Source organism: Pseudomonas sp. CROZ-RG-20F-R04-15 (assembly GCF_022662375.1).
Taxonomy (GTDB): Bacteria; Pseudomonadota; Gammaproteobacteria; order Pseudomonadales; family Pseudomonadaceae; genus Aquipseudomonas.
In genome coordinates this window covers 230,686-336,096 of record NZ_JAKNQL010000006.1, presented here as the reverse complement: position 1 = coordinate 336,096, position 105,411 = coordinate 230,686, and the positions used below count along the sequence as shown (strand labels likewise).

The 105,411-nt window shown below is 60.7% G+C and carries 75 protein-coding genes and 1 pseudogene (1 of these 76 only partly in view); 45 read left to right on the top strand and 31 right to left on the bottom strand.

The features are described from left to right. From L8H52_RS12440 to L8H52_RS12425, 4 genes are all read left to right on the top strand, one after another. A partial coding sequence (locus L8H52_RS12440; protein WP_242207276.1) for a type II secretion system F family protein occupies positions 1–838 on the top strand: 838 nt, incomplete at its 5' end. A gap of 471 nt (positions 839–1,309) precedes the next feature. Further along, positions 1,310–2,419, top strand: coding sequence for a substrate-binding domain-containing protein (locus L8H52_RS12435; RefSeq protein ID WP_099758879.1), 1,110 nt, complete (start codon positions 1,310–1,312; stop codon positions 2,417–2,419). Positions 2,420–2,515: 96 nt separating this feature from the next. Further along, positions 2,516–3,628, top strand: a complete 1,113-nt coding sequence (locus tag L8H52_RS12430; RefSeq protein ID WP_242207275.1) for a substrate-binding domain-containing protein — start codon at positions 2,516–2,518, stop codon at positions 3,626–3,628. A gap of 217 nt (positions 3,629–3,845) precedes the next feature. Next, the gene (locus L8H52_RS12425; protein ID WP_242207274.1) at positions 3,846–16,340 is read left to right on the top strand and encodes a filamentous haemagglutinin family protein; all 12,495 of its coding nucleotides are present in this window, start codon (positions 3,846–3,848) and stop codon (positions 16,338–16,340) included. A gap of 47 nt (positions 16,341–16,387) precedes the next feature. Here the strand turns inward: L8H52_RS12425 and L8H52_RS12420 are convergent, their stop codons facing one another. The 3 genes from L8H52_RS12420 to L8H52_RS12410 form a co-directional block, all read right to left on the bottom strand. Next, a complete protein-coding gene (locus L8H52_RS12420; RefSeq protein WP_080587528.1) occupies positions 16,388–16,672 on the bottom strand; it encodes a type II toxin-antitoxin system RelE/ParE family toxin in 285 nt (94 codons plus the stop codon). Continuing rightward, positions 16,662–16,856 carry a stability determinant gene (locus L8H52_RS12415; protein ID WP_122600383.1) on the bottom strand — a complete coding sequence of 65 codons (195 nt, stop codon included), beginning with the start codon at positions 16,854–16,856 and terminating at the stop codon, positions 16,662–16,664. The genes L8H52_RS12420 and L8H52_RS12415 overlap by 11 nt, the downstream gene beginning before the upstream one ends. Before the next feature lie 255 nt (positions 16,857–17,111). Continuing rightward, complete coding sequence (locus tag L8H52_RS12410) at positions 17,112–18,059, bottom strand: transporter (RefSeq protein WP_242207273.1); 948 nt, start codon at positions 18,057–18,059, stop codon at positions 17,112–17,114. Positions 18,060–18,270: 211 nt separating this feature from the next. On the opposite strand from L8H52_RS12410, the gene L8H52_RS12405 reads away from it, so the two are divergent. The 11 genes from L8H52_RS12405 (at position 18,271) to L8H52_RS12355 (ending at position 29,255) form a co-directional block, all read left to right on the top strand. Continuing rightward, complete coding sequence (locus L8H52_RS12405; RefSeq protein ID WP_242207272.1) at positions 18,271–19,368, top strand: AraC family transcriptional regulator; 1,098 nt, start codon at positions 18,271–18,273, stop codon at positions 19,366–19,368. Between the two features lie 253 nt (positions 19,369–19,621). Then, complete coding sequence (locus tag L8H52_RS12400) at positions 19,622–20,509, top strand: Dyp-type peroxidase (RefSeq protein WP_242207271.1); 888 nt, start codon at positions 19,622–19,624, stop codon at positions 20,507–20,509. Positions 20,510–20,519: 10 nt separating this feature from the next. Next, positions 20,520–21,488 (top strand): Gfo/Idh/MocA family oxidoreductase, encoded by a 969-nt coding sequence (locus L8H52_RS12395; RefSeq protein WP_242207270.1) that lies wholly within the window; start codon positions 20,520–20,522, stop codon positions 21,486–21,488. 221 nt (positions 21,489–21,709) lie between these two features. Next, complete coding sequence (locus L8H52_RS12390; protein WP_242207269.1) at positions 21,710–22,462, top strand: GntR family transcriptional regulator; 753 nt, start codon at positions 21,710–21,712, stop codon at positions 22,460–22,462. Beyond that, a complete protein-coding gene (locus L8H52_RS12385) occupies positions 22,459–24,189 on the top strand; it encodes a fumarate reductase/succinate dehydrogenase flavoprotein subunit (RefSeq protein ID WP_242207268.1) in 1,731 nt (576 codons plus the stop codon). Before L8H52_RS12390 ends, L8H52_RS12385 begins: the two co-directional genes overlap by 4 nt. A 27-nt stretch (positions 24,190–24,216) precedes the next feature. After that, positions 24,217–24,462: a ferredoxin family protein gene (locus L8H52_RS12380; RefSeq protein ID WP_003225615.1), complete on the top strand. Its 246-nt coding sequence runs from the start codon at positions 24,217–24,219 to the stop codon at positions 24,460–24,462. Positions 24,463–24,692: 230 nt separating this feature from the next. Continuing rightward, on the top strand, positions 24,693–26,096 hold the full coding sequence (locus L8H52_RS12375) for an ABC transporter substrate-binding protein (RefSeq protein WP_242207267.1): 1,404 nt from the start codon (positions 24,693–24,695) through the stop codon (positions 26,094–26,096). A 297-nt stretch (positions 26,097–26,393) separates the two neighbouring features. Further along, positions 26,394–27,173: an ABC transporter permease gene (locus L8H52_RS12370; protein WP_242207266.1), complete on the top strand. Its 780-nt coding sequence runs from the start codon at positions 26,394–26,396 to the stop codon at positions 27,171–27,173. Next, positions 27,173–28,021 (top strand): ABC transporter ATP-binding protein, encoded by an 849-nt coding sequence (locus L8H52_RS12365; RefSeq protein WP_242207265.1) that lies wholly within the window; start codon positions 27,173–27,175, stop codon positions 28,019–28,021. Before L8H52_RS12370 ends, L8H52_RS12365 begins: the two co-directional genes overlap by 1 nt. Then, complete coding sequence (locus L8H52_RS12360) at positions 28,018–28,980, top strand: HEAT repeat domain-containing protein (RefSeq protein ID WP_242207264.1); 963 nt, start codon at positions 28,018–28,020, stop codon at positions 28,978–28,980. The genes L8H52_RS12365 and L8H52_RS12360 overlap by 4 nt, the downstream gene beginning before the upstream one ends. Further along, a complete protein-coding gene (locus tag L8H52_RS12355) occupies positions 28,977–29,255 on the top strand; it encodes a DUF971 domain-containing protein (RefSeq protein ID WP_242207263.1) in 279 nt (92 codons plus the stop codon). Before L8H52_RS12360 ends, L8H52_RS12355 begins: the two co-directional genes overlap by 4 nt. A gap of 131 nt (positions 29,256–29,386) precedes the next feature. Here the strand turns inward: L8H52_RS12355 and L8H52_RS12350 are convergent, their stop codons facing one another. The 3 genes from L8H52_RS12350 to L8H52_RS12340 form a co-directional block, all read right to left on the bottom strand. Then, positions 29,387–31,045 (bottom strand): phosphoethanolamine--lipid A transferase, encoded by a 1,659-nt coding sequence (locus L8H52_RS12350; RefSeq protein ID WP_242207262.1) that lies wholly within the window; start codon positions 31,043–31,045, stop codon positions 29,387–29,389. Between the two features lie 226 nt (positions 31,046–31,271). Continuing rightward, positions 31,272–32,009 carry a TorF family putative porin gene (locus tag L8H52_RS12345; RefSeq protein ID WP_242207261.1) on the bottom strand — a complete coding sequence of 246 codons (738 nt, stop codon included), beginning with the start codon at positions 32,007–32,009 and terminating at the stop codon, positions 31,272–31,274. A gap of 185 nt (positions 32,010–32,194) precedes the next feature. After that, a complete protein-coding gene (locus tag L8H52_RS12340; RefSeq protein ID WP_242207260.1) occupies positions 32,195–33,937 on the bottom strand; it encodes an amidohydrolase in 1,743 nt (580 codons plus the stop codon). Positions 33,938–34,040: 103 nt separating this feature from the next. Between L8H52_RS12340 and L8H52_RS12335 the strand changes: the two genes are divergently transcribed. From L8H52_RS12335 to L8H52_RS12295, 9 genes and pseudogenes are all read left to right on the top strand, one after another. Then, entirely contained in the window at positions 34,041–34,958 is a 918-nt protein-coding gene (locus tag L8H52_RS12335; protein WP_242207259.1) for a LysR family transcriptional regulator, read from the top strand. Between the two features lie 173 nt (positions 34,959–35,131). Then, complete coding sequence (gene lexA / locus L8H52_RS12330) at positions 35,132–35,749, top strand: transcriptional repressor LexA (protein ID WP_007912515.1); 618 nt, start codon at positions 35,132–35,134, stop codon at positions 35,747–35,749. After that, positions 35,749–36,366 (top strand): translesion DNA synthesis-associated protein ImuA, encoded by a 618-nt coding sequence (imuA, locus tag L8H52_RS12325; RefSeq protein WP_242207258.1) that lies wholly within the window; start codon positions 35,749–35,751, stop codon positions 36,364–36,366. The genes lexA and imuA overlap by 1 nt, the downstream gene beginning before the upstream one ends. Before the next feature lie 7 nt (positions 36,367–36,373). After that, positions 36,374–37,789 carry a DNA polymerase Y family protein gene (locus L8H52_RS12320; RefSeq protein WP_242207257.1) on the top strand — a complete coding sequence of 472 codons (1,416 nt, stop codon included), beginning with the start codon at positions 36,374–36,376 and terminating at the stop codon, positions 37,787–37,789. Next, a complete protein-coding gene (locus tag L8H52_RS12315) occupies positions 37,765–40,863 on the top strand; it encodes an error-prone DNA polymerase (protein ID WP_242207256.1) in 3,099 nt (1,032 codons plus the stop codon). Before L8H52_RS12320 ends, L8H52_RS12315 begins: the two co-directional genes overlap by 25 nt. A gap of 265 nt (positions 40,864–41,128) precedes the next feature. Continuing rightward, entirely contained in the window at positions 41,129–41,815 is a 687-nt protein-coding gene (locus tag L8H52_RS12310) for a CsgG/HfaB family protein (protein ID WP_161986630.1), read from the top strand. Between the two features lie 29 nt (positions 41,816–41,844). After that, positions 41,845–42,216, top strand: coding sequence for a DUF4810 domain-containing protein (locus L8H52_RS12305; RefSeq protein ID WP_242207255.1), 372 nt, complete (start codon positions 41,845–41,847; stop codon positions 42,214–42,216). After that, positions 42,213–42,872 (top strand): DUF799 domain-containing protein, encoded by a 660-nt coding sequence (locus tag L8H52_RS12300; protein ID WP_242207254.1) that lies wholly within the window; start codon positions 42,213–42,215, stop codon positions 42,870–42,872. Before L8H52_RS12305 ends, L8H52_RS12300 begins: the two co-directional genes overlap by 4 nt. Positions 42,873–42,884: 12 nt before the next feature. Further along, a pseudogene (locus tag L8H52_RS12295) lies at positions 42,885–42,980 on the top strand (metal ABC transporter ATP-binding protein); the annotation flags it as partial. Positions 42,981–43,003: 23 nt separating this feature from the next. Here the strand turns inward: L8H52_RS12295 and L8H52_RS12290 are convergent. The 7 genes from L8H52_RS12290 to L8H52_RS12260 all read right to left on the bottom strand — a co-directional run bounded on the left by L8H52_RS12290 (position 43,004) and on the right by L8H52_RS12260 (position 50,854). After that, on the bottom strand, positions 43,004–43,666 hold the full coding sequence (locus L8H52_RS12290) for a flavin reductase family protein (protein ID WP_016985312.1): 663 nt from the start codon (positions 43,664–43,666) through the stop codon (positions 43,004–43,006). An 11-nt stretch (positions 43,667–43,677) separates the two neighbouring features. Beyond that, positions 43,678–45,165: an amidohydrolase family protein gene (locus tag L8H52_RS12285; RefSeq protein WP_242207253.1), complete on the bottom strand. Its 1,488-nt coding sequence runs from the start codon at positions 45,163–45,165 to the stop codon at positions 43,678–43,680. Continuing rightward, positions 45,162–46,358: an amidohydrolase family protein gene (locus L8H52_RS12280; protein ID WP_242207252.1), complete on the bottom strand. Its 1,197-nt coding sequence runs from the start codon at positions 46,356–46,358 to the stop codon at positions 45,162–45,164. The genes L8H52_RS12285 and L8H52_RS12280 overlap by 4 nt, the downstream gene beginning before the upstream one ends. 635 nt (positions 46,359–46,993) lie before the next feature. Beyond that, positions 46,994–48,046, bottom strand: coding sequence for an extracellular solute-binding protein (locus tag L8H52_RS12275; RefSeq protein ID WP_242207251.1), 1,053 nt, complete (start codon positions 48,044–48,046; stop codon positions 46,994–46,996). Between the two features lie 18 nt (positions 48,047–48,064). Continuing rightward, positions 48,065–48,853: an ABC transporter permease gene (locus tag L8H52_RS12270; RefSeq protein ID WP_008085891.1), complete on the bottom strand. Its 789-nt coding sequence runs from the start codon at positions 48,851–48,853 to the stop codon at positions 48,065–48,067. Beyond that, complete coding sequence (locus L8H52_RS12265) at positions 48,850–49,767, bottom strand: ABC transporter permease (protein ID WP_242207250.1); 918 nt, start codon at positions 49,765–49,767, stop codon at positions 48,850–48,852. The genes L8H52_RS12270 and L8H52_RS12265 overlap by 4 nt, the downstream gene beginning before the upstream one ends. A 1-nt stretch (position 49,768) precedes the next feature. Then, positions 49,769–50,854 (bottom strand): ABC transporter ATP-binding protein, encoded by a 1,086-nt coding sequence (locus L8H52_RS12260; protein WP_242207249.1) that lies wholly within the window; start codon positions 50,852–50,854, stop codon positions 49,769–49,771. A 140-nt stretch (positions 50,855–50,994) separates the two neighbouring features. On the opposite strand from L8H52_RS12260, the gene L8H52_RS12255 reads away from it, so the two are divergent. The 3 genes from L8H52_RS12255 to L8H52_RS12245 all read left to right on the top strand — a co-directional run bounded on the left by L8H52_RS12255 (position 50,995) and on the right by L8H52_RS12245 (position 56,600). Beyond that, complete coding sequence (locus tag L8H52_RS12255) at positions 50,995–51,684, top strand: GntR family transcriptional regulator (protein ID WP_242207248.1); 690 nt, start codon at positions 50,995–50,997, stop codon at positions 51,682–51,684. Between the two features lie 134 nt (positions 51,685–51,818). Beyond that, entirely contained in the window at positions 51,819–53,930 is a 2,112-nt protein-coding gene (locus tag L8H52_RS12250) for a hybrid sensor histidine kinase/response regulator (protein WP_242207247.1), read from the top strand. 36 nt (positions 53,931–53,966) lie between these two features. Continuing rightward, positions 53,967–56,600 (top strand): excinuclease ABC subunit UvrA, encoded by a 2,634-nt coding sequence (locus tag L8H52_RS12245; protein WP_242207246.1) that lies wholly within the window; start codon positions 53,967–53,969, stop codon positions 56,598–56,600. Positions 56,601–56,734: 134 nt separating this feature from the next. Here the strand turns inward: L8H52_RS12245 and L8H52_RS12240 are convergent, their stop codons facing one another. Genes L8H52_RS12240 through L8H52_RS12215 form a run of 6 tightly spaced genes read right to left on the bottom strand, consistent with a single transcriptional unit; the run spans position 56,735 to position 62,160 of the window. Continuing rightward, positions 56,735–58,678, bottom strand: a complete 1,944-nt coding sequence (locus L8H52_RS12240) for a response regulator (RefSeq protein WP_242207245.1) — start codon at positions 58,676–58,678, stop codon at positions 56,735–56,737. Beyond that, entirely contained in the window at positions 58,668–59,543 is an 876-nt protein-coding gene (locus tag L8H52_RS12235) for an ATP-binding protein (protein WP_242207244.1), read from the bottom strand. Before L8H52_RS12235 ends, L8H52_RS12240 begins: the two co-directional genes overlap by 11 nt. Next, positions 59,536–60,546, bottom strand: coding sequence for an ATP-binding protein (locus L8H52_RS12230; protein ID WP_242207285.1), 1,011 nt, complete (start codon positions 60,544–60,546; stop codon positions 59,536–59,538). The genes L8H52_RS12235 and L8H52_RS12230 overlap by 8 nt, the downstream gene beginning before the upstream one ends. Further along, positions 60,543–60,947 (bottom strand): anti-sigma regulatory factor, encoded by a 405-nt coding sequence (locus tag L8H52_RS12225; RefSeq protein ID WP_003225570.1) that lies wholly within the window; start codon positions 60,945–60,947, stop codon positions 60,543–60,545. Before L8H52_RS12225 ends, L8H52_RS12230 begins: the two co-directional genes overlap by 4 nt. After that, a complete protein-coding gene (locus L8H52_RS12220) occupies positions 60,944–61,306 on the bottom strand; it encodes an STAS domain-containing protein (RefSeq protein WP_242207243.1) in 363 nt (120 codons plus the stop codon). Before L8H52_RS12220 ends, L8H52_RS12225 begins: the two co-directional genes overlap by 4 nt. 2 nt (positions 61,307–61,308) lie before the next feature. Continuing rightward, positions 61,309–62,160, bottom strand: a complete 852-nt coding sequence (locus tag L8H52_RS12215) for an STAS domain-containing protein (RefSeq protein ID WP_242207242.1) — start codon at positions 62,158–62,160, stop codon at positions 61,309–61,311. A 250-nt stretch (positions 62,161–62,410) separates the two neighbouring features. Between L8H52_RS12215 and L8H52_RS12210 the strand changes: the two genes are divergently transcribed. Further along, positions 62,411–62,677, top strand: coding sequence for a hypothetical protein (locus tag L8H52_RS12210; protein ID WP_242207241.1), 267 nt, complete (start codon positions 62,411–62,413; stop codon positions 62,675–62,677). A gap of 407 nt (positions 62,678–63,084) precedes the next feature. Here the strand turns inward: L8H52_RS12210 and L8H52_RS12205 are convergent, their stop codons facing one another. Beyond that, entirely contained in the window at positions 63,085–63,606 is a 522-nt protein-coding gene (locus tag L8H52_RS12205) for a DUF4142 domain-containing protein (RefSeq protein ID WP_242207240.1), read from the bottom strand. Between the two features lie 203 nt (positions 63,607–63,809). Between L8H52_RS12205 and L8H52_RS12200 the strand changes: the two genes are divergently transcribed. Both L8H52_RS12200 and L8H52_RS12195 read left to right on the top strand, forming a co-directional pair. Next, on the top strand, positions 63,810–64,052 hold the full coding sequence (locus L8H52_RS12200; protein ID WP_242207239.1) for a DUF465 domain-containing protein: 243 nt from the start codon (positions 63,810–63,812) through the stop codon (positions 64,050–64,052). 109 nt (positions 64,053–64,161) lie between these two features. Continuing rightward, on the top strand, positions 64,162–64,326 hold the full coding sequence (locus L8H52_RS12195) for a hypothetical protein (RefSeq protein WP_007912545.1): 165 nt from the start codon (positions 64,162–64,164) through the stop codon (positions 64,324–64,326). A 133-nt stretch (positions 64,327–64,459) separates the two neighbouring features. On the opposite strand, the gene L8H52_RS12190 is transcribed toward L8H52_RS12195, so the two are convergent. From L8H52_RS12190 to L8H52_RS12175, 4 genes are all read right to left on the bottom strand, one after another. After that, complete coding sequence (locus L8H52_RS12190) at positions 64,460–65,536, bottom strand: SMP-30/gluconolactonase/LRE family protein (protein ID WP_242207238.1); 1,077 nt, start codon at positions 65,534–65,536, stop codon at positions 64,460–64,462. Beyond that, complete coding sequence (locus tag L8H52_RS12185) at positions 65,533–66,678, bottom strand: SRPBCC family protein (RefSeq protein WP_242207237.1); 1,146 nt, start codon at positions 66,676–66,678, stop codon at positions 65,533–65,535. The genes L8H52_RS12190 and L8H52_RS12185 overlap by 4 nt, the downstream gene beginning before the upstream one ends. A 111-nt stretch (positions 66,679–66,789) precedes the next feature. Further along, complete coding sequence (locus tag L8H52_RS12180) at positions 66,790–67,653, bottom strand: LysR family transcriptional regulator (RefSeq protein WP_242207236.1); 864 nt, start codon at positions 67,651–67,653, stop codon at positions 66,790–66,792. A 645-nt stretch (positions 67,654–68,298) separates the two neighbouring features. Further along, a complete protein-coding gene (locus L8H52_RS12175; protein WP_242207235.1) occupies positions 68,299–70,017 on the bottom strand; it encodes a hydrogenase maturation protein in 1,719 nt (572 codons plus the stop codon). Between the two features lie 295 nt (positions 70,018–70,312). On the opposite strand from L8H52_RS12175, the gene L8H52_RS12170 reads away from it, so the two are divergent. The 10 genes from L8H52_RS12170 to L8H52_RS12125 all read left to right on the top strand — a co-directional run bounded on the left by L8H52_RS12170 (position 70,313) and on the right by L8H52_RS12125 (position 84,524). Then, the gene (locus L8H52_RS12170; RefSeq protein WP_242207234.1) at positions 70,313–70,819 is read left to right on the top strand and encodes a sigma-70 family RNA polymerase sigma factor; all 507 of its coding nucleotides are present in this window, start codon (positions 70,313–70,315) and stop codon (positions 70,817–70,819) included. Then, positions 70,816–71,763 (top strand): FecR family protein, encoded by a 948-nt coding sequence (locus L8H52_RS12165; RefSeq protein WP_242207233.1) that lies wholly within the window; start codon positions 70,816–70,818, stop codon positions 71,761–71,763. The genes L8H52_RS12170 and L8H52_RS12165 overlap by 4 nt, the downstream gene beginning before the upstream one ends. Before the next feature lie 91 nt (positions 71,764–71,854). After that, positions 71,855–74,764 (top strand): TonB-dependent receptor, encoded by a 2,910-nt coding sequence (locus tag L8H52_RS12160; RefSeq protein WP_242207232.1) that lies wholly within the window; start codon positions 71,855–71,857, stop codon positions 74,762–74,764. Between the two features lie 270 nt (positions 74,765–75,034). Beyond that, positions 75,035–75,511, top strand: a complete 477-nt coding sequence (locus L8H52_RS12155) for an antitoxin Xre/MbcA/ParS toxin-binding domain-containing protein (RefSeq protein WP_242207284.1) — start codon at positions 75,035–75,037, stop codon at positions 75,509–75,511. After that, positions 75,508–76,011, top strand: a complete 504-nt coding sequence (locus tag L8H52_RS12150; protein WP_242207231.1) for an RES family NAD+ phosphorylase — start codon at positions 75,508–75,510, stop codon at positions 76,009–76,011. Before L8H52_RS12155 ends, L8H52_RS12150 begins: the two co-directional genes overlap by 4 nt. Positions 76,012–76,129: 118 nt before the next feature. After that, on the top strand, positions 76,130–78,784 hold the full coding sequence (locus tag L8H52_RS12145; RefSeq protein ID WP_242207230.1) for a TonB-dependent receptor: 2,655 nt from the start codon (positions 76,130–76,132) through the stop codon (positions 78,782–78,784). A gap of 225 nt (positions 78,785–79,009) precedes the next feature. After that, the gene (locus L8H52_RS12140; protein WP_242207229.1) at positions 79,010–80,851 is read left to right on the top strand and encodes an extracellular solute-binding protein; all 1,842 of its coding nucleotides are present in this window, start codon (positions 79,010–79,012) and stop codon (positions 80,849–80,851) included. Then, positions 80,838–81,902 (top strand): microcin C ABC transporter permease YejB, encoded by a 1,065-nt coding sequence (locus tag L8H52_RS12135; RefSeq protein WP_242207228.1) that lies wholly within the window; start codon positions 80,838–80,840, stop codon positions 81,900–81,902. The genes L8H52_RS12140 and L8H52_RS12135 overlap by 14 nt, the downstream gene beginning before the upstream one ends. Beyond that, positions 81,902–82,924, top strand: a complete 1,023-nt coding sequence (locus L8H52_RS12130) for an ABC transporter permease (RefSeq protein ID WP_242207227.1) — start codon at positions 81,902–81,904, stop codon at positions 82,922–82,924. The genes L8H52_RS12135 and L8H52_RS12130 overlap by 1 nt, the downstream gene beginning before the upstream one ends. Position 82,925: 1 nt before the next feature. Next, on the top strand, positions 82,926–84,524 hold the full coding sequence (locus L8H52_RS12125; RefSeq protein ID WP_242207226.1) for an ABC transporter ATP-binding protein: 1,599 nt from the start codon (positions 82,926–82,928) through the stop codon (positions 84,522–84,524). 3 nt (positions 84,525–84,527) lie between these two features. On the opposite strand, the gene L8H52_RS12120 is transcribed toward L8H52_RS12125, so the two are convergent. The 3 genes from L8H52_RS12120 to L8H52_RS12110 form a co-directional block, all read right to left on the bottom strand. Then, on the bottom strand, positions 84,528–86,474 hold the full coding sequence (locus tag L8H52_RS12120; RefSeq protein ID WP_242207225.1) for a P-loop NTPase fold protein: 1,947 nt from the start codon (positions 86,472–86,474) through the stop codon (positions 84,528–84,530). Between the two features lie 205 nt (positions 86,475–86,679). Continuing rightward, on the bottom strand, positions 86,680–86,997 hold the full coding sequence (locus L8H52_RS12115; protein ID WP_007912567.1) for an SCP2 sterol-binding domain-containing protein: 318 nt from the start codon (positions 86,995–86,997) through the stop codon (positions 86,680–86,682). Between the two features lie 50 nt (positions 86,998–87,047). Continuing rightward, positions 87,048–87,758, bottom strand: a complete 711-nt coding sequence (locus tag L8H52_RS12110) for a histidine phosphatase family protein (protein ID WP_242207224.1) — start codon at positions 87,756–87,758, stop codon at positions 87,048–87,050. Between the two features lie 204 nt (positions 87,759–87,962). Here L8H52_RS12110 and sohB point away from each other — a divergent pair, with 204 nt between their 5' ends. Further along, positions 87,963–88,994: a protease SohB gene (gene sohB / locus L8H52_RS12105; protein ID WP_160058281.1), complete on the top strand. Its 1,032-nt coding sequence runs from the start codon at positions 87,963–87,965 to the stop codon at positions 88,992–88,994. A 69-nt stretch (positions 88,995–89,063) separates the two neighbouring features. Here the strand turns inward: sohB and L8H52_RS12100 are convergent, their stop codons facing one another. Both L8H52_RS12100 and L8H52_RS12095 read right to left on the bottom strand, forming a co-directional pair. After that, the gene (locus L8H52_RS12100; RefSeq protein WP_008080464.1) at positions 89,064–89,558 is read right to left on the bottom strand and encodes a DUF934 domain-containing protein; all 495 of its coding nucleotides are present in this window, start codon (positions 89,556–89,558) and stop codon (positions 89,064–89,066) included. Next, complete coding sequence (locus L8H52_RS12095; protein ID WP_242207223.1) at positions 89,542–91,200, bottom strand: nitrite/sulfite reductase; 1,659 nt, start codon at positions 91,198–91,200, stop codon at positions 89,542–89,544. Before L8H52_RS12095 ends, L8H52_RS12100 begins: the two co-directional genes overlap by 17 nt. Positions 91,201–91,724: 524 nt before the next feature. Between L8H52_RS12095 and L8H52_RS12090 the strand changes: the two genes are divergently transcribed. Further along, on the top strand, positions 91,725–92,798 hold the full coding sequence (locus tag L8H52_RS12090) for an ABC transporter substrate-binding protein (protein WP_242207222.1): 1,074 nt from the start codon (positions 91,725–91,727) through the stop codon (positions 92,796–92,798). A gap of 5 nt (positions 92,799–92,803) precedes the next feature. Here the strand turns inward: L8H52_RS12090 and L8H52_RS12085 are convergent, their stop codons facing one another. Then, the gene (locus L8H52_RS12085) at positions 92,804–93,022 is read right to left on the bottom strand and encodes a DUF2970 domain-containing protein (RefSeq protein WP_077573152.1); all 219 of its coding nucleotides are present in this window, start codon (positions 93,020–93,022) and stop codon (positions 92,804–92,806) included. Between the two features lie 162 nt (positions 93,023–93,184). On the opposite strand from L8H52_RS12085, the gene L8H52_RS12080 reads away from it, so the two are divergent. Beyond that, a complete protein-coding gene (locus L8H52_RS12080) occupies positions 93,185–99,172 on the top strand; it encodes a leucine-rich repeat domain-containing protein (protein ID WP_242207221.1) in 5,988 nt (1,995 codons plus the stop codon). A gap of 154 nt (positions 99,173–99,326) precedes the next feature. After that, on the top strand, positions 99,327–100,409 hold the full coding sequence (locus L8H52_RS12075) for an NEL domain-containing protein (RefSeq protein ID WP_242207220.1): 1,083 nt from the start codon (positions 99,327–99,329) through the stop codon (positions 100,407–100,409). A gap of 47 nt (positions 100,410–100,456) precedes the next feature. On the opposite strand, the gene metH is transcribed toward L8H52_RS12075, so the two are convergent. Further along, a complete protein-coding gene (gene metH / locus L8H52_RS12070) occupies positions 100,457–104,167 on the bottom strand; it encodes a methionine synthase (RefSeq protein WP_242207219.1) in 3,711 nt (1,236 codons plus the stop codon). 154 nt (positions 104,168–104,321) lie between these two features. Between metH and L8H52_RS12065 the strand changes: the two genes are divergently transcribed. Further along, a protein-coding gene (locus tag L8H52_RS12065) for a fatty acid cis/trans isomerase (RefSeq protein WP_242207218.1) crosses the window boundary here: on the top strand, positions 104,322–105,411 show its beginning. 1,217 nt of this gene lie beyond the right edge of the window; 1,090 of the gene's 2,307 nt are visible here — the first part of the coding sequence; the start codon lies at positions 104,322–104,324; its stop codon lies beyond the right edge, outside the window.

Below are 105,411 nucleotides of genomic sequence, written 5' to 3'. Positions count from 1 at the left end.
GGATTTTCCCGAGATCTATCGCGCGCTGATTGCGGCCGGGGAGGAGTCCGGCGATCTGGCGCAGGTCATGGAGCGCCTCGCGGATTACATTGAAGAACGCAACAACCTGCGCGGCAAGATTCTCACCGCGTTTATCTATCCGGGCGTGGTCGGTCTAGTGTCGATCGGTATCGTGATTTTCCTGCTCAGTTACGTGGTGCCGCAGGTGGTCAGCGCGTTTTCCCAGGCGCGGCAGGATTTGCCGGGGTTGACCTTGGCGATGCTCAACGCCAGTGATTTCATCCGCAGTTGGGGCTGGCTGTGCGCAGGGATCATGGCGGGCGCGTTTTGGAGCTGGCGCCTGTATCTGCGCAATCCGGCGGCGCGTTTGAGTTGGCATCATCGGGTGCTGAAGTTGCCGCTTTTCGGGCGTTTTATTCTCGGCCTGAACACTGCGCGTTTTGCCTCGACGCTGGCGATTCTCGGTGGCGCCGGGGTGCCGCTCTTGCGTGCGCTGGAGGCGGCGCGGCAGACCTTGTCCAACGACCGCTTGAGTTTGAGTGTCACTGAGGCCACGGCCAAGGTGCGTGAGGGTGTGAACCTGGCGGCAGCGTTGCGGGTGGAGAATGTGTTTCCGCCAGTGCTGATTCACCTGATCGCCAGCGGGGAAAAAACCGGTTCACTGCCACCGATGCTCGAGCGCGCGGCGCAGACCTTATCCCGTGATATCGAACGCCGGGCAATGGGCATGACCGCGTTGCTGGAGCCGCTGATGATTGTGGTGATGGGCGGGGTGGTGCTGGTGATTGTGATGGCGGTGTTGTTGCCGATCATTGAGATCAACCAACTGGTCCAGTAGTGGTTTGTCTGATGTCATGGTGGTGGCTGGACTGGCCCCTTCGCGAGCAAGCTCGCTCCCACAGGGGAATGCATTTCAAATGTGGGGGCGAGCTTGCTCGCGAAGGGGCCAGAGAGGGCAACAAATAATCCAATCTTTTTTCCAGGATTTCAGCATCACCCGACCCTCAAAAGACCCATCCTCGGGTTCTCCTTTCTGTCATCTGCAACCACCCTCCAACGCCTCCAGCCCGATTCCGCCAAACCCGCGAACCAGACGCTGCGCTACACCCGACAAACACCCGAGAAACTCCCTTCAGAAACAGCTCTCAGCTCCCGAGGTTTTTTCCTTTATCTGTCACCGGAACCTGCGAATTTCTCAGTGCGACTTAACCAAGGCCAACGCTAGCGAGGGCCCCGGTGAGTCCTCCCAGTGTCATGCAAGTCACCCGAAAACCTGTGTTCCCAAACCTAGTTGAAAAGGAGATTCTTCATGTTCAAGCGCACTCTGATCGCAGCTTCCCTGACCGTCGCCGCTCTGGCTTCCGCTCAAGCCATGGCCGTTACCGGTGGTGGTGCAACGCTGCCTGCCGCTCTGTACAAAGGTTCTGCCGACAGCATCCTGCCAGCCAACTTCTCCTACGCCGCTGTAGGTAGCGGCGCTGGTAAAACGGCGTTCCTGACCAACGTTGCCACTGGCTTTGGCGCCACCGGCACCGTGCACTTCGCCGGTAGCGACTCGGTACTCAGCGCTTCGGACATCAGCACCTACAACAGCGCTTTCGGTGCTTCGTACGGTCCGCTGATCCAACTGCCGTCGGTGGCCACTTCGGTTGCCATCCCTTACAAAAAATCCGGTCAGACCGCTCTGAACCTGACCAGCGCGCAACTGTGCGACGCCTTCTCGGGCACCGTGACCACTTGGGGCGGCCTGCTGGGCACTGCTGACACCACGCCGATCCGCATCGTTTATCGCAACGTTTCCAGCGGCACTTCGGAAATCCTCACCCGTCACCTGAACGCTGTGTGCCCAACCAAGTTCACTACCAACTCGACGTTCGTCAACGCCCGTCCAGCCGGTTCGACCCTGCCGTCGAACTGGGTCGGCGTCGCTGGCACTGCTGACGTGGCGCCTACCGTTGCAGCCGTTGATGGTTCGCTCGGTTATGTCGGTCCGGACGGCGTGGACGCCACCAGCAACGCTCTGGTTTCGCGCATCAACAACGTACAGCCAACCTCGGCCAACGTTGCCCTGGCACTGGCTTCGGTAACTCCACCGGCGACCGCTGCTCTGGCCGCTGACCCGACTCGCTGGTCGCCAGTGGTGGCTAACCCGGCCATCGGTTACAAACTGGCTGCCTACACCAACCTCATCGTCGGTCAGTGCTACAAGGATGCAGCCGTGGCCAACGACGTGAAGGCGTTCCTGACCACTCACTACAACACCACCACCAACGACCTGGCCGTCAAGAACCACGGTTTCGTGACTGTGCCATCGGCCTGGAAAACCAAGGTGTATGAGACCTTCGTTTCCAACGCTACCGGTTACAACCTGAACATCAACAACACCAGCGTCTGCAACACCATCGGTCGTCCTTTGTAAGGCGCCCGATTCACACCGCAACACGAATGGCAGCCCCTCGGGGTTGCCATTTTTTTTGGCTCCCGGTTTACGGGGCATTCGATAAGGAGATTGAACATGTACAGACTCATTGCAAAGGTTGCGCTGCTGTCGGCGGCGGCGCTGATGTCGGGTCACGCGTTGGCGGTGACCGGTGGCGGGGCGACGTTGCCTGCCGCGTTGTACAAGGGCTCGGCCGACAGCATTCTGCCGGCCAGCTTCAGCTACGCCGGTGTTGGCAGCGGGGCAGGTAAAACGGCATTTTTGAGCAACAACGCTGCGCCGTTCGGCACTACAGGCACTGTGCATTTCACTGCCAGCGATTCGATCCTGACGACAAGCGAAATCAGCCAATACCAGAGCGCTTTTTACGCCAGTTATGGTCCGCTGATTCAACTGCCATCTGTCAGCACCGCCATCGTCGTGTCCTATAAGAAAAGCGGTATCAGCAATCTCAACCTGACCAGCAGTCAGTTGTGCAGTGCGCTGTCGGGTGAGGCCACAACGTGGGGGCTGCTACTGGGGACTGCCGACACCACGCGGATTCGCGTGGTCTACCGGAACAATGCCAGCGGCACCTCGGAAATCCTCACTCGCCACCTCAACTCTGTTTGCTCGGTTAAGTTCTCGACCAATTCCCTGTTCACTGCGGCGCGCCAGCCGTCAGGTTCGACAGTGCCGGTAAACTGGGTCGGCGTGTCGAGCGACAGTGATGTCTTGCCTACGATCAATCAGGTCGACGGCTCGATCGGTTACTCCGGCCCTGACGGTATCCAGGTGAGCGACAACACTGTCGTTGCCCGTCTTAACGGTGTGCTGCCAACCCCGGTCAACATCGCGCTGGCACTGTCTTCGGTGACGCCACCGTCGACGTTTAACGACGCCTCTAATCCCGCCCGGTGGTCGCCCGTGGTGGCGAACCCTGCCCTTGGCTACAAAATTGCTGCCTACAGCAACTTGATCATTGGTCAGTGCTACAGGGATGCCAACGTGGCCAACCAGATCCGCAACTTTCTCACCACTTACTACAGCCAGCCTGGTAACAATGCTGCGGTACAGGCGCACAAATTCGTTGCGATACCGCTGAGCTGGAAAAACGCCGTCACCGCCAACTTCATCACCAACACCACCGGCAACAACCTCGATATCAACAACCCGGCCGTGTGCAACGGCATCGGTCGTCCTCTTTAAACGTGACTGCCGTCAAACCGATGGCAGCCCCATACAGGGCTGCCATTTTATTTGAAGGCGCAAAACGGCCGCCGCGAATACTCCCCCAACATGAAGTTTGTGTGACATCCGTTCGGTCTCGACCGCCGCCAACTGCCTATGACGTAACAGCAGGTTTTTGCACGCCTGCGGCATGTGTGGCAACCAAAGTGTGGCAACCAAAAAGGATCTCGTAGTGATGCTCGCTCGCCCATCCCGTCGTACCAACGTCCAGTCGTTCAAACGTGAAGCCGTGGAGCCGGCGCTGTGGCTGCTCAAACCACTGGCGCAGGCGGTGGCGTTGTGTCTGGTGGCGGGCAATGCGCACGCGGCAACGGCGTTCAGCTCCAACTGGTTCGCCGCCAAAGGTGCGGCGCAGCAAGCCGCTGCCGCACGGCCGAGCACTGGCAGTTTGCCGGGGATGACGCCACCCTTGGCGCAGCAGCAAAAAGCCAATCAGCAATTGCAGCGCTCGATTCAGACCTTGAACAACACCGTCGCCGCGATTGCCGCGCAGCAGGCGGCTCAGGCGGCCGGGCGCGCGGCTGCATTGGGCACGGTGCAGTTTGTCCCGGACGGTCTGGGCGAGGGCGGTCTGAAGGTCGATAACAGCCTGACCCAAGGTTGGCAGAACGCCAAGGGCCCGCAGCAAACCCAGGCCGACGGCAAGACCACGGTGAAGATCGAGCAGACCGCCGACAAGGCGATCCTCAACTGGGAAACCTTCAACGTCGGGCGCAACACCACCGTCGAGTTTGCCCAGCAGGCGAACTGGGCGGTGCTCAACCGGGTCAACGACCCGAATGCGCGGGCGAGCCAGATTCAGGGGCAGATCAAGGGCGACGGCACGGTGATGCTGATCAACCGCAACGGCATCGTCTTCAGCGGCAGCAGCCAGGTCAACGTACGCAACCTGGTGGCAGCGGCAGCGAACATTACCGATATCCAGTTCCGCGACCGAGGGCTGTATTTCGACAGCAACGGTACTCAGCCGACCTTCACCGATGCCGCCGGCAAGGTGTTGGTCGAGCGCGGTGCGAGTATCACGACTCATAAACCGGCGACGTCGACCGATGCCGGTGGTTATGCCTTGCTGCTCGGCAGCGAAGTGCAGAACGACGGCAATATCAGTACCGCCAAGGGCCAGACCGTGCTCGGCGCCGGTGACCGCTTCTACATCCGCAAAGGCGCGGGCACCGAGGGCAATGCGCTGTCGACCACGTTCGGCAACGAAGTCACGCCGGGCTTCAAGGCCGGCGATGTCAGCGGCAAGGTCAGCAACAACGGCTTGATTCAGGCCGCCACTGGCGACATCACTCTGACCGGCCACGAAGTCGTGCAGAACGGCGTATTGCTCGCCAGCACCTCAGTGGCGTCTCGCGGCACGATTCACTTGTCTAACCCCGCGAGCGACAGCGGCGGCAGTGTCACCCTGGCGCAAGGCAGTGCCACGGCGATCATGCTCGACAGCAGCGATCTGACGGCGCTCGACAGTCAGCATCAGGCCGCCCTCAGCGCGGTCACTGCGAACAACCGCATTCGTGGCGATCAGTCGCGCATCGAGATGCAGAGCGGCGGCAGCGTCGAGTTCCAGAATGGCTCCATCACTCTCGCCACCGGTGGCCAGGTGGCAGTGAGCGCGCAGCGTCGCAGTCTGGTGCGCGACGGCGCGATGATCGATGTCTCGGGTGCCCTCGGCGTCAAAGTGGCGATGGAAAACAACAACATCAAGATCAGCGTGCAAGGCAACGAGCAGCGCGACGCCTCGGTCAACCGCGACAAAGGCGCGCTCAACAGCAACGACATCTGGGTCGATGTGCGAGAGCTGGTCTACGTGCCGGCCGGCACCAACGGCTATGCCACCGATCGCTGGTACACGGCCGGCGGCTTGCTGGAAGTCGGCGGTTATCTCGGCACTCAGGCGCACAGTGTGGGTGAGTGGATGGCGCAGGGTGGTACGGTGAGTTTTGCCGGCAACGACGTAGTCACCGAAAAGGGTTCGTTGATCAATCTGTCCGGCGGCACTCTCGATGTGCAGAGCGGCGAGATCCGCCAGAGCTGGTTGCGCGGTGCGGACGGCAAGTTGTATGAAGTGTCCCGTGCGCCGGGCGATCTGCTCTACACCGGGCTGTACAAAGGTTACGAGGACAGCAGCGAACGCTGGGGCCAGACCAGCTATTTCTACAACCCGCTGATTGCCCCGCGTTCGCGTTTCGAGTCGGGTTACACCGTGGGGCGTGATGCCGGGCAACTGGTGATTGCCACGGCCAACGCCGTACTCGACGGGCAGATGCTCGGCGAGGTGTATCAGGGCGAGCGGCAGAACCAGGCGCCGAAACCAGTGCTTGATGGTTATGAACAGAGTCAGACCGCGCTGGCCCGTCGCGCGCAGTTGATTGTCGGCAGTTATGACCCGGCGTATGTGGCGGCTTCGGGTGGCGTTTTGTATGCGCTCAATCCGCTGCTGGACCAGGTGCAGATCGGCGGCGAACGACCGGTGGCCAACAATGATCAGGATCTGGCCGGCGCCGTGTCGCAGGCGCGCAAGGGCACGTTGTATCTCGATAACCAGCAGCTCAACGGTTTCCGTCTCGGCGCGCTTAAAGTGGCGGCCAGGGATCAGGTTGTCGTTGACGGCGCGCTCATCGTCGATGCCGGTGGCGATATCACCTTGTATGCCCCGGATGTGCAGGTCGGCGCCGACCTGACGGCGCGTGGCGGCAGTCTGCGACTGGGCAACGTTCTCAATCAGTTCACCGGCTCCGAGAGCAGCGACACTCGGCTCACGGCGAAAGCCGACAAGGCGACGCAAGTCCTCGTGGCTGCCGGCGTGCAACTGGATACCCGTGGAGTGTGGAGCAATCTGCGCACCGACCCGGATGATGGCGCGAGCCTGGCCTCCCTCAACGGTGGTTTGATCTCGATCCGTAGCAGTGGCGATATCGATATCGGTGCTGGCAGTCTGCTCGACGTTTCTTCCGGCGGCGCGGTACTCGCCAACGGCAAGACCCGGGGCGGCAAGGGTGGCGATCTGACGCTGGAGTCCAGCGCGATTTCCGCGCCGGGCCAATCGCATTTGCGCCTCGATGGCGATCTGCGTGGCTACGGCGTGACCGGTGGCGGCACCCTTACGGTACAGGCCAACAAGATCCTCATTGGCCAGACCGACAAGCTGCTGGCCGACACCACGCTGCAGCTGTCCGCCGATCTGTTCAAAAAAGGCTTCTCCGCATACAACCTGATTGGCCTTAGTGGTCTGGACGTGGCCGAAGGCACCGCCGTCGAGGTGACGATGCCGGTTTACCGTTTTGCCGACGCTGCGCCAGGCATGGCCAGCGGTGTCGATCCGCAAGCGGCGCTGGAGCTGTGGACGCCAACGCTGTTTCAGGAAAATCCGACCCAAGGCGTGCTGACGCAACGCGCCGGTGCCAGCCTGACGTTGCAAGGCGGCGCCAGCCTGATCAACCTGATCGACGCGGCCAACAGCACGCTGACCCTGGGCCGCGATTCGCGTATCAGCGTCGATCCGGGTCAGAGCATCAAGCTGCGCGGCGCCGGACAGATCACCGTTGACGGTGCACTCAACGCCTGGGGCGGCACGATCGATATTCGCCAGCAACAGTTCGGCTCGATCAAACCGGCCACCTCCAATCAGTTGGCCGACCCGAACGCGCATGACCGTTCGATCTGGGTCGGCGAGCATGCGGTGCTGGACGTGGCCGGGCGAGCCAACACGGCAGTCGATGCCTTGGGTCGCACCTATGGGCAGGTCGGCAAGGGCGGCAGCATCATTCTCGGCGGTGAGATCGACGCGAAACTCGCCACGGCCACCGCCGCCGATGCTTACGTGATTGTGCGGCAAGGTGCGCGGCTGGATGCCTCCGGTGCCGAGGCACTGCTGGATATCGCTGGCCAGGGACCGACGCGCGTGGCGACTGACGGCGGGCGCATTGGCATCGGCTCTTACAACGGTCTGTTTATCGAGGGTGACCTGCGTGCAGCAGCGGGCGGTGTCGGCGCGGCGGGCGGTCGTCTGGAGGTGGCGCTGGAGACGCCGTTGTACCTCGAATCGGCGGACAACAACGTTCGCGCACCTCGAGAGTTGATCATTGATCAGCGCGCGACGGAGCAGATACTTGCAGCCGGTTTGCGTCCGGGCGAGAGCGATACCGGTCTGCGTTATGGTCAGGCGCGGCTGCATGCCGACAGCCTGATGTCCGGCGGTTTCGACAACCTGAGCTTGTTGAGCAACGGCTTGTTGTCGTTCGACGGTGACGTCAATCTGCACATGAATCAAAGTCTGAGCCTGTATGCCGGTGCGCTGTCCCTTGCCGAGTCTTCCAAAGGCACCGCACGGGTCGATTTGCAGGCGCCGTACCTGCGCTTGTCCGGTGTCGGCAGCTATTACAGTGTGGTCGGCACCGTGCGCCCACGCCCGACCAACAACCCGACCGGTAAACTGTCGGACGCTCGCTTCAGCGCGACGGCGAACCTGCTGGATGTGGGCAACAGCCTGTCGTTCGGCACGCAAGGTTCGATCCTGCAACTCAAGGCGCCGGCCGCCGAATACAGTCGCCGCGCATTTGCTGACGTCAGCCTCGATAGCCGTGGTGATCTGCGCTTCCTGGCGCCAACCGATGGCGATCAGAAAAGCCGCCTGTGGACGCCGGGCGATTTGAACTTGAGTGCGGCGCAGATTTACCCCGCTACTGATGTGCAGGCTGAAGTGCGTGTCGGGTATCAGGGCGCGCAGGCGGTGGCCGAGCATACCCTGCGGATCGGCGGTCACGGCCCGGCGCCGGTGGCCGCGCCGTACTCAGCGTTTGGCCAGTTGACGTTCTCGGCCGCGCACATTGAACAGGGGGGCGTGTTGCGTGCGCCGCTGGGCAAGATTGTCCTCGGCGATGACCTGCTGACCACCACCCGCGAAGTGCGGTTGCTGCCGGGCAGTCTGACGTCGGTCAGCGGCGCCGGGCTGGTCATGCCGTACGGTGGCACCACGGACGGTATCGACTACCGCTTTGGCGGCAAATCGGTGGTGTTGAATGGCATCACCGGTGAAACATCGGGTGTGTCGATGAGCACCCAGTTCATTGATGTGCAGAGCGGTGCGGTCATCGATCTGTCCGGCGGGGGCGATTTGCGCGGCGCCGGTTTTGTTTCCGGGCGCGGTGGTTCCACGGATGCGCGGTTCAACCCGCTAGTGCGCAATGCCACCGACGGCACCTTCAGCCTGCCGGGGCTGGCCAGCAATCCCGTGTATGCCATCGTGCCGGGTAATCAAAGCGCCTACGCGCCAGTGCTGGCCGAGGCGGGCGCGGTGGATCCGCGCATTGGCCAGCAGATCACCCTCGGCGCCGGGGTTCCGGGGCTGGCAGCGGGTACTTATACGTTGTTGCCGTCGACGTTCGCGTTGCTGCCGGGCGCCTTCCGGGTCGAGGTCAATGGTCAGGCGACAGCGGGCACAACCACGGGCGCGCTGCCACTGCGTAACGGTTCATGGACCGGCAGCGGACAGTTGTCGATTGCCAACACCGGCCAGCGGGACAGTCTGGCCAAACAGGTCATTCTGACCTCGGCCGATGTACTGCGCCGTTACTCGCAATACAACGAAACCAGTCTCAGCCAATTCATCCAGAGCGATGCGGTGCGGCGCGGGGTGCCTCGAGCGTTGGCACCGCAGGACGGCAAGACGCTGGATCTGCGCCTGGTTGACGGTGGCGAGCAGGATGTCGCGTTGTTGTTCAAGGGCCAGGCGCGGTTCGACGCTGCGGCGGGCGGGCTGGTCGGAACGGCCGTGGTGCGCAGCGGCAACGCGCGCAGCAGTTTTGAAATTCTCGGCACCGGGCAGGCGCCCACCGAGGGCTTCAGCGGCATTTCGCTGTATGCCGACACGCTCAATAACCTCAACGCCGGGCGTTTGACCATCGGTGCGATGCCGACCGTCAGCTACAGCACGGCGGGCAATATCATTGGCTTCACCGGCGACACCGCCAGCATCGTCCTGCGTGACGGTGCGCAGTTGGCGGCACCGGAAGTGTTGTTGCGTACCAACTCGATCAATGGCGGCATCACCGTTGAAGCGGGCGCTGGGATCAACGCTCTGGGGCGCGGCAACGTGGCGTATGACTCGACGGTCGGGTACATCTATCAACCGGGCGCGTCCAGCGTGGTGGTGGTGTCGAACGGCTGGACCAATGTCCTGGCGCCGGAGGCGGGCGGCGGTTTCACCGGCGCCGGCAGCATTCGCATCGGCACCTGCGCCGTGGCGGTTTGCAGCAGTCCGGCGCTGTTGTATTCCAATGGCAGCATCACCGCCGCGACGGACAACCAGTTCGAACTCGGTGAAGCCGTGCGTTTCGGCACGCGTCATCTGGCTCTGGCAGTCGGCGCGGTCAACGCCGGTAGTGCCGAGGCCTTGGCCGCCGCAGGCAACCGTGTGCCGGCCGGTCTGACCTTGAACCAGAATGTGCTGGATCGTTTGCTGCGCGGTGATACGCAATTCGGCGCGCCGGCCCTGGAGACCCTGAGCCTGACCACGCGCGATGCCTTCAATCTGTACGGCAGCGTGACCCTCGATACGTTCGATGCGCAGACCGGTCAGAGCAAATTGCAGAACCTGGTGCTCGCCACCCCGGCGATCTACGGCGCGGGCGATGCCGATGATGTGGCGACGATCCGCACCGCCCAACTGATCTGGAACGGCGCCACTCAGGATCCGGGCAGTGTGATCAATGGCGGCGCCGGTACTGGTAGCGGCACGCTGGATATTCAGGCACAACGCATCGAATTGGGTTACGGCCCGATGCCACAACCCAACGGCCTCGAGCAGAACAACCGGTTGGCGCTGGGTTTTGCTAACGTCAATCTGAGCGCCAGCGAGCGCATCACCGCCAATCACCAGGGCAGCCTGGCGGTGTATCAACAGCAGGGCGCCTTCGATCCGGTCAAAGGCTATGCCTACAGCGGCGGCAATCTCACGCTGCGCACACCGTTGCTCACCGGTGAAGCGGCGTCGGTCAACCTGCTCAAGGCTGGCAACAGGCTCACGCTCAGCGGTGCCGGTGCTGCTGGCGTGGCCGATGCCCTCGGCGCGGAACTCAATCTGCAAGCCCGCGACATAGTGCTCGACAGCCGCATCGCATTGGCCAGCGGCAAGCTCACGGCCAAGGCCGAGCACGACTTGACCCTGGCCGGCGGCGCGCAACTGGACATGGCCGGACGCACCTTGCCGTTCAACGACGTGAGCAAGTACAGCTGGGGCGGCGATGTGTCGCTGTTGAGCACCGCTGGCGATATACGCCAGCTCGCTGGCTCGCGCATCGATCTGTCGGCGAAAAACAATCAGGCCGGCAACCTCAGCGCCGTTGCCTTGGCAGCGGATGCCGGCATCGTCGATCTGCAGGGCGAGATTCTCGGTGCCAGCAGCGGTTATTACGATGCCGGCGGCACGCTGGTGCCGTACAAGGCCGGTGGCGTGGACATTCGCGCGCAGCAACTGGGCGGTGAGGCGAGCGCCCAGTTCGCGGCACTCAACCAACGCTTGAACGCAGGCAAAGTGTTCGGCAGTCGCAGTCTGCAACTCAAGCAAGGTGATCTGTTGATCGGTGACGGGCTCAAGGCCGGCGAGGTCAATGTCTCGGTGGACAATGGCAGCCTGACGGTCAATGGCTTGATCGATGCCAGTGGCGAACGGGTCGGCAGCATTCGTCTGGCGGCGCAGAACGGCCTGACCCTGGCCGGCAACAGTGTGCTCGATGCCCACGGCCGCGTACTGCGGATCGACAGTTACGGCAAGATCATCGACGCGCCAAACCGGGCCATGGTCGAGTTGAATTCCGGGGCCGGGGTGTTGACCCTGGCGTCCGGTACGCGCATCGACTTGCGCCATGGCACCGATGCAGTGCCGGGCTTCCTCGCCGGGCAGAACGATCAGATGCTGCGCGGCACCCTGGAACTCAACGCGCCGCGTCTGGGCGCCGGCGACATCGCCATCGATGCCAGCGGCACGGTCAATATTCAGGGCGCGCGTTCCATCGGCCTCAATGGCACGCGCCGTTACACCGATGCGCGTGATGGTGTCGATCCGGCGGTCAGTGGCCGGCCGTATCAGGTGATCGATCAGGCGCTGTTGACCCGCATCGACGGCGACAACACCACGTTCATCGACGCCGCGCTGACAAACGCCGATCTGTTGCAACGCAAGCTGGCGGGTCTGAACAACGCGACCTACGCCGATGCCTTCCACCTGCGCCCCGGCGTGGAGATCGCCAGCAAGACAGCGGACGGCGACCTGGTGGTGGAGGGTGATATCGATCTGTCGCGCTACCGCTACGCCAGCCTCAATCGGCACACGGGCAAAGTCGATGGCGTCTACGGTTCCGGTGAATCCGCCAGCCTGGTGATCCGTGCCGGCGGCAATCTTGATATTTACGGCAGCATCAACGACGGTTTCGCGCCGCCACCGGAGACCGTCGACGACGCTGGCTGGAAACTGTTGCCAGGCGTGCAGCCATTCGGCGGCGATCTGGTTGTACCGGGGAGCGGGGTGACGCTGGCGCCGGGCACGCAATTCCCGTCGGGCGTGACCCTCAATTACGATTTGCCGATTCAGGACACGACGTTGGTCAGCGGTACGCTGTTGCCGGTTCAGGTGGAGCTGGCCGCACCGTACACCTTCAGTGCCGGCACCGTGCTCGCGGGGGCGGTGCATGACGCCTCGGGCAATCTTTTGTATGCCGCCGGAACACTGCTCGACAGTGACCTGACCGTGCCGGCCAGCAGCCGACTGGGTGCCGGGATTCGCTTGAATCGCAACACCGCGTTGAAGGCGATGAACTGGCCCAAAGGTGTGCCGTTGCCGGGCGCCTTCGATGCCGACACCGGCAGCAGCAAGAATTTGATGTTGAGCAGTTCACTGGCGCTGTTGCGCGGTTCGTTGATTCCGTCGATGACCAATGTGGTGCTCGCTGACGGCGCCGCGTTTGTCGAGTTGCGTGGATTCAATGGCACACAGCAGGGCGCCAACTGGGCACTGGCGAGCATGTTGCCGTCGGGCAGTTCGTCGTGGTCGATCCGCGCGGTGGCGGGGGCGGATCTTTCCGCCGCCGATAGTCGTGCGGTGAAACCGCTCACCACCGAGGGCAATTTGCGTCTGGCGGACACTCATTACGGTGCGAAGATCACCGAAGGCAATCCACGCGCGGTGTGGTCGGAAACCAACCAGTACGGTTTCCCCGCCTTCGAACCGGTGCCCGAGGAATACCTGATTCTCTGCGAAACCGATCCCGGTGCCTGCGCCCCGATGGCGCGCTGGACCTGGGCCCCCGGCAACCAGTTCGGCTTTCAGGATTACGCGCCGATTCCCGAGGAATACCTGACGCTGTGCGACAGTTACCCCGAGGTGTGCGTCGAGAGCAATCCGGCGAAAAGCGCCAGCATCCACAGCCAGATGTTCAGTGTCCTGCGTACCGGTACCGGCGATCTTGATTTGCTCGCTGCCGGCAATCTGAGTATGGCTTCGCCGTTTGGTGTGTACACCGCTGGCACCCAGTCGGCCGATGTCGATCCGCGCTTCAAGCAGATGCGCGGACGCTTGTCGGACAAGGATTCGGTATTGGGCAGTGCCGGTGGCGACGTGGAAAAATGGGTCAACGGTGGCACCGACAGTCTCTATCAAGCCTGGTATCCGCAGCTCGGCGGCAACCTGACGATCAATGCCGGCGGCTCTGTCTCCGGTGACACTCTTGGGCGAAAAACCGCCAATACCGGCGGTTACCGTGAACAGGTGCCTGGCGTGGCAGTGGGCAACTGGTTATGGCGTCAGGGCACCGGCAGTGATGACGTGCCGACCGCCTGGTGGATCAATTTCGGCAGCTATGCGACGCAGCCGCTGCCCGACGCCGACATGGACGCGGCGCCGTACCTGGTGGGCTTCACCGGTTTTGGCACTTTGGGCGGTGGCAACATCAGCCTGCGCGCCGGAGAAGATGCCGGCATGCTCAGGCCGATGGGGGATGCGCGGACCAACCCACGCAGCCAGGGCCTGATCGTGGCGGTGGGTAGCACCGGTCGTGTCGGCAGCGACGGTAGCCTGCAATTGACCGGTGGCGGCGACATGGACATTCGCATCGGTGGTTCGCTCAATCCGTCTCTGCAAGCGCGCGCCGGCAACAATGGGATCACGCCACCCAAGCATGATCTGCAAGGCGCGCTGATCAACCTGCGCGGCGCGGCACAGGTGAGTGGCAGTGCGGTCGGCGGCATCAATCTGCAATATGGCGCCAACAGCGTGTTGCATGATGCTCGGGAAACCCGCGCGCTGGACCCGTTTACCGCGACCACCGGCAATGCCTCCGGCGGGCTGGTGCTGATCCCCGGCGATTCGGGCATGCGCATCAACACCCGTGGCGATCTGGTCCTGGGCGGCGCGGCGGACCCGGGCCGCGTGCGTTTGCAGAACGCCACGCCGCTGTTTGACGAGGCGGGGAATGTCAGCCAGGGCGGGATTTTGAGTGGCTTCTCGCTGTGGACCGAGCACACGGCCATCGATCTGTTCTCGGCGGGTGGCAACCTCACGCCGAGTACCCAGTTGGCCGAGACGGACACCAACGGGCCCATCAAAGGGCAGAACACTTCACCGACTGACAGTCGTTTTGTTTATCCGTCGATTCTGCGCGCCGTCGCCGGTCAAGGCTCGATCTACGCAGGTTCATCGGCGGCTTACAGCGTCGGCAATACCGCTCCCGCCACCGCTTACTCGCTGCTGTTGGCGCCTTCGGCTTCAGGTCAGCTGGAGCTGTTGGCCGGTGATTCGATTTATGCCGGCGGCTATGCGATCAACCAGTCCGGGGCCAGTCCACTGGCGATTGCCACGCCGTTTGCGCCGGCATTCAACGGCTATGCCAGCAACTCGGCGCAAACCCCGTTCATCTCCAACAGCGGCAGCGATGGTGTCGCCGCAGAACCGAATCTGCGCTTCCCATTGTTCGCCTTCGGTAGCAACTCGTACTCCGGCCTCAGCGATGTCATGGGGCCGGCGCGAATCTACGCGTTGACCGGCGATCTGGTCGGCATCCGCAGTGGCGAGTCACTGCGCGCAAGCGATTCGCAGCGAACCTGGTACGAAGCAGCCGGGCCGGTGTGGATGATGGCCGGTCGCGACATCGTCGCCTCTGGCACCAACCTGGGCCAACCGACGATTTCGCCGAAAGATGGCGTCGGCACCACCAAGGACACGATTTACTCCACCGGCAACCTGTTCGTGCATAACGACCCGAGGGATGTGTCGAGAGTGTCGGCCGGGCGCGACATCCTTTACAGCAGCTTCGACGTCGCCGGTCCCGGCACGCTGGAGATCAATGCCGGGCGCAATATTCTGATGGAGGACCGTGCCAGCATCACCAGCCTTGGCTCGTTGCTGGCCGGTGATCAGCGTCCGGGGGCCAGCGTGGTCTTGCAGGCCGGCGTGGGCGCGCAGGGGCCGGATTATTCGCGGTTTATCGCGCGCTACCTGAACCCGCAGAACGTGGCGAGCGCGGACGCAGCCCTCAGCGCGCAACCGGGCAAAGTGGTCAAGAGTTACCAGGACGAATTGCAGAGCTGGCTGACCTTGGGTTACGGCTTCAGTGGCAGCGCTGAACAGGCGCAAGCGTTCTACGCCGCACTGCCGGGCACCGAACAGGCCATCTTCGCGCGGCAGGTGTATTTCGCCGAACTGCGCGCCGGTGGCCTGGAATACAACGATGTCGACGGCCCGCGCAAAGGCAGTTATCTGCGTGGTCGCAACGCCATTGCCGCGTTGTTCCCGAGCACCGATGTGGCGGGCAATCCGATCCGCTACGACGGCGACATCACGATGTACGGCGGCGCCGGGGTCAAGACGCTGTTTGGCGGCGACATCCAGATGCTCACGCCGGGCGGCGGTCAGGTGTTCGGCATCGAAGGTGCGGCGCCGCCATCGACGGCGGGGATCATCACTCAAGGTTCGGGCAACATTCAGCTCTATTCGCAGGGCAGCATTTTGCTCGGCCAGAGCCGGATCATGACCACGTTCGGCGGCTCAATCCTCGGCTGGTCGGCCGAGGGCGACATCAACGCCGGTCGTGGCTCGAAAACCACCGTGGTCTACACCCCGCCGAAACGGGTTTACGACACTTGGGGCAACGTCACCCTGTCGCCATCGGTGCCGAGCACCGGCGCCGGTATCGCCACGCTCAACCCGATCGCCGAAGTGAAACCCGGCGACATCGACCTGATCGCGCCGCTGGGCACCATCGATGCCGGCGAGGCGGGGATTCGCGTGTCGGGCAACGTCAACATCGCCGCGCTGACGGTGGTCAATGCCGCCAACATCTCGGTGCAAGGCAAGGCAACGGGTGTGCCGGTGGTGTCGGCGGTGAATACCGGGGCGATCACCTCGGCCAGTTCGGCGGCATCGTCGGCCACCCAAGCGGCGGAAGATGTCGCGCGTCAGCAGCAAGCGGCGTCGCGGCAGAATCAGGCGTCGGTGTTTACCGTGCAGGTGCTGAGCTTCGGCAACGAACAACTCGCGCCGTCGCGCGATGGCGCCAGTCGTGCGCCGGCCCCGGGTTACAACCCGAACAGCCCGGTGCAGGTGCTGGGCGCCGGGGCGCTGGATGAACAGGCGAAGCAGCAGTTGACCGAGGAGGAGCGTGGGCAACTGACGTTGTAAAAGACTCTCGTGCAGTACGTTTGGGCGGCCGGTTGGTCGCCCTTTTTTTATGTTGATGAAGTTGAAGGGTATTTTTGCCGGGCGTGAAGCACCCCCAGTATTCTGATGCGCCCATTCACTCGATAGACCAGCAGATAGTTCGGATGAATCACCATCTCACGAGTACCAGGCACTCGGCCAGGTCGGTAACCGTAAGGTATTGATGAAAGCCGTTGTGCCGCCGCACCAACCTTGTGTCTTAGCGAAATTGAAGCGTTGGTGTTGTGTTGCTCGATGTATTTGAAGATGTCAGCCAGTTGACGCGAGGACTTGCTGCTCCATTCAAGCAGCAGAGCGGCGCTTCCTGCGCATCTCTTCCAGCATCTGGTCGAGCATCGCCATAGCCTCATCATGGGGAATACCAGGACTAGGATCATCGAGTGCATCCTGTACCTCTGCACGAAACCAGCGATCGTAGCTCTCGGCCTCTTCTTCGGATTCGAAGTCAGAGTAAAACGGGGAAAGTAATATGCTCATAGTGATCTCCGTGATCAATCTCGGCAGTTTAAGGGGGACATGGCCCATTGTCGTCGTCTGGCAGACGATGTACCCCATGGACCCTTGAGGATCCATGGGATAACGGAGCCCAGTATCTGTAAGCGCACCCTTTAAATCTGCCAGACGTTTCCCCCTGTTGTCCGGTAATTTCGACCGCCGCTGTAGGCGTATTCCTCCCCTCCGTTTTTCATGTTTTCAGGCTACAAAACCGGGTGTTCTTTCCTACAAATACACTCAGAACGCATACGGAATACTCACCTTCGCCCACAGCATTTCCCCCTCCGGCCGGTTCTCCACATCAAACTCCTTGGCCCAGCGAATCTCCGCACTGGCGTACTTGAGAAAGGTGAAGTGCAGCGCCGGCCCGATTGCGAAGACCTTGCCGCGTACGCCATCATCAACGTCCTGCCCGGCAAACTGCACGGTGTGGCCGAACTGTTTGTCGTCGGTGGTCTGCTGGAGGAAGTAGCCGTTGACGCCGAGCATCAGGTCGTCGGTGACCTTGTAGCTGGCCGAATAATCGAAGTGGAAAATCTGTCCTGATTTGTAGTCGGTGTCCTTGTTCTTTTCGTTGAAACTGTAAGTGGTCTTCATCGAGACTTCGGTGTTGTCGGTCGGCAACCAGGTGAATGAGAACAGCGGTTTGTAGGTGTAGAAATTGTTGCTGGTGTTGGCCAGCCGATCGACGCTGTATTCGCCGGTGGGTACGGTGACTTCCACGGCGGCACCGAGGGTCAGGTTTTTGCCCATGTCCCACAGGATGATCGGCGCGAAGGTGGTATCGCCCATGCCTTCGCGGGTGTCGCTCAAGCCGAACACCGAGACTTCCTGCTTCAACCACGGCTGGGCGATGTAACCGGCCAGACGCCCGCCGAATATCCGCACCGGGCTCAAGTAATCGAGACGCGGAATCACCGCGGTGGATTCGATTTCGACATTCGGCACCTTGCCGCCCAGTGAGCTGATGTTGAACCTGGTCGCCTTGTAATGGTTGTAGTAGAGGTTGAACGCGACCATGTTCTCCGGAAGGCTGTCGACTTCCAGCGGCAGCATGAAGAAACCGTCGGTGCCGGTGCCGATGTTGTCGACCCCGGCTTCGGTGGCCAGGGCGGGCAACGTCAGGGGGCAACCTGCGATGAAAAGGGCGAGCGGCAAGAAGGATGTTGCACGGTTCTGGCTCATGACTGTCCTCATTATTATTGTGATTGGGACCTGGTACCGGTCGCTCGGGGCGCCGGTACGCTAGAAATAAGCGTTTGGCGTACGTTGGGGCAGGGTATTGGCGGACACCGAGGGGGGCATCTGCGGACAGTTCGCGCACCCTGTGCTAACTTCCTTCGACATAACCGGTTACAAAAATAACAATCAAGCGTGATCCGGAATGTCAGCCCCCATGAACGTAAAAGTCCAAGACCCGACCTTCGAATTGGCGCTGGTCTCGCCGTTTCTTTTGCAAACCCTCGCTGAAGTTGCGCAGAACAAGGGCATCGAGCCGCAAAGTCTGTGCCGTGGGCTGGGTTTCACCCTTGAGGATCTGCAGGATCCGGCGCAGCGGATTTCCTATCGTCAGGCCGTAGCGATGATTCAGCGCGCGCTCAAAGTGCTGCCCAATCAGGGTTTGGGATTGTGGGTCGGCGCGCAGAACGTACTCGGCACTTTGGGCCTGCTCGGGCATGTGCTGTCGCTGTGCAAGACCTTGCGGGATGCCTTTGCGCTGGGCATTCGTCATCAACACACCTCGGGCGGGATTGTGGTGTCCAGTGTCGATGTGGTCGGCGGGTGCGTGCATCTCGATGCCGAGTGCCGCTTGCCATTCGCTGATGTGCAGGTGTTCGCGGTCGAGGAGTTTTTCGCCAGTTTGCTGGTGTATGGCCGAGCGTTGGCGGGTGCCGATTTCAAGCCGATTGCCGTGCAATTCATGCATGCCGCGCCGGACTATCTCAGTGAATATCACCGATTGCTCGGCCCGGACGTGCACTTCGGTTGCCTGCACAATCGCATGTTGATCGACGTGCAGTGGCTGGACGTGAACCTGCCCAATCACCATGCCTTGGCGCTGCGTCAGGCGGTTGCATTGCTGGAGCTGGAAGCGGCGCAGGTGCATCAGAAACTTGATCTGATTCAGGCCGTGGAGCGGGCGATTGCCCGGGATTTGAGTAGTGGCAGTCACATTGAAAAGATTGCCGGCGATTTGAACATGAGCAGTCGCACGTTGCGCCGGCGTCTGACTGAACATGCGCTGACGTTCGAGGCTTTGCTGGAGCAGGTGCGGCAGGCGCGGACCCTGAGTTTGCTGGCCAATCCGGATATGCCGATCGAGCGGATTACCGAAGAGGTGGGCTACAGCGATGTGCGCAGTTTTCGTCGGGCGTTCAAGCGCTGGACGGGGCTGAGCCCTAGCGCCTGGCGTAATGACGCCAACCCTCACCCCAGCCCTCTCCCGGAGGGAGAGGGGGCCGACCGCAGTGTCTTGCGAGTTACATCGACCTGAAAGATTGTGTCGATTATGGACTTGAGAGATTGGGCCGACCGAGGTGTCTTGCGAGTTGCATCGACTTGAAAGATTTTTTTCGATTATCGATTCGGTACAGCACTTTCAAGTCGGCGTATCTCCACAGCATCCCCCAATCAGTTCCCTCTCCCCCCGGGAGAGGGCTAGGGTGAGGGGCTTTTGACTTCCATCCAAACCCCCACAAACCCTCCGGCCACAGGTAAACTCCCGCGCACTTTCCCAAGGAGTTCACATGAGTTACTACCAGCCGGGCATTCTCGCCACCCCAGTTCCTGCGCAAGCACGCCACCTGTTTTTCGCCCTTGAGTCGGTTGAAGCGCTGCCGCAAGCGATCGACAACCTGATCAATCAGGTGGACGGCACGTCGGCGGTGGTCGGTTTCGGCGACTCCCTGGTCAAGGCGCTCAACGTGCAGATCGACGGTCTGCGCAGCTTCCCGACGCTGACCGGTGTCGGTGTCGAGAACCCGTCGACCCAGCACGCACTGTGGGTCTGGCTGCACGGCGTCGACCGTGGTGAACTGCTCAACCGCTGCAACGCTCTCGAAGCCGCACTGGCCCCGGCCTTGCGTCTGGTCGAGATGCAGGAAGCCTTCCGCCACAAGGACGGCCACGACCTGACCGGCTACGAAGACGGCACCGAAAACCCCCACGACGAAGCCGCCATCGCTGCCGCCCTGCAAAGTGCCGGCACCGACGGCATGGTCGGCGGCAGCTTCGCCGCGATCCAGCAATGGCAGCACGACCTCAAGGGTTTCCACAAACTCTCGGCCGAGGATAAAGACAACATCATGGGCCGTCGCCTCAGCGACAATGAAGAGATCGACGACGCGCCAGTCTCCGCCCACGTCAAACGCACCGCGCAGGAAAGCTTCGCGCCGGAAGCGTTCGTTGTGCGCCGCTCGATGCCGTGGATCGAAGGTGATCGTGCCGGTTTGATGTTCCTCGCCTTCGGTTTCTCGCTGGATGCTTTCGAAGCACAACTGCGGCGCATGAGCGGCCTGGAAGACGGCATCACCGATGGCCTCTATCGCATCAGCCGGCCGATTACTGGCGGCTACTACTGGTGCCCGCCGCTGAAGGACGGTCACCTCGATCTGCGCGCCTTGCGCATCGGCTGAAGGAAGAGACATGGACGTGGTGCGTTGGGGCATGATCGGTTGTGGCAGCGTCGCCGAGCGCAAGAGCGGCCCGGCCTTCTACAAGGCGCCCGGTTCGGCGCTGGTGGCGGTGATGGGGCGTCGTTTCGAAGCCGTAACCGACTATGCCGCGCGCCACGGCATCGAGCGGGTTTACACCGACGTCGATGCACTGATCAACGATCCCGAGGTGGACGCGGTGTACATCGCCACGCCACCTGACAGCCACCACGCTTACAGCCTGAAGGTCGCCGCTGCCGGCAAACATTGCTGCGTGGAAAAGCCCATGGCGCTGAATGCCGGGCAGAGTCGCGAGATGCAGCAGGCATTTGCCGAGGCCGGTTTGCACCTGTTCGTTTCCTATTACCGCCGTTCGTTGCCGCGTTTTGCGCAGGTGCGGCAATGGTTGGAGGAGGGGTGCATTGGTGAGGTTCGGCATCTGAGCTGGACGCTGACCAAAGCGCCGTCGCCAGTGGATCTGGACGGACGCGACAACTGGCGCACCGATCCTGCGGTGGCCGGTGGCGGTTATTTCGCTGATCTGGCCAGTCATGGTTTTGACTTGTTCCAGTATCTGCTCGGCGACATCGTTGAAGTGGCCGGATTCACCGCGCGACAGGCGGGTTTGTACGCAGCTGAAGATGCCGTCAGCGCCAGTTGGCGATTCGCTTCAGGCGCGCTGGGCATGGGCTGCTGGAGCTTTGTTGCGGATCGGCGCGAGGATCGCGTCGAGATCATCGGCAGCCATGGGGGAATCAGTTTTTCGGTGTTTGATGAGCATCCCGTGCAGTTGCATGCCGATGAACACATCAGTCTGGAGATCCCCCATCACGAACATATTCAGTGGCATCACGTGCTGGGCATGAATGCGCATATTCGTGGCCAATCCAGACACCCCGCCGTCGCCGAACAAGCCCTCAAAACCGACTGGGTCATGGACCAGATCCTCAAACGCCACTGACCTTACCGACCACACAAACCCCCTGTGGGAGCGAGCCTGCTCGCGAAGGCGGCGTGTCAGTCACCATCATTGCTGAAAGAACCACCGCTTTCGCGAGCAGGCTCGCTCCCACATTGGGCAGTGCGTCGTCGCATCTAAGGTTATGCCCAAACAATATTTCTCAACCTCGTCATAACAACCCTAAGATCACGTCATAACTCGTTATAACAAGTGATCCCGCGATGACCGATAACGTTCTTTCCCTTAGCAGCGTTCCTCTGCACACCCAACTGCGCGACGTCCTCCGTGCGCGCATTCTCGATGGCGAATACCCACAAGACAGCCAGATGCCTTCCGAAAGCGAACTCGGTGCGCTGTTCAAAGTCAGCCGCATTACCGTGCGCCAAGCCTTGGGCGATCTGCAAAAAGAAGGCCTGATCTTCAAGATCCACGGCAAAGGCACCTTCGTCGCCAAACCGAAAACCTTTCAGAACGTCAGCAGCCTGCAAGGCCTTGCCGAGTCGATGACCGGGCGTGGCTACGAGGTGATCAACCGCCTGCGCAGCTTCAAATTCATTCCCGCCGACAAGCGCGTCGCCGAGCGTTTGCAGGTTGCCGAGGGTGAAATCGTCGCGCAGATCAAACGCGTGCGCCTGATCAACCGCGAACCGATCTCGCTGGAAATTACCTACCTGCCCCAAGCCGTCGGCGAGCGGTTGGAGAAGGCTGATCTGGTCACCCGCGACATCTTCCTGATCCTTGAAAACGACTGCGGCATCGCCCTCGGCCACGCCGATCTGGCCATCGACGCGGTGCTCGCCGACAGCGACCTGACCCAGGCGCTGAACGTCGAGGCCGGCTCGCCGATCATGCGCATCGAGCGTCTGACCCACGACGCGCAAGGCCAGCCGTTGGACTTCGAACACCTTTACTACCGTGGCGATGCGTTCCAGTACCGCCTGCGGATCGACCGGCAAAAAGGGGAGCAGGCATGACCCGCAACGTTCTTGAACAGGAATACGACATCGTCGTCATCGGCGGTGGCACCGCAGGGCCGATGGCCGCGATCAAGGCCAAGGAAAACAACCGCGACTTGCGCGTGCTGCTGGTCGACAAGGCCAACGTCAAACGCAGCGGCGCGATCAGCATGGGCATGGACGGTCTGAACAACGCGATCATCCCCGGCCACTCGACACCGGAGCAGTACACCAAGGAAATCACCATCGCCAACGACGGCATCGTCAATCAGGCCGCCGTCTATGCCTACGCGACGCACAGCTTCGAAACCATCGAACAGCTTGATCGCTGGGGCGTGAAGTTCGAGAAGGACGAAACCGGCGATTACGCGGTGAAAAAAGTCCACCACATGGGCGCCTACGTGCTGCCGATGCCTGAAGGGCACGACATCAAAAAAGTCCTCTATCGCCAGTTGAAACGTGCGCGGGTGAGCATCACCAATCGCCTCGTCTGCACGCGGTTGCTGACGGACGAGGAGGGCACCGTCAACGGTGTGATGGGTTTCGACTGCCGCACCGCTGATTTCCATGTGATCAAAGCCAAAGCGGTGATCCTCGCTTGTGGCGCGGCCGGACGCTTGGGTTTGCCATCCTCCGGCTACCTGATGGGCACCTACGAAAACCCGACCAACGCCGGCGACGGCTACGCGATGGCCTATCACGCCGGCGCCGAACTGGCCAACCTCGAGTGCTTTCAGATCAACCCGCTGATCAAGGATTACAACGGTCCGGCCTGCGCCTACGTCACCGGTCCGCTGGGTGGCTACACCGCCAACAACAAGGGTGAACGCTTCATTGAATGCGACTACTGGAGCGGGCAGATGATGTGGGAATTTCACCAGGAACTGGAGAGCGGCAATGGCCCGGTGTTTCTCAAACTCGATCACCTGGCGGAGGAAACCATCCAGAACATCGAGGAGATTCTGCACAGCAATGAACGTCCGAGTCGCGGCCAGTTCCACGCCAATCGCGGCACTGATTACCGCACGCAGATGGTCGAAATGCACATCTCCGAAATCGGCTTTTGCAGCGGCCACTCGGCGTCCGGGGTTTGGGTCAACGAGCGTGCCGAGACGTCGGTGAAAGGCTTGTACTCGGCGGGTGACATGGCCGCCGTGCCGCATAACTACATGCTCGGCGCCTTCACCTATGGCTGGTTTGCCGGGCACAACGCCGCAGACTTTGTCGCCGGTCGCGAGTTTACTGCGCTGGACGCCGAGCAGATCGAAAAGGAAAAAGCCCGGGTCTATGCGCCGCTGGATCGCGAACACGGTCTGCCGCCGGCACAGGTCGAATATAAGCTGCGGCGCTTCGTCAACGATTACCTGCAACCGCCGAAAGTCACCAAGAAGATGCAGATCGGCCTGCAACGCTTCAGCGACATCGAACGTGATCTCGAGCAGATGAAAGCGAACAACGCCCACGAACTGATGCGCGCGATGGAAACCAGCGTGATTCGCGACTGCGCTGAAATGGCCGCCCGCGCATCGTTGTTCCGTGCCGAAAGCCGCTGGGGCCTGTACCACTATCGCGTCGATCACCCGCAGCGCAACGACGGCGAGTGGTTCTGCCATTGCCATTTGAAGAAGGGCGAGGACGGCCAGATGACCAGTTTCAAGAAAGCTGTCGAGCCTTACATCATCCCGCTCGATGCCGAAGAAATGCAGGCTTATGACCGCTTGCGGGTCGGCGCTTTCGCCGCTTGATACATCAATCACCAGAGAGCCCGAACCATGGCCTATCAAGCTCAGGAAATCTTCTTCCGCTCCAACGCCCCCGTCACCGTGGACGAGGACAAATGCATCGCCGAAAAGGGCTGCACCGTGTGTGTCGACGTTTGCCCGATGGACTTGCTGGCGATCAACCCGGCGACGCAGAAGGCTTATATGGCGTTCGACGAATGCTGGTACTGCATGCCGTGCGAGAAGGATTGCCCGACGGGTGCCGTCAAAGTCGACATCCCCTATCTCCTGCGTTGAAACCCGGACCACTGTGGGAGCGAGCCTGCTCGCGAAAGCGGTGATCCAGCTAGCACATCGACACCTGACACACCGCTTTCGCGAGCAGGCTCGCTCCCACAGGGATTTGTGGCAAGCCATTAGCCATCCGGAAACCCCGGACGCTGGATTCACCGAAAACCCCTCGTTTCCCACCGCGCCCTGATCGCGGCGGAGACGAACTCAAATAAATGATTCGAGGGGAAATAACCATGTTGCGTGCAGCAATCGCCGGTCTGGTACTGGCTTCGTTTACCTTGTCGGCCTCAGCCGAAACCATCCGCATCGCCATCGGCACCCAGGACACCACCATCAACTGCGCCGCCGGCGGACTGTTGATTCGTGAGTTGGGTCTGCTCGACAAATACCTGCCCCACGACGGCGCTTACAAAGACGCCAAGTACGACGTGCAGTGGAAAAACTTCACCAGCGGCGCGCCACTGACCAACGAGATGGTCGCCGGCAAACTCGACTTCGGCGCCATGGCTGATTTTCCCGGCGCATTCAACGGCGTTGCCTTCGAAACCGCCGGCAAGCACAGCCTGTTTATCAGCGTGTTGTCGGGCAGCATCAAGGGCAGCGGCAACGGCATCGTCGTGCCGAGCGCGTCCGCTGTGCAGTCGCTGAGCGAACTCAAGGGCAAGACGATTTCTGTGCCGTTCGCCTCCACCGCCCACGGCATGTTGCTGCGCGCGGTGGCCGCGCAGGGCTGGGATCCGCTCAAGGACGTCAACATCATCGCCCAGCCGCCGGAGGTCGCCGGCTCGGCGTTGCAGGCCGGCAAGATCGACGCCCACGCCGATTTTGTGCCATTCGCCGAACTGTTCCCGAGCCGGGGTTTCGCCCGCAAGATTTATGATGGAGCTCAGGCCAACGCGCCGACGTTCCATGGTGCGCTGGTGGATCAGGCGTACGCGAAGAAGTACCCGGAGATCGTCATCGCGTACCTGCGCACCAGCATCGAGGCCAATCAACTGCTCGCCGCCGAGCCTGAGAAATACAGCGAACTGATCGCCAAAGTTACCGGCGTCGATGCCGAGGTGAATTACCTGTTCCACGGCCCGCTCGGCGTGCAGACCCGCGACCTGAGCTGGAAGCCTGAATATCGCCAGGCAGTCGGCACGGCGATCGATACGTTGAAATTGCTGAAGAAGGCTGATCGCGGGCTCGATCTGAACAGCTTCATTGACGATCAGTACATCCGTGCGGCGTTCAAGGCGTCGAACCTCGATTACACGGCGCAACTGACCAATTACGCGCAGACGCCGTTGAAGGCCACGGATGCGACGACGGGCAAGGCAATTACAGACTTCAGCCATGTCGCGGAAATCTGGGTGCGGGGTGAGGACAAGGTGCGCCAATACGCTTCAGCGGAAGAGGCGTTTACCGCGCTCGCCGCGTTGAAGCAGGCAGGCAAAAACGTCCGTGCGGTGTATGCGCAGGCCAATGACAGCGGGATCAAGTTGCTCGCCGAACAGGCGTGGTTTGCCAGTGATGGCAAGGGGCGGTTGAGTGCGTTTTTGCTTAAGGTGCAGGCCCAGCAATTTGCGTCGGCGCAGGGTGGCAAGGTTTTTGATTTCACCGATGCCACTGCCCAGGCTGTTGCTGCGCGCTGATTGAAGATCAACAGCCCCTCACCCTAGCCCTCTCCCAGAGGGAGAGGGGACTGACCGCGGTGTTTGGGCGAGGTACGCCGACTTGAAATACCGAGTTGAGCTCAGGATTTGAAAAGACTCCATCGAGCCGAACGCAGGTTTTGAAAAACACGAAGATCGGCCCCCTTTCGAGTCGAACGCAGGTTTTGAAAAGCACGCAGGTCGGCTCCCTTTCCCCCTCGCCCCCTTGGGGGAGAGGGCTGGGGTGAGGGGGTAAATCTCAGCCACAACACAGAACCAGAACTGGAAACCCGCTCCATGAAAACACCCATCCGCTGGACATCAAGAGCCACATCCTTGTTGCTCTGCCTGCTGTTCTGGCAACTCGCCGCCAGCCACCACTGGAACCTCGGCCTCGTCACCTTCGCCAACGTGCCGACCCCTATCGCGGTGATCGAAGCAGCGTTCGGCCTCGGTGACTCAGGCAAACTCCTGCAACACCTGACCGCCAGCCTCAGCCGCGTCTTCGCCGGCTACCTCGCTGCGCTAGTGATCGGCATCGCCCTCGGTCTAGCCATCGGCCGCTCGAAATGGGCCGAAGACCTGCTGCTGCCACCGCTCGAAGTCCTGCGCCCAATTCCCGCCGTGGCCTGGATTCCACTGGCGATCCTGATGTTCCCGTCCTCCGAATTGTCGATGGTCTTCATCACCTTCACCGGCGCACTGTTCCCGATCCTGCTCAACACTGTGCACGGCGTCGAAGGCGTCGATCCGCGCCTGATCGCCTCGGCGAAAAGCCTCGGGGCAGGGCGCCGCGCGATCCTGCTCGAAGTGATCCTGCCCGGAGCCGCGCCGAGCATCATCACCGGTCTGGCGATCGGCATGGGCACTTCGTGGTTCTGTCTGGTGACGGCAGAAATGATCTCCGGCCAGTTCGGCATCGGTTACTACACCTGGGAGTCCTACACCATTCAGAACTACGCCGACATCGTCGTCGGCATGCTCCTGATCGGCGTGTTGGGCATGGGCAGCAGTCTGCTGATCAAACGCCTGGGCGGGTTGTTCACGCCCTGGCATCGACCGCGAGGAAAAGCCTGATGAGCGTGATGCAAACCCCGGAAGGACGGATCGACATCCGCCAGTTGTCCATCGTCCTTGGGCAGGGAAGGGAAGCCTTCGAAGCAGTGCGCGAACTCGATTGCCAGATTGAGCCCGGCCAGTTCGTCTGCATTCTGGGTCCGTCCGGTTGCGGCAAATCGACTTTGCTCGGTGCGCTGGCCGGGCATTTGAGTGCGCACGCCGGCAGTCTGAAAGTCGATGGTGCGGCGGTGTCTGGCCCGTCACCGCAGCGCGGCATGGTGTTCCAGCATCACACGCTGTTCCCGTGGCGTACGGTGCGTGAGAACGTTGCGTTCGGCCTGAAGATGCGTGGCATCGGCAAGGTTGAGCGCCACTGCGCCGCTGACGAGATTCTCCAACTGGTCGGCCTCGAAGGTTTCGCCGAACGCTGGCCCGATCAGCTTTCCGGCGGCATGCAGCAACGCGTGGAAATCGCCCGTGTGCTGGTCAACCGTCCGCGCCTGTTATTGATGGACGAACCGTTCGGTGCGCTGGATGCGCTGACCCGTCTGAACATGCAGGAACTGTTGCTGGACATCTGGACGCGCATCCGCACCACCGTGGTCTTCGTCACCCACGACATCGACGAGGCGCTGTTCCTCGCCGACCGCCTGCTGGTGATGAGCGCACGGCCGGGGCGCATCATCGAAGACCTGCGCCTCGACTTCGCCCGACCCCGCACCAGCGAACTGGTGACCAGTCCCGAGTTTTCCCGACTCAAACGCCACTGTCTCGACCTGCTGCGCCACGACAATGACCGACCGCTGCCGCGCCTCAACCCGCTCGGCCTGCCTCCCGAAAACCCTTTGCCGCGATTTGCCCTATGACCTCTATTTTTGCTGTGACCGATAACCCTGAAATCCTCGCCCTGCAACCGCGCCTGACTGCTGAGGACGCCGGTGTGCGACGCATTGCCCTGATCGATCTGGCGGATCTGGAGGAGCCCGATGGCTTGCTCTGGCTGGTCGATCGCCTCGGTCAGGATCCGGCTGAAGACGTCCGCGCCGAAGCCGCGCGGTTGCTGGAAGCCTGGGAAGATGAGGACGTCGTGCAAGCGTTGTGCGAGGCGCTGACTGACCCGTCGCCCGCCGTGCAATCCGCCGCTGCGCAAAGTCTGAGCCTGCTCAAGACTGAAGCAGCGGGGCGGGTGATTCTGCCGTGGACTGATCACGCCGACGTCAGCGTGCGCATCGCCGCATTCCGCGCCTTGCGTGAACTGCGTTTTGCCGACGCCGCACCAGCTGCCGTCGCGGCGCTCAACGATGCTGACGCCAATGTCCGTCGCGAAGCGGTCGGCGTGCTCGGCTGGCTCAAGCAACTTGACGCACTGCCAGCCTTGGCGCGATTGGCCAGCGATGACCCGGACACCGAGGTCCGCCGCGCGGCAACCGGTGCTTTGGGCCTGGCCTCCAGCGCCGAAGTCCTCCCGGCCCTGCGCCAGGCTTTGCAGGACAACGCTTGGCAAGTGCGCGAAGAAGCCGCGACGACCCTGGGCAAGGTCGGCCACATTGACGCGGGCTCAGCGCTGGTTGAAGCCTTGAGCGACGACTACTGGCAAGTGCGCCTGCGCGCCACTCGCAGTCTTGGTCGTTTGCGGTTTGCACCGGCGCTGGACGCCTTGATCGAGACCCTCGGCCATCGCATCAGCAACCTGCGCAAAGAGGCCGCGCTGGCCTTGGGCGAACTGAATGATCGCGGCGCCGTCGCCGCATTGCAGGCCGCGCAGGACGACGGCGACCCGGAAGTGCGCAAAGCCGTGCGCATTGCCTTGAGTCAGTTGCAATGAACCCGCTGTCGGTGGCGAATTCGCAGAGCGAAGGGACGCTACGCTTGAGCTGGCCGGACGGCCGCGAACAACAGCTGAACCACGCCGAACTGCGCCGCCAGTGCCCGTGCTCGCAGTGCCGCGCGTTTCGCCTCAAAGGTCTGACGCCTCTGGTGGATGAACGCGTACGCCTGACCGAACTCAACCCGCAGGGCTATGGCGTGCAGTTGATCTTCAGTGACGGCCATCAACGCGGCATCTACCCGTGGGCCTATCTGGCAAACCTCAATTCTTGACCCACACAAATATCCAAATGTGGGAGCGAGCCTGCTCGCGAATGCGTTGGTTCATTCAGCATTGATGGCGACTGATACGCCGCCTTCGCGAGCAGGCTCGCTCCCACAGGGGGAGGTGTGTAATTCCCGGCTTATTGCGCGGCAGTCATCGAAGGCCGGCACCCATGAAAAATATCCAGCCCCGGCTGATACAGCGAGGTCTTCACCTCAAACAACCCCAGCACCGAATGAAACAGGTTGTCATGGCTCAAATCCGCCTGCCCGGTCTTGCCTTGCAGGCAGCCGCGATCAATCCCCTCACTGGCGAGCGTGCCATTGCCGAACCACATCACCATCGGCACGTGCGTCTGCGCTTCCGGCGCCAGCGCATACGGCGCCGCGTGCAGATACAAGCCGTTTTCGCCCAGCGATTCACCGTGATCGGAGACATACACCATCGAGGTGTCCAGCGAATCCTGATTGTGTTTGAGCAGCTCGATGACCTTGGCGAGGAAATGGTCGGTGTAGAGAATCGTGTTGTCGTACACGTTGACCAGTTCATCGCGGCTGCAACTGCCCAACTGGTTGGTGTGACAGATCGGTTTGAAGCGTTCCATGTCTTGCGGATAACGCTCGTAGTACTCGGGGCCATGGCTGCCGTCCGCATGCAGGACAATGATCGCGTGGCCCTTGAGACTGTCGATGTAGCTTTGCAGGTCCGCCAGCAGCGCTTCGTCGAGGCAGTTGTTGCCGTCGCAGAATGGCCCCGGCTGATTTTTTGCAATATCGCGATGCGGCACACGCAGGCAGGTGCCTTTGCAGTCGCTGTTGTTGTCGAGCCACAGCACCTGCACGCCGGCGCGCTGAAGGATGTCGAGCAGACCTTGGTAGGTTTTGCCTTTCTTGTCGCTGTAATCCTCACGCGGGAACATCGAGAACATGCACGGCACCGAGACCGCCGTCGACGTGCCGCAGGAATGCACCTGGGTGAAATTGAGGATGTCGAGTTTGCTCAGCTCGGGGTTGGTCTCGCGCTCATAGCCGTTCAGCGAGAAATGATCGGCCCGCGCGGTTTCACCGACCACGAAGATCATCAGCGATTTCTTCTCGCGACTGGCAGCCTTGGCACTCATCACCGCGTCTTCGCCGATGGCCTGCACCACGAAGTGCTTTTTGATGCCCAGGCGTTGCTTGGTGTATTTGCTGATCGCGTAGATGTAGTTGGTCGGGTTGATGAAGTGGGTGAGCTTGTCTTCTTCGCGAAAGATCGGCGCGTAGGTCGAATAGAAGGTGCCCACTGACGCGGCGATCACCAGCACACAGGCGATGATCACCAGAATCTTGTTGAGCAAGCCGCGAAAGAACGGCCGATAACTCATCGGCCAGCGCCAGATCAGCACTGCCGGCAACACGCCGAGCAACAGCACGTAAGCCAGCAGCTTGCCGTTGAACAGCGCGGTGGCTTCGGCGGGGTTGGTTTCGAAGACGTTCTGGATCATCACCGTGTCGATGGTGATGCCGTATTCATTCATGAAATACGCGGCGCACGCCGAAAGCAGGGCGACCACGGTGAGCACCGGTTTCAGTGTCCAGCGAAACGACACCAGGGTCAGCAGCAACGTGATCGCGGCCCAAAGAAACAGCCCGAACGAAGCAAAGAACGCTACTTTGTGCGCACCTTGCAGGGTGATCAGCGTACCCAGCGCCTTCCAGGTCGCCAGGTTGTACAACGCCACCAGTGCCAGGGAAAACAGCAGCACCAGTCGGGTAGGAGTGATGGACGGTAAACGCAGTCCGTTGCCCAAAGCCATGTCAAACATTCCTCTACTTGATGAAAAACCACGCGGTTGCGCGTGTAACTGTAGAAGAACATTAGTAAAAAATTCGTAAACATCCTGTAACAACTACCTGCTGGCTCACCCCAATCAAAACTGTGGGAGCGAGCCTGCTCGCGAAGGCGGAGGAACAGCCAACATCAATTTTGACTGACACACCGCCTTCGCGAGCAGGCTCGCTCCCACAGGTGGTCAGCGTTTTTCAGAAAGATTTGCTGACGCTGGCGACAACGGTGGCGGTGCAGACGTCTTTGAAGCCCCAGTTTCTCAGGCACTGGCTCTGCGACAGGTCGGTATCGATGTAGCTCAGGCCCAACACCACGCCGGCCAGATTGTGAGTGAGTTTGACTTCCCATTCTCGGTACGACGCTTCGGCGCTGCCGGACGCCGAGTACAAATGCGGATCCTTGAAATCCATATTGCCGTAACGCAATTTCAGCCCCGAGTCGTAAGGCAACTCGGTTTCATAACCGATGTAGCTGTACAGCGAACTCTGCTTGCTATCGATCCCCGGTGCATCGCTGGAGTAATACGCCGCCAGCTTCACCCCATAAACCCCGAGAATCCCGTAAACCTCGCTCTGGTTGAACTGGCTTTCCTTGGGGTAGGCGTACTTGATGTAACCCAGATCGAGGCTGACATCCTCGGTCGCCTGCCACAGCCAGCCGCCGTAGTAATCGACCTCCTGACGGGTTTTCAGGCCGCCACCGAAGTCGACGTTGGAACTCCAGGCGCCGAGGTACAGACCGCTGCTGTGAGCGAGGGTGAGGCCGGCCTGCACGGCGGGGTCGTTTTGCGTTTGCGAGATGCCGCGAGTGCGGTAATCGCTGGCGAGGGTCAGGTCTACCTCCAGTGCAAAGTCATCGTTCAAGGGGAGCGCGAAACTGCTCAAGGGCAGCACGCTCAAGAAACTCAGGGCGAACAGGGGCAAGGCTTTCATGTGAAGTCCCGGTGTTGTGATTATTTTTGGGCAGAAAGAGAACTGGGGGGGATTCGATTTCGATCCCCCGCACAGACCTTGTGGGAGCGAGCCTGCTCGCGAAAGCGGTGGTTCATTCAGTATTGATGGCGACTGATACGCCGCCTTCGCGAGCAGGCTCGCTCCCACAGGGGGGAGCAGTGTTGTTATTGGGTGGCGGTATAGACCTGACGGCCGCCGAACCAGGTTTGCAGGACCTGGGTGTCATGCAGGGCTTTGTTGTCGACGCTGAACACGTCGCGGTCGAGCACGATAAAGTCAGCCTGTTTGCCCGGCGTCAGTGAGCCGATCTGTTTTTCCAGGCCAATCGTCCGCGCCGCGTTGACCGTGTAGGCATAAAACATCGTGTCGCGGTCCAGACGCTCGTCGGCATTGAGCACGCCCAACGGGCCAACGCGGGTGATCGCCTGCGCCATGGCGTTGAACGGGTTCGGCGTCGACACTGGCCAGTCGCTGGCACCGGCAATCGTCGCGCCCTGTTTCAACAGCGAATGCGCCGGGTACTGGTAGCGGAAGGCGAGGGCGCTGACGTAGGGCTTGATCATGTCGGTGGTGTAGTCGTCGGCGCTGGCCCACAGCAGTTGCATCGAGGCGATGACGTTGAGCGGTTTGAAACGGGCGAACTCTTTCGGGTTGACCATTTGCAGGTGAGTGATCGAGTGGGTCACGCCGCTCTGCCGGTCCTTGCGCGCCTGGGCGATGCCGTTCAGTGATTCACGCACCGCGCGGTCGCCGATCGCATGGATGTGCACCAGCCAGCCGCGCTGGTCGATGGCGCTGACCAGTTCGCCGAAATGCTGCGGATCGATCAGCAGTTCGCCCTGTTTGTGCGAGTTGCTGTACGGGTCGATCATCGCCGCGCTCTGTGCCGGGAATTCAATCACGCCGTCGGCGAAGATCTTGATCCCGGGCAGGGTCAGGTTGGGAATGCCCTGAAACTGCTGGCGCACCTTGTCCAGCGTATCGAGGTCGGCGGGTACGCTTCTCGGGTTGGCCACCAGCAGCGCCGCGACGTGGACGCTCATGTCGCCGCTTTCCGACAACGCTTTATAAGCCGGCAGCACGCCGACGGTTTTCTCGGTCGGTTTGAGCGCGAACACCGCTTCGCCCGGTGCGGCGTTGGCGGCGGGGTCCATCCACGCGGTGATGCCGAGGCTGTTGTTGTAGCGCACCGCTGACTTGGCGGCGTTCAACATATCGGCGGGGCTTGGCACCGGCATTTTCGAGGCGACCCGGTCCCATCCGGCGTCGACCACAAAGCCATTCGGTTCACCGTTGGCCAGTTTGCCGATGGTGTCTTTTTCCGCGTCGGGCAGGGTTTTCAGCAGCGCGGCGTCGATACCAGCGCGTTTGAGCATGACGTTGTTGGCCCACGCGGTATGGTGGTCGCTGCCGATGAACACCACCGGCACATTGGCCCATTCGCCGCTGTTGAAGGTTTTGCCGAGTGCTTCGGCTTGCGCCCAGTAAGCCGAACTCATGCCGGCAATGCTCAGCACATCACCGTGTTTCGCTTTGCCGTCTTCGCGCCAGTCGCGCAGGCGTTTTTGCAACTCGTCGAGGCCGACGACCTCGTCTTCCATGTTCGCCGAGACCATTTCCAGTCCGCCGAAAATCGCGTGGGAATGGCTGTCGATCAGGCCGGGCATCAGCGCTTTGCCCTTGAGGTCGATCACTTGGGTGCCGGGCTCGATCAAGGCTTTGATCTGCGCATCGCTGCCGACTTTCAGCACTTTGCCGTTTTCTACGGCCAAGGCTTGCACCTTGGGTTGAGCGCGGTCGGCGGTGAAAATCTTGCCGTTGAGCAGGATCAGATCAGGGGCTGCCATGGCTTCCATCGAGGCAAAACTTACAGCGGCTACCAACAGACTCGGGATGAATCTTTTCATTGAAGATTTCCTTGTTATTGCGTCTGATGGCGAGATTAGTGGCTGGCAGCGGCTGACAGAACGCCTCCCTCACGAAAAACGTTTTTGCCTGAATGGAAAAAGCATGGACAAGTTGGGTGCATTGAAAATGTTCGTGGTCACCGCGCAGCTCGGCAGTTTCAGCCGCGCCGCCGAGCAGTTGGGCAAAACCCCGTCGGCGCTGACCAAAGCGGTCAATCACCTGGAATCGGAGCTGGGCGCACGGCTGTTCGAACGCAGTACGCGGCGGATTCTGCTCACCGAAATCGGCCGGGTGTATCTGGAAACCGCGAGGCTGGTATTGCAGCGGCTCGACGAGGCCAGCGAAGAAATCGAGCAATTGCAGCACGGCTTGCGCGGCAACCTGAAAATCACCGCACCGCTGGCGTATGGGCGGGCGTTTCTCGATGAGGTGTGTGACGGCTTTTTGCAGCAATACCCGCAGATCAGCCTGCAGGTGGACCTGTGCGATGCCTTCGTCAATCTGCTGGAAAGTGGTTATGACCTGGCATTGCGCGAAGGTCACGATGATTTGCCAGGGCTGATTGCGCGAGTGGTGGGCAGCAATCGTCTGGCCCTGTGCGGCAGCCCGGAATATCTGGCGCGCAAGGGCTTGCCGGTGAATCCGCAAACGCTTGAGCAGCATGAATGGCTGCTCTATCAGCATCCTTTGCTCAGCCGCGAATTCTGGTGGGCCGAGCGTGACGGGCAGCGCTTGAGCCTGGCGCAACCCGCAGCGCCGCGATTGCGCAGCGACAATTATGACCTGTTGCTGGCCAGTGCTTTGGCCGGACGCGGTTTGCTGCACACGCCGCTGTGGAGCGCCGCGCCGTACATTGCCGACGGGCGACTGGTGCGGGTCATGGCTGACTATGAAATCGACCCGGACACCTTTGGTCCGCACATTCTCGCGGTGTATCCGAGCCATCGACGGGCCACGGCCAAGGTTGTCGCGTTCATCGATTACATCGCCGGTTTCCTCGCCTCACGAGGCCTTGGCTAACTTTCAACGTGGGGTTGATCGTTCCCACGCTCTGCGTGGGAACGCCTCTAGGGACGCTCGCGTCCAGTGACGCGGAGCGTCACGGGCTGCATTCCCACGCGGAGCGTGGGAACGATCAAACGTGGCTTGAGCTGACTGGCGGCGCTTGTCAGGAAAATCCTACAGGAGTACAAATGTACTCCATGACGAACCTGACTCCCCGCCGTACCGCCATCCTGACGTTTATCCGCGATCGCATCGCCGAACACGGTCAGCCCCCAAGCCTCGCTGAAATCAGCGAGGCTTTTGGTTTTGCCTCGCGCAGTGTGGCGCGCAAGCACGTGCTCGCGCTCACCGAAGCCGGTTTTATCGAGGTCAATCCGCATCAGGCCCGGGGCATTCGCCTGCTCGGGCAACCGCCGCGCCCGGAACTGCTCGACATCCCCGTGCTCGGTCGCGTCGCTGCCGGTGCGCCGATTGGCGCCGATGCCGACATTCATAGCCGCTTGCTGCTCGATCCGGCGCTGTTCTCGCGCACACCCGATTACATGCTGCGGGTGCAGGGCGATTCGATGATCGAGGACGGCATTCTCGACGGCGATCTGGTCGGCGTGCGACGCAACCCCGAGGCACTCAACGGCCAGATCGTCGTGGCGCGGCTCGACGGTGAAGTCACCATCAAACGCTTCGAACGGCTCGGCGATGAAGTGCGCCTGTTGCCGCGCAACCCGGCGTACCAGCCGATTGTCGTGCGCGACGATCAGGATCTGGCCATCGAAGGGGTGTTCTGCGGTCTGGTGAGGCAAGGCTGATGGGCGCCGTCGTTGCGTTGGATACGCTGTTCAATGGCGGCCAGGTCTGGAAGGGCCGGCCTGCGCCACCCGCTGCCAGTCCGCAACCGACCGGCCATGCCGCGCTGGACGCGGCACTGCCCAGCGGTGGCTGGCCGGAAGCGGCGTTGAGCGAAATCCTTTTGGCCGGCCCCGGTGTCGGCGAACTGCAACTGGTCTGGCCAACGCTGGCGAGGTTATCGGCGGCGGGCGAGCGCATCGTGCTGGTGGCGCCGCCATTCGTGCCGTACCCGCAGGCGTGGGCGAACGCCGGGGTCGATCTGCGCCAGTTGTCGGTAATTCACGCCAGTGAGCGCGATGCCTTGTGGGCGGCCGAACAGTGTTTGCGTTCGGGCAGTTGCGGCGCGGTGCTGTGCTGGCCGCACAAGGCCGATGACCGCGCATTGCGGCGTTTGCAGGTGGCAGCGGAAACCGGCCAGACCCTGGCATTTGCCTGGCGGCCGCTGAGCGAAGCGGTCAACCCGTCACCGGCGGCGTTGCGCATCGCCATCGACGCCAAACCCGCGCAGTTGCGCGTGCTCAAGTGCCGTGGCGGATTGGCGCGCACGGCGCCGATTGCCTTTGCCGTGGGTCACTGAGGTCGCCATGCGCTGGGTCTGCATTCTGTTTCCGCAATTGGCCTTGGACGCGGTGCTGCGTCAACGTCCCGATCCCGATGAACCGTTGGTGCTGCTCAGCGGGCCGGCCCAGCGCCGGGTGCTGCAAGCGGTTAATCCTGCCGCGCGCAAACTCGGTCTGCGCGCCGGTCAGTCGATGACCGCCGCCCAGGCCATGAGCAAGGGTTTTGCCACCGCCGATTATGAAGCTGCCGAGGTCGAGCACTGGCAGCAGTTTCTCGCGGCGTGGGCTTACGGTTTCAGCGCGCAGGTGAGTGTGCATTACCCGCGCACCGTGGTGTTCGAGATCGAATCGAGCCTGGGCCTGTTCGGTTCCTGGGCGCAGTTCGAAGCACGGTTGCGCAAGGAACTGAGCGATCTGGGTTTCCGCCATCGCATCGTTGCCGCACCGAATCCGGTGGCGGCGCGGGTATTGGCCAATGCTTATGACGGGCTGGTAGTGCCGGACGGCGAGGCCTTGCAGCATCACCTCGGTCAGTTGCCCGTCGACCGCGTCGGCCTGGAGCCGGCGGTGGCCACGGCGTTGTCGCGCATGGGTCTGCGCAACCTCAGTCAGCTGCAAAGCCTGCCGCGTCAGGCACTGGCCCGGCGCTTCGAAGCGCAGATGCTCAAACACCTCGACACTTTGTTCGGTGCACGGCCATTGGCATTGGCGTTTTACCTGCCGCCGGATCGTTTCGATGTACGCATCGAACTGAATTTCGACGTGCAGTCGCATCAGGCCTTGCTGTTCCCGTTACGCCGGTTGACCGGTGATCTGTCGGCGTTCCTCTGCGGACGTGACAGCGGCGTGCAGCGTTTCGACCTGCATCTGGAACACGCCGGGCTGCCGGACAGCGTGATCAAAGTTGGTTTGCTCAGCGCCGAACGGGATCCGGCAATGCTCTTCGAACTGGCGCGCGGGCGGCTGGAGCAAGTGCAGGTCGAGGCGCCCGTGCGTGGCTTTCGTCTGCGCGCCGAGGATCTGCCGAGTTTCGTCCCGCAGTTTCAGGAGCTGTTCGACGACCGTCCGCAGCAGACCTTGCCCTGGGAGCAATTGCGCGAACGCCTGCGCGCACGCTTGGGCGATGACGCCGTGCAGGGGTTGCGCTTTCAGGCCGATCATCGTCCGGAGTGCGCGTGGCAGCATGGCGTCGACAAACAGCGCTGCGCCGGTTTGCCCAGCGTGCACCGTCCGGGCTGGCTGCTCGGTGAGCCGCAGAGCGTGGCGGAGGGTTCGGCGCGGATTCTCATGGGCCCGGAGCGTATCGAATCGGGCTGGTGGGACGGCGACGATGTGCGCCGCGATTATTACCTGATCCAGAACCGCGCCGGCCAACAGGGCTGGGCTTATCGCGCGGTGGGTGAGGGCGGTCCGTTGTGGCTGCAGGGCTGGTTTGCATGAATGGCGGTTATGCCGAACTGCACTGCCTGTCGAACTTCAGTTTTCAGCGCGGTGCCTCCAGTGCCCTTGAGTTGTTCCAGCGAGCGAAAAAATACGGCTATCAAGCGCTGGCAATCACCGATGAATGCACATTGGCCGGGATCGTCCGCGCCTGGCAAGCGGCGAAATCGGTTGAGCTGCCGCTGATCATCGGCAGTGAAGTGCGCATTGAAAACGGCCCGAAACTGCTGTTGCTGGTGGAGAACCTGGCGGGCTATCAGGCGCTGTGCGGTTTGATCACCCGTGCCCGACGGCGTACGCAGAAAGGCCAGTATCAGGTGCTGCGTGAGGACTTCGCCGAGCCGCTACCGGGGCTGCTGGTGTTGTGGGTGCCGGACTCGCTTGATCAGGTGGACGAGGGCCGTTGGCTGCGGCAGACCTTCGGCGAACGCCTGTGGCTGGCGGTGCAATTGCATCGTGGCCAGGACGATCAGCAGCGGTTGGCGGCATTGCTGAGTCTGGCCGCCGAGTTGCAGATTCCGGCCGTGGCCAGCGGCGATGTGCACATGCACGCCCGTGGCCGGCGCGCCTTGCAGGACACCATGACTGCGATCCGCCATCACGTCCCGGTGGCCGAAGCCGGGCTGCGTTTGCACCCCAATGGCGAACGGCATTTGCGCAGCGTCGAGGTATTGCGCGAGTTGTATCCGCAGGCCTTGCTCGACGAATCGGTGAGTCTGGCCCGGCGCTGCACCTTCGATCTGGGCGAGTTGCGTTATCAATACCCGAAAGAGCTGGTTCCCGATGGACACAGCGCCAGTTCCTGGCTGAGGCAACTGACCAAGGAAGGCATCGCCTGGCGCTGGGAGAAGGGCGCGCCCTTCAAGGTGCTGAGGCAGATCAATAAAGAGCTGAAGCTGATCGCCGAACTTGGCTACGAAAGTTATTTCCTCACCGTGCACGACGTGGTGCGCTTTGCCCGTGAGCAAAAAATCCTCTGTCAGGGCCGTGGTTCGGCAGCCAACTCGGCGGTGTGCTTTGCCTTGGGCATCACCGAGATCGACCCGGACCGCACCACGCTGCTGTTCGAACGCTTCATGTCCAAGGAACGCAACGAACCGCCGGATATCGACGTCGACTTCGAACACGAACGCCGTGAAGAAGTCCTGCAATACGTGTTCCGTCGCTATGGCCGCCGTCGCGCAGCACTGACCGCAGTGGTCAGCACCTACCACGCCGCCGGGGCTGTGCGTGATGTGGCCAAGGCCTTGGGGCTGCCGCCGGATCAGATCAACGCACTGGCCGATTGCTGCGGCCACTGGAGCGATGAAACCCCGCCGGTCGCGCGTCTGCTGGAAGGTGGTTTCGACCCGGAAAGCCCGGTGCTGCGCCGGGTGCTGAGCCTGACCGGGCAGTTGATCGGCTTCCCCCGACATTTGTCGCAGCACCCCGGTGGTTTCGTGATTTCCGAACAGCCGCTGGACACGCTGGTGCCGGTCGAGAACGCCGCCATGGCCGAGCGCACGATCATCCAGTGGGACAAGGACGACCTCGACGCAGTCGGCCTGCTCAAGGTGGATATCCTCGCCCTCGGCATGCTCAGCGCGATTCGCCGCTGTTTCGACCTGCTGCGCCGCCATCGCAATCAGGATCTCAGCTTGGCGACGATCCCGGCCGAAGACAAACCGACCTACGAGATGATCAGCCGCGCCGACACCATCGGTGTGTTCCAGATCGAGTCGCGGGCGCAGATGTCGATGCTGCCACGGCTGAAACCGGCGAAGTTCTATGACTTGGTGATTGAGGTGGCTATTGTCCGCCCGGGGCCGATTCAGGGCGGGATGGTCCATCCGTACTTGCGTCGCCGGAACAAGGAGGAAAAGGAAACCTACCCGTCGCCTGAGCTGGAAGTGGTGCTCAAACGCACCCTCGGCGTGCCGCTGTTTCAGGAACAGGTGATGCAGATCGCCATTGTCGCCGCCGATTACAGCCCCGGCGAGGCCGATCAATTACGCCGCTCGATGGCCGCGTGGAAACGTCATGGCGGACTTGAACCGCACAAGGAGCGACTGGCCGCCGGTATGAAGAAAAACGGCTATACGCCGGAGTTCGCCGCGCAGATTTTCGAGCAGATCAAAGGCTTCGGCAGCTACGGTTTCCCCGAATCTCATGCCGCCAGTTTTGCCTTGCTGACCTACGCCAGTTGCTGGCTCAAGTGTCATGAACCGGCGGCGTTCGCCTGTGCGCTGATCAATAGCTGGCCGATGGGCTTCTACAGCCCCGATCAGATTTTGCAGGACGCACGTCGGCATCAGTTGCAGATTCGTCCGGTCGACGTGCGTGCCAGTGATTGGGATTGCAGCCTGGAAACCACCACGGCGGCGCAACCGGCGATTCGTATGGGCCTGCGCATGATCAAGGGTTTTCGTGAAGACGATGCCCGGCGCATCGAAGCGGCGCGGGCGCGTGGGGCGTTTGCCGATGTCGCCGATCTGGGCGAGCGGGCGGCGCTCGACAGTCGCGCGCAGGCGTTGCTGGCTGATTCCGGGGCATTGCGCGGTTTGGCCGGGCATCGCCATCGGGCGCGCTGGGAAGTGGCCGGGGTGCAGAAACAGCTTGGCCTGTTTGCCGGGTTGCCAAATCAGGAGGAGCCGGAAGTGGTGCTGCCCAAACCCAGCATTGGCGAAGATCTGCACGCCGATTACGCCACGGTTGGCACCACACTGGGCCCGCACCCACTGGCGCTGTTGCGTGGCGAGTTGAAGGCGTTGCGCTGCCGCAGTTCACAGGAATTGCTTGAAGTCGAACACGGCCGGCCGGTGAGCGTCGCCGGGCTGGTGACAGGGCGCCAACGACCGGGCACCGCCAGCGGGGTGACCTTCGTCACTCTGGAAGACGAGTTCGGCAACGTCAACGTGGTGGTCTGGCGTGATCTGGCCGAGCGTCAGCGGCAAGTGCTGGTCGGTTCGCAATTGCTCAAGGTTGATGGCCGCTGGGAGCGCGAAGGCGAAGTGCGTCACCTGATCGCCGGACGCCTGAGCGACCTCAGCCCGCTGCTCAACGGCATCCGCGTGCAGAGCCGCGATTTCCATTAGCGCGCTCTGATCTGATCGTTCCCACGCTCTGCGTGGTAACGCCTCCCGTGACGCTCCGCGTCACAGCGGACGCGGAGCGTCCGTAGCTGCATTCCCACGCAGAGCGTGGGAACGATCATACGGCCAATCCAAGCCAATTCATTGGCGTCAAAAAAAGCCCTGTCGCGAATGATGGCACTTTGTCATAATGCCGCCCCTTTTCAGCTCCCGCCGCGCATTGCCGCGTCGGGACATCCCCGTTTTTCATAAGGAATATTCAGTGAGAATGATCTCCCGGATGCTGGTTTCAGGCGTCGCGATTGCTGTGCTCGGCACGATTGCCGGCACACTCGCCGGTTGCGCCACCGAAAGCTCCCGCGCGCTGCCGGTGGCCAAGGTAGAAAGCGCCACACAAGTCTGGACCGGCGTTCGCGTGCCAATGGCCGTGGGCAAGTTCGACAACCGCTCCAGCTACATGCGCGGGATCTTCTCCGACGGCGTCGACCGTCTCGGTGGTCAGGCCAAGACCATCCTCATCACCCACTTGCAGCAAACCAACCGCTTCAGCGTGCTGGATCGCGACAACATGGGCGAAATCCAGCAGGAAGCTGCGATCAAGGGCCAGGCCCAGCGTCTCAAAGGCGCCGATTACGTGGTCACCGGTGACGTCACCGAGTTCGGCCGCAAAGAAACCGGCGATCATCAACTGTTCGGCATTCTTGGCCGTGGCAAAACTCAAGTCGCCTACGCCAAGGTCAACCTGAACATCGTCAACATCAGCACCTCCGAAGTGGTCTATTCGACCCAGGGCGCCGGCGAATACGCCTTGTCCAACCGCGAAATCATCGGCTTCGGCGGCACCGCTGCCTACGACTCGACCCTCAACGGCAAAGTACTGGATCTGGCCATGCGCGAGGCGATCAATCGTCTGGTCGATGGCATGAACGCCGGTGCCTGGAAACCGGGCAACTGATCGACGCCCATTGCAAGGAGCAACACCCCATGACTCTGAATTTGTCGCGCTCGTTGATGGCGCTGACGCTGGCTGCCAGCGCCTTGCTGGCCGGTTGTGCTACCGGCCCGCAAACCCTGTACCAATGGGAAGGCTACGAACCCCAGGTCTACGAATACTTCAAAGGCGAAGAGCCGAAAGAAGCCCAGGCTGAAGCGCTGGAACGTGATCTGCAGAAAATCCGCTCCACCGGCAAAGCCGTACCGCCGGGTTACCACGCGCACCTTGGCCTGCTCTATCTGAGCATGGGCAAGGACGACCAGATGGTGCAGCAGTTCAAAACCGAGAAAACCCTGTTCCCCGAGTCCGGCACGTACATGGACTTCCTGCTCAAGAACGCCAAGAGCGGAGACGCGAAATGATCGCGCGTACCTTGAAACTGCTGGCCGCCGGTTTGGCCCTGACTGTGCTGGGCGGCTGCGTCGCGCCCAAGACCGTGGATTATTCGGCCTACAAACAGGCGCGCCCGAAAACCATTCTGGTGCTGCCGCCACTGAACACCTCGCCGGACGTGAAGGCGTCGTACAGTCTGCTGTCGCAGGTGACGTTCCCGCTGGCCGAGGCCGGTTACTACGTGCTGCCGATCGCGCTGGTTGACGAGACGTTCCGCCAGAACGGCCTGACCACCCCGGACGATATTCATCAGGCACCGCCGAGCAAGCTGAAGGAGATCTTCGGTGCGGACGCGGCGCTGTACATCACCGTGACCGAGTACGGCACGCGTTACATGGTGATCAGCAGCGAAACAGCAGTGACCGCAACGGCGAAACTGGTCGACCTGAAATCCGGCACCACGCTGTGGACCGGCTCGGCCCGGGCGTCGAGCGAAGAGGGCGGCAATAGCAATGCCGGCGGTATCGTCGGCATGCTGATCTCGGCAGCAGTGAAGCAGATCATCAACAGCTCCACCGATGCCGGCTACCCGATTGCCGGTAGGGCGAGCAATCGTCTGCTCTCGGCCGGGCATCCGGCAGGTCTGCTGTACGGCCCGCGCTCGCCGAAGTACGGCACGGACTAAGAAACGACATAAATCCCTGTGGGAGCGAGCCTGCTCGCGAAGGCGTCATACCAGTCGACACAATTGCTGACTGATCCACCGCTTTCGCGAGCAGGCTCGCTCCCACAAGGGTGATGCGTGTCTCTGTTGGGTTATTTCGGGGCTGGCCAAAACCGCTCGCCACCGCCCGGCGCTTCCGTCCACGCTTGCAACGAGCGGGTCGGCAGGTCGAAGTAGTCGCGGGTTCGCGCGTAACCATGGCCACCCATGCGCCCGATCGCGTCCAGGCCCAATTGATCGATGTACAGCGTCTTCGGATCGATCAACTCATCGCGCACGTGCGCCATCAACACCTCGCCAAAAATGATCTCCCGTGACTGACCAATGTTCAGCGCCATCATCCGCCGGCATTCCAGTGCCACCGGTGCCTCACCGATGCGCGGGCATTTCACTGTCGTACCGGGGATCGCCGTCAGCCCCGCAGCGGTCAGCTCATCGAACCCCGGCGCGAAGGGCACGGCGCAGACGTTCATCGCCTCCACCAGCGCATCGCTGACGATGTTCACTGTGAACTCCTGATTGAGCTGGATATTGCGCGTAGTGTCTTTCGGGCTCTGGTCACCGTAATTCTCGACACCCAGCGCCAGAATCGGCGGATCGGCCGACAGCGCATTGAAGAAGCTGAACGGCGCAGCATTTACCCGGCCTTCGCCATCGATAGTGGTGACCAGTGCGATGGGCCGGGGCACGACGCTGCCGATGAGGATCTTGTATTTTTCCCGTGGGCTGAGCTGGCTGAAATCAAAACTGTGCATGGCAGAAATCTCTAGGCAAGTGGATCAATCGCGCTCAATGGCGCGTCGGCGCTGTAGTCATCGGCGAACGGAATGGCCGGCTGGAACAGGGTTTTCCAGTCCGGTCGGGCAAAGGCCCGATCGCTATGGCTGCGCATCAGTTTTTCGTATTGGCGTTGGGCCTGGCGTTGCAATTGGGCGTAGTCGACGCCGCTGACCTGACCGTCGTGCATCACGCAGCGACCGTCGATGTAACTGGCGATGCAGTCGTCGCCACGCCCGGCCAGCAGCAGGTTCTTCAAAGGATCGAACAGCGGCCCCAGATGCAGGCCGCGCAGGCTGAACACGGTAATGTCGGCTTTGGCGCCGGGGGCCAGGCGGCCGAGATCATCACGGCCCAGCGCCCGGGCGCCGCCGAGCGTCGCGGCGTTGTACAGGTCGAGGCTGCTGGTCAGCGCCGGGCCGCCCTCCATCAAGCGAGCGATGTTCAAGCCGTGGCGCATGTTTTCCAGCAGATCCGCCGGCCAGGTGTCAGTGCCCAGCGCAAAGTTGATGCCCTTGGCGCGGTAGCGACCGAACGAATTCACCGCCTCACCGTCACGGGCAAACACCAATGGGCAATGCACCAGACTCGCGCCGCCGTCGATAACCCGCTGCAAATCGTCATCGCCAGTGGTGTAGATGCCGTGTGGCAGCAGACTGCGCGGCGTGAGCAACTCCAGTTGCTGCAACCAGCCCAACGGCGAAGTGCCGCGCAATTGCTCGACCATCGCCACTTCGCTGAGCGCCTGACAGCAATGCAGGCGCATCGGTGCATTGAGTTCGCGGCTCAGCGCCGAGGTGCGTTGCAGCAACGCCGGGGTGCAGGTCTGGATGCGATCGGGCAACAGCGCACCGCGAATCAAACCGCTGTGCGCGCCGTCGAAATTCTTGAAAAAACGTTCAGCGGCATCCAGTCCCGCCAGTCCTCGTTCCTCATCCCAGTGATGGGCGATTGAGCCGTCGGCGCGCCAATAACTCATGCCGCTCATGTAGCAGGGGCCGAGGTACGTTCGCAGCCCTGACTCAGCCGCCACCTCGGCGACGGCGGCAAATTCATCGTAGGTTTCCGCCCACTCGCGGTAGTACATCGAGGTGATCGGCATCGCCGTGGTGATGCCGTTGCGGATCAACTGAGTGAAGGCGTAGCGGTATTTGAAGACCTCTTCTTCCGGACTGTAAGTTTCACGCGAGCCGGCGGCCAGATACTCGGCAGACCACATGCGGCCCATGGCGCGCTCGTCGCCGTTGTCGAGGGTCAGCACCGTGGAATCGAGATCGCCCAGCGCATCCAGATCGATGAAACCTGGACCGATCAACGCATTGCCGTAATCGATCCACTGATCCACCGGCCCCGCGTAACCGCGCCCGACAAATTCGATGCGCGAGCCGGCAAACACGACTTCACCGTCGCGCCACAGCACATGCTGCCTGCCGTCGAAACCGACCACGCAAGTGGCGCGCAGGCCGATGCGTTTCACAGGCGGCTGTCCAGCAAACGACCGCCGCTAGCGATCAAGGAACCCGCGCGATAGACCTGCCGCAATGGCCGCGCAACGACGGCTTCGCCAAGGGTTTCAACCGGCATCAGCAAGAAGTCCGCACGCTGCCCGAGCGCAAATCCGTAATCCTCGATGCCCAGCGCCCGCGCACCATTGACCGTGGCCGCGTCAAACGCCGCCGCCAGCTCATCGTCCTTGCCCAGATCAAAGCGAAACGCCAACAACATTGCCCGCTCCAGCATGTCGCCATTGCCCATCGGCGACCACGCATCGCGGATGCCATCGGAACCCAGGCAGACATTCACGCCGACTTCACGCAACGGCAGAAATGGCGGCACGGCGGTGTCGGCGGGCGCCGCACTCATCAGCGAAATACCCAACGCCGCCAAGCGTTCGGCAACCGGTTTGACCAGGTTCCACGGCAACATGCCGAGGCAGTATGCGTGGCTGATCATCACCCGGTTTTGCAGGTTGAAGCGCTCGGTGTAATCAGCGATCAACGCGATCTGCCACAGGCCCAGCTCTCCTTTGTCGTGCAGGTGAATATCCACGCCACGGCCAAACTCGGCCGCCAGTTTGAAGACGAAATCCAGCTGCGCAATCGGGTCGTTGTCGATACCGCACGGGTCGAGTCCGCCGACGTTCTCCACGCCCAGCGCCATCGCCTCGCGCATCAGCTCGGCGGTGCCGGGACGGCTGATCAGCCCGGTTTGCGGGAACACCACCAGTTGCAGATCGATCAGGTCTTGGTAGCGTTCACGCAGTTGCTGCATGGCTTCAACGTGACGCAGGCCGAATTCCGGATCGATATCGACGTGGCAACGCATCGTCAGCGAGCCACGGGCGATGCAGTTTTCCAGCAGGGCACCGGCGCGTTCGGCGATGGGGGCCGTGACTTCGCGGAGGATGCGGCGTTCGTTACTGATGTAATCCTTGAGCGTCGGGCCGGCGCTGTTCGGGCGCCAGGGTTGGCCGTAGAGGGTTTTGTCGAGGTGGACATGGCTTTCGACCAGAGCGCTGGTGAGCAGTTGGTTGTGGCCGTCGATGTCGGTGCCGGCCAGCGGCGTGTTGCTGGCCGGGCGGCGCTGGGCGAATCGGCCGTTTTCGATCAGCAGGTCTTCGGCTTGGGCGCCGTAGGGGCGCACGTTGCGGAGCCAGTGTGGTTGGGTCATACAAACCTCGTAGGTCTTTGAATTTTTTCCCTCACCCTAGCCCTCTCCCGGAGGGAGAGGGGACCGAATGGGGGATATTGGAGAAGTACACCGACCTGAAAGTCCGGCTGTGAATCCAGAACTGACCGGTTTGAAAGCTCGGCTGTGACTCCATAATCGACTCGGTTTATCAGGTCGGCGTAGATCGCAAGACACCTCGGTCAGTCCCCTCTCCCCCCGGGAGAGGGCTAGGGTGAGGGCAGCGGTTCCGGATCAACCCTTGAGCTTCGACCAGATACGGTCCTGCAGCTTCCGCGCCTGCATTCCTTCTCCGGGCGCAAGGGCGAGGCGTATTTTGGGCACCGTAGGGGCGGACGTTGCGGAGCCAGTGTGGTTGGGTCATACAAACCTCGTGGGTCTTTGAATTTTTTTCCCTCACCCTAGCCCTCTCCCGGAGGGAGAGGGGACCGAATGGGGGATATTGAAGAAGTACACCGACCTGAAAGTCCGGCTGTGAATCCAAAACTGACCGGTTTGAAAGCTCGGCTGTGAATCCATAATCGACTCGGTTTATCAGGTCGGCGTAGATCGCAAGACACCTCGGTCAGTCCCCTCTCCCCCCGGGAGAGGGCTAGGGTGAGGGCAGCGGACTCAGATCAACCCTTGAGCTTCGACCAGATCCGGTCCTGCAGCTCCCGCGCCTTGTTGCTGCACTCCTTCTCCGGGCGCAAACGCGAGGCGTATTCCTCAGGCATGTTGATCGCGTCCATGACCTTCCACTTCGGATCAAGCAGCGAATCGCTCTGAATCCCGTTGGCGTAAGCAATGGCGTTGGACACGGCAGCGGCGTTCTCCGGCTTCATCATCCAGTCGATAAAGATCTTCGCGTTACCTGGATGCGGCGCGCTTTTCGGCACGGCGAAGTTGTCCTGGAACATCGCCACGCCTTCACGCGGATAGACGTACTTGATCGTGCTCTTCTGCAAGGTCGCCCGTGCCGTCGAGCCGTTCCAGTTCTGCATCATGATCACCTCGCCCGAAGCCATGCGGTCGACGGTGTTGTCGGAGCTGTACATCTTCAAAAACGGCTTCTGCTTCTGCAGCAGTTCGAGGATGCGCTTGGCGTCCTGCGGGTTTTCGCTGCACTCGTCGACGTTCAGATAATGGCTGGCGGCGTTGATCACGCTGCTCGACGTATCGAGGGCAGCGAGCTGGCCTTGCAGCTCTTTGCGCGGCTCGAAGAACTCTTTCCACGAGTCATCCAGCTTGCCGCCCGGCACCCGCGCACTGTCGTAAGAGAACCCGGTGGTGCCCCACAGATACGGCGCCGAGAACTTGCGCCCGGGGTCGAAGCTCGGATCGCGGAACGGCCCCTTCACGTATTGGAAGTTGCTCAGGCTCGGCGTGTCGATTTCCATCAGCAGATCCTGCTTGATCAGCGTCTGCATGATCGACTGCGACGGCACGATCACGTCATACGCGGCGCCGCCGGCCTGCAACTTGGCGAGCAGGGTTTCGTTGCTGTCGTAACCGTCCATGGTCACTTTGATGCCGGTTTCCTTTTCGAACCTGGCCAGCAAATCCACCGGGTAGTAATCGGTCCAGTTATAGAAAAACAGCTCTTTCGGCTCGGCGGCGTGGGCGCCAAACGCGGTGAAACAACTCAGGGCCAGACCGGACATTGCCAGACGCATGCTTTTGCTTTTCATAAACGGAGCGCTCCAGATTTATTGTTGTTTACCGCGTTGGCCCAGCCAGAAGGCCAGCACCACCAGGACAATCGAGATCACCAGCATCAGCGTCGAGATCGCGTTGATTTCCGGCGTCACCCCGGCCTTGATCGCCGAGAAGATGTACACCGGCAACGTCGTCGAACCGGGGCCGGCGACGAAGAAGGTCATGATGAAATCATCGAGGCTGACCACGAACGCCAGCACCGCACCGGACAACACCGCCGGCCACAGCAGCGGCAAGGTCACGCGGCGGAACACCTGCCACGGATTGGCGTAAAGATCGTTCGCCGCTTCCAGCAAACTCTTGTCCAGATCGTTAAGCCGCGCGCGAATCGGCAGGTAAGCGAAAGGAATGCAGAAGCCGATGTGCGCGACGATCACCGTGAGCAAACCAAGCTTGATGCCCAGCGCCATGAACAGCAGCAGGGTGGCCACCGCCGTAACGATCTCCGGCAGGATCAGCGGCAGGTTGATCCCGCCCTCGACCATTTTCTGCCCGTAGAACGGCCGGTAAGTCGCCAGCGCTGCGAGCAGTGCAATCGCGGTGGCGCAGACCGTGGCGATGGTGGCGACGATGATCGAATTCAGCGCCGCCGTCTGAATCGACGGGTTGGCCAGAATCCGCCCGTACCAGGCAAACGAAAACTCGGTCCACACTGTCGCCGAGCGGTTGGCGTTGAAGCTGTAGGCGATCAACACGAAGATCGGCAGGTACAGATAGGCGAGGATCAGCAGGCTGATTTCGCGGGTCGCCGGGAGTTTCTTCAGGTGCAGGGAAATCATGCTTTGGCCCCCCGATTGACGGTCTTCGCCGCGCGGCGGCTGTACAGCGCATAGAGCACCAGCGACACCAGCAGAATCGCCAGCAACAGGAATGACAGCGAACTGCCCAGCGGCCAGTTGCGCGCGGTGCCGAACTGTTGCTGGATCAGGTTGCCGATCATCAGCGTCTTGCCGCCGCCAAGAATCGCCGGGGTGATGAAGGCGCCGAGGCTCGGCACAAACACCAGCAACGCGCCGGCAATCACCCCGGGCATCGACAGCGGCAGAATGATCCGCCGCAACGCGTGCCAACGATTCGCCCCGAGGTCGTAAGCGGCTTCGACCAGACGCCAGTCGAGTTTTTCCAGCGTCGAATAGATCGGCAGAATCATGAACGGCAGGAAGCTGTAGACCAGACCGACACTCACCGCGAAGTCGTTGTAGAGCAGGGTGATGCCGCCGGCACTCGGCAACAGCGCGTTGAGGCTTTGCGCGACCCAACCGTGTTCGCGGAGGATGATCAGCCACGCGTAGTTGCGGATCAGCAGGTTGGTCCAGAACGGAATGGTGATGAGCAATACCATCAGGTTGCGACGGCGTGGAGTCAGGCTCGACATCCACAGCGCCACGGGAAATCCGAACAGAAAACACAGCGCGGTAGTGCCGCCGGCCTGCAGCACCGAGCGCAATAGCGCCTGGGCGTAGACCCAGTTCAGCTCCAGTTCACCGTCGAACCCTTCCTGGAAAAACAGCTGCACATAGCTTTGCAGTTGCCATGGCGCTTGCCAGTCGACGCCGCCGTAGGTGTTGCGCGGCAACAGGCTGATGTAGCCCATGATCCCCAACGGAATGGCGATCAGGGCGAGCAGGGTCAACACCACCGGGCTGAGCAACAGCGCACGGTTGAGGGCAGGGGAAGTGCTGCTGACGCTCATCTCAAGCCTCCATCAACAGGCAGGCGTGCGGCGGCAGGTGCACGGCGACGCGCTCGCCGACCGCACGGCTTTGGTTCAGGCCTTCGTTGTTTTCGCGCAGCATGACTTTGATGTCGTTGTTCAAACGGCATTGATAGAGGGTGGCGGTGCCGACGTAGAGCACCGCTTCGATCACCCCGCGCAGGTGATGCGGCTGGCTGGCGTCGACCAGTTGCGAGCGTTCCGGACGAAACGCCAATTGCACGCTGCTGCCGGTGAAGCTTTGTTGCTGACAGGGGATTTCGATCGGCATGCCGTTGGGTACGAACAGTTTTTCGTTGTGTTCGCCGTGCTTGAGCTGGCCGGGGAGGAAGTTGATGTCGCCGATGAATTGCGCGACAAAGCGGTGTTTCGGCTGTTCGTAGATATCGGTCGGCGTGCCGATCTGCAGGATCTTGCCGGCGGACATCACGGCGATACGGTCGGACAGGGTCAGCGCTTCTTCCTGATCGTGGGTGACGAAAATGAAGGTGATGCCGGCTTCTTTCTGTACGCGTTTGAGTTCGACCTGCATTTCCTTGCGCAACTTCAGATCGAGTGCCGACAGCGGTTCGTCGAGCAACAGCACTTTCGGTTTCGGCGCCAAGGCCCGGGCCAGAGCCACACGCTGTTGCTGGCCGCCGGATAACTCGGCCGGTTTGCGCCCGGCCAGGTGCTCCATTTGCACCAGCGCGAGCATCTCGTTGACGCGATCGGGGATCAACCTGCGATCAAGACCCTGCATCTCGAGGCCGAAGGCGATATTCTGCGCCACACTCATGTGCGGAAACAGCGCATAGCTCTGGAACACCGTGTTGACCCGACGCTTGAACGGCGGCAGATCGTTGACCGGTTCGCCGGCCAGACGAATCTCGCCTTCACTGACGTGTTCGAAACCGGCGATGGTCCGCAGCAAGGTGGTTTTGCCGCAACCCGAGGGGCCGAGCAGTGTGAAGAATTCGTTATCGGCGATGTTCACCGAGACATTGTCGAGGGCTGGCGCGAGGCCAGGATCATCGGAATACCGTTTGGAGACGTTGCGCACTTCAATTGCTATTGGTTGACCCATAATGGTGCAATCCTCTATTTATTGTATGCAATATCTGAATGCAATTTAGAAATACCCGGATTAATCTGCGCGTGCAACCCCCTTTTTCCATGGCTGTGCATCGCCAGGGGCTGGTTGCCCGACGCTAAAGGAGTGTTCGAATGACCGAGAAGAAACCGGAAACCACGGTCGACCGCGTCTACCAAGGGGTTTACGAGGCGATCAGCAAGCGTTCGTTACGCCCGGGCATGAAACTGGGTGAGGCCTCATTGGCCGAGTTATTCAATGTCAGCCGCACGTCGGTGCGCGCTGCATTGAAGCAATTGGAGGCCGACGGACTGGTCACTACCGAGCCCAATAAAGGTGCATCGGTGTCGCTGCCGAGCAACGAAGAGATCCGTTCGCTGTTCGAAACCCGGCGGTTGATCGAGATCGGTATCGTCGCTGAACTGTGCCGGCGCAAGGACACTGCCGCGATGCAGGATTTGCGCGAACATCTGCTGCTGGAAGATGAAGCCCATGCCGCTGGTGATCACGAACGGTTGATTCATCTGCTCGGCGAGTTCCACATCAAACTGGCGCGCAGCCTGAATAATCCGGTGTTGCTCGACTGGTTCCAGAAGCTGATTTCCCGTGCCTCGCTGTACGCCGCTGCGCTGGACGACGACAGTCATGAAGTGTGTCGCGACGACGAGCATCTGCGCCTGATCGAATACATCGAGGCGGGCAATCAGAGCGCCGCCATCGAGCTGACCTGCATGCATTTGAACGGCATCGAGAAGGCCATTCTCGACGTCGCCGCAAAGATGAAAACTGGCTACCATCCGCTCAAACACCTGATCGGGGTGTGAGTTTCGGCCGAGCGTGAAATCGGCTATACCTCAGATGAAACCATTGCGAATGAAGACGCTCGAAACAGACGGGCGTCGCGTTGCGCTGGCGCGGCAATTTATCGGGCAATCACCTAAGGACACTGAGTCAGTCGATGCAGTTTTTATCCGATAGCCATGGTTGTGACGGCTGGAAAGGCGACATGGCCGGGCGCATCTGCGCGTTCGACTGGAGCCACACCGAACTTGGCCCTCTGAACAGCTGGCCGGCCAGCCTGTGCAGCGCGGTGCAATTGATGCTGGCCTCGCCACTGCCGATGGTCATGCTCTGGGGCCGCGCCGGCTACATGATCTACAACGACGCCTATTCGATATTTGCCGGTGGTCGCCATCCCTATTTGCTGGGCGCGCCGGTGGAACTGGGCTGGCCGGAAGTCGCCGAATTCAACCGGCATGTGGTCGATACCTGTCTGGCCGGCGGCACTTTGTCTTTCCGCAATAAAGAGTTAGTGCTGTTACGCGATGGCGTCCCCGAAGACGTCTGGATGGATTTGTATTACAGCCCGGTCGCCAACGATGACGGCGTGCCCGCCGGAGTGATGGCGATGGTGGTCGAAACCACCGAATTCATGCATTCCGAACGCCTGCGCCAGGAAGCGGAAGACGCCTACCGTGCCGATAACGAAAGGGTGCGACTGGCACTGAATGCCGGCGCGTTGCTTGGCTCGTTTGTCTGGGATGTGAAGAACAACAGGCTGTCGGCGGACGAGCGCTTCGCCCGCACCTTCTCTTACCCGCCGGATCAGGACCTGAGCAATCTGGCGCAGGAGATTGCCGAGTCGCGCATTCATCCCGATGACCACGCCTGGGTGCAAGAGCGCGTCGCCCACTCGGTGCAGACTGGCGAACCGTATAACGCTGAGTATCGAGTGTTGCGCAGCGACGGCAGCTATCTTTGGGTGCTGGCCAGCGGCGGCTGCGAGTTCGACGAGCACGGCAAGCCGCTGCGCTTTCCCGGCGTTTTGATCGATATTCATGAACGCAAGATTGCCGAAGAATCCCTGCTCAAATTTACCCGCAATCTCGAACAGCGCGTGGGCGAAGAGGTTGAGGCGCGGCTGGCGGCTGAGGAGCAGTTGCGTCAGTCGCAGAAGCTCGAAGCCATTGGTGGACTGACGGGCGGCGTCGCTCACGACTTCAATAATCTGCTGCAAGTGATCGCCGGCAATCTGCATTTGCTCGCCCGCCATGAACCGAACAACGCCAATGTGCAGCGCCGGGTCAGTGCCTCGCTGGCGGCGGTCGAGCGCGGCGCCAAGCTGTCCTCGCAATTGCTTGCGTTTGCCCGCCGTCAACCGTTGTCGCCGGCGGTGTGCAACCCGCAGCAGATCTTTGAAGGCGTTGGCGAATTGCTGCAGCGGGCGTTGGGCGAAACCATTCAGATCGACGTGCAACTACCACCCGCGCCGTGGCACATCAACGTCGACCGCAATCAACTGGAAAACGCCATTCTCAATCTGGCGATCAACGCCCGCGATGCCATGAAGGGCGAGGGCACCATCGGGCTCAGCGCTGCCAACGTGCAACTCGACCGCGAGTTTTGTGCCGGTAAAGGCATCGTTCCCGGCGAGTTTGTCCGAGTCGCCGTCAGTGACAGCGGCGCTGGCATTGCGCAAGACATTCTCGAGCAAGTGTTCGAACCGTTTTTCACCACCAAGGCCGATGGCCAAGGCACCGGGCTGGGCCTGAGCATGGTGTTCGGCTTCGTCAAACAGAGCGGCGGGCATGTCGACATTGCCAGTGCCGTCGGCGAGGGCACGCAGGTGCAGTTGTACTTCCCGCGCAGCCTGCGCCCGATTCTTGATGAATCGCCCAATCTGCAACGGCAGCAGAGCGGTGGTCACGAGACGTTGCTGGTGGTCGAGGACAACGACGCGGTGCGCGCCTCGGCGGTCGAGTTGCTGCGCGAGGAAGGTTATCGCGTGTTGACCGCCGGCAATGGCGATGCGGCCATGCAGATGCTCCTCGAAGGTGCCGAAGTCGATCTGATTTTCACCGACGTGGTCATGCCGGGGCTGATCAAGAGCTCCGACCTGTTCGCCTGGGCCAAGGTGCAGACGCCGCCAGTGGCGGTGCTGTTCACCTCCGGGCATACCCGCGACATCATCTCGCGCAATCACCAGCTCAGTCCCGACACGCATTTGCTCGGCAAACCGTATAGCCCGGAGGCCATGTTGCAGATGATTCGCGTGGTGCTCGGTAGTTGAGCGTTGAACATTCTTTCACCAAGGCAAGGCAGGTCGATGACTTCCAAACGCACCTCCAAAGCGCCCGCCGGCATGGTCCGGGTGCGCGGCGCCCGTGAACATAATCTGAAAAACGTCGATGTCGACATTCCTCGCGATGCGCTGGTGGTGTTTACCGGCGTGTCCGGTTCGGGCAAATCGTCGCTGGCGTTTTCCACCTTGTATGCCGAAGCCCAGCGCCGCTATTTCGAGTCGGTGGCGCCTTACGCGCGGCGCCTGATCGATCAGGTCGGCGTGCCGGATGTCGATTCCATCGAAGGCCTGCCGCCAGCCGTGGCCCTGCAACAGCAACGCGGCACGCCGAGCACGCGCTCGTCGGTGGGCAGCGTCACCACGTTGTCGAGCCTGATCCGCATGTTGTACTCGCGCGCCGGCAGTTATCCGCCGGGGCAGCCGATGTTGTACGCCGAGGATTTCTCGCCGAATACGCCGCAAGGCGCCTGCCCGGAGTGCCATGGCCTCGGCCGTGTCTATGAAGTCACCGAAGCGCTGATGGTGCCCGATCCGAACCTGACCATTCGCCAGCGTGCCGTGGCTTCCTGGCCGTTGGCGTGGCAGGGGCAGAACCTGCGCGACATCCTCGTGACCATGGGCATCGACGTCGACATCCCGTGGAAAAAGCTGCCGAAAAAACAGCGCGACTGGATTCTCTTCACCGAAGAAACCCCGACCGTGCCGGTGTACGCCGGGCTGACCCCGGAAGAAACCCGCGTCGCCCTCAAGCGCAAGGTGGAGCCGAGTTATCAGGGCACCTTCAGCGGCGCCCGGCGCTACATCCTGCACACGTTCAGCCATTCGCAAAGTGCGCTGATGAAGAAGCGCGTTGCGCAGTTCATGCTCGGCAGCCCATGCCCGCTATGTGACGGCAAGCGCCTGAAGCGTGAAGCGTTGTCGGTGACGTTTGCCGGGTATGACATCGGTGAACTGGCGCAGATGCCGTTGCTGCAAGTGGCCGAGGTGTTGAAACCCGTGGCGGCGCACAGTTATCTGGAGCAGGCCGAGGAAACCGGCGAGACCTTGAGCCATGCGCAAACCCGCGAGGCTCGTCAGCAGCGTGTGGCCCACGGCGCCAGCGGCCATGCCAGCGCGCCGGATGTGCGCCACACGCCGAACCTGTCGCTGGAGAAACGCCTGGCGGCGCAGCGCATCGCCGAGGATTTGCTGGAACGGGTCAGCACCCTGACCGATCTGGGCCTCGGTTATCTGGCGCTGGAGCGCAGCACACCGACGCTGTCGTCGGGTGAGTTGCAGCGCTTGCGTTTGGCGACGCAGTTGGGCTCGCAATTGTTTGGGGTGATTTATGTGCTCGACGAGCCATCCGCCGGTTTGCATCCGGCCGATGGCGAGGCGTTGTTCGAGGCCTTGCAACGCTTGAAAGCTGACGGCAACACGCTGTTTGTGGTCGAGCATGATCTGGAAACCATGCGCCGCGCCGATTGGCTGATCGATGTCGGCCCGGCGGCGGGCGAGCAGGGTGGACAGGTGTTGTACAGCGGCCCGCCGGCAGGTCTGGCCGAGATCGAAGCGTCGCAGACGCGGGCCTATCTGTTTGCCGAATCGCAGCGTCAGACACGCGCCGCGCGCAAACCGACGGCGTGGCTGAAACTCGACGGCATTACCCGCAACAACCTGAACAATCTGAGTGCCGAATTTCCCTTGGGCTGCTTCACCTCGGTGACGGGCGTGTCCGGCTCTGGCAAGTCGAGTCTGGTCAGTCAGGCGTTGCTGGAACTGGTCGGCGCGCAGTTGGGCCGTGCCACGCAGGAAAGCGAGACGGAAGAACTCAGCTTGGAGGACGACGCCCCGCAACTCAGCAGCGGCCAGGTCACGTCGGGACTGGAGTCGATCAAGCGACTGGTGCAGGTCGATCAGAAACCGATCGGCCGCACGCCACGCTCCAATCTGGCGACCTACACCGGTTTGTTCGACAACGTGCGCAAGCTGTATGCCGCGACCGACGCTGCCCGGGCAGCGGGCTACGACGCCGGGCAGTTTTCCTTCAACGTCGCCAAGGGTCGTTGCGCCACCTGTGAGGGCGAAGGCTTTGTCAGTGTCGAGTTGTTGTTCATGCCAAGTGTCTATGCGCCGTGTCCGACCTGTCATGGCGCGCGGTACAACCCGCAAACGCTGGCGATTCTCTGGCAGGGTTTGAGCATTGCCCAGGTGTTGCAACTGACCGTGGAGGAGGCGGTGGAAGTCTTCGCCGAGCAACCGGGGATTCGCCGTTCACTGGAAGTGCTGCGCGATATCGGCCTCGGTTATCTGCGTCTGGGTCAGCCGGCCACAGAGTTGTCCGGCGGCGAAGCACAACGCATCAAACTGGCCACCGAGTTGCAGCGCAACCAGCGCGGCGCGACCTTGTATGTGCTGGATGAACCGACCACCGGACTGCACCCGCGCGATGTTGATCGGTTGCTTGAGCAACTGGATTCTCTGGTGACGGCGGGGCACACGGTGATAGTGGTCGAGCACGAAATGCGCGTGGTGGCGCAGAGTGACTGGGTGATCGACATCGGGCCGGGAGCGGGGGATCAGGGCGGCAGGATTGTCGTGGCGGGTACACCTCAGAAGGTTGCGGCGAGCAAGAAGAGCAGGACGGCGCCGTTTTTGGCCCGTGCCTTGAGCCGATAGGTGGGTTGGCAGGGCTGACGTCTTCGTCGGAACGCCGCCCGGAGCAAGCTCGCTCCCACAGGTTTTCGGGTGTGCCTGCAAGTCGGGTACACACTGTTCACTGTGGGAGCGAGCTTGCTCGCGAAGGCATTAGATCAGGCACCATCAAGGGTGCGGCGGACCTTGTCGAGCAGTTCACTGATCTGAAACGGTTTGACCAGCATGTCCATGCCGCTACCGAGAAACACCTGACGATTGATCGCCGTTTCCGCATACCCGGTCATGAACAGGATCGGCAATCCGTCACGCCAGCCCCGCGCAACATCCGCCAACTCGCGTCCACTCATGCGCGGCAGTCCGACGTCGGTCAGCAGCAGGTTGATCGATGAGTCGTTCTGCAGCCGCTCCAGCGCCGTTTCGATATCCGCCGCCTGGGTGCAGCGATAACCCGCGTCCTCCAGCACTTCGGTGACGAACATGCGCACCGACGGCATGTCCTCGACAATCAGTACATGTTCGCCAGTGCCTTGCGGATCGACCACGGGTGGGGGGATGTCGGCACCGGTCGGGTCGGTGGTGGCCGGCAACATGATCGTCACTTCGGTGCCGCGTCGCGCCACGCTGCGGATATGCGCGTCACCGCCCGATTGGCGAGCAAAACCATAGATCGTCGACAACCCCAGCCCGGTGCCCTGGCCCAGCGGTTTAGTGGTGAAAAACGGATCGAAGACTTTATCGATGACGTTGTGCTCGATCCCGGTTCCGTCGTCACGCACCGACAGTGCCACGTAAGCGCCGTCGGCCAGATTCGGGTCGCCATGGGAATAGGCGGCGTAGGTACTGACCCAGATATTGCCGCCCGTCGGCAGCGCATCGCGGGCGTTGATCACCAGATTCAATACCGCGCTTTCCAGCTGCACCGGGTCGACCAGGGCGATCGCCGGTTTGTTGGTCAGCTCAAGCTTGAGGCTGATGCGTTCACCGATGGTGCGCATCAGCAGTTCTTCCAGCGAACGCACATGATCGTTGATGTCCACCGGCCGCGTATCCAGCGGCTGCTGGCGGGCGAAGGCCAGCAAACGATGGGTGAGGGACGCCGCGCTCATCGCCGAATTCAGCGCCGCTTCGGAATAAAACTGCACTTTGTCCAGACGTTCGTCGGCAACACGCTTCTGGATCAGCTCCAGGCTGGTGATGATCCCGGTCAGCAGATTGTTGAAGTCATGGGCGATGCCGCCGGTGAGCTTGCCCAGCGCATCCATTTTCTGTACTTGCAGCAATTGCGCCTCGGCCCGCACGCGTTCGGCGGTTTCCTTGGCCAGTTGCGTGGTGGTGTCGTTCAGACGGGCCAGATGCGAACGCTCGCGATGGCGGTGTTCGGTGACGTCTTCGACAAATACCAGGCTCAGTTCAGGCGTGCGGTACGGCGAAATCTGCCACTCGGTCTCGCGAATCTCACCCTGCACGCGCATGTTCAGCGTGCCTTTCCAGCGCTCGCCATCGACCAGGCGCAAGCGCAGTTCGTTGAGGATTGCGCTCTGGTCTTCGGCGAAACATTCACGCAGGATTTGCGGGTCCTGATTGTCGAGAATCAGTTGCGTGAAGGCATGGTTGCATTCGTGCACCTTGAGGCTGGCATCGAGTACGGCAATCGGCGCGGAGACATTGACGAAAATCTCGCGGAACCGCGCTTCACTTTCACGCAGGGCATTTTCCGTGTCGCGCACCCGCAACAGCGTACGCAGGGTCGCCAGCAGCACGTCCGCGTCGACCGGGTGAATCAGGTAGGCGTCGGCGCCCGCATCGAGGCCGGTGATGATGTCACCGGTCTGGATCGACGCCGCAGATACGTGGATCACTGGCAGCAACGCCGTGCGTGTGTCCGCACGCAGGATACGCACGATGTCGAAGCCGCTCATGTCCGGCAGATTGACGTCGAGAATCAACGCATCGATCGCTTCGCTGTCGATCAGCGCCAGCCCCTCACCGCCGGTGCCGGCTTCCAGCACCTCGTAACCGTGGCGCTCCAGCCGTCGACGCAGGGCGTAGCGGGTGGCGACGTTGTCGTCGACGATCAACAGGCGGATGTCACGTTTCATCGACGTTCTCCAGAGCGATCGCCAGCGGAATGACCACGAAGAAGGTCGAGCCGACCCCCGGCGTGCTTTCCAGCCCGACTTCACCGCCGAGCAGAGCGGCGAAGCGTTTGCACAGTGACAACCCCAGACCGGTGCCGCGCAGACGTTTCTGCAGCGGCGAGTCGACCTGAGAAAAGTCCTCGAACAATGCACCATGCAGCTCGGCGGCGATACCGATTCCGGTGTCGCTGACGGCAAAACGCACCTTGTCCACGCCTTCGAGGCGCGCGGACACCCGCACTTCACCACGGGTGGTGAACTTCAGCGAATTGGAAATGAAGTTGCGCAGGATCTGCCCAAGTTTCTTGTCGTCGGTGTACAGGCGCGGCAAACCGATCGGTTCTTCGAAAATCAGGTCCACAGCGGAGGCATCGACAATCGGCCGAAACATCCCGCGCAGCGCCGAGAACAGGTCGAACATGTCGAACCATGCCGGGGAAATGGTGATGCGCCCGGCCTCGATCTTCGCGAGGTCTAGCAGGTCATCGACCATGTCGCTCAACTCGCGGGCAGCGGTGCTGACGAACGCCACCTGCTTGTGTTGTTCAGGGCTGAGCGGGCCGTCGAGTTCGTCGGCGAGCAGGCTGTTGATGCTGAGGATCGAGCCCAGTGGCGTGCGGAATTCGTGGCTCATGTATGACAGAAAGCGACTTTTCAGATCTGAGGCCTGGCGCAACTCTTCAGCTTGTTCGTCAAGTTCGGCATACAGCGCCAGCACGCCCTGATTGGTTTCGTCGAGCTCTTCGCGCAAAGCCACTGTTTCGCTCTGCAACTGCGCGATGAGCGCGGCCTGTTCGGCGTTGCTCAAAATCGGTGACTCAGCCATGGGCGGCCTCCAGGGCAACGACCAATACCGTTGCATCGTCACGCCCGCGACTGAAGTCGCGGTGCAGGACGCTGGCTATCACAGCGGGGTGGCGATGCACCAGGCCGGGGTAGTCTTGTAGATTCCAACGGGACTGCAAGCCGTCGCTGTACATGATCAATAGATGTCCGTTCACGTGAGCATAGTCAAAAGGCCGGGCTTTTCGGTATTGCACGCCGACGATACCTGGGTGCGAGGCCAGACCGCGCGATTTGTCGGCGGCGATCAGGCTGGCGCCAATATTGCCCACGCCAGCAAAGGTCAGGCTGTCGCGCCTGCCGTCGAACTGGGTAAACGCGACGGCGCCGCCACGGGTGCCGATCATGTCGCGATGCATGTCTTCCATCAGCATCACCGGGTCGGCAAACGGTGTCAGGGCGAAGGCTTGCGCCCCCGCACGACCAGCGCGTTCGGCTTCCTCGCCATGCCCGAGGCCATCGATCACCAGTGCGCTGATGCTGGCGTCTTCATACTTCAGGTGCCAGACATCGCCGCACGCCGGATCGTCGTGCAACGAATGCTGACTGACGCCGTAGCGGATATCCGGTTCGCGGTCGGTGCGAGGGTAAAGTCGTGCCAGCAAGACCGCGCCACGTGCGTCGGCATAGACGTCAAATACCTCGGTCTGCCGCGAAATTGCACCGAGGCCGATACCTTGTGTGCCACCGGTGGAAAATCCGTCGGCCATACAGGCCTCCAGATCAAAGCCCTGAGCGCGATCCACCGCGAGCATTTCGATGCCGAAACCCGCAGGCCGTGGTAATACCCGCAGATGCAGTGCGCCGTGAGTGGCATGTTTGAGCACATTGCTCGCCAGTTCAGTGGCAACCAACGCGACACGTCCGGCATCGCGCTCATCAAAGCCATGCTGTTCGGCGAGTTGCTGCGCGGTGCGCCGGGCATAACCGATCTGACTGCTGTCTTCGATTGGCAGAACCTGGGTCAACGTCCCCACGATATTCATGTCCATCGTGTGATCGTTATGCGTGTGCCTTTGCCGGGCTCGGTGTCGAGTTCGAACTCTTCAACCAGCCGTTTCGCCCCGGTCAGGCCCAGCCCCATGCCGCTGCCGGAGGTCCAGCCGTCGGTCATCGCCAGTTTGATATCGGCAATGCCCGGACCTTCATCGCGAAAGGTCAGACGCAGACCGACCTTGTGATCCTCATCGAGAATCTGCCAGTCCATGTCGCCGCCGCCCCCGTAAACCATGGTGTTGCGCGCCAGTTCGCTGACCGCCGTGACCATTTTCGTCAGGTCGATCAGGCGCATTCCGCATTCGGTGGCCAGTTTGCGTGCGGTCTGGCGCGCGAGCACAACGTCCTGCTCGATGTGGATGGGTTGAGTACCGCTGCTGCGAACAGTCATTGCAGCGCTACTCGTTCCCGGAGCAGCTTCATCCCGCGCTCGACATTCAGTGCGGTACTGACACCGGGCAACGTCATGCCAAGCTCCACCAAAGTAATCGCCACCGCCGGTTGCATGCCCACCAGTACAGTTTCGGCGTCCATGATTTTCGACAGGCCGGAAATCGTGCCGATCATTCGGCCAATAAACGAGTCGACCATGTCCAGTGCCGAAATGTCGATCAACACCCCGCGCGCCGAGGTTTTGCTGATGCGCTCGGACAAGTCGTCTTGCAGGGTGAGGGCGAGTTGGTCATGCATGTCGACCTGAATGGTCACCAGCAGAAAATCGCCCATCTGGAGAATCGGGATACGTTCCATGCTTAAACCGTCTTGACGAGGCTGACACCCAGACGGGTCAGGGCCAGCTTCAATGCGTCGGCCAGATTGGCCTTGGTCACCACGCCTTGCAGATCGAGACCGAGGTGGACGATGGTTTGCGCGATTTGCGGACGCACACCGCTGATGATGCAGTCGGCGCCCATCAGGCGGATCGCGGTCACGGTTTTCAACAGGTGCTGGGCGACCAGGGTATCGACGGTCGGCACGCCGGTGATGTCGATGATGGCGATTTCCGAGCCGGTGTCGACGATGCGTTGCAGCAGCGATTCCATCACCACTTGCGTGCGCTGCGAGTCGAGGGTGCCGATCATCGGCAGCGCGAGCACGCCGTCCCACAGCTTGACCACCGGAGTGGAGAGCTCCAGCAGTTCTTCCTGTTGACGCTTGATCACCGCTTCGCGGGATTTCTGGAAGGTGCGGATGGTGTGCATGCCAAAGGCGTCGAGCAGTTCGGAGACTTCCCAGAGTTGTTCGGCAAGCAGCGCAGGCTGGTCTTTGTAATGGCTCTGCAGCAGGTTAAACAGCGGGCCTTTGAGGGCGAAGATGAAACTGGCGGTCTGCTGCGAATCCTGGCCGAGCAGGGCGCGGCTGTGGGACAGTTTTTCGAGGAACTGACGCGTGGTTTCCCAGCCCGGCGCGGCCACATTGGTGCCGTTGTCGTTTTGCAGACCATTGATCACCAGTTGCAGGAATTCGCCGGTTTGTTGCTGTATGTCTTGGTCTTTCAGATTGCGCGTGGCACCGCTGGCTTCCAGTCCGTTGACCCATTCACTCAGCAGTTGTGTTTGCTTGTTTTTCATCGCATCGAGTGTGCTGTTCTGCAGTGCTGCCATGTGCCTGTTGCTCCGTCGCGAGTTGGGGGGCGATCGTGAAAAATGACCGCCGCGGAATGATCGACATTTGCCGTTCGAAATAGTTGTTCGTTCCTGCACGTATATTTTTGATCTGGCGCAAGGAACGCCCCGGTAACTCTAGTCGGCGTGGCCGGGTGCGGCGAAGTTTTGAACGTTGACGCGGGGCAGGCTTCGAATCTTCAAGGCCCGGCGTGTTTGCGTCGGGCTTGATTTGACGAGCGAGGTGGTCATGAACGAGCAAAAGAATCAGCAGAGTCAATCCGGCGAACCGATTAACCGCAACGATCCAGCGATTGACCCGCAGGTTCCGGGGCAACCGGCGCCGACGCAGCAGCAGGGCGAGGATGATCAGGCGCAGAGTGCCGACCCGGCGGTCGATCAGAAGAACAAGCATACGGACAACGACAATGAATTCAGTCCGGGCTTCAAACCGCAGCCGGATCGGGCGCAGCCGGGGGAGGAGACGGATGCGGATATTGATACGGATGGCGGTTGATTTTCGGCGGATACGACAAGGCCGCATCCAGTGGGTGCGGCCTTTTTTCGCTTCAGTGTGGTGGTGTGGCTGAGATCGATCCCCCTCACCCCAGCCCTCTCCCCCAGGGGCGAGGGGGAAAGGGAGCCCGATCTCGGTGCTTTTCAAAAGCTGAGCTCAACTCGAGATCTCAGGTCGGGGGCTGTTCATAACCTGAGTTCGACTCAAGACTTTCAGGTCGATGTAACCCGAACATCCACCTCGGTCGGCTCCCTCTCGATCTTTCAACGGGCGAGGGGAAAGGAAGCTGATCTGGGGTGGTTCAGAACCTGAGTTCGAAGCCGAAGTTTCAAGTCGGCGTAACTCGAACATCCAACACGGTCGGCTCCCTCTCCCTCCGGGAGAGGGCTGGGGTGAGGGCAAGCCTTTTACTTGCTCGGATGTTTAGCCTGCAATTCCTTGGCGGCGGCGAGATGTTTTTCCAGCGCCGGCAGCATTTTCTGCGCAAACGCCTTCAATTCCGGAGCGCCTTTAACCTTGTCATCCGTCACGGTATTGGCTTCTTTCTTGAACAACTCGATGGTCTCCTCGTGCGCCTTCACCTGATTGTTGGCGTAAGCGGCATCAAAGGACTCATCGCGCAGGTCGAGAATTTTTTCCTTGGCCTGTTTGACCAGGGTGGTGGTGTCCGGGACTTCGATGTCATTGGCCTTGGCGATGGTCGCCAGTTCATCGTTGGCCTTACCGTGATCGGTGATCATCATGTTGGCAAACGCCTTGATGTCCGCCGATTGGCTCTTTTCCAGGGCTAGACGACTGGTTTCGATTTCGGCAATGCCACCGGCAGCGGCGTTATCGACAAAGTTGTTGTCTGTGGCGGCGAAAGCGCTGCCCATGCCGCTGCTCAAAGCGACAGCCAAAACCAGATGACGCAGGTTGAATCCGTCCATTGATGTATCTCCACGCAGTTTTTGTTGGGGTTATCCAATGGAGGCAACGCTGCGAATAAAGGTTTTATCGCATTTGCGACAGGGCGACGAACGGCCACCGCTGGTCTGACAGGTGGTCGACAGAACGGCTCAACCAAGGCCATTCTGATAACGGGCCAGCGCATCGGTCGTGCTGGCTGCCGATCAACTGACGGAGGTGTTCCATGCCGGTGACCCATGATCTGTTACAGGATTTGAAGCTTACGAAGGAAGAGATCCAGCAAAAACGCACCGCGGATCCACATCTGGACGCACTGATCAACAAGTATTCCCAGGCGGACGCCGAGGTGGTCAAGGCCGAAACTGCCACCTCGGATGCACCCAGCGATGACGCGCTGAAAAAACTCAAAGAGAAGCGCTTGCAGGTCAAGGACAAGATCGTCGAGCAATTACAGGCACGATCCTGATGGCCCATTGATCCGCCGACCTGCGGTTGCGGATTGACTGGAACGACAGCCACGTCCGGCACCTCGAATGTACAGAGTCTTCCATCAGCGACTCTTTGCGAGGTGCCTTATGAACGATCCCAAATTCCCCAGTGAAGAGCAGGGCGCATTCGACCCGGTTCCCACGCATCCCGAACCCAACAGCCCGGCGCATACCACGGCCAATCCCGAAGAGCCGGATGAGGATTTGCCTGAAGACGAAGATCCGGACAAGTTCGACAAGTCCAGTAACTGACAGACCGCCTTCGCGAGCAGGCTCGCTCCCACAGTGGATTGTGTTGAGCAAAAATGCCGTGGTCAGCAAATAACCCTGTGGGAGCGAGCCTGCTCGCGAAGGCGTCAGTCCATGCAACACAAAAACATCAGGTTCACTTCAGGGCCGCATCCAACGGCATCCGCGCCATATGCGTGGCCTTCAACGAGCCAAAGTACAACCACGGCCCATACTCGCGCACCGTGGTAATCGGCGAATAATTGCCACTGCTCGCATCCTGCAGATTGGCAATCACCTTGCCATCCAGATCCAGGCCCAGCACAAACCCGCGTTTCTCCACCGGTTTCGGTAAAACCCTCAGCGCCCGCACGATCATCTTGCGCACGAACGGATACCCCGCCGTGCCGTCGAGCAAAGCATTGCGCGGCGCATACAACGCCACCCAGAACCGGTTGCTGCCATTGAACGCGAGGTTGTCCGGCAGCCCCGGCAAGTTGTCGATGAACAGGTCATGAGTGCCAGCTTTCGGCCCCGTCAGCCAGTAACGGCTGATGCGGTAAGCGCCGGTTTCGTTGACCAGCACATAGGCATCGTCCGGGCCGAGGGTCACGCCGTTGGCGAACTCCAGTCTGTCCAGCAGCACGCTGGTTTTACCGCTCTGAAAGTCATAACGCAGCAGGCGTCCGTCGCCGCCATGTTCGATGATCGCTTCGCCGTCATGGCCGTAACCCCAACGGCTGGAAGCATCGCTGAAGTAGGCGTAGTGCCCGGACTTGTCGATGGCCACGTCATCGGTGAAACCGAAGGCCAGACCGTTGGCCGCCGTGGTCAAAGGAATCAACTGACCCTGCGCATCAAGGGACAACAAGCCCTTGATCCCATCGGCGATCACCAGCAAGCCGTTCGGATGGCGGGCCAAACCGAGCGGGCGGCCACCGGTGTCGGCGAGTACTTTGCGTTGCTGGCCGTCGAGGCTAGTGCGGATCAGTCGGCCGTCGTGCAGCCCGGTGATCAAGAAGTCACTCTCCAGCAGCAAGGCTTCCGGCCCTTCGATGTCGCTCGGCCCGACCTGCGCTGCGGCTTTGAGTTTCTGATTCTCGGCGTAAATGCCTTCTGTCAGCGATGGCGCTGGCGGCGGCGTCCAGGCTACGGGTTCGACTTCGGTCGGCATCAACAATAAAAACCCGATGACGATAAGGATCAGCAGCAACAACAGATGTCGCAGCTTCACGCGCTGGCCCTCGCCGAGGCCAGGTACTGGGCGGCCATGTCACGCAGCGCCAGCATCGACGCGGCAGATTCGCGCTCGATGCGGCGTTTGAGCAGCAAGTGATTGGCGATGCGCATGCCCAGCCCGGCGAAGTGATAATCCAGCGTGCGCACAAATCGCGTGCCGTTACCCTCGGCGGCGCATTCATAAGTCAGCAGCAACGACAATCCATGATCACCCTGCGCCCGCGCGCACCAGCGCCGACCGGGCAAATACTCGGTGACTTCCCAGCTCAAGTGGCCTTCACGGCCGCCGGCATGAATGTCCTCTTCAAAGCGCGCGCCGGCATGCAGCGGGCCATGTGGACCGTCGATTTTCAGCGATGACGGATGCCACTCCGGCCAGCGCCCGACGCTGGCGGCATAGGCAAGTACGGCAACGGGATCGCCAGCGATATCGATGGTGTGCTGCATGCGGGTCATGGGCATTTTCGAATAACTCAAAGGGGCGGTTTCCGGCTCCCAGTACAGGGTGCCGAACAGGTAGTCCATCAGTGGCAGAACGATGTTGAAATTGCGCTCCTGCATGCGCTCGCGGCGGTGATGCAGCTCGTGCAGGCGGCGCATCTGGCGGATCCACGGCAGGCGCGTCAGCGGATTGTGCGGCGGCAGGTGTTCGCAGGCATGGAACACCTCGTAAGTCAGATAACCGAGAACCATGCAGCCACCGAACAACCCGGCGACGTTGGCGTTGGCTTGTGCGAACAACCACCACAGCGGCAGGGTAATCACCAGCGTGTGCAGCACGATCAGCCACGCCGGGAACAGAATCACCCGCCAGTCGCGAGCGCTGTCGTAGGTCATGTGGCCGGGGGTGAAGAAGCTGTGATGATCGCCCGCATGCCGGGCATAGAACATTTTCGCGAAGTTTTTTTTGTGGTGGCCGAGATGGCGGTGGACCATGTACACACCGAAATTGAAGAAGAGCAGGGTCAGCGGCACCGTCAGCCATTCCAGCAGACTGACTTGTTGCACACTGCTCCAGAACGCACCGATGGCCAGCGCGCCGAACAGCAGCACGAACGCACCGTGCAGCCACGGGTTGTACAGCGGATGAATGGCCGCGCGGTAGCGGCTGCGAAATGCCTCGGTGGTCTGCCTCACTGCATCACCTGCGGTGGTTGTTGTTATACCCGGCAGATTAGCCGATCCGGCCGTTTGTGCAGGCCGGACCTCGGTGTCACATGCGCCATGCTCCGGTGCAAAGCCGCCGCTTCAGCTCAGAGGGTTCCAGCGTTGCGACCAGTCGTCATCGCTGCGGATCACTTCGCGTAGCAGATGGAAGGCTTGCTGCAGCGTTGCCGAATCGCGGTCGCGTGAGTAGACGAGGTAGGTCGGATAGCCGAATTCCGGGGCTTTGGTCACCGCTTCGAGGGCGCCGCTTTCCAGATAGGTGCGCACCACGCGGGTGCGGAAGTAGCCGCTGCCGCCGTGTTCGAGGATGTATTGCAGGGCCAGCGGGCCGAGGTTGAAACTCAGCGCCGCTTTGGCTTTTTCCGGCAGGGCGGCGTCATGCTGGCGGCGGAAGTCCGGGCCCCAGTCGATGTAGACGTAGGGATCGGGACGGTCGGGGGCGCGCACCAGAATCAGTTTTTCCTCCAGCACTTGCTCGACCTGCAAGCCCGGCCAGTATTCCGGCTGATAGACCAGCGCGGCGTCGAGCACACCGAGTTCGAGTTGGCGCAGCAGGTTCTCGCCATCGCGGATTTCCATGCGCAGGGCATGCCCGGGAATCTTCTCGCGCAGCTCCGCCGCCCAACTGAGCATCAACGGGTTGCACAGGCTGACTTCGCCACCGATGTGCAGCACGTTGTGATAGCCCTCAGGCAGCGGCAGATCGCGGCGTGCGGCTTCCCAGGTCTGCACCAGTTGATTGGCGTAGATCACAAAGGCCTCGCCATTGGGCGTCAGTTTCGCCCCGGCGCGGTTGCGCACGAACAGCGTGCTGCCCAGCTGACTTTCGAGTTTCTGCACCCGGGCGGTGATCGCCGTTTGCGTGACGAACAGCTTCTGCGCGGCAGCGGCGAGACTGCCGTGACGGACGATTTCCAGAAAGGTGCGAGCGAGATCGATGTCCATGGGCGGGCCGGTGTTTGAGGTGTCGGGCATTGTAAAGGCAAAAGCCCCTCATCGGATCGCCGCCCGCCTAACCCTCTCCCGGAGGGAGAGGGGACTGACCGAGGTGTCTTGCGCCATACATCGACCTGAAAGATCGAGTCGATTATGGATTCAGAGCAGGCCACTCAGGTCGGTGTAAATCCCCAATATCCCCGGATCAGTTCCCTCTCCCTCGGGAGAGGGCTAGGGTGAGGGGAAAGCAGCCACCACCGACTCAACTGAACGCCCCCGCGCCCACTCCTCGATCAACCGCGCCGAGGTGTCTTGCGGCATACATCGACCTGAAAGACCGAGTCGATTATGGATTCAGAGCAGGCCACTCAGGTCGGTGTAAATCCCCAATATCCCCGGATCAGTTCCCTCTCCCTCGGGAGAGGGCTAGGGTGAGGGGAAAGCAGTCACCACCGACTGAACTGAACGCCCCCGCGCCCACTCCTCGATCAACCGCGCCGAGGTGTCTTGCGCCATACATCGACCTGAAAGATCGAGTCGATTATGGATTCAGAGCAGGCCACTCAGGTCGGTGTAAATCCCCAATATCCCCGGATCAGTTCCCTCTCCCTCTGGGAGAGGGCTAGGGTGAGGGAAAATGCATTCACCGCAAAATCAACTGGCCAACTCGGTCAAACGCCCCCGCGCCCACTCTTCAATCAACCGCGCCGGCGTGCCACACACCCTGCGCTTGTACACGAAGTTGCGGCACTTCTCGGCAAATTGACTGCGGTTGTAGAGCATGTCTTCCTGCATCTCTTGCAGTTCAGTTTCGCGGCATTGCTGGATCAACACCTGATCAACTCGCGCCTTGCGCTCGCGCACCGCCGCATAGGTCGGATCGCTCAACACCCCATTGGCCCGTTGCAGCAGCCACAGCGAAAACTCATCCGGGCAGCGCGGGCCGATTTCCTGAACCATGCCCAGTTGCCACGCCTGTACCGCGCTCACCGGCAGACAGGCCTGGGTCAATTGTTCGGCCATCGCCGGGCCGACGGCGCGGGGCAGGCTGTAGGTCCAGTATTCGGAACCATACAAACCCATGCTCTTGTAATGCGGGTTGAGCACGATATCGGCGCGGGCAAACACAATATCGGCGGCCAGCGCGAGCATCACACCGCCGGCGCCAGCATTGCCGGTGACGCCGCTGACCACCAGTTGCCGGGCCGTCAGCAGTTCTGCGCAGACGTCATCGATCGCCTGAATATTCGCCCAGGCTTCGGCGCCCGGATCCTGCGCGGCTTGAATCACGTTCAAATGCACGCCGTTGGAAAAGCTGCCGCGCCCGCCCTTGATCAGCAACACCTGCGTATCACGGGACTTGGCCCAGCGCAGCGCGGCGACCATGCGCTGGCATTGCTCGGTGCTCATGGCGCCGTTGTAGAACTCGAAGGTCAGCTCGCCGACGATGCCGGATTCGCGATAACGCAGCGGCTGATAGGCTTCGTCGCTGAACGGTTGTGTGGCAATCGACCAGTCCAGCACCGGCACGTTGACCAATTGTCCGGCCAACAGGTGCCGCGCCGGTTGTTTGAAGGTTTCTTCGCCGGGTTGCGGTTTGCGCCGCAGTGCGCCGATCCACAGGCTTTGATCACCGGCCGCGACAAGCACCGCATCGTCATGCACCGCAAGAATCTCGCCGGGCATGCCGCTGCGTGAATCGAGGTGCGCGTCGTACACGTAATACTGACCGCCGGCCAGGCTCGCCAACACGCCGGGCTGGCCGTCGGCGGCATCGATGCAGCGCTTGATGAAGCGCGCACAATCGTGCCAGCTGAAGCTGCGATCGACCTGTTTCATGTTCGGCTGCAAACGCCCACGTACTTGCGCATCGGCATAGTTCAGAGCCACTGGCTCGAAGCCTTCGATGAATTTCTCCACCACTTCGCGAATGCAGCGAATCGCCGCATCGCTGACTCGACCGTTGTACAGCTCGGATTTGCGCAGGCCCGCCGGCAGGTTGAATTCGCAGGTGGCCCACACCGGGCCGGCGTCCATTTCTTCGACGGCTTGCAACGCGGTGACGCCCCAGCTCGGTAGCTCGTTGGTAATCGCCCAGTCGAGGGCACTGGCGCCGCGATCGCCGACGATGCCGGGATGGATGATCACCACCGGGCGTTGGGTATTGCTCCACAGCGCCTGCGGTACGCGATCCTTGAGGAACGGGCAGATCACCAGATCGGCGCCGCTGTGTTCGATCTGTTCGCACACGGCCTTTTCATCGGTAAACAGTACGACGCTGGGCGAGTGCCCGGCCTCGCGCAGTTCCAGCCACGCACGTTGGGTCAGGCCATTGAACGCTGACGACAGCAGAATGATGTTGAGAGGTCGCATGCTTCTCTTCCTTGAGTGGGTTCAGCCACGGCTCTCGGTGAGCCGTCCCTGGCTTTCGATGGAGCCGCGAGATTAATCAGTGGCCGGCCACGCGCCAGTGATCGAGGTCAACGTTCTGTCAGCCAGTGTTTCTGCGGCGACGAAGCGGCTTATGCTCAATGGTTTGCTTGTGCTGATTTTTTATTACTTCAAATGTCTTCGAGGCTATTGCACAGTCGCGCCTGATCAGAGCCGGACGATCCCGGCAGAACGATGGTTTTTCGCAGCGGGTGGGACCCGTTTCAGGGAGCAAGACATGGGTGGGCACAACCCGCATTACCAGTTCATCGGGCAGATGTTCCAAAAGGACTATCGCTGGCTGTGCGCTGCCGTTGGCCGCACGCTGGGTTGCCCGCACAGTGCGCAGGACATCGCCTCGGAAACCTTTCTGCGGGTGTTGGCTTTGCCGGACCCGACGGCCATTCGCGAGCCACGCGCGCTGCTCACCACCATCGCCCGGCGACTGGTCTACGAAGGCTGGCGTCGCCAGGACCTGGAACGCGCTTATCTGGAAAGCCTGGCGCTGGCACCGGAACCGGTGCATCCGTCTCCGGAAGAGCGGGCGCTGGTGATCGAAGCGCTGCTGGCGGTCGATCGCTTGCTCAACGGGCTGTCGGCCAAGGCCAAAGCGGCGTTTCTCTACCACCAGCTCGACGGTTTGACCTACAGCGAGATTGGCGAGCGGCTCGGCGTGTCGACCAGTCGCGTGCAGCAATACATGGTCGAAGCGTTCAAGCGTTGCTATCAGGCGATGCAGGCATGAGGCCGGACGAAGCGGTGATCGACGAGGCCGCGCAATGGCTGGCGTTGTTGCAGTCGGGCGAGGCGGGCATGGCCGAGCGCGCCGCGTTCGAGGCCTGGCGGGGCGCCGATCCTCGGCATCAGCAGGTCATCGAGCAAATGGGCGGCGGCCTGAATCTGCTGCGCAACCCGAGCCTGCGCAACGTGTCGCGCAACAGTTTGCTGCACAGCCTCAATGCGCCGTCGAGTCGTCGACGCTTTATCAGCGGCAGTTTGAGTGTGCTCGGTGTTGCGCTGATGGCCGCATTGCTCGGGCGGCGTTACGGCTGGCTGCCGGAGGCGGGGGAGTTGGCGACCGGAACCGCAGAGCGGCGTGACTTCATACTCGCCGACGGCAGCGCTTTAACGCTCAATGCGCGCAGTCGAGTGGTGCCTTTGTTCGATGGTCAGCAACGCTTGCTCGCCCTGCGCAGCGGTGAGTTGTTGGTCGACGTGGCGAAAGAGCCGGCGCGGCCCTTTGTGGTCGAGACCGAGCACGGGCGCATGCGGGCGCTGGGGACGAAGTTTCTCGTGCAGCACAGCGAAGAGGCGACGCGCTTGGTGATGCTTCATTCGCAGGTCGAAGTGGTCACCACCGGCGGTGCGCGGCAAGTGGTGGAGGCTGGCGAAAGTCTGTTGTTCAACGGCGCCGGACTGCTGTCGTTGGAGCGCAGCAACGGCCAGGAAAGTGCCTGGGTGCAAGGTCGCCTGGAGGTGCGCGATCGGCCTTTGCACGAGGTCATCGACAGCCTGCGCCGCTACCGTCGCGGCATCTTGCACCTGAGCCCGGAAGTCGCCGACCTGCGCCTCAGCGGCCTCTATCCGCTCGACGACAGTGACCGCACGTTGCAACTGCTGGAGCGCTCGCTGCCGATCCGCGTCACCTGGCACAACCCGTACTGGGTGAGTATCGACACGCGGTTATAAACCCATAACTTCTTGGCCTAATCGCCGCCCTATAAAAAGCGCCGGCCCGCTGCTCATTCCCTGCAGATGCCTCCAACAGGGAAACCCTTCGATGTTCTCAATCAAACAACAATTACCTCGATTGACCCTCGCCGCTGCGTTGGCGATGGGCCTCAGCCCATTGCTGGCGATTGCTCAGGAACCGGCAGCAGCGGTGTTCAGCTTCGACATTGCCAGCGGGCCACTCGACGAAGTGCTGCTGGACATCTCGCGGCAGAGCGGCGTACCGATTTCTTTCAGCCAGCAATTGGTGCAAGGCAAACGCAGTGCGGCGGTGCGCGGCGCGTTGGGTGGTCGTCAGGCAGTGGAAAAAGCTTTGCTCGGCAGCGGCCTGCAAGTCGAGCAAAGCGCTCAGGGGCTGACGGTTCGCGCAGCCGATGTGCCGGCGAAAGTCACTGCCGTGGCGCCGGTCACCAGCGCCGATTACCGCATGGAAAAAGTCACCGTGACCGGTTCGCGCATTGCCCGCGCGCAGAGCGATGGCGCCACGCCGGTCAACGTCATCACCCACGAGGAAATGGAAGCGCGCGGCTACAAAAACGTCTACGACGCCCTCGCGACGCAAACGCAAAACACCGGCATGACCCAAGGCGAAGATTACGGCAACACCTGGCAACCGGCGGCCAGCGCACTCAACCTGCGCGGCCTCGGGCCGAACCATACGCTGGTGCTGATCAACGGCCGCCGGGTCGCCGACTACCCGACGCCGTACGACGGCAAGGTCAACTTCACCAACCTGGCGAATATTCCGTCAGCGGTCATCGAGCGTATCGAAATTCTCAGCAGCGGCGCCTCGGCGATTTACGGTTCGGACGCGATCGCCGGGGTGGTCAATATCATCCTCAAGGACAAGATCAACGGTGTCGACGTCAACCTCAAGGGCGGCACCAGCGAGCGTGGCGGCGGTGACAATCAGCGCTTGCAGATCAGCGGTGGCGGCAGTTGGGGCGACTTCGACGGCCTGTTCGGCCTGGAGCTGACCCACCGCGATCCGATCTGGGCCGATGACCGTGGTTTCATGCAAAGCGGTCCGCTGGCGGATGTCGGTTACCGCCGCGACCTGACCAATAGTCGCTATCTCGGACCGGGCTGCGGCGCCTACCAAGGCACCTTCGACAACAAGCTGTTCAACAGCGGCGGGCGCTGCCGTACCGACCAGATGTACAACGATTACTGGACCGTGCAGACCCAAAAGGAAAACTACGACGGCTATACCCGTGGCACCTGGCATTTCAGCGACAGCGGCCAGGTCTTCGCCGATTTGATGTACGGCCTCGACCACATTCAGAACAACACGCGCGGGCCGACCTTCACCTCGCCGGATTTCATCAACCAGAACAGCGGCAATCTGGAGCGCTGGTATCGCCGCTTCGGTGAGGAAGAAATTGGCGGGCGCACCAGCAACAACAGCAAGTGGCGCGATACCTCGTGGACCGGCACCCTCGGTCTCTCGGACAAGATTGCCGACACCGGTTGGAGCTACGATCTGGCGGCCAATCGCTCGGAATATCGCAGCGTCAGGACCACGCGTTATACGCCACTGTCGTCGATTCAGGATTTCTACCTTGGCCCGCAACTCGGTGTCAGCGGCGGTTACCCGGTGTTTGCTCCGGATGCCTCGCGTCTCGACCGGCCGCTGACACCGCAGGAATGGCAGCAGTTTCGCGGCAACCTGACCCAGAGCAGCAAATCGGTGTCGACCAGTTACAACGCCTCGGTCAACGGTGATCTGTTCGATCTACCGGCGGGTCCGGTGGGCTTCGCCGGGGTTTTGGAGGCGGGCAAACAGGAATACCGCGTCGACCCGGATGATGGACTTAACGACGGCACTTTTTACGGCGTGAGCCCACAGCAAAGTTCCGGGGGCTCGCGCAAACGTTACGCGGCGGGCGGCGAGTTCAGCATTCCGGTCACTGACACCGTGCTGGCGACGGCGGCGGGGCGCTGGGATCAGTACAAATTCAGCGGCCGCACCGAGCAACAGAAGACCTATAACCTCGGGCTGGAATGGCGCCCGGTGACCAGCCTGTTGCTGCGCGGCAGTTACGGCACCAGTTTCCGCGCACCGGATCTGAACTACATCTATCAATCCGACAGCAACGGCTACTATCCGGCGCAGATCGATTACTACGGTTGCAGCCAGGGCGTGGAGGGCGCGTGTGATCGTGGGCGGGTCGATTACACCCAGAGCGGCACCGCTAATCTGGAGTCCGAACGTGGCAAATCGTGGACCTACGGGTTCGTCTGGTCACCGTCGCGCAACTTCGATTTCTCCACCGATTTCTGGCGCGTCGAGATCGACGATCTGCTGACCACCGTCGATGAAAACCGCTTGCTGCAACAAGAGAACGAATGCCGCAACGGCACCCAGGACATCAACTCGGCCAATTGCCAGTCGACCCTGGCGCGCATCGATCGCAACGCCGGCAATGCCGCGGTCGATCCGAACCAGCTGAATCGCGTGCGGGTCAACGCGATCAACGCCGCCAGCGAACGGGTCAGTGGTCTGGACTTCAAGAGCAATATCCGCTGGGGCGCCGGGCAATACGGCGCGTTCAGTTCGGCACTGGGCTACACCCTGGTGTTGTCGCATTACTACAAGGAATCGGAAGAAGCGCCGACGCAAGACTTGCGTACTTCGCGCACCAATTACGACTGGCGTAGCAAGGTCAACGCCAGCCTGACCTGGGATTACCAGAAAGCCACGGCGACGCTGATGGGCATTCGTTACGGTTCAGTCACCAACGGCGCAGGAGACGGGCGCCTGTCGCCGTGGACGGTGTTCAACGCCAGTGCGCGTTACAAGCTCAATGACCGGGCGAGTGTCGGGCTGACCGTGAACAACGTGCTCAATCAGATCAAACACGATGACTCGGCGGGTTGGCCGTATTACCCGACTGGCAACTATGACCCTTACGGACGGCAGTGGTGGCTGGATGTGAGTTATCACTTCGGCGGCTGATGGCAGGAATCTCGCGCTGACGTCCTACGGAAAATGGCGGGTTTTGCGGCAAGCAGGGGATATTTCCGACGACTTTTTCAGGTTGGTCGTCGGAAGCGCGATCTATAGCATCGGACCTGACATTGAAGTCGCTGAGCGGTTTGAACGCTCAGGCTCCCAGATCAAGGATCTATTATGCGTACCCCACACATCGAACATGAAACCCCTGTTTATTCCCTGCGCAACTTCTGGATCGACGATCGCGCCAGATGCCCCATGGAGGATGTCGCGATGCCCACATCAAAAGCACCCCGGCTGACGGTGCTGAAGAAGGCCGAGGGAAAACCTGTCGATTTGCTCGTCCATGGCCGGGACCTCGGTGACGATGCCATGCTGATTGTCCGCCTTACCGACGAGGGCTTTGAGCTGAGCGACGTCGTCAACATGCTTTCAACTTCCGAAATGTACCTGCGCGAAGACATGGTCAAACGCATCACCGGCAAATCTGTCAGAACCGTGCAGCGGCTGTTGAAGGAAGGCAAACCGGTACGGCTTGACTCGCAACAGAGTGTCGTCGCCTATCAATATGCGCTGGTGCTGGAGATGGCGACTCGGGCGTTCGGGGGGCTGCCACAGGCGGAAATATGGATGCAGAAGTCCACCCCTTACCTCAACGGCTACGTGCCATTGGAATTGACCCGTCATCCACTGGGCTTCCAGATGGTCGAGCAATACTTGTGTCGGCTCCTGTACGGGGGGTATCCATGAATCCCTTGCCCTGGGAAGGGCACTGGTATGGCTGGCGCCTGGATCAGGAGGCCTACGGGGATACGTGGGACAGCGGAATGGGTCCAAAACTGAAGGGCGGTCGATGGAATGCGCCTGGCCGGCGAGTCGTCTATGCATCTGTCGACCCGTCCTCGGCCATTCTGGAGGTGGCTGCCAATAATAGTTTCGATGTACTGGACAGAGAGCCTTATGTGCTGACGTGCTTTGAAGTCATCGGCGATGCACGGGTCAAAGTCGTTCAGCCCGAAGAGGTACCGAATCCTTACTGGTTGAGTCCCGCGTGGCCGTCGCCCAATCAACAGCGGTTTGCCGACGCTTTACTGGACGAGCATCCGTTTGTCCTGATTCCCTCGGCGGCAACCCGCCACTCGTGGAATCTGCTGGTGAGCTGCGACCTCGCAGAGGGGCAGTTCAAAATGGTCTCTCAAGAACGTTTTGGCCTGGATACACGGTTGCTGAGGGAGATGGCATCAGCTTGATATCGAGGCATGGCTTTTTTTGCATAACCTCAGCACCCAACAGTCTAAAACGTCCTCTATAAATCCTTATTCGTCATCGCACATCCCTGCATAAACCAAAACGCAGGGATGGCTGTTCATGATTCAGTTTTCACCCGTCAAATCACCTTTGAGCCTGGCCTTGCTGCTGGCAATCAACACACTGCCGGCGATCGCCGCCGACAGCGCGGCAACCGAACCGACCACCCAACTGCAACGGGTCGAAGTCACGGGTACTGCAATCCGCCGGGTCGATGCGGAAACCGCAGTGCCGGTCACCATCCTGCGCGTCGAAGCGCTGCGCGAGCAGGGTGTTACTACCACAGAGGAGCTGGTCAGTCGCATTTCCGCCAACCAGTCTTCGGTTGGCTCCGGGCGCTCGGTGGGGTCGAGCAGTGGCGGCGCGTCGTATGCCGACTTGCGCGGTATCGGCGCGAACAAGACATTGGTGCTGCTCAACGGACGGCGTTTGAGCAATAACGCTACTAACGCAATCAATGGCTCCGGTGTCGACCTCAACACCATTCCGTTCGCGGCCATTGACCGTGTGGAAGTGCTGCGCGATGGCGCCTCGGCGTTGTACGGCACTGATGCGATTGGCGGGGTGATCAACTTCATTACCAAGACCAGCCTCACCGAAGGGCAGATCAGCACCAACTACGACACACCGACGCACTCCGGTGGTGGTGAAAGCCGCAACTTCAGCGGCAGTTGGGGCTTCGGTGATTTGCAGGATGATCGCTTCAACGTGTTCGGCGTGGTCAGCTACGACAAACAACAACGCCTGGCCGCCGAAGATCGCGGTTACACCTACAACTATCAGCCCAATCGCGGACTCGACTACACCTCCGGCACCGCCTCGCCGGCCAACTGGAGTCAGGGCAGTAACGCCACCAACCCTTTGGCAGGCTCCGGCTGCAACGCACCGGGTTTGCTGGCACGCAACGGAATCTGCCGGCAGAGCCTGTGGAACTACCTCGATCTGGTGCCGGAAACGGAGAAGACCTCAGCCTTCGCCAAAGCCACCGGCAAGCTGTCGGACGATCACAACGTCAGCCTCGAATACTTTTGGGCGCGCAACGAAAACCGCACGCAAATCGGTCCCGGCACCTTGATGGGCAATCAGGTCAATCCCGGCACGGCGTTCTATCCGGGTAACGGCATCACGCCGGGGCCGAACGGTTTTGCCCTCGATCCGACGCAAGCGGTCGACGTCAACTGGCGTGAAACCGCCGTTGGCGCGCGCCAGCATGAGGACGACAACACCAGTCAGCGCTTGCTCTTGAGTTTCGATGGCACGCTCGCCGGCTGGGATTACAACCTCGGCGCTTCGTACAACCAGAACAAAGTGGTCAACAGCATTGAGGACGGCTACGTCAACGATCGTGCGGTCAGCGCCGGCATTGCCAACGGTGTGATCAACCCGTTCGGCCCACAGACAGCAGCCGGTTCCGCATTGTTGGCGGCCAATGCGGTGGACGGTGATTACGCCACGGCGGTCGGGCGGGTCAAGGCCATCGACGGGCGCATCAGCCGCGAGATCGGCGACTGGTTCGGTGCCGGTCCTTCGGCATTGGCGCTGGGTGGCGAGTATCGCAAGGAAGACTTCCATCAGGATTTCGCCGCATTTGCCGGCGACGTGCAAAGCCTCGGTGTTGATCCGAACGGCAGTGTGGCCGGGGATCGCAGCGTCTCGGCCGAATACGCCGAGGTCAATGTGCCGGTGCTCGACAGCCTCGAACTGTCCGCCGCCGTACGTCATGACAAGTACAGCGACTTCGGCAGCACCACTAATCCAAAATACTCGTTCCGCTTCCAGCCATTCAAGGAGCTGGTGGTGCGCGGCGCCTACAGCGAAGGGTTCCGCGCGCCGTCGCTGTATGAGTTGTACAACCCGACGTTCAGCAGTTTCACCAACGCCAACTACAACGATCCGCGTTTGTGCGCGGGCGGTAATCCGAGCAATGGCGGCATTGCCAACCGTGATTGCGCGCAGCAGTTCAATCGTACCAGCGGCGGCAATACTGGCCTGAGCCCGGAAACCGCGCGCAACGTCACCCTTGGGTTTGTCTATCAACCGTTCGAGCGCCTGAGCGCCGGGCTGGATTTCTGGTGGATCGACATCGCCAACCAGATTGCCGAGTTCCCGGAATCGGCGGTGTTCGAGAATCCTGAGCTGTACCCGGATCGTTTGGTGCGCAAGCCGGACGGCTCCATCGATCACATCGTCACCGGTCTGGCCAACCTCGGCAAGATCAAGACCAATGGTGTCGACGTCAGCTTCGATTACCGTCTGCCAAGCACACCGTACGGCAACTTCGGCATCGGTCTGCAAGGCACTTACGTCACCCGTTATGACTATCAGCAACAACTCAAGGGCGACTACATCGACAAGCTCGGCGATTTCCGTGGCGGTGATTTTGCCTCGGCGGGTGCCGTGGCGCGCTGGCGCCACAGCCTGACCGGCAGCTGGAATTACGGCCCGTTCGGCGCGGCCCTGACCAACCGTTACACCAGCGGCTATCACGACTCTGATCGCGACACTCACGACTATGTCGGCTCTTACAACGTCTGGGATCTGGCCGGCACTTACACCTGGCGCAAGACCCTGAGCGTGACCCTCGGCGCGAAAAACCTGTTCGACCGCGAACCACCGTTCAGCAACCAGACCTACACGTTCCAGAGCGGCTACGACCCGAAATATGGCGATCCGTTCGGGCGGACGCTGTACACGCGGGTCAGTTACAAGTTTTGAGAATGATCAGTGATGGCCGGTTTTAGTCACCTATCGATCTAAAGCCTGCCCTATAAAAATCGCCGGCCTGTTGCACATCACAGGTAGGCAGAAGGTGTGTTGAATGCACTGACGCCTTCGCGAGCAAGCTCGCTCCCACAGGGACTTGAGTTCACTGAAGATCCATGTGGGAGCGAGCTTGCTCGCGAAGAGGCCGTCAGCGACACCGTGTAAAAGGATCTGCCCATGTTCTCCAGGCTCATTTTATTCAGCGCTTTCGCGCTTCTAATACCGTTCAGTTGGGCCGCCCCGCAACCGGCATTAACGGTCTACGGCGAACCCGCCAAATACGCCCCCGACTTCCAGCACCTGGCCTACGCCAACCCCGACGCGCCGAAGGGCGGCAGCCTGCGTCGCTCGTCGCTGGAAAGCGGCCCGTTCGACCACTTGATTCCCTACACCGACAAAGGCACCGGCGTGGCCGACATCGATGGCTGGCTCTACGCGCCACTGGCCTATCGCAGCAAGGACGAACCCTACAGCGTCTACGGTCTGGTGGCGCAGCAAATGGAGCTCGATCCGGACCGCCGCTGGATACGCTTCTACCTGAACCCGAAGGCGCGTTTCGACGACGGCACGCCGATCACCGCCGAAGACGTGCGCTACACCTTCAACCTGTTCACCACTCAGGGCAGCCTCAAATACCGCCAGCAGTTTCGCGATGTCGCCGAGGTCGTCGTCGAGTCGCCGACGCAGGTGCGCTTCCTCTTCAAGAACAACGACAGCCGCACTTTGCCGCTGGACCTGGCGACACTGCCAGTGCTGCCCGAGCATTGGTGGCGTACGCGGGATTTTGCCGAGGGCGGCGGTTTCGAGATTCCGCCGGGCAGCGGCCCGTACCGCATCAGCGCGGTGGATGCCGGGCGCAGCGTGAAATTCCAACGGGTACAGGACTGGTGGGCCAAGGACCTGCCGATCACGCGCGGCCTCTACAACTTCGATCAATTGAGCGTGGAGTTCTTCGCCGACACCGACGTGTCACGGCAGGTGCTCAAGGCCGGCGGCTTCGATTACAACCGCGAGTTCTCGGCCACCAGTTTCACCATCGGCTACGCGGGCGCTGCACTCGCGCAAGGCAAATTGCTCCGTGAGCACCTCGCGCCCGGTGCTGCGCAAGGTGCGCAGGGCTTTGTGTTCAACCTGCAAAAACCACTGTTTCAGGATCGTCGCGTGCGTCAGGCGATCGCCATGCTCTGGGATTTCGAATGGAGCAACCGGCAGATGATGCGCAGCATGTACCTGCGTCAGCGCAGCTACTTCTCCCACAGCGCATTGGCGGCCACTGCGTTACCGGATGCCGAAGAGCTGAAGATTCTTGAGCCGTTGCGCGGGCAGATTCCCGAGGAAGTGTTCACCACGGTGTTTGAAGCACCGAAAACCGACGGCAGTGGCAACATCCGCGCCGAACAATTGCAGGCACTGAAACTGCTTGAAGCCGCTGGCTGGAAACCTCAGGGCGATCAGTTGGTGAATGCCAGTGGCGAGCCATTGCACTTCACGTTTCTCAATGGCCAGAAAGGTTTCGAACGGCTGTTATTGCCGTTCAAACGCAACCTCGCGCAGATCGGCATCGGCTTCGATATCCGCCAGGTCGACACCGCGCAATATACCAACCGCGTGCGCAATCGCGATTACGACATGATCGTCGCCGGTTACCCGGTGAGTCAGGCGCCGGGGCGCGAGATGTTCAATTACTTCGGCTCCGACGGCGCCGCTGATCCCGGCTCGAACAATTACATGGTGCTGCGCGATCCGGCCGTCGATGCACTGCTCGAAGGGCTGGTACAGGCCGACAATCGCCAGAGCCTGCTGCGCCATGCTCATGCGCTGGATCGGGTGTTGCAGTGGGGCTATTACTGGGTGCCCAACTATTACCCGCCGGGGATTTCCACGGTGTGGTGGAACCGCTTCGGCCGACCAGCGATTGCGCCGCTGTACGACGCCGGTCTCGACACCTGGTGGGAAATCAGCCCCACCGCACTGACCAATACTCAGATGCCCAAGGAGTACAGCCATGTGGGGTTATAGCCTGCGGCGCTTGCTGTTGATCGTGCCGACGTTGCTGGCGATCCTGTTGGTCAATTTCGTTATCGTCCAAGCCGCGCCCGGTGGCCCGGTGGAGCAGGCCATTGCGCGCTTGCAGGGGATCGGCGTGGGCGCGGCGGTGGGTTCCAGCCATGTCGAAACCGTTGGCGGTGAATCCCGCGCGACCCGAGGGCTGGACCCGAAACTGCTGGCCGATATCGAGCGCCAGTATGGCTTCGACAAACCGCCCAGCGAACGTTTGTGGCTGATGCTCAAAAGCTATGCGCAACTGGATTTCGGTCAGAGTTTCTTTCGCGGTGCCAGCGTCACCGAACTGATCTGGCAGAAACTCCCGGTGACCTTGTCGCTGGGCGTGTGGGCGACACTGATCACCTATCTGGTGTCGATTCCGCTGGGCATTCGCAAAGCCGTGCACAACGGCTCGGCGTTCGATGTCTGGAGCAGCGTGGCGATCATCATCGGTTATGCGCTGCCGGGGTTTCTCTTCGCGCTGTTGCTGATCGTGGTCTTTGCCGGTGGCACCGCGCTGGACTGGTTTCCGGTGCGCGGACTGGTTTCGGACAACTTCGCCGAACTGTCGCCGTGGGCCAAGGTGGCCGACTATTTCTGGCACTTGGTGCTGCCGGTGATCGCCTTGGTCATTGGCGGTTTTGCCACGTTGACCATCCTGACCAAGAACAGCTTTCTCAACGAGATCTCGCGACTGTACGTGGTCACCGCACGCGCCAAGGGCCTGAGTGAAAAGCAGGTGTTGTACGGCCATGTGTTTCGCAATGCGATGCTGCTGGTCGTCGCCGGTTTGCCGCAAGCGTTGGTGACGGTGTTCTTCGGCGGCTCGCTGCTGATCGAAGTGATCTTCTCGCTGGATGGCCTCGGCCGCCTCAGCTACGAAGCAGCAGTCGCCCGCGATTATCCGGTGGTGTTCGGCTCGCTGTTCATCTTCACCCTGTTCGGCCTGCTGATAAAACTGCTCGGCGACCTCTGCTACACGCTGGTCGACCCGCGCATCGACTTCACCGCGAGGGCTGCCTGATGCTGACATTATCTCCAATCGGTCAGCGTCGCTGGGCGCGGTTCAAAGCGCATCGCCGTGGCTGGTGGTCGTTGTGGCTGTTTCTCGCGCTGTTCGGCCTGAGCCTCGGCGGTGAGCTGGTGGCCAATGACAAACCGCTGCTGGTGACGTATCAGGGCGACTGGTATTTCCCGGCGTTCAAGCGTTATACCGAGCAGGACTTCGGCGGCGAGCTGCCATTTCAGCCGGACTATCGCAGCGCGCAGGTGCGGCAATTGATCGAGGGCCAGGGCGGACGGCTGTGGTTTGCGCCGATTCCGTTCGCGTTCGACACGGTCAATTACGACCTGACGGAACCGGCACCGAGTCCGCCCACTGGCGACAACTGGCTGGGCACCGATGATCAGGCGCGGGACGTGCTGGCGCGGGTGATTTTCGGCACGCGTGTTTCGCTGCTGTTTGCCTTGGCGCTGACGGCGGCGAGTGCGCTGATCGGCATCGCCGCCGGCGCATTGCAGGGTTACTACGGCGGCTGGGTCGACCTGATCGGTCAACGTTTGCTGGAGGTGTGGTCGGGGCTGCCGGTGTTGTACCTGCTGATCATTCTGTCCGGGTTTGTCGAGCCGAACTTCTGGTGGTTGCTGGGGATCATGGCGCTGTTTTCCTGGTTGAGCCTGGTCGATGTGGTGCGGGCCGAGTTCCTGCGCAGTCGCGGTCTGGAGTACGTGAAAGCCGCGCGGGCGCTGGGTGTCGGCGATGCGCAGGTGATCGTTCGGCACATCCTGCCCAATGCCATGAGCGCGACGCTGACGTATCTGCCGTTCATTCTCACCGGCGCGATTGCGACCTTGTCAGCGCTGGATTTTCTCGGTTTCGGCATGCCGGCCGGCAGCGCTTCGCTGGGGGAGTTGATCGGTCAGGGCAAGAGCAATCTGCAAGCGCCGTGGCTCGGTTTGACCGCGTTCTTTGCCTTGGCGCTGATCCTTTCACTGCTGGTATTCATCGGCGAAGCCTGCCGCGATGCGTTTGATCCGAGGACTTGATATGCCTGAACATCTGATCGAAATACGCGACCTGCGCGTCGCCTTCAATGGCCAGCCTGTGGTGCATGGCATCGACCTCGATATCCGCCCCGGCGAGTGCCTGGCGCTGGTCGGCGAATCCGGCTCGGGTAAATCGGTGACGGCGCACAGTATTCTGCAATTGCTTGACCCGGCCATCACGCGGATCGACGGCAGCATCCGTTATGCCGGCGAGGAGCTGCTCGGTGTGCATGAACGCTATCTGCGGCAACTGCGCGGTCACCGCATCGCGATGATTTTTCAGGAACCGATGAGCTCGCTGAACCCTTTACACACGATTGAGCGACAACTGGGTGAAAGCCTTGCGCTGCACAAAGGTCTGGCCGGGGCGGCGGCGCGCCAACGGATTCTGCAGTTGCTCGAACTGGTCGGCATTCAACGCCCGCGCGAACGGCTCAAGGCCTATCCGCATCAGCTATCGGGCGGCCAGCGGCAACGGGTGATGATTGCCATGGCGCTGGCCTGCGAGCCGCAATTGCTGATCGCCGACGAGCCGACCACCGCGCTGGACGTGACCGTGCAACGCAAGATTCTGTTGCTGCTCAAAGAACTGCAGGAGCGGCTGGGCATGGCGTTGCTGATCATCAGTCATGACCTGAATCTGGTGCGCAATATCGCTCAGCGGGTGGCGGTGATGCGCGGCGGGGTGATTGTCGAACAGGCGTCGTGTGAACAGCTGTTCAGCGCGCCTCAGCATCCTTATAGCGTCGAGTTGCTCAATGCTGAACCGGGTGGCGAAGCGTTGTGCCGGGAGCCTGCGGAAGATTTGCTGGTGGTGCGTGACCTCAATGTGCGCTTCCGTTTGGGCGGTGGCTGGCTGCGCGCCAAGTCGTACTTGCACGCGGCCAACGGCATTGATCTGAATCTCCAGCGCGGTAAAACCTTGGGGATCGTCGGCGAATCCGGTTCCGGCAAGTCGACGCTGGGCCAGGCGATTCTGCGTTTGCTCGATGCCCAAGGCAGTATTCGCTTTCAAGGCGAGGCGCTGGAACACTTGAGCGGTAAACAGCTTCGGCCGCTGCGCAAACGTCTGCAAGTGGTGTTTCAGGATCCGTTCGGCAGCCTCAGTCCGCGCCTGTGCGTGGAGCAGATCATCGCCGAAGGTCTACAGGTGCACAGCGATTTGAATGCCGGTGAGCGCGAGAGGGCGGTGATTGATGTGTTGCGCGATGTCGGTCTCGACCCGGCTACTCGCCATCGCTATCCCCACGAGTTTTCCGGTGGCCAGCGACAACGCATCGCCATTGCCCGGGCGCTGGTGCTCAAACCGGATCTGATATTGCTCGATGAACCGACCTCGGCGCTGGATCGCACGGTGCAAAAGCAGATCGTCGCGTTGTTGCGCCGGTTGCAGGCAGAACACGGCCTGACTTACCTGTTTATCAGCCACGATCTGGCGGTGGTGCGCGCGTTGGCGCATGACTTGATTGTGATGAAGGATGGCGAGGTGGTGGAGCGGGGAGAGACGAATGCGCTGTTTCATGCGGCGCAGCATCCGTATACCCGGGAGTTGCTGCTGGCTGCAGTGCCGGGTCGTCAAAAACGAACCAGCACATTTTAAAGACTATCCAGAGACTTTGAGGGAGCGGATGTCTTCAATGTAAGGGTCGAGAAAGTTTTCAACATTCGAAGAGAGGCGTTGTTGTTGGAATAGAGATAACTCTTGGGCACGCGTCAGAATCATTTCACGAACGCTGAACAACCACTCACGCTCGCCTGTTTCCTTCGCGTTTATTGGTGTGAAGCTGTAGCGTGCTCTAAACGCTCCCAGAATGATCTGTTGCTGTTTGGGGTGAAGATCAAGAAGTGTAGAGACGAACTCTTTGCACTGGACTTGTAACAGGATTGCGGGGTGGATGTGATCAGCTTCGCGGTGGCTGGAGTAGGAAAGCCTGTAGACCAAACGTTCGACACTGCATTTCATATCCTCCAGAAGTTGAGTGGCGCTTTCTACATCCAGGTCGTTTTGTGTCAAATCACTGAGCCGTTTGAACTCGCAGAAGAAAGCTTCGGCTTCCGCAGATTTTTCGCCCTGAAACGCTAAGCGGTAGTGTCCTGTGAAAATTCCATACATCACACTCTCCAGATCTTTTGGCGTAAGTATGGGTAGCCTCTTTGTATCATAAAGATCCTGCAAATATTGTTTGCCTTGAGATAGAATTCTACTGTGGGCAACAGTTAATGATTTTTGGGATGAAAGCCAGAGTCGCAGTGCGAATGTTTCAAAGATATCTTGAGGTGAGATAAATATCCGCTCTTTATATTGCGCTTCGAACTGCGCTAGATTTTTTTTGAAACGTTCTTCTGTTAGTTCATAAGGACGTCTGAGTGCATCCAGGGCAGGCATGTCTTCTTCTCGTATGAAGTAAACACTATTAGCCAGAGAGGAGTGGATGGCATCAGTATCCAAGGTGCCCTGGATAAGCAGTTCGGAAAGCAATGTGTTAGAAAGAATTTGATCCCGTAGATCCACCGTGAGGTGCCGATTCTCCATTTCAATAAAAGCCTGTTCTTCAGGCTTACTTTGCTGGATTTTCTTCAGGAAACTCGGTGCTTGTACTGGGCGGCTCAGGATATCAACTGCACCAATCTTTTTTTGTGCGATTTCAATGGAAAAAATGACAATGATGTTTACAAGAGAAGCCATAGCTTTGGAGTTCTGCTGCTGTTGAGATGGGAGTGCAGCAAAAATTCGTTCAAAATCCCACAATGTCTGTCGTAAAATACGCAGGTTATGACACTCGGAGTGATGGAAGATGCGGATGATATCTTCTTGCATATCTGTGATGAGTTGTCGGGCGGCTTTGTGTTTTATGGTATTGATAAAGTGTTCAAGTGCTTCATGTGTTGTCGTCTGAATGGTAAGCGACTTTCCGATGACCTTTTCGCGGCTTTTTAAATATTCGTCTTTGTCTTTTTCGTTGATTTCGTCTTCGTTGGCAATAATGATGACTTTTCTGTCGCCGTGCTCAATGAATTCGTTAATATATCCCAAGAGCATCTTGCTGGGTAGGTTGCTGCGTTCAAAGTCATCAAAGATATATAGTTGTTTATGGAATTTGGAGATGAAATTCTTGAGTGATAGCGAGGTTTCAAAACGGAAGATTTTCAAGGCTGAGCGAGTTATTCCGCCAATTATCTTGGCAGTTTTGACATTGAGTCCCGGAAAAGCCGCGCATATAATTCTATCATTTATGTCTTCAATGGAATCGGTGCCGTATAGGCTGACATAAATATAACAGTGCTCAGGCTGCTTGTTAGCTTCTTTTGAAAATAGACGCCAGATCCATGATTGCATAAGCATTTTTTTGTATGCGGACAGCCAGCCCCGAAAACCTGTTGGTTCAGAGCGGAAGTTTTTTGCAATGAAATTTTGTATTAAGTGCGTTTTTCCTGTTCCCCAACTACCGTTGATCAGAACGGCATATTTTGGAGGTTGGCTCAAGCTCAGGTAATAGTCGAGGTAATCATAGGTAGAGCGATTGGTGGCGGTTATTGCAGGGTGGTCCATGTCCGATCCATTTGGCTGAGTGTCGAGTTATTTTGACAGACTATCAAACTATATAAGTTTCGCAGTTAAAGTTTACAGCTCAACCATTACGCACGATCCCGCCTGATTCATAAGCGTTTGCTCACTCATCCAAACACACGAATCCCGCCATGAGGCGGGATTCGTGGTGTATTCCGACAGGTCCCGCGATAGCGGGTCTGCTGTCTTACGAAGGGAACAGCTCGGACAGTTTCATCGACAGCATCATGTCGCCTTCAACGCGCAGCTTGCCGCCCATGAAAGCCTGCATGCCGTCGGTTTCGCCGCTGACGATACCTTTCAGGGTTTCGCTGTCCAGCACCAGCGTGCAGTTGGCGTCCGGGTTTTCACCTTCCTGGATGTCGCAAGTGCCGTCTTTGACGATCAGCGAGTACTGCTTGTCTTCGTCGGTGATGTTGAAACCGAAAACCAGATCCAGACCGGCAGCAGCGGCTGGGTTGAACTTGGCTTGCATTGCTTTTACGGCATCAGCTACGGAGGTCATGGTTCGATCCTTATGAGGTTGATTACAGCAAGGTTCACAGTTATCCGGACTCAGCGAAAAGTGATGAGTTCCGGAGCCTTCAGCAGTTGCAGGTGTGCGTGACTGTTGAAGGAAGCCAGAGCCACCTCGCGACCGCGGAACTTCAGCTGGTTTAGCGAGGTGTTGACGATTTGCCAGTTCAATTCAAAGGCCTGTCTGGCAGGCATTTGCGTAATGAGGTGGAGCAGGGCGGTGATGGTGCCGCCGGAGGTGAACACGGCGATTTTCTGGTTTTTATCGGCCAGATCAAGAATTCGGTGCAGCCCGGCCTGGACGCGTTCGACGAAACCCAGCCAGCTTTCCAGCCCCGGCGTGTCGTAAGTGCCGGCCAGCCAGCGTTCGATGATCAGGGCAAAAATACGTTGGAACTCGCCACGGTTCTGCGCGGCGTTGCGCAGGATGTCGAGCGCCTCCGGCTCGTCCGCCAGCATGTCCGGGAGCAGGGCGCGGATAACCGCGTCGGCATCGAATTCGTTGAAGGCAGAATCGGTTTCCAGGATCGGCACCGGCAGGCCTTTGGCGGTGAACTGCTCCAGCGCGCTGGTGGCCGTGTGTTGCTGACGACGCAGGTCTCCGGCGAGGCAGCGATCGAAGCTGATCCCCAGTTCAGCGAGGTGCTGACCGAGGATTTCTGCCTGACGCACACCGGTCGGCGACAGGACGTCATAGTCGTCTGCACCAAAGGAGGCCTGGCCATGTCGAATCAAGTAGATACTGCCCACGTCCGCGTCATCCCGGTACGTTGAAGGTTTGGCGAGGTTATGAGGATGGCGGGGAGCTGTCAATGAAAAAACATACGCTTGTTTGAAATGCCCGTTACAGGGGTGTTGCCAGAGGTTTCACGGCTGGCCGATGAGCCGGCGCATGGGTATGCTGGAGCCATCCCGCGTGTGTTTCACATCCACGCACTGTTCTAAGGAGTCTCTGTGGAGTTTTTCACCGAATACGCCAGCTTCCTGGCCAAGACCGTTACCCTGGTGATCGCCATTCTGGTGGTGCTCGCCAGTTTTGCCGCATTGCGCAGCAAGGGCCGGCGCAAGTCGGCCGGTCAGTTGCAGGTCAGCAAGCTCAATGATTTCTACAAGGGCCTGCGTGAGCGCCTGGAGCAGACCTTGCTCGACAAGGATCAGCTCAAGGCTTTGCGCAAGGGCGAAGCCAAGTCCGAGAAAAGCGAGAAGAAGCAGAAGAACAAGCCCGAGGCCAAACCTCGCGTGTTCGTGCTGGATTTCGACGGCGACATCAAGGCCTCGGCCACCGAAAGCCTGCGCCATGAAATCACCGCGCTGCTGACCCTCGCTACAGCCAAGGACGAAGTGGTCCTGCGGCTGGAAAGTGGCGGCGGCATGGTCCACAGCTACGGCCTGGCGTCGTCGCAGCTGGCGCGTATTCGCGAGGCCGGCGTGCCGTTGACCGTGTGCATCGACAAGGTCGCGGCCAGTGGCGGCTACATGATGGCGTGCATCGGCGAGAAGATCATCAGCGCGCCGTTCGCGATCCTCGGTTCGATCGGCGTTGTGGCGCAGTTGCCTAACGTCAATCGCTTGCTGAAGAAGCATGACATCGACTTCGAAGTGCTGACGGCTGGCGAATACAAACGCACTCTGACGGTGTTTGGCGAAAACACCGAGAAGGGCCGGGAGAAGTTCCAGGAAGACCTGGACATCACTCATCAACTGTTCAAGAACTTCGTCGCCCGCTATCGCCCGCAACTGGCGATTGACGATGTCGCCACCGGTGAAGTCTGGCTCGGCGTCGCGGCGCTGGATAAGCAATTGGTCGATGAACTGAAGACCAGCGATGAATATCTGGCAGACCGGGCGAAAAAGGCCGAGGTCTATCACCTGCACTATGCAGAACGCAAAAGCCTGCAAGAGCGCATTGGCATGGCCGCCAGCGGTTCGGTTGACCGCGTACTGCTGAGCTGGTGGAGTCGTCTGACCCAGCAGCGCTTTTGGTAAATCGAGCAGGCATAAAAAAACGCCGGTCACATGACCGGCGTTTTTTTGTCCGCGCTAAAGCTAAAAGACTTAGCGGCGACGGAACAGCGGCAGCGGTTCGTCAGTGGCGGCCTGATAGGTCACCGAGAAGTCCTTGAGACCTTCAAGGGCTTCGTACGGGTCTTTATCCGGGCGCACGGCAAAGGCATCAAAGCCACAGCGGTGCATGTAGAACAGCTGATCGCGCAGCACGTCGCCAATCGCCCGCAGTTCGCCTTTGAAACCGTAACGGTCACGCAGCAGACGGGCGTTGGAGTAGTTGCGGCCGTCGGTGAACGCGGGGAAATTCAGGGCAATCACCTGAAACTCGGCGACGTCTTCACCGATTTCCTCGGCTTCTTCGTCGGCGTCCAGCCACACACCCAGACCGCCATCGCGGGCCTTGAGCATGCGGCTGTGTTCGCGCCACAGTTGCAGTGGCACGATCAAGTCGTCGCAGTTGCTGATCTCGTCGATGTTGAAATCCTTGGGCAGCAAGTGCCAGGTTTCGTCGACGACCTCGTTGTTCTTAATGATTCGCTGCATAGACGCGTTCCTTGAAGAGGTCGATGCCAATACGCTGGTAGGTGTCGATGAAGCGCTCGTCTTCGGTACGTTGTTCAACGTACACGTCGATCAGCTTCGAGATCACGTCAGGCATGGCTTCCTGAGCGAAGGACGGGCCGAGGATCTTGCCCAGGCTCGCATCACGGCTGGCGCTGCCGCCGAGGGAGACCTGATAGAACTCTTCGCCTTTCTTGTCGACGCCGAGGATGCCGATGTGGCCGACGTGGTGGTGACCGCAGGCGTTCATGCAACCGGAAATGTTCAGGTCCAGCTCGCCGATGTCGAACAGGTAATCCAGGTCGTCGAAACGGCGCTGGATCGATTCGGCAATCGGGATCGACTTGGCGTTGGCCAGCGAGCAGAAATCGCCGCCCGGGCAGCAGATGATGTCGGTCAGCAGGCCGATGTTCGGCGTGGCGAAACCGCCTTCACGCAGTTCGCCCCACAGGGTGAACAGTTGGCTTTGCTCGACGTCGGCCAGAATGATGTTCTGTTCGTGCGAGGTGCGCAGTTGACCAAAGCTGTAGCGGTCGGCCAGATCGGCGACGGCATCGAGCTGCTTGTCGGTGATGTCGCCCGGCGCCACACCGGTCGGTTTCAGCGACAGGGTCACGGCGACATAACCCGGTTTCTTGTGCGCCAGGGTGTTGCGGCTGCGCCAGCGGGCGAAACCTGGATGCTCTTTGTCGAGATCGGCCAGTTGCGCGGTCTGGTTTTCCAGCGCCTTGTAGTCCGGATCGACGAAGTGTCTGGCCACACGCTGCAATTCGGCGTCGGTCAGTGTGGTCTGGCCACCGCGCAGGTGTTCCATTTCCGCATCGACTTTCTGTGCGAACACTTCTGGCGTGAGGGCTTTGACGAGGATCTTGATCCGCGCCTTGTATTTGTTGTCGCGACGACCGTAGCGGTTGTACACCCGCAGGATCGCGTCGAGGTAGCTCAACAGGTCCTGCCACGGCAGGAACTCGTTGATGAATGCGCCCACCACCGGCGTACGGCCGAGGCCACCGCCGACCAGTACGCGGAAGCCCAGTTCGCCAGCGGCGTTGTGCACCGGCTCCAGGCCGATGTCGTGGACTTCAATGGCGGCGCGGTCAGCGGTCGAACCGTTGACGGCAATTTTGAATTTACGCGGCAGGTAGGCGAATTCCGGGTGGAACGTAGTCCACTGACGGACGATCTCGCACCATGGGCGCGGATCGATCACTTCGTCGGCGGCAACACCGGCAAACTGGTCGGTGGTGACGTTGCGCAGGCAGTTGCCGCTGGTCTGGATCGCGTGCATCTGCACGGTGGCCAGCTCAGCGAGGATGTCCGGGATGTCTTCCACCGCCGGCCAGTTGAACTGCACGTTCTGCCGCGTACTGATGTGGGCGTAGCCCTTGTCGTAGTCGCGGGCAATCTTGGCCATCATGCGCGTCTGACGCGAAGTCAGCTGGCCGTAAGGCACCGCCACCCGCAACATCGGCGCGAAGCGCTGGATGTACAGGCCATTTTGCAGGCGCAGGGGGCGGAATTCTTCTTCGCTCAGCTCACCTGCCAGATAGCGTCGGGTCTGATCACGGAACTGCTTGACGCGGTCCTCGATGATCCGCTGATCGTACTCGTCGTATACGTACATATAAGTCCTGTTCTCAGGCTTTGGGCTACTCGGAAAACGCTGCGTTTTCGCTTGCTGAAGTCCGATGGTGCCTCTGCAATTCTGCGCGCACGGCCGCGCGCTCCCTAAGGGAGCCGGGGCAATATACCTGTTTGCAGTTATGCGCAAAAGTGATGTTTGAGTATATGGAAAGAACCAAATCGCCTAACGAGAATCGCTGTCAACTAACCCACATTTGTCGTGCGGACAATCATCGTCTTAACTGTGGTCGAGTCTTTCTGCAATCACCGATAAAACCGACAAGAGGCGATGCAATGAGCAATCCGACCAAGGCAAGAAAAAGCGACAGTAGCGTCGATGCGTGGGCCATTTTGTTCCTGATCATTCTGGTAGTAGGGACAGCGGTATTCTGGGTCAGCCATCAGTAAACGACCCATCCGGGCCCGCGCCCGACGAATTGTCGGACAAAAAACGGGATCAGGCATCATAGCCGGTGGATCGATGGCTATAATGCGCGGCCATTTTTCCCTGGGCCTGGATGCTTCATGTTCAAGTTTTTTCACCTCAGTCTTCTGTTGTTCGGCGCGCTGTTCCAGAGCGGCGCACGGGCGGAGTCTGTGCTGTTTTTGAATCCGGGCTCGACGCAGGAAGCCTTCTGGGTCAGTTATTCGCAATTCATGCAGGCGGCCGCCCAGGATCTGGGTATCGACCTGCAGATCCTCTATTCCCAGCGCCAGCCCGAACTGACTCTGGCGCAGGCACGCCTGGCGTTGCAGGGGCCGAATCGCCCCGAGTACCTGATATTCGTCAACGAACAATACGTCGCCCCGCAGATCCTGCGTCTGGCCGAGAACAGCGGCGTGAAGCTCTTCATGGTCAACGCCGTGCTGACACCTGACCAACAGGCGCTGGTCGGCGAGCGTGACGATCGCATCGGCAGTCTGGTGCCGAACGACGAGGAGGGCGGCTATTTGATGATGAAAGAGCTGATCCGCCTGCATCCGGCAGCGCCAGGCACTGAGCCGATTGAAGTGCTGGCGTTTTCCGGGCTGAAGGTCACCCCTTCGGCGCAACTGCGCGAACGCGGCATGCAACGGGCGCTGGCGGAACATCCACGGCTGCGCTTGCGGCAACTGGTTTACAGCGGCTGGACGCAAGAGCGCGCCTATGAGCAGGCGAAACAGCTGTTCGCCCGTTACCCGAAGGTTTCACTGGTATGGTCAGCCAACGATGAAATGGCTTTCGGAGCGATGCGTGCGTATACCGAGATGGGCAAAGTCCCCGGCAAAGATGCGTTGTTCAGCGCGGTCAATACCTCGCCGGCTGCCTTGCAGGCGTTGGTTGACGGGCGCCTGAGCGCACTGGTCGGTGGACACTTCACCCTGGGCGGCTGGGCGCTGGTCGAGTTGCATGACGTTGCGCAAGGCGTCGAACTGGATCGCTACGGCGGCCGCGACCGGCAGATTCCCTTGCTGCAATTGATCGACAAACGGCACGCCCGACAAATGCTGGCCATGGGCAAGTCGCCGAACTACGGCGTGAATTTCCGCAAGCTTTCGGCCAAGGGCCAGCCGGACTCCTACCGCTACCCGTTCAGCTTGCAGACGCTGATGCGCTGACCGCGTCAGACCCCGGCGAAATGCAGCACCAGTTTGACGATGGCAAACAGCGTCAACGCAAATACCGCCGTGAACAGAATGCCCAGGATGACGAAATGGCTGGGCTTGCCGTGGGTGAAGTCCCTTGCCCGGTTCTTGCCGCTCTGCACACCGAACGCCGCAGCCATCACGCTGTGCAGCATCTGCCAGAAGGTCGGTGGCTTGTTGTCGACTGGATCGTCCATAAATCCCTCTTCGAAAATCGTGCCTCACAAGCATAGTCAAAATACCTGCATGCGCCGACCGCCCGGATACATCGTTACAACTGCGTCATGGCGCGATAACTATGTACCGCAGAGGCGAACGCCCGCGATGGTCTGCTGACGCTCCATTTACAGGAGCGATGTATGTCCCCCGATTCCAGCCCCCAGCAAGTCATCGACAAACCGGCCAGACCTGTGGTCACGGACAGTCTCCACGCTGAGTATCTCGAAGCTGCGGTTCCGCAATGGCTGGTCGACGCTGCTGCGCCAAGGAAAGATGAGATCAGACAGGCCAGGCCGGTGATCCCGGCCTGGTACAGACAAGCGTCGTTGCAGCAGCGCGAGGCGTTGGACAACAGTTTCAAGGACAGCGTCATGGCCCAGTCTGCACTGGACAAAACCATGTCCCCGCTCAAGGACATCGACGCGTTTGCCCGGCCGCTACTGACGCGCGCGCTGCACGAGCGCTACAAGGTCACTGTCGATGTCGACAAGACGTTCCTCAGCCTCAGGCGTCCTTGGGCTTTGGGCATTTTCAGTGTGGAAATCGGTTCTTTCGAGGTCTTGAGCCTGACGATGCTTCAGGCTGCACTGCACAATTTCGAAGTCCGCGAATGCGTGCCCGGTGCCTTCCACGACAGTTCGGGATTTGCAGAAGAAACCGCCACGCCCGGTACGTTCGCCGCCGTGACGGTCAACCTGAGCGTCATGCAGTTTCTGCGTTTGTGCCGTGATCTGGATGTCGGCGCGAAGTACCAGACGTATCTCAAGGCGTTTTTCCACACTGCGGATCCAGACCTGGCCAAGACATTACGCACGCAGTTCATTGCCAGCCAGAAAGCCGCCATGCGCGCGGCGGCCGAGCAAGCGTTGCTGACCAAGGATATCCGGTCTGAAGATCACGCGATGATCCTCTCGGTCATCGACGGTGAAAACCATCCTGAAGTGGGCGGCAGGCAGGTCTGGTTTCATGATCTGGGCCTGATGCGGCACAAACTGACCGGCTGCGTCGCTTTTGCTATCGGTGAAAAGCGCCGGGCCCCGGAAGCCGTCATTGTCTATGTGCCCAATGATCCTGAGCATCCGCTGAAGCGCTACACCGGAACGCAATTGGAGGAGACGTTCAAGCGCCGGTTGTCCGCCCGGGATGCACAAACGGCGCAGAGTGCTGAGCCAACGCCTTACCAGCGCTTCTTCAGTCAGTTCCTGCCTTACGACCAGCGCCCTTACTATTTCAGCCAGTTCGTGCGCGAGTCGGCCGATTCACCGCCGAGTTTCATTTCCTCGTCCTGGCGCAGAATTCCGGGGGCATTCGGTTTGCTGTCGCCTTTTATCGATATCCGCGAATTGCCCCCTGAACACCCGGAAATGGAGCCGGAACCTGATCCCTATATTGGCGCCGCGCTGATTGCGCGCGATGAGCGCGATCCATGGGCTGAAAACAGCGATCTGTGGGCCTGGCTGTATGAGCAGCATCGCGACAAAGTGCTGGCCGATGCCCGTAGCCATGCGGTGCCGTCGAGTGACATCGACGCCAAGGTGCGCGATGCAAAACTTGCCGCGCTGCTGCAGGTGGGACTGCTGGTGCTCAACCTGGTGTCTATGTTCGTGCCGGTTCTGGGCGAGGTCATGCTGGCGCTCATGGCCGGGCAACTGCTGTACGAAACCTTCGAGGGCGCGCTCGAATGGAGTGAGGGCGACAAGCACGCGGCCAAGGCGCATTTGGTCGATGTGGCAGAAAACCTCGCCCTCATCGGCGTAATGAGCGCCGCCGGGGCAGGGCTCAGCAAGCTCACGGCGGTCAAGCCGGAACCGGTGATCGAGGACTTGCACCCGGTGACCTTGCCCAACGGCGAAACACGCTTGTGGAAACCCGACCTGAGCGGCTATGAGCAAGACATCATCCTGAACGACGCGACCGGGCCGGATCAGCTGGGCCGCTATCAACTCAATGGCAAAACCTACCTGCGTCAGGGCGAACAGGTCTACGAGCTGATTGTCGATCCGGGCACGGCGCAGTGGCGGATCATGCACCCCGCAGAGCCAAACGCCTACCAGCCGGTGCTGCAACACAATGGCCAGGGCGCCTGGCGCCATACGCTGGAACAACCGATGAGCTGGAACCGCCTGACGCTGTTGCGGCGCATGGGGCATGTCACCGATGGGTTGACCGATGAAACGTTGCTGACGCTGGCCGATGTCAGCGGCGTCAGCGAAAACAGCTTGCGCAAGATGCACCTGGATCACGCATCCGCGCCGCCCGAGTTGCGCGACGCCCTGCGCTTGTTCAAAGCCGATGCACAGGCCGCGCAAATGATCGAGCAATTGCGCGGTGCGGCGCCGATTGATGATCGTTATTTGCTGGCGTTACCTGAGGTCACGCAAATGCCGCGCTGGCCGTACGATCGGGTATTGGAGGTTTTCCCCGACCCCGAGCTGTCAGGCCCATCGATTCGCTATGGCAGCGAAAAAATCGTGCCCGGAGTCAGCATCAAGCCAGCGATCCAGCTCACGCGCGCGCAGGTGCTGAGTGGGCAAATGCCCGAACGGATTCTTGCGGCACTGGAAGAGAACGAGATCAACTATTTGCTTGGCAGGACAACCGCGCAGTTTCGCGTCGCGAGGCCCGAGGCGTTCGGCCGGCAACTGACGGAGCATGTCTATGCACGCCAGACTTCGATTGTTGACAGCCTGTACCGGAGCGGTGAATCGGACAGTGTTCGCCTGCGTATCTTGCGACGGGAAACCCCCGGTCTGAGCGAGGCTGCCGCGCAGGATGTGCTCGATCACGCGACGCCGGCGCAGATGGTGCGTCTGGACACGATCAAACGGGCACCGCTGAACATGCTTGAAGAGGCGCGCTGGCATGCCGGTCGTGGCCGCCAGACTCGCGCATTTGCCGGTTTGCACAGCGAAAACCTCGCGTCGGCGGATAGCCGCCGCCTCGCATTGCAGGCGATGTCACAGTTGCCGGGCTGGCCGCAGTCGTTACGTCTGGAGATTCGCGAGGGCAGTCCGGCTGGCACGCTGCTCGACAGCCTCGGTGAAACCACCGCTCCCCAGCGAAAATATCTGGTCAAGGACGGGCCGTTTTATCAGGCCTTCGACGATCAAGGGCAACCGCTCAACAGCACGCTGAGGCCGGCCGACAATTTTTACCGCGCGATCATGCGCGTGCTGCCCGATGACAATGCTGTCGCGATGGGATTGAGCGATGGCAGCCGAAGTCATGAGTTACAACGCAAGGTTATCGAGTCTGCGCTCAAACATCGCGAGCGCGTTGCGCAATGGCTGGCGCCACAGGCCAAGCGGTTCAAAGCGCCGAGCCGGGTCGGCGCCACGCTGAAGGGCTATTACGCGAGTGGGCGGGGCTCCGGCCTGCGTCCTTCGCTTTGGGTGCGAGTGATGGAACTCTATCCGGGCCCGCAACAGGCAGAGGCATTTCTCCAGCAGCAACGTGGCCTGAGCGATCAGCAAATCTACTCGGTGTTGCAGACGCGCCGACGTGAGTGGGAAGGGCTCAACGCTGCGCTTGACCAGTGGCAGGCGGGTCCGTCCGGCAGCGCGGCGGCGCAGGGCCGGTTGCAGTTTGCCCAGGCCGTCCGGGATGCCTGGCGCAATGCACCACTCGCCGCGCAGGTTCCTGACGCGGCACGCTTGTCGCTGGTGTGTGATGCGCCGTTGCCAGCATTGAACACTTCTTTTGCCCATATCCGTGAGCTGTCGGTGGCCGGCAGCGGTTTGACGGACGCTAATGCGAATGCCTTTCTGGCGCAGTTTCCCGAGGTGACCCATCTGGCGATAGGCAACCTTGAGCGTGGTCTGGATTTTCTCTCGTCCAGAACCCGGCCGCTCAGTTCTGTGCCGCCGGCGGTCGCCCGGCTGCACGGGCTTGTCAGCCTGCGCTTTTCCACCCATGCGCCCGCACTGGCGGCAGATTTTCCGGCAACACTTGGTTCGCTCACGTCGTTGGAAACACTGCATCTCGACTATGCCGGTTTCGACGCCAGAAGCCTGCATGCGCTGGATCTGACCCCTTTGCAGCAGTTGCGCACCTTGCGCATCGACGCGCCCTACGCGTTATGGCAATGGCCGGCGTACGTCGAGCGGCTTGCGCAACTGGAACGTCTGGATCTGACGCACACCGGCATACGCGCGCTGCCCGAATCCCTGTATAGCGGACAGGAGCGACTCTGGGCCGGACTGTCGCTGGACTGGGCGGCGCTGGCTCCGGCGCAGTTCATGCGTGCCTACGAATATGTCCGCAACTACAGCGGTGAGCTCGGCCATCTGGTCGATCTGAATCAGATGGTCAGCCAGTATTGCCGGGCGGAGCTGGACTTCATGGCGACCTTGCCCGATCTGCACGATCCCTTACCGGCAAGCTTCGATGCGGCATGGCCAACGCCCGAGGCGAGAATGACGGCGATTGCCCGACTCAGGGCTGAACACGACGCAATCTTTGCCCGGTTTCATGTGCCGTCGCATCCGCAGGCGATGCGCTTTACCGGGCTTCGCTGGCAATGGGCAACGGGGCGCAACGCGGGGACGTTACGCGCCCTCAAGCAAAGCTGGAATGCCGCCATCCGCCAACGTTATGGCGTGCCCGGCGACATTGCCACGTTTGAATTGCCTTTATCGCGAGTGGGGCTGGTTGAGCAGGCAGGCATGGAGCAGATCAGCGAATTGCCTCCCTTGCCCGCTGGCAGCTTTGCCCATATCCGCACGCTGCGTCTGGGACAACTGGACGTTCCCGTCGGGCAGGCGCGCGCCTTTGTCCGGGGGTTCAGTGCGACCGAAACGCTGGTCATGACGGGCAACAACTTCACTGAGTTGCCGTTCGCTGCCGCTGATCTGCCAGCGTTGACGCAACTCGACCTGTCGGCCAACAGCATCGTGGTCACCCCGGCGGTGCAGGCGCAATTCAATGGCCTGCAGCGACTCGGCAGCCTGAACCTGCAAGCCAACCCGCTGGGCCAACTGGATGTCAGTGCCTTGAGCCAGCTTCAGGCGCTGAACCTCAGAGCGACGCGGTTGCAAGCCTGGCCTGGCGGTGCCGAGCGTCTGCAACGGTTGCACTGGCTCGACTTGCGTGACAACGCGATCGCTGCGCTCTCGCCACAAGCCTTGGCTGATCCGCACGCGCTGATGAAAGTCAATCTGAGCGGCAATGCTTTCAGTCCTGCCGGTGAGGTGGCCCTGAACGCCGCGTTGCAGCGCATCGAACGCGACTTGGTGTTACCCGACGGCACACTCGCGCGTTTTGCCGAGGAGCCCGTGGCTGACAACACGTTACCGGGCCAGTCGGGCTGGTCGTTGAGGAGCCTGCTATTGGCGCTTCCCGAACAACGTATCGCAGTCCCGGGCGAAGCCGGCAAACTGCTGGAGCTGCAGCGCCTGCATCCGGGCATGACCCAGGAACGCGCCGTGCAGGTATTGCAGAACCTGCGTGAAACAGGCTTGAGCAATGGCCAAATAGACGCGCAGATCGCTCAATGGCATCAGGCTTGCGCAGGACTGACCCGGCAGTTGAACGGCTGGCTATTCACCCGGGGTGTTCCCACGGGAGCGCGCCGGGTGTCGGCGCAAAGCCGTTCCCGCGCCGCGCTGCGCATCCGCGAATCCTGGCTTGCAGGGCTCGGAGACAACCCCCATGCAGAAGGGCTGACACTCAACCTTGAGGGCTTGCAAACCGGTGATTTGCCAAGCCTGACGGTGCCGCTTGCGAGAGTCACCACGCTGGATCTGAGTGGTGTAGGTATGACCACCGCCGGTGCAAGCGGTTTTCTCCAGGCTTTTGCCAATCTCAGGACATTGAGGCTCAGTGGCAATGAGCTGATCGGTGTTCCAGAGTCGCTGCTGCACATGGCGCAGATGGAACGCCTGGAAATGCAGTATTGCGATTTGTCCAGCGCCGCCAGCGTCTATCCGTTGCTCGACGGCACCCGGCTGCGCTGGCTCGACCTCAGTTATAACGATCTTGCGGCGTTCGACCCGCCCGGGTTCGGTGCTGTCGAAACGCTTGATCTGCGTTTCAATAGACTGACGGGTTGGCCAGGTGCTGTGCTGGAGGCGCCAAACCTGCGGACGTTGAACCTCAGTGGCAACGAGATCAACTACATTTCCCGATGAAATCTTCGACGGTAGTCACGCGCAACTGATTGCGGGCACGGACTTGTCGGAGAACACTGAACTGTCACTTCACGCGTTGCAGCAGCTCCGGTTCCAGAGCCGCGTCAACCACGCTCCGGAGGTGTTGGGTATTGCGCGTGAGGACATTGACGGAATGATTGACGCGCAAGTCTTTGGCGTCGATGAAAGCGGTTTTTCAGAGGCGGGCAGTGACAGCAACGGTTCTGATCAGGGCGCTGTCGGCGTTGACATACATGCCGTGGTGGAACCCGTCGAAGCAGTCATTAACCCGGCTCTGGTTATCTCGCCTGAAGCATTGAATCCCTGGCTTGCCGAGGCCCCGCCCGCGCTGGCCGCCACCAGAACAGACTTATGGACGCGGTTGGCAGAAGAGCCGAATCACGAACGTTTTTTTCAGTTGATTTATCTGTTGCGTCATACCCAGGACTTCCGCCTGGCGCGCGCCGAGCTGACCCAAAGGGTGTGGCGTGTCATGGAAGCGGCCAGTGAAAATCGCGAGCTGCGCGAGTTGATGTTCCACAACGCCGAAATGCACGGTGCGTGTCCGGATGGCCGAATCCTGACGTTCAGCGAGCTGGAGGTTCGCGCTTTTGAATACACCGCGCTGCGCGATGTTCCGCGCGACCGCCCGGACCTTCGCGGACGGGCCTTGCTCGATCTGACTCGACGGCTGTTCCGACTGGAACGGGTCGACAGACTGGCAGAAGCCGCCGGGCGCCATCAGGACCGGGCGCAAATCCGCCTGCGCTACCGGATCGGCTTGACTCGCGGCTGGCCTGACGGGCTGGAGTTGCCCGGTCAGCCAGAATACTCGCTGTACGACACGCCGATCAGCGGGCAGCGCTTGATCGACGCCCGGGCTGCGGTATTGGCGGATGAGGCATCCAGCCTGTTCCTCGACGACCTGATCTCGCGTGACTACTGGAGTCGTTACCTCAAAGACAGATACCCCGACGTATTCGACGAACTGGAACGCAACGCCACACAACGCCAGGAAGAGGTCGAGGACGCCCATCCGGACAAGCATGGCAATGAAGCGTCGCGCACCCTGTACGTCGAGGCGATGAATCGGCTGGAAATCGAATTGGCGCTGGCGCGCGCCGACAAGCTGAAGGAGCTGTCGCGCATGGAACTGCAGAAACTTTCGACGGTGGTCGTCGATGCGCCTCAACCGGCCCCGTCGTCACCGCAACCGGGGCCTTCAACTCGCCAATGATTGCCCGCGCGGACCTGGGGCAAATGCTTCCAGGTCGCTGGCGGGTTTCAGTTGTCGTAACCCAGATTCGACGCCAGCCAGCGCTCGGTCACGCTCAGTTCCTGGGCCTTGCGCGAGGTGTAGCTGGCGACCTGATCCTTGTCGATCTTGCCCACGGCAAAGTACTGCGCCTGCGGGTGGGCGAAGTACCAACCGCTGACGGCGGCCGCCGGGAACATCGCGTAGTGCTCGGTGAGGAACACGCCGCTACGGCCGGCACGCATTTCTTCGGCTTCCGGGTCGAGCAACGCGAACAGCGCGGCCTTCTCGGTGTGATCCGGGCACGCCGGATAACCCGGGGCAGGGCGGATGCCGCTGTATTGCTCTTTGATCAGCGCGTCGTTGTCGAGGGTTTCGTCCTTGGCATAACCCCAGTGCTCTTTACGCACTTGCTGGTGCAGCCATTCGGCGCAAGCTTCGGCCAAACGGTCGGCCAACGCTTTGACCATGATCGAGTTGTAGTCGTCGCCGGCGTCCTGATAGGCCTTGGCAACTTCTTCGGCGCCGATGCCGGCGGTGGTGATGAAACCACCGACGTAGTCGGTCACTTCGCTGTCTTTTGGCGCTACGAAGTCGGCCAGCGAGAAATTAGGCTTGCCGTCGGTCTTGATGATCTGCTGGCGCAGGTGATGCAGTTTGGCCATTGGCTGGCCGTCATCGCCGTACAGTTCGATGTCGTCGTCATGCACCTGATTGGCCGGCCAGAAACCGAACACCGCACGGGCGCTGATCAGCTTCTCGTCGATCAGCTTGGCGAGCATCTCTTGCGCGTCTTTGTACAACGCGGTGGCGGCTTCACCGACCACTTCGTCTTCGAGGATGCGCGGGAATTTGCCGGCCAGATCCCAAGAGATGAAGAACGGCGTCCAGTCGATGTATTCGGCCAGCACCTTGAGATCGATATTGTCCAGCACCTTACTGCCGGTAAACGTCGGTTTGACCGGCTCATAAGTCGCCCAGTCGAACTGTGGTTTCTTGGCGATGGCCGCTGCGTAGCTCAGACGTTCAGTGCGGGCGCTGCGGTTCGAAGTACGTTCGCGCACATCGACGTATTCCAGACGCGTCTTCTCGACGAAACCGGCCTTCAATTCCTTCGACAGCAACTGGGTGGCCACGCCGACCGCACGGGAGGCGTCGGTCACGTAAACCACGGCATCGTTGCTGTACTTCGGCTCGATCTTCACCGCCGTGTGCGCTTTGGAGGTGGTCGCGCCACCGATCATCAGCGGCAGGTGGAAGTCCTGACGCTGCATCTCGCGAGCGACGTGAACCATTTCATCCAGCGACGGCGTGATCAGGCCGGAGAGGCCGATGATGTCGCACTTCTGCTCTTTGGCCACCTGCAGAATCTTCTCCGCCGGAACCATCACGCCGAGGTCGACGATGTCATAGCCGTTGCAACCGAGCACCACGCCAACGATGTTCTTGCCGATGTCGTGCACGTCGCCTTTCACCGTAGCCATGAGGATCTTGCCCTTGGCTTCCGGCTTGTCGCCTTTTTCCAGTTCGATGAACGGGATCAAGTGGGCCACGGCCTGCTTCATCACACGGGCGGATTTCACCACTTGCGGGAGGAACATTTTGCCGGCGCCGAACAGGTCACCGACGATGTTCATGCCGGACATCAGCGGGCCTTCGATCACTTCGATCGGGCGGGCGAACGACTGACGCGACTCTTCGGTGTCTTCCACGATGTGCGTGGTGATGCCTTTGACCAGCGCATGCTCCAGACGCTTGTTGACCTCCCAGCTGCGCCACTCTTCGGTCTCGGCTTCCTTGACGCTGCCGTCGCCCTTGTACTTGTCGGCAATGGCGAGGAGGGCGTCGGTGCCGTTTGGCGTGCGGTTGAGTACCACGTCTTCAACGGCGTCGCGCAGTTCCTGCGGGATCTGGTCGTAGATCTCCAACTGACCGGCGTTGACGATGCCCATGGTCAGGCCTGCGCGAATTGCGTAGAGCAGGAACACTGAGTGGATCGCCTCACGCACCGGGTTGTTGCCGCGGAACGAGAACGATACGTTGGACACGCCGCCCGAGGTCAGCGCATACGGCAGTTCGTCGCGGATGTAGGCACAGGCGTTGATGAAGTCCACAGCGTAGTTGTTGTGTTCTTCGATGCCGGTGGCGACGGCGAAGATGTTCGGGTCGAAGATGATGTCTTCAGGCGGGAAGCCGACTTCGTTGACCAGAATGTCGTAAGAGCGTTTGCAGATTTCTTTCTTGCGCGCTTCGGTGTCGGCCTGGCCGGCTTCGTCGAACGCCATCACCACCACCGCCGCGCCGTAACGCTTGCACAGTTTGGCGTGATGGATGAACTGCTCGACGCCTTCTTTCATGCTGATCGAGTTGACGATGCCTTTGCCCTGAATGCACTTGAGGCCGGCTTCGATCACTTCCCACTTGGAGGAGTCGATCATGATCGGTACGCGCGAGATGTCCGGCTCACCGGCGATCAGATTGAGGAAGGTCACCATGGCCTTCTTCGAATCGAGCATCCCTTCGTCCATGTTGATGTCGATCACCTGCGCGCCGGCCTCGACCTGCTGTAGGGCGACTTCCAGCGCTTCGGTGTAGTTGTCTTCACGGATCAGCCGGGCGAACTTGGCGGAACCAGTAATGTTGGTACGTTCGCCGACGTTAACGAACAACGAGCTGCGATCGATGGTGAACGGCTCCAGACCCGACAGTCGGCAGGCTTTCGGAATGTCCGGAATCTGACGCGGCGCGTAACCGGCGACGGCTTTGGCGATGGCTTCGATGTGCCCCGGCGTGGTGCCGCAGCAACCGCCGACGATATTGAGGAAGCCGCTCTGGGCGAATTCTTCGATGACTTTGGCGGTTTCCGACGGCAGTTCGTCGTACTCGCCGAATTCGTTCGGCAGGCCGGCGTTCGGGTGCGCGGAAACGTGGGTGCTGGCCTTGTTCGACAACTCTTCCAGGTACGGACGCAATTCGCTGGCGCCGAGCGCGCAGTTGAGGCCGACCGAGATTGGCTTGGCGTGTGCCACCGAGTTCCAGAACGCTTCGGTGGTCTGGCCCGACAGGGTGCGGCCGGAGGCGTCGGTGATGGTCCCGGAAATCATGATCGGCAGTTCGATGTGCAGTTCTTCGAACACGCCCTGCACAGCGAAGATCGCTGCTTTGGCATTGAGGGTGTCGAAGATGGTTTCGATCAGGATCAGGTCGGCGCCGCCCTCGATCAGACCTTTGGTGGCCTCGGTGTAGTTTTCCACCAGCTCATCAAAGGTGACGTTGCGATAGCCCGGGTTGTTGACGTCCGGCGACAGCGAGCAGGTACGGCTGGTCGGGCCCAGCACGCCGGCGACGAAGCGTGGCTTGTCCGGGGTCTCGGCGGTCTTGGCGTCGGCGACCTTGCGCGCCAGACGTGCGCCTTCTACGTTTAACTCGTAGGCCAGTTCTTCCATGCCGTAGTCAGCCATGGAAATGCGCGTGGCGTTGAAGGTGTTGGTTTCGAGGATGTCGGCGCCGGCATCCAGGTAGGCTTTCTCGATGCCGCCGATCACATCGGGACGGGTGAGCACCAACAGGTCGTTGTTGCCCTTGACGTCACTCGGCCAGTCGGCGAAGCGTTTGCCGCGATAGTCCTGTTCTTCGAGCTTGTAGCTCTGGATCATCGTGCCCATACCGCCGTCGAGTATCAGGATGCGCTCTTTGAGAGCTTGCTTGAGAGCTTGAAGGCGGACGCTGCGATCGGACATTTGGACTACTCGGAAAGACCATTACGAAGGAGCGGGATCATAGCAAACCTGTGCGCTTTTAGAGCATGCGGGGCTTTTGCATGAATATCGCTCATGTTGGTACGAGCGTCATACTGTAGAATCGCGGCGTTTTTTTACAATCGGGATCAGCAGCATGTCTTACCGCGTCATTGGTTTTGTGTTGCTGTTTCTCAGCTGGGGCGCCGTGGCGCAAGAGCCAGCGACTGTGCCGGCCATTTCTCAGTCGATTTCGTACGTCCGCGACATCCAGCCAATCTTCACCGAGAAGTGCGTGGCCTGCCACGCCTGTTACGACTCCGCCTGCCAGCTCAATCTCGGCAGTGGCGAGGGCGCGGCCCGTGGCGCGAGCAAAATGCCGGTGTATGACGGCGAGCGCACCCAAGCGGCACCGACCACTCGGCTGTTCTACGACGCCTTTGGCAAGCGTGCCTGGCAGCAGAAAGACTTCTACTCGGTGCTCGACGCCCAGGGCAGCCAAGCGGCGTTGATGGCACGGATGCTGGAGCTGGGTCATAAAACCCCGTTGCAGCCCAACGCCAAATTGCCTGAAGAAATCGTTCTGGGTTTGAACCGCGCGAATCAGTGCGCGATGCCTATCGAGTTTGACGGCTACGCCGGCGCTCACCCGAAAGAAGGCATGCCGCTGGCCGTGACCGGCCTGACCGATCAGCAATACCAGACACTGCAGCGTTGGCTCGCCTCCGGTGCTCCGATCGACGAACAAGGCCTTGCGCCGAGCGCTAAAGAATCCCTGCAAATCGTCCAGTGGGAAAATCTGCTCAACAGCCCCGGTGCCCGCGAAAGTCTGGTTGGCCGTTGGTTGTACGAACACCTGTTTCTTGCGCACCTTTATTTCAAGGACGGCGAGCCGGGGCATTACTTCCAGTGGGTGCGTTCGCGCACACCGACTGGCCAGCCGATCGACCTGATCGCCACCCGTCGTCCCAACGATGATCCGGGCACTCAGGTGTTTTACCGCTTGTGGCCGGTGCAGGGCGTGATTGTGCATAAAACCCACATCACCTATCCGCTGAGCGCGGCGAAGATGGCGCGGGTCAGAAGCCTGTTCTACAGCGGCAACTGGCAGGTCAACGCGTTGCCCGGTTATGGCCCGCAAAGCCGCGCCAATCCGTTCGCCACGTTTGAGGCGATTCCGGCGCAGGCACGTTATCAATTCATGCTCGATAACGCCGAATACTTCGTCCGCACCTTTATTCGCGGCC

What these genes read in the sequence shown, in the direction of transcription:
- L8H52_RS12250 (WP_242207247.1), top strand. Translation starts at nt 51,819, where the DNA reads ATGCAGTTTTTATCCGATAGCCATGGTTGTGACGGCTGGAAAGGCGAC.
- L8H52_RS12215 (WP_242207242.1), bottom strand. Translation starts at nt 62,160, where the DNA reads ATGGCAGCACTGCAGAACAGCACACTCGATGCGATGAAAAACAAGCAA.
- L8H52_RS12195 (WP_007912545.1), top strand. Translation starts at nt 64,162, where the DNA reads ATGAACGATCCCAAATTCCCCAGTGAAGAGCAGGGCGCATTCGACCCG.
- L8H52_RS12230 (WP_242207285.1), bottom strand. Translation starts at nt 60,546, where the DNA reads ATGAATATCGTGGGGACGTTGACCCAGGTTCTGCCAATCGAAGACAGC.
- L8H52_RS12180 (WP_242207236.1), bottom strand. Translation starts at nt 67,653, where the DNA reads ATGGACATCGATCTCGCTCGCACCTTTCTGGAAATCGTCCGTCACGGC.
- L8H52_RS12310 (WP_161986630.1), top strand. Translation starts at nt 41,129, where the DNA reads ATGATCTCCCGGATGCTGGTTTCAGGCGTCGCGATTGCTGTGCTCGGC.
- L8H52_RS12130 (WP_242207227.1), top strand. Translation starts at nt 81,902, where the DNA reads ATGCTGACATTATCTCCAATCGGTCAGCGTCGCTGGGCGCGGTTCAAA.
- L8H52_RS12365 (WP_242207265.1), top strand. Translation starts at nt 27,173, where the DNA reads ATGAGCGTGATGCAAACCCCGGAAGGACGGATCGACATCCGCCAGTTG.
- L8H52_RS12385 (WP_242207268.1), top strand. Translation starts at nt 22,459, where the DNA reads ATGACCCGCAACGTTCTTGAACAGGAATACGACATCGTCGTCATCGGC.
- L8H52_RS12355 (WP_242207263.1), top strand. Translation starts at nt 28,977, where the DNA reads ATGAACCCGCTGTCGGTGGCGAATTCGCAGAGCGAAGGGACGCTACGC.
- L8H52_RS12305 (WP_242207255.1), top strand. Translation starts at nt 41,845, where the DNA reads ATGACTCTGAATTTGTCGCGCTCGTTGATGGCGCTGACGCTGGCTGCC.
- L8H52_RS12240 (WP_242207245.1), bottom strand. Translation starts at nt 58,678, where the DNA reads ATGAAACGTGACATCCGCCTGTTGATCGTCGACGACAACGTCGCCACC.
- L8H52_RS12350 (WP_242207262.1), bottom strand. Translation starts at nt 31,045, where the DNA reads ATGGCTTTGGGCAACGGACTGCGTTTACCGTCCATCACTCCTACCCGA.
- L8H52_RS12345 (WP_242207261.1), bottom strand. Translation starts at nt 32,009, where the DNA reads ATGAAAGCCTTGCCCCTGTTCGCCCTGAGTTTCTTGAGCGTGCTGCCC.
- L8H52_RS12125 (WP_242207226.1), top strand. Translation starts at nt 82,926, where the DNA reads ATGCCTGAACATCTGATCGAAATACGCGACCTGCGCGTCGCCTTCAAT.
- L8H52_RS12255 (WP_242207248.1), top strand. Translation starts at nt 50,995, where the DNA reads ATGACCGAGAAGAAACCGGAAACCACGGTCGACCGCGTCTACCAAGGG.
- L8H52_RS12375 (WP_242207267.1), top strand. Translation starts at nt 24,693, where the DNA reads ATGTTGCGTGCAGCAATCGCCGGTCTGGTACTGGCTTCGTTTACCTTG.
- L8H52_RS12095 (WP_242207223.1), bottom strand. Translation starts at nt 91,200, where the DNA reads ATGTACGTATACGACGAGTACGATCAGCGGATCATCGAGGACCGCGTC.
- L8H52_RS12090 (WP_242207222.1), top strand. Translation starts at nt 91,725, where the DNA reads ATGTTCAAGTTTTTTCACCTCAGTCTTCTGTTGTTCGGCGCGCTGTTC.
- L8H52_RS12400 (WP_242207271.1), top strand. Translation starts at nt 19,622, where the DNA reads ATGAGTTACTACCAGCCGGGCATTCTCGCCACCCCAGTTCCTGCGCAA.
- L8H52_RS12410 (WP_242207273.1), bottom strand. Translation starts at nt 18,059, where the DNA reads ATGAGCCAGAACCGTGCAACATCCTTCTTGCCGCTCGCCCTTTTCATC.
- L8H52_RS12415 (WP_122600383.1), bottom strand. Translation starts at nt 16,856, where the DNA reads ATGAGCATATTACTTTCCCCGTTTTACTCTGACTTCGAATCCGAAGAA.
- L8H52_RS12200 (WP_242207239.1), top strand. Translation starts at nt 63,810, where the DNA reads ATGCCGGTGACCCATGATCTGTTACAGGATTTGAAGCTTACGAAGGAA.
- L8H52_RS12260 (WP_242207249.1), bottom strand. Translation starts at nt 50,854, where the DNA reads ATGGGTCAACCAATAGCAATTGAAGTGCGCAACGTCTCCAAACGGTAT.
- metH (WP_242207219.1), bottom strand. Translation starts at nt 104,167, where the DNA reads ATGTCCGATCGCAGCGTCCGCCTTCAAGCTCTCAAGCAAGCTCTCAAA.
- L8H52_RS12290 (WP_016985312.1), bottom strand. Translation starts at nt 43,666, where the DNA reads ATGCACAGTTTTGATTTCAGCCAGCTCAGCCCACGGGAAAAATACAAG.
- L8H52_RS12435 (WP_099758879.1), top strand. Translation starts at nt 1,310, where the DNA reads ATGTTCAAGCGCACTCTGATCGCAGCTTCCCTGACCGTCGCCGCTCTG.
- L8H52_RS12320 (WP_242207257.1), top strand. Translation starts at nt 36,374, where the DNA reads ATGCGCTGGGTCTGCATTCTGTTTCCGCAATTGGCCTTGGACGCGGTG.
- L8H52_RS12155 (WP_242207284.1), top strand. Translation starts at nt 75,035, where the DNA reads ATGCCCACATCAAAAGCACCCCGGCTGACGGTGCTGAAGAAGGCCGAG.
- lexA (WP_007912515.1), top strand. Translation starts at nt 35,132, where the DNA reads ATGTACTCCATGACGAACCTGACTCCCCGCCGTACCGCCATCCTGACG.
- L8H52_RS12100 (WP_008080464.1), bottom strand. Translation starts at nt 89,558, where the DNA reads ATGCAGCGAATCATTAAGAACAACGAGGTCGTCGACGAAACCTGGCAC.
- L8H52_RS12145 (WP_242207230.1), top strand. Translation starts at nt 76,130, where the DNA reads ATGATTCAGTTTTCACCCGTCAAATCACCTTTGAGCCTGGCCTTGCTG.
- L8H52_RS12140 (WP_242207229.1), top strand. Translation starts at nt 79,010, where the DNA reads ATGTTCTCCAGGCTCATTTTATTCAGCGCTTTCGCGCTTCTAATACCG.
- L8H52_RS12360 (WP_242207264.1), top strand. Translation starts at nt 28,018, where the DNA reads ATGACCTCTATTTTTGCTGTGACCGATAACCCTGAAATCCTCGCCCTG.
- L8H52_RS12160 (WP_242207232.1), top strand. Translation starts at nt 71,855, where the DNA reads ATGTTCTCAATCAAACAACAATTACCTCGATTGACCCTCGCCGCTGCG.
- L8H52_RS12170 (WP_242207234.1), top strand. Translation starts at nt 70,313, where the DNA reads ATGGGTGGGCACAACCCGCATTACCAGTTCATCGGGCAGATGTTCCAA.
- L8H52_RS12340 (WP_242207260.1), bottom strand. Translation starts at nt 33,937, where the DNA reads ATGAAAAGATTCATCCCGAGTCTGTTGGTAGCCGCTGTAAGTTTTGCC.
- L8H52_RS12080 (WP_242207221.1), top strand. Translation starts at nt 93,185, where the DNA reads ATGTCCCCCGATTCCAGCCCCCAGCAAGTCATCGACAAACCGGCCAGA.
- L8H52_RS12075 (WP_242207220.1), top strand. Translation starts at nt 99,327, where the DNA reads ATGATTGACGCGCAAGTCTTTGGCGTCGATGAAAGCGGTTTTTCAGAG.
- L8H52_RS12085 (WP_077573152.1), bottom strand. Translation starts at nt 93,022, where the DNA reads ATGGACGATCCAGTCGACAACAAGCCACCGACCTTCTGGCAGATGCTG.
- L8H52_RS12150 (WP_242207231.1), top strand. Translation starts at nt 75,508, where the DNA reads ATGAATCCCTTGCCCTGGGAAGGGCACTGGTATGGCTGGCGCCTGGAT.
- imuA (WP_242207258.1), top strand. Translation starts at nt 35,749, where the DNA reads ATGGGCGCCGTCGTTGCGTTGGATACGCTGTTCAATGGCGGCCAGGTC.
- L8H52_RS12425 (WP_242207274.1), top strand. Translation starts at nt 3,846, where the DNA reads ATGCTCGCTCGCCCATCCCGTCGTACCAACGTCCAGTCGTTCAAACGT.
- L8H52_RS12115 (WP_007912567.1), bottom strand. Translation starts at nt 86,997, where the DNA reads ATGACCTCCGTAGCTGATGCCGTAAAAGCAATGCAAGCCAAGTTCAAC.
- L8H52_RS12370 (WP_242207266.1), top strand. Translation starts at nt 26,394, where the DNA reads ATGAAAACACCCATCCGCTGGACATCAAGAGCCACATCCTTGTTGCTC.
- L8H52_RS12395 (WP_242207270.1), top strand. Translation starts at nt 20,520, where the DNA reads ATGGACGTGGTGCGTTGGGGCATGATCGGTTGTGGCAGCGTCGCCGAG.
- L8H52_RS12135 (WP_242207228.1), top strand. Translation starts at nt 80,838, where the DNA reads ATGTGGGGTTATAGCCTGCGGCGCTTGCTGTTGATCGTGCCGACGTTG.
- L8H52_RS12235 (WP_242207244.1), bottom strand. Translation starts at nt 59,543, where the DNA reads ATGGCTGAGTCACCGATTTTGAGCAACGCCGAACAGGCCGCGCTCATC.
- L8H52_RS12280 (WP_242207252.1), bottom strand. Translation starts at nt 46,358, where the DNA reads ATGACCCAACCACACTGGCTCCGCAACGTGCGCCCCTACGGCGCCCAA.
- L8H52_RS12165 (WP_242207233.1), top strand. Translation starts at nt 70,816, where the DNA reads ATGAGGCCGGACGAAGCGGTGATCGACGAGGCCGCGCAATGGCTGGCG.
- L8H52_RS12265 (WP_242207250.1), bottom strand. Translation starts at nt 49,767, where the DNA reads ATGAGCGTCAGCAGCACTTCCCCTGCCCTCAACCGTGCGCTGTTGCTC.
- L8H52_RS12270 (WP_008085891.1), bottom strand. Translation starts at nt 48,853, where the DNA reads ATGATTTCCCTGCACCTGAAGAAACTCCCGGCGACCCGCGAAATCAGC.
- L8H52_RS12430 (WP_242207275.1), top strand. Translation starts at nt 2,516, where the DNA reads ATGTACAGACTCATTGCAAAGGTTGCGCTGCTGTCGGCGGCGGCGCTG.
- L8H52_RS12175 (WP_242207235.1), bottom strand. Translation starts at nt 70,017, where the DNA reads ATGCGACCTCTCAACATCATTCTGCTGTCGTCAGCGTTCAATGGCCTG.
- L8H52_RS12300 (WP_242207254.1), top strand. Translation starts at nt 42,213, where the DNA reads ATGATCGCGCGTACCTTGAAACTGCTGGCCGCCGGTTTGGCCCTGACT.
- L8H52_RS12275 (WP_242207251.1), bottom strand. Translation starts at nt 48,046, where the DNA reads ATGAAAAGCAAAAGCATGCGTCTGGCAATGTCCGGTCTGGCCCTGAGT.
- L8H52_RS12205 (WP_242207240.1), bottom strand. Translation starts at nt 63,606, where the DNA reads ATGGACGGATTCAACCTGCGTCATCTGGTTTTGGCTGTCGCTTTGAGC.
- L8H52_RS12380 (WP_003225615.1), top strand. Translation starts at nt 24,217, where the DNA reads ATGGCCTATCAAGCTCAGGAAATCTTCTTCCGCTCCAACGCCCCCGTC.
- L8H52_RS12335 (WP_242207259.1), top strand. Translation starts at nt 34,041, where the DNA reads ATGGACAAGTTGGGTGCATTGAAAATGTTCGTGGTCACCGCGCAGCTC.
- L8H52_RS12220 (WP_242207243.1), bottom strand. Translation starts at nt 61,306, where the DNA reads ATGGAACGTATCCCGATTCTCCAGATGGGCGATTTTCTGCTGGTGACC.
- L8H52_RS12245 (WP_242207246.1), top strand. Translation starts at nt 53,967, where the DNA reads ATGACTTCCAAACGCACCTCCAAAGCGCCCGCCGGCATGGTCCGGGTG.
- L8H52_RS12120 (WP_242207225.1), bottom strand. Translation starts at nt 86,474, where the DNA reads ATGGACCACCCTGCAATAACCGCCACCAATCGCTCTACCTATGATTAC.
- L8H52_RS12390 (WP_242207269.1), top strand. Translation starts at nt 21,710, where the DNA reads ATGACCGATAACGTTCTTTCCCTTAGCAGCGTTCCTCTGCACACCCAA.
- L8H52_RS12210 (WP_242207241.1), top strand. Translation starts at nt 62,411, where the DNA reads ATGAACGAGCAAAAGAATCAGCAGAGTCAATCCGGCGAACCGATTAAC.
- L8H52_RS12405 (WP_242207272.1), top strand. Translation starts at nt 18,271, where the DNA reads ATGAACGTAAAAGTCCAAGACCCGACCTTCGAATTGGCGCTGGTCTCG.
- L8H52_RS12225 (WP_003225570.1), bottom strand. Translation starts at nt 60,947, where the DNA reads ATGACTGTTCGCAGCAGCGGTACTCAACCCATCCACATCGAGCAGGAC.